The 113897-nt window shown below is 64.2% G+C and carries 100 protein-coding genes, 1 tRNA gene and 1 pseudogene (2 of these 102 running past the window's edge); 55 read left to right on the forward strand and 47 right to left on the reverse strand.

The window, feature by feature from the left end:
* Together iscB (P1P91_RS05355) and rloA3 are read left to right on the forward strand one after the other, a co-directional pair.
* On the forward strand, positions 1–521 hold the 3' portion of the coding sequence (gene iscB / locus P1P91_RS05355; protein WP_311885045.1) for an RNA-guided endonuclease IscB. The gene continues 847 nt to the left of window position 1, outside the view; the window shows 521 of its 1368 coding nt (coding positions 848–1368); its start codon lies off the left edge, out of view; its stop codon occupies positions 519–521.
* Between the two features lie 153 nt (positions 522–674).
* On the forward strand, positions 675–1229 hold the full coding sequence (rloA3, locus tag P1P91_RS05360) for a retropepsin-like aspartic peptidase RloA3 (RefSeq protein WP_311885046.1): 555 nt from the start codon (positions 675–677) through the stop codon (positions 1227–1229).
* On the opposite strand, the gene P1P91_RS05365 is transcribed toward rloA3, so the two are convergent.
* The 4 genes from P1P91_RS05365 to P1P91_RS05380 form a co-directional block, all read right to left on the reverse strand.
* Positions 1226–2176, reverse strand: a complete 951-nt coding sequence (locus P1P91_RS05365; protein ID WP_311885047.1) for an IS481 family transposase — start codon at positions 2174–2176, stop codon at positions 1226–1228. The two genes, rloA3 and P1P91_RS05365, sit on opposite strands and share 4 nt — an antisense overlap.
* 102 nt (positions 2177–2278) lie before the next feature.
* Positions 2279–3028, reverse strand: a complete 750-nt coding sequence (locus P1P91_RS05370; protein ID WP_311885048.1) for an IS5 family transposase — start codon at positions 3026–3028, stop codon at positions 2279–2281.
* Positions 3029–3145: 117 nt separating this feature from the next.
* Entirely contained in the window at positions 3146–3859 is a 714-nt protein-coding gene (locus P1P91_RS05375) for a 16S rRNA (uracil(1498)-N(3))-methyltransferase (protein WP_311885050.1), read from the reverse strand.
* Positions 3860–4102: 243 nt separating this feature from the next.
* A complete protein-coding gene (locus P1P91_RS05380) occupies positions 4103–4243 on the reverse strand; it encodes a hypothetical protein (RefSeq protein WP_311883962.1) in 141 nt (46 codons plus the stop codon).
* A gap of 71 nt (positions 4244–4314) precedes the next feature.
* Here P1P91_RS05380 and iscB (P1P91_RS05385) point away from each other — a divergent pair, with 71 nt between their 5' ends.
* The 7 genes from iscB (P1P91_RS05385) to tnpC all read left to right on the forward strand — a co-directional run bounded on the left by iscB (P1P91_RS05385) (position 4315) and on the right by tnpC (position 10831).
* Entirely contained in the window at positions 4315–5682 is a 1368-nt protein-coding gene (iscB, locus tag P1P91_RS05385) for an RNA-guided endonuclease IscB (RefSeq protein WP_311885052.1), read from the forward strand.
* 70 nt (positions 5683–5752) lie between these two features.
* Positions 5753–7063 carry a phosphoribosylamine--glycine ligase gene (gene purD / locus P1P91_RS05390; protein ID WP_311885054.1) on the forward strand — a complete coding sequence of 437 codons (1311 nt, stop codon included), beginning with the start codon at positions 5753–5755 and terminating at the stop codon, positions 7061–7063.
* Positions 7063–7935: a phosphoribulokinase gene (locus P1P91_RS05395; RefSeq protein WP_311885056.1), complete on the forward strand. Its 873-nt coding sequence runs from the start codon at positions 7063–7065 to the stop codon at positions 7933–7935. Before purD ends, P1P91_RS05395 begins: the two co-directional genes overlap by 1 nt.
* Before the next feature lie 96 nt (positions 7936–8031).
* Positions 8032–8373 (forward strand): histidine triad nucleotide-binding protein, encoded by a 342-nt coding sequence (locus P1P91_RS05400; RefSeq protein ID WP_311885057.1) that lies wholly within the window; start codon positions 8032–8034, stop codon positions 8371–8373.
* 251 nt (positions 8374–8624) lie between these two features.
* Positions 8625–8834, forward strand: a complete 210-nt coding sequence (locus tag P1P91_RS05405; protein WP_311885058.1) for a hypothetical protein — start codon at positions 8625–8627, stop codon at positions 8832–8834.
* The gene (tnpB, locus tag P1P91_RS05410) at positions 8831–9187 is read left to right on the forward strand and encodes an IS66 family insertion sequence element accessory protein TnpB (RefSeq protein ID WP_311885060.1); all 357 of its coding nucleotides are present in this window, start codon (positions 8831–8833) and stop codon (positions 9185–9187) included. Before P1P91_RS05405 ends, tnpB begins: the two co-directional genes overlap by 4 nt.
* 42 nt (positions 9188–9229) lie before the next feature.
* Entirely contained in the window at positions 9230–10831 is a 1602-nt protein-coding gene (gene tnpC, locus P1P91_RS05415; RefSeq protein WP_311885062.1) for an IS66 family transposase, read from the forward strand.
* A 116-nt stretch (positions 10832–10947) separates the two neighbouring features.
* Here tnpC and ettA read toward each other — a convergent pair whose 3' ends face one another.
* The 3 genes from ettA to P1P91_RS05430 form a co-directional block, all read right to left on the reverse strand.
* On the reverse strand, positions 10948–12609 hold the full coding sequence (gene ettA / locus P1P91_RS05420; RefSeq protein ID WP_311885063.1) for an energy-dependent translational throttle protein EttA: 1662 nt from the start codon (positions 12607–12609) through the stop codon (positions 10948–10950).
* Between the two features lie 152 nt (positions 12610–12761).
* A complete protein-coding gene (locus P1P91_RS05425) occupies positions 12762–13196 on the reverse strand; it encodes a PAS domain S-box protein (RefSeq protein ID WP_311885065.1) in 435 nt (144 codons plus the stop codon).
* A gap of 72 nt (positions 13197–13268) precedes the next feature.
* Positions 13269–14582 carry an MFS transporter gene (locus P1P91_RS05430; protein ID WP_311885066.1) on the reverse strand — a complete coding sequence of 438 codons (1314 nt, stop codon included), beginning with the start codon at positions 14580–14582 and terminating at the stop codon, positions 13269–13271.
* 214 nt (positions 14583–14796) lie between these two features.
* On the opposite strand from P1P91_RS05430, the gene P1P91_RS05435 reads away from it, so the two are divergent.
* Positions 14797–15666 (forward strand): DMT family transporter, encoded by an 870-nt coding sequence (locus P1P91_RS05435; protein WP_311885067.1) that lies wholly within the window; start codon positions 14797–14799, stop codon positions 15664–15666.
* Between the two features lie 13 nt (positions 15667–15679).
* Here the strand turns inward: P1P91_RS05435 and P1P91_RS05440 are convergent, their stop codons facing one another.
* Entirely contained in the window at positions 15680–16276 is a 597-nt protein-coding gene (locus P1P91_RS05440; RefSeq protein WP_407650595.1) for an arylesterase, read from the reverse strand.
* Between the two features lie 225 nt (positions 16277–16501).
* On the opposite strand from P1P91_RS05440, the gene P1P91_RS05445 reads away from it, so the two are divergent.
* The 5 genes from P1P91_RS05445 to P1P91_RS05465 all read left to right on the forward strand — a co-directional run bounded on the left by P1P91_RS05445 (position 16502) and on the right by P1P91_RS05465 (position 23522).
* Positions 16502–17728, forward strand: a complete 1227-nt coding sequence (locus tag P1P91_RS05445; protein ID WP_311885069.1) for an NAD(P)-binding domain-containing protein — start codon at positions 16502–16504, stop codon at positions 17726–17728.
* 76 nt (positions 17729–17804) lie between these two features.
* Positions 17805–18536 carry an ABC transporter ATP-binding protein gene (locus P1P91_RS05450; RefSeq protein WP_311885071.1) on the forward strand — a complete coding sequence of 244 codons (732 nt, stop codon included), beginning with the start codon at positions 17805–17807 and terminating at the stop codon, positions 18534–18536.
* Entirely contained in the window at positions 18533–21124 is a 2592-nt protein-coding gene (locus tag P1P91_RS05455) for an ABC transporter permease (RefSeq protein WP_311885072.1), read from the forward strand. The genes P1P91_RS05450 and P1P91_RS05455 overlap by 4 nt, the downstream gene beginning before the upstream one ends.
* Positions 21125–21999: 875 nt before the next feature.
* Positions 22000–22305, forward strand: a complete 306-nt coding sequence (locus P1P91_RS05460; protein ID WP_311885074.1) for a hypothetical protein — start codon at positions 22000–22002, stop codon at positions 22303–22305.
* 2 nt (positions 22306–22307) lie between these two features.
* Positions 22308–23522, forward strand: coding sequence for a PqqD family peptide modification chaperone (locus tag P1P91_RS05465; RefSeq protein ID WP_311885076.1), 1215 nt, complete (start codon positions 22308–22310; stop codon positions 23520–23522).
* A 28-nt stretch (positions 23523–23550) separates the two neighbouring features.
* Here P1P91_RS05465 and P1P91_RS05470 read toward each other — a convergent pair whose 3' ends face one another.
* Positions 23551–24207, reverse strand: a complete 657-nt coding sequence (locus P1P91_RS05470) for a histidinol-phosphatase (protein ID WP_311885077.1) — start codon at positions 24205–24207, stop codon at positions 23551–23553.
* Between the two features lie 196 nt (positions 24208–24403).
* Between P1P91_RS05470 and P1P91_RS05475 the strand changes: the two genes are divergently transcribed.
* Both P1P91_RS05475 and ptsP read left to right on the forward strand, forming a co-directional pair.
* Positions 24404–24898: an RNA pyrophosphohydrolase gene (locus tag P1P91_RS05475; protein WP_311885079.1), complete on the forward strand. Its 495-nt coding sequence runs from the start codon at positions 24404–24406 to the stop codon at positions 24896–24898.
* A gap of 57 nt (positions 24899–24955) precedes the next feature.
* A complete protein-coding gene (ptsP, locus tag P1P91_RS05480; RefSeq protein WP_311885705.1) occupies positions 24956–27217 on the forward strand; it encodes a phosphoenolpyruvate--protein phosphotransferase in 2262 nt (753 codons plus the stop codon).
* A gap of 20 nt (positions 27218–27237) precedes the next feature.
* Here ptsP and P1P91_RS05485 read toward each other — a convergent pair whose 3' ends face one another.
* The gene (locus P1P91_RS05485; RefSeq protein ID WP_311885081.1) at positions 27238–28011 is read right to left on the reverse strand and encodes an NRDE family protein; all 774 of its coding nucleotides are present in this window, start codon (positions 28009–28011) and stop codon (positions 27238–27240) included.
* A gap of 545 nt (positions 28012–28556) precedes the next feature.
* Between P1P91_RS05485 and P1P91_RS05490 the strand changes: the two genes are divergently transcribed.
* The 7 genes from P1P91_RS05490 (at position 28557) to P1P91_RS05520 (ending at position 35292) form a co-directional block, all read left to right on the forward strand.
* Complete coding sequence (locus P1P91_RS05490) at positions 28557–29354, forward strand: sulfite exporter TauE/SafE family protein (RefSeq protein ID WP_311885083.1); 798 nt, start codon at positions 28557–28559, stop codon at positions 29352–29354.
* A gap of 40 nt (positions 29355–29394) precedes the next feature.
* On the forward strand, positions 29395–30210 hold the full coding sequence (gene lgt, locus P1P91_RS05495) for a prolipoprotein diacylglyceryl transferase (protein ID WP_311885085.1): 816 nt from the start codon (positions 29395–29397) through the stop codon (positions 30208–30210).
* Positions 30211–30416: 206 nt separating this feature from the next.
* Positions 30417–31190 (forward strand): thymidylate synthase, encoded by a 774-nt coding sequence (locus P1P91_RS05500; protein ID WP_311885707.1) that lies wholly within the window; start codon positions 30417–30419, stop codon positions 31188–31190.
* Positions 31187–31729, forward strand: a complete 543-nt coding sequence (locus P1P91_RS05505) for a dihydrofolate reductase (RefSeq protein ID WP_311885086.1) — start codon at positions 31187–31189, stop codon at positions 31727–31729. Before P1P91_RS05500 ends, P1P91_RS05505 begins: the two co-directional genes overlap by 4 nt.
* 90 nt (positions 31730–31819) lie before the next feature.
* On the forward strand, positions 31820–32620 hold the full coding sequence (locus tag P1P91_RS05510; protein WP_311885087.1) for a ProQ/FINO family protein: 801 nt from the start codon (positions 31820–31822) through the stop codon (positions 32618–32620).
* Positions 32621–32895: 275 nt separating this feature from the next.
* Positions 32896–34071 (forward strand): porin, encoded by a 1176-nt coding sequence (locus P1P91_RS05515; RefSeq protein WP_311885089.1) that lies wholly within the window; start codon positions 32896–32898, stop codon positions 34069–34071.
* Positions 34072–34251: 180 nt separating this feature from the next.
* Positions 34252–35292, forward strand: coding sequence for an ML domain-containing protein (locus tag P1P91_RS05520; protein ID WP_311885091.1), 1041 nt, complete (start codon positions 34252–34254; stop codon positions 35290–35292).
* A 74-nt stretch (positions 35293–35366) separates the two neighbouring features.
* Here P1P91_RS05520 and P1P91_RS05525 read toward each other — a convergent pair whose 3' ends face one another.
* Complete coding sequence (locus P1P91_RS05525) at positions 35367–36533, reverse strand: DcaP family trimeric outer membrane transporter (RefSeq protein ID WP_311885093.1); 1167 nt, start codon at positions 36531–36533, stop codon at positions 35367–35369.
* A gap of 354 nt (positions 36534–36887) precedes the next feature.
* Between P1P91_RS05525 and P1P91_RS05530 the strand changes: the two genes are divergently transcribed.
* The 3 genes from P1P91_RS05530 to P1P91_RS05540 all read left to right on the forward strand — a co-directional run bounded on the left by P1P91_RS05530 (position 36888) and on the right by P1P91_RS05540 (position 39942).
* The gene (locus P1P91_RS05530) at positions 36888–38843 is read left to right on the forward strand and encodes a diguanylate cyclase (protein WP_311885095.1); all 1956 of its coding nucleotides are present in this window, start codon (positions 36888–36890) and stop codon (positions 38841–38843) included.
* Positions 38843–39790, forward strand: a complete 948-nt coding sequence (locus tag P1P91_RS05535; RefSeq protein WP_311885097.1) for an AEC family transporter — start codon at positions 38843–38845, stop codon at positions 39788–39790. Before P1P91_RS05530 ends, P1P91_RS05535 begins: the two co-directional genes overlap by 1 nt.
* 75 nt (positions 39791–39865) lie before the next feature.
* Positions 39866–39942, forward strand: a tRNA-Arg gene (locus tag P1P91_RS05540).
* 184 nt (positions 39943–40126) lie between these two features.
* Here the strand turns inward: P1P91_RS05540 and P1P91_RS05545 are convergent.
* The 3 genes from P1P91_RS05545 to P1P91_RS05555 all read right to left on the reverse strand — a co-directional run bounded on the left by P1P91_RS05545 (position 40127) and on the right by P1P91_RS05555 (position 41648).
* Positions 40127–40666 (reverse strand): carboxymuconolactone decarboxylase family protein, encoded by a 540-nt coding sequence (locus tag P1P91_RS05545; RefSeq protein ID WP_311885099.1) that lies wholly within the window; start codon positions 40664–40666, stop codon positions 40127–40129.
* 149 nt (positions 40667–40815) lie between these two features.
* Positions 40816–41004: a YgaP family membrane protein gene (locus P1P91_RS05550; RefSeq protein WP_311885100.1), complete on the reverse strand. Its 189-nt coding sequence runs from the start codon at positions 41002–41004 to the stop codon at positions 40816–40818.
* Positions 41005–41063: 59 nt separating this feature from the next.
* Positions 41064–41648: a rhodanese-like domain-containing protein gene (locus P1P91_RS05555; RefSeq protein ID WP_311885101.1), complete on the reverse strand. Its 585-nt coding sequence runs from the start codon at positions 41646–41648 to the stop codon at positions 41064–41066.
* Positions 41649–41838: 190 nt separating this feature from the next.
* Between P1P91_RS05555 and P1P91_RS05560 the strand changes: the two genes are divergently transcribed.
* Positions 41839–42162, forward strand: a complete 324-nt coding sequence (locus tag P1P91_RS05560) for an ArsR/SmtB family transcription factor (RefSeq protein WP_311885102.1) — start codon at positions 41839–41841, stop codon at positions 42160–42162.
* A gap of 26 nt (positions 42163–42188) precedes the next feature.
* Positions 42189–43070 (forward strand): MBL fold metallo-hydrolase, encoded by an 882-nt coding sequence (locus P1P91_RS05565; protein WP_311885104.1) that lies wholly within the window; start codon positions 42189–42191, stop codon positions 43068–43070.
* 46 nt (positions 43071–43116) lie between these two features.
* On the opposite strand, the gene P1P91_RS05570 is transcribed toward P1P91_RS05565, so the two are convergent.
* From P1P91_RS05570 to P1P91_RS05625, 12 genes are all read right to left on the reverse strand, one after another.
* Complete coding sequence (locus P1P91_RS05570) at positions 43117–43728, reverse strand: ABC-type transport auxiliary lipoprotein family protein (RefSeq protein ID WP_311885105.1); 612 nt, start codon at positions 43726–43728, stop codon at positions 43117–43119.
* Positions 43725–44663: an MlaD family protein gene (locus P1P91_RS05575; RefSeq protein ID WP_311885106.1), complete on the reverse strand. Its 939-nt coding sequence runs from the start codon at positions 44661–44663 to the stop codon at positions 43725–43727. The genes P1P91_RS05570 and P1P91_RS05575 overlap by 4 nt, the downstream gene beginning before the upstream one ends.
* Before the next feature lie 2 nt (positions 44664–44665).
* The gene (locus tag P1P91_RS05580; protein WP_311885107.1) at positions 44666–45472 is read right to left on the reverse strand and encodes an ABC transporter ATP-binding protein; all 807 of its coding nucleotides are present in this window, start codon (positions 45470–45472) and stop codon (positions 44666–44668) included.
* Positions 45469–46581, reverse strand: a complete 1113-nt coding sequence (locus P1P91_RS05585) for an ABC transporter permease (protein WP_311885108.1) — start codon at positions 46579–46581, stop codon at positions 45469–45471. The genes P1P91_RS05580 and P1P91_RS05585 overlap by 4 nt, the downstream gene beginning before the upstream one ends.
* 197 nt (positions 46582–46778) lie before the next feature.
* The gene (locus P1P91_RS05590; protein ID WP_311885110.1) at positions 46779–46958 is read right to left on the reverse strand and encodes a hypothetical protein; all 180 of its coding nucleotides are present in this window, start codon (positions 46956–46958) and stop codon (positions 46779–46781) included.
* Positions 46959–47267: 309 nt separating this feature from the next.
* Positions 47268–47741 carry a universal stress protein gene (locus P1P91_RS05595; protein WP_311885111.1) on the reverse strand — a complete coding sequence of 158 codons (474 nt, stop codon included), beginning with the start codon at positions 47739–47741 and terminating at the stop codon, positions 47268–47270.
* On the reverse strand, positions 47731–49332 hold the full coding sequence (locus tag P1P91_RS05600; protein ID WP_311885112.1) for a BCCT family transporter: 1602 nt from the start codon (positions 49330–49332) through the stop codon (positions 47731–47733). Before P1P91_RS05600 ends, P1P91_RS05595 begins: the two co-directional genes overlap by 11 nt.
* A gap of 193 nt (positions 49333–49525) precedes the next feature.
* Positions 49526–52753: an efflux RND transporter permease subunit gene (locus P1P91_RS05605; RefSeq protein WP_311885113.1), complete on the reverse strand. Its 3228-nt coding sequence runs from the start codon at positions 52751–52753 to the stop codon at positions 49526–49528.
* The gene (locus tag P1P91_RS05610) at positions 52750–53796 is read right to left on the reverse strand and encodes an efflux RND transporter periplasmic adaptor subunit (protein WP_311885115.1); all 1047 of its coding nucleotides are present in this window, start codon (positions 53794–53796) and stop codon (positions 52750–52752) included. Before P1P91_RS05610 ends, P1P91_RS05605 begins: the two co-directional genes overlap by 4 nt.
* Before the next feature lie 9 nt (positions 53797–53805).
* The gene (locus P1P91_RS05615; RefSeq protein WP_311885116.1) at positions 53806–54468 is read right to left on the reverse strand and encodes a cytochrome b/b6 domain-containing protein; all 663 of its coding nucleotides are present in this window, start codon (positions 54466–54468) and stop codon (positions 53806–53808) included.
* Entirely contained in the window at positions 54465–55088 is a 624-nt protein-coding gene (locus P1P91_RS05620) for a hypothetical protein (RefSeq protein WP_311885709.1), read from the reverse strand. Before P1P91_RS05620 ends, P1P91_RS05615 begins: the two co-directional genes overlap by 4 nt.
* A 42-nt stretch (positions 55089–55130) precedes the next feature.
* Positions 55131–56063: a multiheme c-type cytochrome gene (locus P1P91_RS05625; RefSeq protein ID WP_311885117.1), complete on the reverse strand. Its 933-nt coding sequence runs from the start codon at positions 56061–56063 to the stop codon at positions 55131–55133.
* 220 nt (positions 56064–56283) lie between these two features.
* Between P1P91_RS05625 and P1P91_RS05630 the strand changes: the two genes are divergently transcribed.
* Positions 56284–56757 (forward strand): hypothetical protein, encoded by a 474-nt coding sequence (locus tag P1P91_RS05630; RefSeq protein ID WP_311885119.1) that lies wholly within the window; start codon positions 56284–56286, stop codon positions 56755–56757.
* Between the two features lie 72 nt (positions 56758–56829).
* Positions 56830–57351: a cytochrome c gene (locus P1P91_RS05635; protein ID WP_311885120.1), complete on the forward strand. Its 522-nt coding sequence runs from the start codon at positions 56830–56832 to the stop codon at positions 57349–57351.
* Here P1P91_RS05635 and P1P91_RS05640 read toward each other — a convergent pair.
* The 3 genes from P1P91_RS05640 to P1P91_RS05650 all read right to left on the reverse strand — a co-directional run bounded on the left by P1P91_RS05640 (position 57342) and on the right by P1P91_RS05650 (position 61082).
* Positions 57342–60206, reverse strand: a complete 2865-nt coding sequence (locus P1P91_RS05640) for an ankyrin repeat domain-containing protein (RefSeq protein WP_311885121.1) — start codon at positions 60204–60206, stop codon at positions 57342–57344. The two genes, P1P91_RS05635 and P1P91_RS05640, sit on opposite strands and share 10 nt — an antisense overlap.
* A gap of 201 nt (positions 60207–60407) precedes the next feature.
* Positions 60408–60722 carry a DMT family transporter gene (locus P1P91_RS05645; RefSeq protein ID WP_311885122.1) on the reverse strand — a complete coding sequence of 105 codons (315 nt, stop codon included), beginning with the start codon at positions 60720–60722 and terminating at the stop codon, positions 60408–60410.
* Entirely contained in the window at positions 60723–61082 is a 360-nt protein-coding gene (locus P1P91_RS05650; RefSeq protein ID WP_311885124.1) for a DMT family transporter, read from the reverse strand.
* Positions 61083–61236: 154 nt separating this feature from the next.
* On the opposite strand from P1P91_RS05650, the gene P1P91_RS05655 reads away from it, so the two are divergent.
* The 5 genes from P1P91_RS05655 to P1P91_RS05675 all read left to right on the forward strand — a co-directional run bounded on the left by P1P91_RS05655 (position 61237) and on the right by P1P91_RS05675 (position 66939).
* Positions 61237–63624 (forward strand): Lon protease family protein, encoded by a 2388-nt coding sequence (locus P1P91_RS05655; protein WP_311885125.1) that lies wholly within the window; start codon positions 61237–61239, stop codon positions 63622–63624.
* Positions 63608–64456 carry a universal stress protein gene (locus P1P91_RS05660; protein ID WP_311885127.1) on the forward strand — a complete coding sequence of 283 codons (849 nt, stop codon included), beginning with the start codon at positions 63608–63610 and terminating at the stop codon, positions 64454–64456. The genes P1P91_RS05655 and P1P91_RS05660 overlap by 17 nt, the downstream gene beginning before the upstream one ends.
* A 26-nt stretch (positions 64457–64482) precedes the next feature.
* A complete protein-coding gene (locus P1P91_RS05665; protein ID WP_311885128.1) occupies positions 64483–65916 on the forward strand; it encodes a dihydrolipoyl dehydrogenase in 1434 nt (477 codons plus the stop codon).
* Positions 65917–66047: 131 nt separating this feature from the next.
* Positions 66048–66425 carry a hypothetical protein gene (locus P1P91_RS05670; RefSeq protein ID WP_311885129.1) on the forward strand — a complete coding sequence of 126 codons (378 nt, stop codon included), beginning with the start codon at positions 66048–66050 and terminating at the stop codon, positions 66423–66425.
* A 319-nt stretch (positions 66426–66744) separates the two neighbouring features.
* Positions 66745–66939: a hypothetical protein gene (locus tag P1P91_RS05675; protein ID WP_311885130.1), complete on the forward strand. Its 195-nt coding sequence runs from the start codon at positions 66745–66747 to the stop codon at positions 66937–66939.
* A 570-nt stretch (positions 66940–67509) separates the two neighbouring features.
* Here P1P91_RS05675 and P1P91_RS05680 read toward each other — a convergent pair.
* The gene (locus P1P91_RS05680) at positions 67510–68544 is read right to left on the reverse strand and encodes an IS110 family RNA-guided transposase (RefSeq protein WP_311882018.1); all 1035 of its coding nucleotides are present in this window, start codon (positions 68542–68544) and stop codon (positions 67510–67512) included.
* A 242-nt stretch (positions 68545–68786) separates the two neighbouring features.
* Complete coding sequence (gene glyA / locus P1P91_RS05685) at positions 68787–70055, reverse strand: serine hydroxymethyltransferase (protein ID WP_311885131.1); 1269 nt, start codon at positions 70053–70055, stop codon at positions 68787–68789.
* Between the two features lie 339 nt (positions 70056–70394).
* On the opposite strand from glyA, the gene P1P91_RS05690 reads away from it, so the two are divergent.
* From P1P91_RS05690 to P1P91_RS05700, 3 genes are all read left to right on the forward strand, one after another.
* Entirely contained in the window at positions 70395–70763 is a 369-nt protein-coding gene (locus P1P91_RS05690) for a DVU3141 family protein (RefSeq protein ID WP_311885132.1), read from the forward strand.
* A gap of 162 nt (positions 70764–70925) precedes the next feature.
* The gene (locus P1P91_RS05695; RefSeq protein ID WP_311885133.1) at positions 70926–71666 is read left to right on the forward strand and encodes a polysaccharide biosynthesis/export family protein; all 741 of its coding nucleotides are present in this window, start codon (positions 70926–70928) and stop codon (positions 71664–71666) included.
* The gene (locus P1P91_RS05700) at positions 71560–72918 is read left to right on the forward strand and encodes a glycosyltransferase family 2 protein (protein WP_311885134.1); all 1359 of its coding nucleotides are present in this window, start codon (positions 71560–71562) and stop codon (positions 72916–72918) included. The genes P1P91_RS05695 and P1P91_RS05700 overlap by 107 nt, the downstream gene beginning before the upstream one ends.
* Here the strand turns inward: P1P91_RS05700 and P1P91_RS05705 are convergent.
* On the reverse strand, positions 72890–74086 hold the full coding sequence (locus P1P91_RS05705; protein WP_311885135.1) for an IS4 family transposase: 1197 nt from the start codon (positions 74084–74086) through the stop codon (positions 72890–72892). The two genes, P1P91_RS05700 and P1P91_RS05705, sit on opposite strands and share 29 nt — an antisense overlap.
* Positions 74087–74367: 281 nt before the next feature.
* Here P1P91_RS05705 and P1P91_RS05710 point away from each other — a divergent pair, with 281 nt between their 5' ends.
* The 3 genes from P1P91_RS05710 to rfbC all read left to right on the forward strand — a co-directional run bounded on the left by P1P91_RS05710 (position 74368) and on the right by rfbC (position 76731).
* Positions 74368–74997 carry a hypothetical protein gene (locus tag P1P91_RS05710; RefSeq protein WP_311885137.1) on the forward strand — a complete coding sequence of 210 codons (630 nt, stop codon included), beginning with the start codon at positions 74368–74370 and terminating at the stop codon, positions 74995–74997.
* A 9-nt stretch (positions 74998–75006) separates the two neighbouring features.
* Positions 75007–76062: a glycosyltransferase family protein gene (locus tag P1P91_RS05715; protein WP_311885139.1), complete on the forward strand. Its 1056-nt coding sequence runs from the start codon at positions 75007–75009 to the stop codon at positions 76060–76062.
* A gap of 120 nt (positions 76063–76182) precedes the next feature.
* Entirely contained in the window at positions 76183–76731 is a 549-nt protein-coding gene (gene rfbC / locus P1P91_RS05720) for a dTDP-4-dehydrorhamnose 3,5-epimerase (protein ID WP_311885140.1), read from the forward strand.
* A gap of 43 nt (positions 76732–76774) precedes the next feature.
* On the opposite strand, the pseudogene P1P91_RS05725 reads toward rfbC, so the two are convergent.
* Positions 76775–77766, reverse strand: a pseudogene (locus P1P91_RS05725) (IS30 family transposase).
* Positions 77767–77906: 140 nt separating this feature from the next.
* Here P1P91_RS05725 and P1P91_RS05730 point away from each other — a divergent pair.
* Positions 77907–78536, forward strand: a complete 630-nt coding sequence (locus tag P1P91_RS05730) for a phosphoribosyltransferase (protein ID WP_311885143.1) — start codon at positions 77907–77909, stop codon at positions 78534–78536.
* Between the two features lie 16 nt (positions 78537–78552).
* Here the strand turns inward: P1P91_RS05730 and P1P91_RS05735 are convergent, their stop codons facing one another.
* Complete coding sequence (locus P1P91_RS05735; protein WP_311885144.1) at positions 78553–80280, reverse strand: SLC13 family permease; 1728 nt, start codon at positions 80278–80280, stop codon at positions 78553–78555.
* Between the two features lie 132 nt (positions 80281–80412).
* Here P1P91_RS05735 and P1P91_RS05740 point away from each other — a divergent pair, with 132 nt between their 5' ends.
* From P1P91_RS05740 to P1P91_RS05755, 4 genes are all read left to right on the forward strand, one after another.
* Complete coding sequence (locus P1P91_RS05740; RefSeq protein WP_311885146.1) at positions 80413–81171, forward strand: helix-turn-helix domain-containing protein; 759 nt, start codon at positions 80413–80415, stop codon at positions 81169–81171.
* 628 nt (positions 81172–81799) lie between these two features.
* Positions 81800–82702 (forward strand): sulfate adenylyltransferase subunit CysD, encoded by a 903-nt coding sequence (gene cysD / locus P1P91_RS05745; RefSeq protein ID WP_311885148.1) that lies wholly within the window; start codon positions 81800–81802, stop codon positions 82700–82702.
* On the forward strand, positions 82702–84606 hold the full coding sequence (gene cysN / locus P1P91_RS05750; protein WP_311885149.1) for a sulfate adenylyltransferase subunit CysN: 1905 nt from the start codon (positions 82702–82704) through the stop codon (positions 84604–84606). Before cysD ends, cysN begins: the two co-directional genes overlap by 1 nt.
* A gap of 91 nt (positions 84607–84697) precedes the next feature.
* A complete protein-coding gene (locus P1P91_RS05755) occupies positions 84698–85447 on the forward strand; it encodes an IS5 family transposase (protein WP_311881913.1) in 750 nt (249 codons plus the stop codon).
* 191 nt (positions 85448–85638) lie between these two features.
* Here the strand turns inward: P1P91_RS05755 and P1P91_RS05760 are convergent, their stop codons facing one another.
* Positions 85639–85779, reverse strand: a complete 141-nt coding sequence (locus P1P91_RS05760) for a hypothetical protein (RefSeq protein WP_311883962.1) — start codon at positions 85777–85779, stop codon at positions 85639–85641.
* Between the two features lie 71 nt (positions 85780–85850).
* Here P1P91_RS05760 and iscB (P1P91_RS05765) point away from each other — a divergent pair, with 71 nt between their 5' ends.
* Together iscB (P1P91_RS05765) and cysQ are read left to right on the forward strand one after the other, a co-directional pair.
* Complete coding sequence (iscB, locus tag P1P91_RS05765; RefSeq protein WP_311885150.1) at positions 85851–87218, forward strand: RNA-guided endonuclease IscB; 1368 nt, start codon at positions 85851–85853, stop codon at positions 87216–87218.
* A gap of 70 nt (positions 87219–87288) precedes the next feature.
* On the forward strand, positions 87289–88062 hold the full coding sequence (gene cysQ, locus P1P91_RS05770) for a 3'(2'),5'-bisphosphate nucleotidase CysQ (RefSeq protein ID WP_311885151.1): 774 nt from the start codon (positions 87289–87291) through the stop codon (positions 88060–88062).
* Positions 88063–88856: 794 nt separating this feature from the next.
* On the opposite strand, the gene rfaH is transcribed toward cysQ, so the two are convergent.
* The 5 genes from rfaH to P1P91_RS05795 all read right to left on the reverse strand — a co-directional run bounded on the left by rfaH (position 88857) and on the right by P1P91_RS05795 (position 98536).
* On the reverse strand, positions 88857–89375 hold the full coding sequence (rfaH, locus tag P1P91_RS05775) for a transcription/translation regulatory transformer protein RfaH (RefSeq protein ID WP_311885153.1): 519 nt from the start codon (positions 89373–89375) through the stop codon (positions 88857–88859).
* A 31-nt stretch (positions 89376–89406) separates the two neighbouring features.
* Positions 89407–90753, reverse strand: coding sequence for an aminotransferase class I/II-fold pyridoxal phosphate-dependent enzyme (locus P1P91_RS05780; RefSeq protein ID WP_311885154.1), 1347 nt, complete (start codon positions 90751–90753; stop codon positions 89407–89409).
* A 12-nt stretch (positions 90754–90765) separates the two neighbouring features.
* Positions 90766–93429, reverse strand: coding sequence for an SDR family NAD(P)-dependent oxidoreductase (locus tag P1P91_RS05785; protein ID WP_311885155.1), 2664 nt, complete (start codon positions 93427–93429; stop codon positions 90766–90768).
* On the reverse strand, positions 93362–97291 hold the full coding sequence (locus P1P91_RS05790; RefSeq protein WP_311885156.1) for a type I polyketide synthase: 3930 nt from the start codon (positions 97289–97291) through the stop codon (positions 93362–93364). The genes P1P91_RS05785 and P1P91_RS05790 overlap by 68 nt, the downstream gene beginning before the upstream one ends.
* A 153-nt stretch (positions 97292–97444) precedes the next feature.
* Positions 97445–98536 carry an ISAs1 family transposase gene (locus P1P91_RS05795; RefSeq protein WP_311882482.1) on the reverse strand — a complete coding sequence of 364 codons (1092 nt, stop codon included), beginning with the start codon at positions 98534–98536 and terminating at the stop codon, positions 97445–97447.
* A 70-nt stretch (positions 98537–98606) separates the two neighbouring features.
* Between P1P91_RS05795 and P1P91_RS05800 the strand changes: the two genes are divergently transcribed.
* Positions 98607–99794 (forward strand): IS110 family RNA-guided transposase, encoded by a 1188-nt coding sequence (locus tag P1P91_RS05800; RefSeq protein WP_311885157.1) that lies wholly within the window; start codon positions 98607–98609, stop codon positions 99792–99794.
* A gap of 238 nt (positions 99795–100032) precedes the next feature.
* Here P1P91_RS05800 and P1P91_RS05805 read toward each other — a convergent pair whose 3' ends face one another.
* From P1P91_RS05805 to P1P91_RS05830, 7 genes are all read right to left on the reverse strand, one after another.
* The gene (locus P1P91_RS05805; RefSeq protein ID WP_311885159.1) at positions 100033–100533 is read right to left on the reverse strand and encodes a polyketide synthase; all 501 of its coding nucleotides are present in this window, start codon (positions 100531–100533) and stop codon (positions 100033–100035) included.
* 79 nt (positions 100534–100612) lie between these two features.
* A complete protein-coding gene (locus P1P91_RS05810) occupies positions 100613–101593 on the reverse strand; it encodes an LTA synthase family protein (RefSeq protein WP_311885160.1) in 981 nt (326 codons plus the stop codon).
* Positions 101594–102145: 552 nt separating this feature from the next.
* Positions 102146–102934 (reverse strand): SDR family NAD(P)-dependent oxidoreductase, encoded by a 789-nt coding sequence (locus P1P91_RS05815; protein ID WP_311885161.1) that lies wholly within the window; start codon positions 102932–102934, stop codon positions 102146–102148.
* Position 102935: 1 nt separating this feature from the next.
* Positions 102936–103817, reverse strand: a complete 882-nt coding sequence (locus P1P91_RS05820) for a capsular polysaccharide export protein, LipB/KpsS family (protein ID WP_407650616.1) — start codon at positions 103815–103817, stop codon at positions 102936–102938.
* Positions 103729–104319, reverse strand: coding sequence for a capsular polysaccharide export protein, LipB/KpsS family (locus P1P91_RS15170; protein WP_407650598.1), 591 nt, complete (start codon positions 104317–104319; stop codon positions 103729–103731). The genes P1P91_RS05820 and P1P91_RS15170 overlap by 89 nt, the downstream gene beginning before the upstream one ends.
* 69 nt (positions 104320–104388) lie before the next feature.
* Positions 104389–106185, reverse strand: a complete 1797-nt coding sequence (locus P1P91_RS05825) for a capsular polysaccharide biosynthesis protein (protein WP_311885163.1) — start codon at positions 106183–106185, stop codon at positions 104389–104391.
* 136 nt (positions 106186–106321) lie between these two features.
* Positions 106322–106933 carry an OmpW/AlkL family protein gene (locus P1P91_RS05830; RefSeq protein ID WP_311885164.1) on the reverse strand — a complete coding sequence of 204 codons (612 nt, stop codon included), beginning with the start codon at positions 106931–106933 and terminating at the stop codon, positions 106322–106324.
* A gap of 320 nt (positions 106934–107253) precedes the next feature.
* On the opposite strand from P1P91_RS05830, the gene P1P91_RS05835 reads away from it, so the two are divergent.
* The 5 genes from P1P91_RS05835 to P1P91_RS05855 form a co-directional block, all read left to right on the forward strand.
* Positions 107254–109008 carry a type I secretion system permease/ATPase gene (locus P1P91_RS05835; RefSeq protein WP_311885166.1) on the forward strand — a complete coding sequence of 585 codons (1755 nt, stop codon included), beginning with the start codon at positions 107254–107256 and terminating at the stop codon, positions 109006–109008.
* Position 109009: 1 nt separating this feature from the next.
* Positions 109010–110410, forward strand: a complete 1401-nt coding sequence (locus P1P91_RS05840) for an HlyD family type I secretion periplasmic adaptor subunit (protein WP_311885168.1) — start codon at positions 109010–109012, stop codon at positions 110408–110410.
* Positions 110410–111921, forward strand: a complete 1512-nt coding sequence (locus tag P1P91_RS05845) for a TolC family outer membrane protein (protein ID WP_311885170.1) — start codon at positions 110410–110412, stop codon at positions 111919–111921. Before P1P91_RS05840 ends, P1P91_RS05845 begins: the two co-directional genes overlap by 1 nt.
* A gap of 73 nt (positions 111922–111994) precedes the next feature.
* Positions 111995–112816, forward strand: coding sequence for a hypothetical protein (locus P1P91_RS05850; RefSeq protein WP_311885172.1), 822 nt, complete (start codon positions 111995–111997; stop codon positions 112814–112816).
* Between the two features lie 77 nt (positions 112817–112893).
* Positions 112894–113897, forward strand: the 5' portion of a protein-coding gene (locus tag P1P91_RS05855) for an oligosaccharide flippase family protein (protein ID WP_311885173.1). 226 nt of this gene lie beyond the right edge of the window; 1004 of the gene's 1230 nt are visible here — the first part of the coding sequence; it begins with the start codon at positions 112894–112896; its stop codon lies off the right edge, out of view.

The raw sequence follows: 113897 nt of genomic DNA on the forward strand, positions 1-113897 counted from the left end.
GCGCCGTCAACGCGACCCGTTGGGTGCTGTTCGGTGCTCTCAAGGCCACCGGTCTGCCGGTGACAGCAGGTAGCGGCGGGCGCACCAAGTACAACCGCCAGCGCCTCGGCATTCCCAAGACCCATGCCCTCGACGCCGCCTGCGTCGGTCCATTCGGCCGGCTGCATGGCGAAAGTCGCTCCACGCTGGCCATCAAGGGCACCGGGCGCGGCAGCTATCAACGCACCCGATTGACCCGGCACGGTTTCCCGCGTGGCTATCTGATGCGGCAGAAGCAGGTGCACGGTTTTCAGACCGGCGACATGGTGAAAGCCATCGTGCCCACCGGCAAGAAGGCCGGCATCCATACGGGCCGTGTCGCTGTGCGTAAAACAGGCAGCTTCACCATTCAGACCAAGCAGGGGGCGTTGCAAGGCATCTCGCACAAGCACTGCTTGCTGATCCAACGCGGTGATGGCTACGGCTACCGCCTCACCTCATCCATTCAACCAAAGGGAGGAGCGGGGCAGGTGGTGGCGTAACAGGTCGCCCTGCGGGCGACGCGCTATCCCTCCCGGCACTGAAAGTACCGGGTATCCCGCGCAAAATCTGATGATATGCGCAGAGTACCCGGCATTCGGGCCCAGTGGACACCAACGCCAATGGCAAGGCCAGTCGGCCAAGGAGAAGAGCGTATGACATCATCAGCAAAGCGTGTGGTCGCCGGCCTTGCCGCCGGCTGGCTGCTGAGCGCGGGCGCGGCCCTCGCCGACAACGCTACCCCGGTATTCGGCTGGGTGGAAAAGGCCGAGCTCAAGCCCTGGGACATCAAGGTCAAGGCCAAGCTCGACAGCGGCGCGCTGACGTCGTCCATCGACGCCCGAGACATTGAAACCTTTCAAAAGGATGACGAGGACTGGGTGCGCTTTCGCTTCGAGCTGGAGGACGAAGACAGCGGCGATACCGTTACCGAAGAGGTCGAACGTCCGCTTTATCGCACCCTGACCGTGCGCGGGGCCGGCGGCCGGGACGAGCGTCCGGTAGTGCTGCTCAACCTATGCGTGGGCGACACCGTCTATGAAGAGCAGTTCAGCCTGCGCGACCGCGGAGAGATGTTCTACCCGGTGCTGCTGGGGCGGCGCACCATCGGCCATCTGGGGCACCTGGACGTGAGCAAGACGTTTATCCATGACGCCGAGTGCGGAGAGAACGCCGAGTTCGTCGAGCACGAGCCGGAAGAGGACGACTAGGTGTGTAAACTCACCAGGTTGTTCACGGAAAGCCCCAACCGGCTAACCGGAGGGTGATAGTTCAGGCTGGCATGTGGCCGGTGCCAGTTGTACTGGTGAAGCCAGGCGGAAAGGTGTTTGCCTCGCTCCTCCGAGCTGCCATAAGACTGGGCATAGGCCCACTCGCGCAGGGCGGTTTGAATGAACCGTTCTGCCTTGCCATTGGTGCGGGGCGTATAGGGGCGAGTGCGCTTGTGCTTCAGCCCCACCCGCCGGCACAGGCGGTGAAACGCCCGGGACCGGTAGCAGGCGCCATTGTCGGTGAGCACCCGCGTGAAGCGAGTCCCCAAGTCTCGATAATACCGTATGGCCTCCAATAGCGCATAACAGGCGCTCCAGCCGGTTTCATCAGGGTAGCGGGTGCCGAAGGCCACCCGTGAGTGATCGTCGATGGCGATGTGGACATACTCCCACCCTGCGCCGCGCGTGGCCTGTTGGCGATCGCCGGTGACCCGATGCCCCGGGCGCGCGAAGCAGCCGAGCTTCTTGATATCCAGATGCAGGAGATCCCCGGGTGCGTCGTGCTCATAGCGATTGCTGGGCCTTGGCGGTGTCAGAGCCGCCAAGCGATTCAGCCCCTTGCGCTTGAGAATGCGCGCTACCGTGCTCTGGCCAACCCCCTGCGCCTGGGCAATCTGGCAATAGGTCTGGCGTCGCTGACGACGCTCGACGATCTGCTCCACCGTCGTTGCGTCGGTCGCCCAGGGACTTCGGGCAGGGCGTGACCGACGGTCCTGGAGACCCTCGAGTCCCTCCTCACGGAAACGACGCACCCATTTGTAGGCCGTTCTCACACTGACGCCCTGGGCTTGCGCGACCTCTCTGGGCCGCAACCCTTCATCGATGACGCGAGCGACCAGCAGGGCTCGACCGTGCGGAGTGAGTCGGGCATTCTTATGGGTGTTCATCCGGGCCTCCTGGAGGGATTGGTTGGTTTGCATCTCCAGTCTTCCGGGTTGGCTTCGGATGAACAACCTACCGAGAGATCACAACTAGGGCCTGTTGACGTTTCACATGGGCAGCCATAAAAAGCCGCACGCCAAGGCCACCATGCTCTCATAGTTTCGCTTGAGCTTATCGTATCGCGTCGCGATAGCGCGATACGGCTTCAATCGAGCAAAGGCGTTCTCAACCAAATGCCGGTAGCGATATAATCCCCTGTCCAGGTTGGCATTTCCCTTGTTCGAGTTGCGTTTGCGCGGAATCACGGCAGCCATGCCCTTGGCTTCGACCTGCTCACGGATACGCTCGCTGTCATAGCCCTTGTCAGCCACCAACGCATCACCCGCCGGCAAGTCGTCAATCAACGCCGGCGCTTCCCTGCTGTCATGCACCTCACCGCCCGTTATCCCGAAGGCAATCGGCAGCCCACAGGCACCAACGGTCAGATGAATCTTGCTGGTGTTGCCTCCACGACTTTTGCCAATGGCTTCGGCGTCTGCCGTGGCAGCCCCCGTGCTGTCCTGGTGTGCCTTGACGTAAGAGCCATCAATGAACAGCCACTCGACATCAGGATCTTCCACCAGAGAACTGAAAATCTTCATCAGCTTTCCACTCGCTGACCAGGCGTTGAAGCGCTTGTAGACCGTGTTCCAGAAGCCAAACGCCTCCGGTAGGTCCCGCCACGGGCAGCCGGTGCGCATCCGATAAAGGATGCCTTCCACCGTGGTACGCAAGTCGGCCTTGTCATAAATACCGTGTTGAAGCAGGATAGGCTTCAGCTTCGACCAGTGTTCATCCGTGAGCATTTGGCGGGGCATGGCAAGCTTGCAGTTTGTTGGCGTAGGAACCTTTATTCTGCGAGCTTGCCCCTATCCTGCCAATACCCCTGCCATGAAACGTCAACAGGCCCTAGCTCCGGTGCTTGCCGTCCAGCACTAGAACAGGCGCGCCAGCAGGGCGGTGACGGCGGTTTCCACCCGCAGAATGCGCGGGCCCAGGTGCATGCCTTCGCAGCCGGCGGCCAGCAGCCGCTCGATTTCCCAGTCGATGAAGCCGCCCTCCGGTCCCACTGCCAGCAGCGTGGGCCGGGTCACGTTGCGCGGGCAGGCCATGGCCATGCCCGGGTGGGCCACCAGCCCGCGGCGGTGCGTCAGCAGATCGGGCAGCACATCTTCGGCAAAGGGGCGAAAGCCGCGCCGCAGCGTGACCTCGGGCATCACCGTATCCCGAGCCTGTTCGAGGCCCAGCACCAGATGTCGGCGGATTCTGTCGGCCTCGAGCTCCGGCGACTGCCAGTAGCTTTTCTCCACGCGCCGAGTGTGCAGCAGAGAGATTTTTTTCACCCCGAGCGCCGTGACATGTTCGAGGGTGCGCGCCAGCATGCGCGGGCGCGGCAGGGCCAGCACCAGGTGCACCGGCAGCGCTGGCGGCGGGGCTTCCTCCAGCGGCGCCAGGGCAAAACTGGCCCGGTCGGCGTCGAGCGCGGTGAGCTCGGCCCTGCCCATGGCGCCGTTGGCAATGCCCACGGTCAGGCGTTGGCCGGGGGTGGCCCGGTGCACCTCGCGCAGGTGGCGCAGGCGTCGCGGGTCGCGGATCGTGGCGCCACCGTCGGCGGTGATATCGTCGGGGCTGAGTAAAATCAGGTTCATGGCGTATCTGGCTGGTGGCGTATGGGGAGCGGCGGCAGCTTGGCGGGCACGGGCAGGCGGCAAAACGGTCGGCGCGACCCGCCCGGCCGGGCCCCAAGCTGTGGCATAATACGCCCGAGCAGCGCACATGGCGAACGCGTAATGGCTGAACGACGCAAAAGGGACAGCGTCAGCTACCTCTCCCTGAAGGGAGAGGCTTGTGAAAGCAAGCCCGGCTGACCAGGGAAAGCGGTAGTCAACCCGCTACGTTGGTAACAGGTCGCCAAGACCCACCCCGCCGTGCTTCCTCAGCGGCGGGCTCTGGAAGGTCAGGATCATGCTGGCGCAAGGTAAAACGCCGAAGGTCTTGATCGCTGCCGCCAGGCAGGAGCCGGTTATCGACATTCCCGAGGGGAGACGGATCGAATGATCCGCGACACCAGGCCCGTAAGGGCATTAATACAGGAGAAAATCGCATGGCGGTTTTCGTATTGGACAAACAGAAACGGCCCCTGATGCCGTGCAGCGAGAAGCGCGCCCGGTTGTTGCGGGAACGCGGTCGCGCTGTGGTGCATAAGCGCTATCCGTTCACGATCCGGCTCAAGGATCGGGTGGAGGGTGACACCCAGCCGCTGCGACTCGGCATCGACCCCGGCAGCAAGACCACCGGGCTGGCGTTAGTGCGCGAGGATGCCGAGGATCGTCACCTGCTGTGCCTGATCGAGCTTGTCCATCGTGGCTTTCAGATTCGCAAGGCGCTGGAGCAGCGCCGAGCCTTTCGTCGCCGTCGTCGCCGTCAGAACCTGCGCTACCGGGCGCCACGCTTCAACAACCGCACCCGACCCAAGGGCTGGCTGGCTCCCAGCCTGCAGCACCGTGTCGATACCATCACGGCTTGGGTGAACCGGCTGACTCGTCTGGCGCCGGTCACTGCCATCAGTCAGGAGCTGGTGCGCTTCGATACGCAGAAGCTGGACAACCCGGAGATCAGCGGTGTCGAGTACCAGCAGGGCTCGCTGCTCGGCTACGAGGTGCGCGAATACCTGCTGGAAAAGTGGGGGCGCGAGTGCGCCTACTGTGGTGATACCGACACCCCACTGGACGTCGAGCATGTGGTACCTCGTGCTCACGGTGGCTCGCACCGCGTCAGTAACCTGACGCTGGCCTGCCACGCCTGCAACCAGGGCAAGGGCAACGGCACGCTGGACACTTTCTTCACCACCGACAAGGGGCTCAAGAAGCGACTCAAGGCTAACAACCTGTCGGCGGATGCTCGACAGGAGCGCGTGCAACGTGAGCTCAAGCGCCCGTTGCGGGATGCCAGCGCCGTCAACGCGACCCGTTGGGTGCTGTTCGGTGCTCTCAAGGCCACCGGTCTGCCGGTGACAGCAGGTAGCGGCGGGCGCACCAAGTACAACCGCCAGCGCCTCGGCATTCCCAAGACCCACGCCCTCGACGCCGCCTGCGTCGGCCCAATGGACGCCCTGCACCATTGGCAGGTGCCGACGCTGACGATCAAGGCCACCGGGCGCGGCAGCTATCAACGCACCCGATTGACCCGGCACGGTTTCCCGCGTGGCTATCTGGTGCGGCAGAAGCAGGTGCACGGTTTTCAGACCGGCGACATGGTGAAAGCCATCGTGCCCACCGGCAAGAAGGCCGGCATCCATACGGGCCGTGTCGCTGTGCGTAAAACAGGCAGCTTCACCATTCAGACCGAGCAGGGGGCGGTGCAAGGCATCTCGCACAAGCACTGCTTGCTGATCCAACGCGGTGATGGCTACGGCTACCGCCTCACCTCATCCATTCAACCAAAGGGAGGAGCGGGGCAGATGGTGGCGTAACAGGTCGCCCTGCGGGCGACGCGCTATCCCTCCCGGCACTGAAAGTACCGGGTATCCCGCGCAAAATCTGATGAAAGTATTACTAATAGGCGGCGGCGGCCGCGAACACGCGCTGGCGTGGAAAATGGCCCAGTCTCCCAAGGTCGAGCAGGTGCTGGTGGCGCCGGGCAACGCCGGCACTGCCGGCGAGCCCGGGCTTGTCAACGTCGACGTGGCCGCCACCGACATTGACGCTTTGGTAGCGCTGGCCGAAAAAGAGCGGGTGGGGCTGACCGTGGTCGGGCCCGAAGCGCCGCTGGTGGCAGGCGTGGTGGACCGCTTTCGGGCCGCCGGCCTGACGATTTTCGGGCCCACCCGGGCAGCCGCTCAGCTGGAAGGCTCCAAGGCGTTCTCCAAGGATTTTCTTGCTCGTCACGACATCCCCTCGGCGGCCTACGAGACCTTTACCGAGGTCGCCCCGGCGCTGGACTACGTGAGCAAGATCGGCGCGCCCATTGTCGTCAAGGCCGACGGCCTGGCGGCGGGCAAGGGCGTGGTGGTCGCGGCGACCGAGAGCGAAGCCGAAGCGGCCATTCGCGACATGCTGGAAGCTGACGCCTACGGCGCTGCCGGCGCCCGAGTGGTGGTCGAGGAGTTTCTCGAAGGCGAGGAGGCCAGCTATATCGTGCTGGTCGACGGCGAGAACGTCGTGCCCATGGCCACCAGCCAGGATCACAAGCGCGCCTTTGATGGAGACACCGGCCCCAATACCGGCGGCATGGGCGCCTACTCGCCGGCCCCGGTGGTGACGCCGGAGGTAGAGGCGCGCATCATGGCCCGCGTTATCGAACCCACGGTGCGCGGCATGGCAAACGAAGGGATGCCCTACACCGGCTTTCTCTACGCCGGGCTGATGATCGACGCCGCGGGCAACCCGAGCGTGATCGAGTACAACTGCCGTTTCGGCGACCCGGAAACCCAGCCGATCATGCTGCGCCTGACCTCGGACCTTGCCGAGCTGTGCCTGGCCGGCGCTCGTGGCGAACTTGCCGGCCACGAATGTCGCTGGGACAGCCGGACAGCGGTGGGCGTGGTCATGGCCGCCGGCGGCTACCCCGGCAGCTATGAAAAGGGTCACGCGATTACCGGTATCGACGCTGCCGAGGAAAGCGGCTGCAAGGTGTTTCATGCCGGCACCGCGGCCGCCGCCGACGGCAGCACGGCGACCGCCGGCGGGCGTGTCCTCTGCGTGACCGCGCTGGGCGACGGCGTGCTTGAGGCCCGGGAGGCGGTCTATCGGGGCGTGGACTGCGTGCGCTGGGAAGGCGCGGAATATCGCCGCGACATTGCCCACCGCGCCCTCGCGCGGGAAGCCACCCGGGCCAAGGCGCGGGGTAGCTGATGTCGCGCGAATATCCCATTATTGCCGTGACCGGCTCCTCCGGGGCCGGCACCACCACGGTCCGGCGCAGCTTCGAGCGCATGTTTCAGCGGGAGGACGTCCACGCCGCCATGGTCGACGGCGACGCCTTTCACCGCTATACCCGCGACGACCTGCACCGCATGTACTCCGCCGAGCCCGAGCGCTACGAAAAGCTGTCCCACTTTTCGCCGGAGGCCAACCTTCTGGATCGCCTCGAGGCGCTGTTCATGGAATACGGCGAGCACGGCAGCGGCGAATATCGCCACTATATCCACGCCGAGGACAAGCAGAAGATCGAGGCGGGCTACCGGGTCGGAACCTTCACCGAGTGGCGGCCGCTGCCCAGCGGCACCGACCTTTTGTTTTACGAAGGGCTGCACGGCGGGCTGGTCACCGAGGAGTACGACATTGCCCGGCACGTGGATCTGCTGATCGGCGTGGCGCCGGCGATGAACCTGGAGTGGATACAAAAAATCGACCGCGACACGCGGATGCGCGGCTACTCCCAGGAAGCGGTGATCGACACCATCCTCGGTCGCATGGGCGACTACGTGCGCTGCATTCAGCCGCAGTTCACCCGCACGCATATCAATCTGCATCGCGTGCCGGTGGTGGATACCTCGAACCCCTTTGAGGTGCAGGATATTCCCACCGACGGCGAGTCGTTCATCGTCATCCGCTTTCGCGACCATTCCCGGGTGGATTTTCCCTGGTTGCTGGCGATGATCAAAGACTCGTTCATGACCCGGCCGCATACCCTGGTGGTCCCCGGGGCGCGGCTGGCGCTGGCCATGGAGCTGATTCTGGGGCCGCTTCTGCGCCAGCTGCTGGCCGAGCGGCGCTTTTACTAGCCGGGGGGCGATGGCAACGGCCGGGCAAAAACGCTACCGTAAACGCAGCCGTGCGCGGCAGGCCCGCGCCACTGTTGAATGCAAGGAGGGGTGCTGATGGAATGTTTGTTCTGCAAGATGATCGAGCGGGAAGTCCCCGCCGACATCGTCTATGAAGATGAGCACGTGCTGGCGTTCAACGACATCAACCCGCAGGCGCCGACCCATGTGCTGATCATCCCCAAGAAGCATATCGCCACGCTCAACGACCTGAACGAAAGCGATCTGGAAACCGTCGGCCGCCTGCAGTACGTCGCGGCGAAGCTGGCCAAGCAAAACGGCTTTGCCGAGGACGGCTACCGGGTCGTGATGAACTGCAACAAGGATGGCGGCCAGACGGTCTATCACATCCACATGCACCTGCTTGGCGGTCGCGAGTTCACCTGGCCGGCGGGATAAATACAGGTGGCGTATGGAATTGCTGGAGGGCCGGAGGGTTCTTGTGGGAGGGCGATGCAGGCTTGCCGGCTGTCCGGCGGCTATACGTCGCGCGGCGAAGCCGCCCTCCCACAGTTGCCCTGGCGGGCCTTGTGGGAGGCCGGTTTACCGGGCGATGCAGGCCAAAGGCCGTAAACGGTCCACAAACCCCATCTTCTGCCGCTGAATGAGGTTCGTCAGACTGGTACCACCCGATCACAAGGAGGACCACCATGACCGACCTGACCTCGACACAGGCCTTCTGGCTGGGCCATCTGTTCCATGCCTCCTCTCGGCAACTACCGCTGAGCGAGTACGCCGAGCAGCAAGGGCTGGAGCTGGCATCACTGCTGGCATGGGAGAAGCGCCTGGTGGTGCAGGATGTGCCTGTGCCGCCGCGGCATCGGCCGCAGCGCTTCGTCGCCGTGGAGGTAGCGCCATGATTCGGCCAGATACCGGACTGCGAGTCTATCTGTGCCGCGAGCCGGTCGACATGCGCAAGCAGATCGACGGGCTGGCCCTGCTGGTTCAGGAGGCCATGGAGCTCAACCCCTTCGAGGAGGCGGTGTTCGTGTTTGGCAACCGCCAGCGCGACAAGGTGAAGCTGCTGTTCTGGGAGCGTAACGGCTTCGTGGTCTGGTACAAGCGCCTGGAGCGCGAGCGCTTCAAGTGGCCGGACCGTCTGGAGGGCGACACGGTCACCCTGTCGGGCCAGGAGCTGAACTGGCTCCTGGATGGCTATGACCTCAGCGCCATGCGTCCCCATAAGGCGTTGGATTGTCAGTCAGTTGGCTGATTGTCTGCTGCTTCCATCGGCGCCGTTTGGTAAAATAGCGTCATGACTTCATCGGCCTCGACACCTTCCGCCAGCGTCTCCCAGCTGCAGCGCCAAGTACGTGCTCAGCAGGAAGAGATTGCGCGTCTTCATCAGCTGATGGAGAAGAAAGAAGCCGAGTGGGAGGCTGCCAAGGCGGCGTTGTTCGAGCAGTTCCGCCTGGCCGTCGAGCGTCAGTTCGGCCCCTCCACCGAAAAATACCGTGTCGCGCAGGGCGACCTGCTCATCAACGAGGCCGAAGCGGCGGTCGATGAAGAGGACGCCGCCGACCAGGAGATCGTAGCCAACGACGACGTAGACGCGTCAACAGAGCCGTGTCAGCCGGCCAAGCGCCGCAGCCGTGGCGGCCGAGTGGCTTTGCCGCCCGAGCTGCCTCGCGTCGAGGTCGTCCATGAGCTCCCCAAGGAGGCTCGGCATTGCCACGATGACGGCACCGAGCTCAAGGAGATCGGCAAAGAGATCAGCGAGGAGCTGCATGTGGTGCCGGCGCGGGTCGAGGTGGTCCGCCATGTGCGTATCAAGTACGGCTGCCCGGCCTGCGAAGAGGGTGTGCAAACGGCCCCGGCGCCGGCCAAGTTGCTGCCCAAGAGCAATGCCAGCCCGACGCTGCTCGCCTATGTGGCCACCGCCAAGTACCAGGATGCCTTGCCGCTCTACCGGCAGAGTCAGATCTTTGCCCGCCACGGCGCCGAGATTCCACGCAACACCCTGGCCCGTTGGATGGTGCAAACCGGCGAGCGAATGACACCGCTGATCGAGGCGCTACGCCGACACCTGCTGCAAGCCCCGCTGATCCACATGGACGAGACCACACTTCAGGTCAACACGGAACCCGACCGGCCGGCGAGTTCAACGTCCTATATGTGGCTACAGCGCGGTGGCCCACCTGGCCAACAGGTGGTGCTGTTCGACTATGACGCCAGCCGCGCCGGTCGGGTGCCCGTACGCCTGCTGGGTGACTATGCCGGTCGCCTGGTCACCGATGGCTACGAGGGCTATGCCGAGGTGGTGCGCAAGAACAGCATCACCCATGCTGGTTGCTGGGCGCACGCCCGTCGCAAGTTCGTCGAGGCGCAGAAGGTGCAGCCCAAGGGCAAGACCGGCAAGGCCGACTGGGCCCTCAATCAGATTCGCAAGCTCTATGGCGTGGAAAAGCAGGCCAAGGGCCTGGCACCCGAAGCGCTCCAGGCGCTGCGCGAGCAGAAGAGCCGCCCGCTGATCAACCAGCTACGCACCTGGCTCGACAAGTCGCTGACCCAGGTGCTGCCGAAGAGCGCACTGGGCAGAGCATTGCACTACCTGGATGGCCAATGGCAGCGCCTGACCCGCTTCCTCGATGACGGGCTGATCCCGCTCGACAACAACGCCGCGGAAAATGCCATCCGCCCCTTCGTCGTCGGCCGCAAGAACTGGCTCTTCAGCCACACACCGAGCGGTGCCCAGGCCAGCGCCGCCATTTACAGCCTGATCGAGACGGCCAAGGCCAATGGCCTCTCGCCCTACGAATACCTGCAGTTCGTGTTCGAGACCCTGCCAACACTCGGCGAGAACGACGACCTCAACACGCTGCTCCCCTGGCGCTGGAAAGAAACGCTACCGGTCTAAATCACGCCGCACAAGGTGGGGTTGGTGGACCGTTTACCAAAGGCCTGCCGATGACGGCAACGAAAGAGACAAAAAAGGCGCCCTCGGGCGCCTTTTTTTGATCGCGGACTTCGCCGTCAGGCGTCGATGCGCTTGTACTTCATGCGCTTGGGCGTGTCGTTGCCCACACGCTTTTTGTGGTCTTCTTCGTACTCGGTGTAGTTGCCGGCGAAGAACTCCACGTGGGAATCGCCTTCAAACGCCAGGATATGGGTGGCGATGCGGTCGAGAAACCAGCGGTCGTGGGAGATCACCATGGCGCAGCCGGGGAAGGCCAGAAGCGCCTCTTCCAGGGCGCGCAGGGTTTCGATATCCAGGTCGTTGGAGGGCTCGTCAAGCAGCAGCACGTTGGCGCCCTGCTTGAGCGTCTGGGCCAGCTGCAGCCGGCCGCGCTCGCCGCCGGAAAGCTCGTCCAGGCGCTTTTGCTGGTCGTTGCCCTTGAAGTTGAAACGGCCCACGTAGGCCCGGGAGGGCACCTCGTAGCCGTTGATGTTGAGAATGTCCTGACCGTCGGACACCGCTTCCCACACCGTCTGCTTGTTTTCCATGTCGTCGCGCAGCTGCTCGACGTAGGCGATGTCCACGGTCTCGCCGAGCACCACCTCGCCGGCGTCGGGCTGCTCCTTGTCGGTAATCAGCTTGAACAGCGTCGACTTGCCCGCGCCGTTGCCGCCGACGATGCCGACAATGGCGCCGGGGGGGATGGAAAAGCTCAGGTCTTCGTAGAGCAGCTTGTCGTCGAAGCTCTTGGCGACGTTGTGAAACTCGATGACCTTGTCGCCCAGGCGCGGGCCGGGCGGAATGTAGATCTCGTTGGTTTCGTTGCGTTTCTGGAATTCGCCGGACTGCATCTCCTCGAAGCGATTCAGGCGCGCCTTGCTCTTGGCCTGGCGGCCCTTGACGTTGGAGCGCACCCACTCGAGCTCCTGCTTGATGGCTTTCTGGCGCGAGGCCTCCTGTTTGGATTCCTGAGCCAGGCGGGCCTCCTTCTGCTCCAGCCACTGGGAGTAGTTGCCCTCGAAGGGGATACCTTCGCCGCGGTCGAGCTCGAGAATCCAGCCGGCGACGTTGTCGAGGAAATAGCGGTCGTGGGTGATGGCGACCACGGTGCCGCTGTAGTCGTGAAGAAAGCGCTCGAGCCAGGCCACGGACTCGGCGTCCAGGTGGTTGGTGGGCTCGTCGAGCAGCAGCATGTCGGGGCTGGAAAGCAGCAGACGGCACAGCGCCACCCGGCGGCGCTCGCCGCCGGACAGATTGCCGACGATGGCCTCCCAGGGCGGCAGGCGCAGCGCCTCGGCGGCGACTTCCAGCTTGCGCTCGATGTTGTGCGCGTCGGCGGCTTCGATGACGTCTTCCAGCCGCGCCTGCTCGGCGGCCAGGGCGTCGAAATCGGCATCGGGCTCGGCGTAGGCCATGTACACGGCGTCCAGGTCCGCCTGGGCCTGCTTGATGGCGCCCAGAGCCTCCTCTACCGTCTCGCGGACGTTCTTGTCGTCGTCGAGCTCGGGCTCCTGGGGGAGGTAGCCGATGTTCAGGCCCGGCATCGGGCGGGCTTCCCCTTCAAACTCCGTGTCGACACCGGCCATGATGCGCAGCAGCGTAGACTTGCCCGCACCGTTCAGGCCCAGCACGCCGATTTTGGCGCCGGGGAAAAACGACAGCGAGATGTCCTTGAGGATTTGCTTTTTGGGCGGCACGATCTTGCCGACCCGGTTCATGGTGTAGACGTATTGCGCCATGGATATCCGATCAGTTGGTAAACGAAAGCGGTAGCTGCGCCCGGATGGCTCGCCGGGAAGGGCGCGCCGGGCAGCTCTGGGCCGCGCGGGCAAAGCCAGATTGGGCCACGATGATAGTGCCGAGCGCGGGGAAAGGCCAGCGCTGCCGGCGGCTATCCGGTGGCGTTGGCCCGTTTCAGCGCGTCAAGCTCCTGCTGAGCTTTTACGCGCTCGGTCACGTCCTTCTGCACGCCGATGTAGTACATCAGGTTGTCGGCCTCGTCGAACACCGGGGTGATCGACAGCTCGTTGTAGAACAGGGTGCCGTCCTTGCGGTAGTTGCGCAGCACTTCCCGGGAAGGCTGACCCTGCTTCAGAGCCCGACGAATGGCGCCGAGCGCCTCCTGGTCGCGATCGTCGCCCTGGAGAAAGCGGCAGTCGCGATAGAGGATCTCATCCGCGCCGTAGCCGGTCAGGCGCTCAAAGCCCTTGTTGACGTAAATCAGGATGTGCTCATCGCCTTCCTGCTCGGCAACCACGATGCCGTCTTCCGAGGCGTCGACAATGCGCTCCAGCAGCGCCGGGCTGATCAAGGGAGATCGTGTCATGGTGATGTCCTGTTATGGCTTCAGTCCTTCGTGTTTCACCGACGGGGGTCGTCGCCCGCCGGGCGCTGCCGGCTATTCGACTTCGGGAAGCGTGCGGGCGCTGAAAAAGGCGCCCAGGGCGGCGGCGGCAAACACCGCCAGCAGCGCGGCGCTGCCCAGCCACTGGCCAAGGGCACCGAGCATGCTGCCAAACAGCAACATTAGTATACCCGTCAGCGTATTGGAAAGTGCCACGTAAAGCGCGCGGTTTTCCTGGCTGGCCATGTCGACCACGTAGGTTTTGCGCCCCAGGCGCACGCCGTGGTGAACCACCACCAGCAGCCCGTAGACCACGGCATAGGGCAGCACCTGGTGCGTCCACTCGCCGGGCAGCCAGACAAGGCCCGCGCCCATCAGGCAGCAGGCCACGGTGCCCAGCGCGGCGTTGCACATCACCCGCCGGCTGGAGACGTCGGCGCGCTTGCCCCACACCGGGCTTGCCACCATGGCCGCCACGCCGGAAATCACCACTAAAAGCCCCAGCCCGCCGAGCTCGGCGCCGCTTTGCCGCTGGCCCAGAAGGGCGATATAAGGCAGCGCCAGCGCGCTTGACAAAAGCAGCGTGCGCGACAGGTTGAAGTGCAGAAAGGCGCGGTCGTCGCGCAGCAGGGAAAGCCCCAGCTTGAGGCTGTCCCAGGCGTTTTCGCCGCCCTCCACCGCGCCGGGCTGTTCGGTAATGCGCGCCGCGCACAGCGCGTTCAGCGCCCAGCCAAGCGCCGCCACGCCGAGCAGAACGGCCAGCGCCAGCTTGCCGGGGCGCTCGTCGAACAGCATCAGCACCCCGCCGGCGAGAAGCGTCACCCCGCCGGCCACGCTGCCGCTGTAGCCCATCAGCGTCCCTCGGCGCTTCTTGGCGATGGTCTTGCCCATGACGTCCTTGGTGGCAATGGAGGAAAGTCCCCGGGCCAGCGACAGCGCTGCCAGCACGGCAAGTACCAGCGCGCCGCCCGGGCCGCCGCGCCCCCAAAGGGCCAGCAGCGCCAGGGCCAGCGCCGCGGCCGCCTGCAGCGCGCCGCCGGCCACCCAGACCCACTTGCGTCGGGGTTTCAGGCGGATAAAGCCGGCGACGAACAGCTGGGGCAGCAGGGCGCCGGACTCGCGGATGGGGACCAGCAGCCCCACCATCCACACCGGGGCGCCGATGAGACCCATGAGCCAGGGCAGCACCAGCCGAGCGCTGGAGAGCTCGTCGGCCAGCTTGTTGCCGAGCGCGGCCCAGAGGTGGCGGCCGAAGTTGGCCGGCTGATCGTCGCAGGCAGCCTCGGGGATGTCGTCGCACATGCGGCTGTCTTCGTCGCCGGTCAGCCATTCGTAAAGGCGTGACTGGGAGATGTCCTGATCGGCCATGCTGGCTCCTTGGCTGTTATGCTGCGGGCAGTTCGCGGCGGGTCGTTTACCGAGCCCCGCTGGCGTGAAACGATACTGCCCGCAGCGCTCGGTGGGCACTGTTTCGTTCGCGAAGGCTCGTTCGTTCGCGAAAGCTCGTCTCAAACCGTTTCCGAGCATAGTGTCCCCAGTCCAAGGCGCAATGTCACGTTTTCTGCATGAAGGAACCCGGCGCATGAATCAAGACCGTCAGGCAATGCTTTACGGCCTGGGCGCGGTGGCGCTCTGGTCCACCGTGGCCACCGCGTTCAAAGTGGCGCTTGGCTACATGACGCCGCTGGCGCTGATCTGGTACGCCGCGCTGGTCTCCTGGGCGCTGATGGGCGCGCTGGTGATCAAGCGTGGCCAGCTTGGCCAGGCCCTGGCACGCGGCTGGCGCACTGCGCTGTGGGCCGGGCTGATGAATCCGGTGGCCTACTATCTGGTGTTGTTTGCCGCCTACGACCGCCTGCCGGGCCAGGAGGCCATGGCGCTGAACTACACCTGGGCGCTGGCCATGGCCTTTCTCGCGGTGCCGCTGCTGGGCCAGCGGCTCACCCGCAAGGATGTGGCCGCCGGGCTGATCGCCTACGCCGGGGTCTGGGTCATCGCCACTCGGGGCGCCGTGTTCGACGTCGCCTTTGCCGATCCGCTGGGGGTAGCGCTGGCGCTTGCCTCGACGCTGCTGTGGGCGCTTTACTGGCTGCTCAACACCCGCGACGCGCGCGAGCCGCTGGTCGGGCAGTGGCAGAACTTCAGCGTCGGCCTGCCGGTGCTCACTGCGCTGATGCTGGCCGGGCCGGGGTTTGACTGGCACGGCTGGCGGGCGCTCTCTGCCGGGGTTTACGTGGGCCTGTTCGAAATGGGCGTGGCGTTCATCCTCTGGCAGCTGGCCATGCACAAGGTGTCGCGCACGGCGAAGGTGTCCAATCTGATATTCCTCTCGCCGCCGGTATCGCTGCTGCTGCTTTACGCTGTCGTCGGCGAGCCGATCCGCGCCTCGACCCTGGTGGGCCTGGCGCTGATCCTCGGCGGTCTGTCGCTTCAGCAGCGCCAGAAGAGCTGACCCGGCCCGCTGCTCAGCTTGCAGAGGCCTTGACCAGCGGCTTGAGCACCGGCCAGACGTTGTCCAGCACTCTGGGCTGAGCCTCGGCGGTGGGGTGAATGCCGTCATCCTGCATCAGCACCTCGTCCAGGGCGATGCCGTCGAGGAGAAACGGCACCAGCGCCACGTGAAAGGTCGCGGCCAGGCGCGGGTAGACGCGGGTAAACGCCTGGCGATAGGTTTGGCCGTAGTTGGGCGGGATATCGATACCCAGCAGCAGCACCCGGGCGTTTGCCGCCTGGCTTTGTTCGATCATCTGCGCCAGGTTGGCATGGAGCGTTTCCGGGGGCAGGCCGCGCAGGCCGTCGTTGCCGCCAAGCTCAAGCACCACAAGCTCGGGAGAGTGCTTGTCCATAAGCCCCGGGAAGCGCGCCGCGCCGCCGGCGCTGGTTTCGCCGCTGATGCTGGCGTTGATGACCTCGGCGCTACCGTCGAGCCGCTCGCGCAAAAGGTTCACCCAGCCGGCGTCTTGCTCGATGTTGTGCGCCGCGCTTAGGCTGTCGCCCATGATCAAAAGCGTCGGGCGCTCGGCGGCGCCGGCGGGAGCGATGGTGAGCGCAGCGATCAGCAAGATACCGGGCCACGCCGGAACGCGCCGTTTCCCGCTTCGCTCTTGCCGGGGCCGCTGGCCTCTCGGGTGTCTCCCTGTCTGTTTTCGCCATGCTTGCCGCAGCCGTTTTAACCGGGCGGCAGGGGTGCTAGCGTGCATGTCCGTCTCCTCTTGAAGCGCAGCGGGCGTTATTCTGGCGCTATGCCGCTGTGAAACCGCCAATGATTCTGTCACAAGGAGTCTCCCATGAGTTCATCGAGCGAGCCTATTGCTATTATCGGCGCCGGTCCGATCGGTCTGGCAGCGGCGGCGCACCTGCACGCCCGGGGGCTGACGGCGCTGATCCTTGAGCGCGGTCCGTCAGCGGGGCACAATATTCGCGCCTGGGGACACGTACAGCTGTTTTCGCCGTGGTCGATGAACATTGATGACCGCGCCGCCGAGCTGCTTCACGCCGGCGGCTGGACGGCGCCTCCCGACGATGTGTGCCCTACCGGCGAGGCGTTCGTGCGCGATTACCTGGCGCCGCTTTCCCGGGTCACGCCGATACGCGACTGTCTGCGGCTTGGCACTCGGGTGGCGGCGGTCAGCCGTCTGCACCACGACAAGATGAAAACCCCCGGTCGCGAACAGGCGCCCTTTGTGCTGCGCGTGGTAGACGCCGACGGCGAGCACGACCTGCACGCGGCAGCGGTGATCGACACCTCGGGTACCTTTCACAACCCGGCGCCGCTGGGCTGTCACGGCATCGCCGCGCGCGGCGAAACGGCGCTGGCCGAGCACATTCGCTACGGCCTGCCGGACGTGCTCGGCGAGGCGCGTTCGCGCTATGCCGGCCGCCGCGTGATGGTCGTTGGCGGCGGCCATTCGGCGTTCACCGCGCTGCGCGATCTGGCCGAGCTTGCCGAAAGCTCGCCCGACACCCGGGTGCTGTGGGCGATCCGGCGCGACTCCATCGAGGGCATGTTCTGCGGCGCGGCCAGCGATTCGCTGCCGGAGCGCGGCCGCCTGGCGTGCACCATCAGCGATCTGGTCGACAAGGGCGCCATCGAGGTGCACTGCGGCGTGCGCATCGACGCCGTCGAAAAAGTCGCCGGCGGGGTGCAGGTTCATAGCGGGCAAACGCCGTCCAAAGAAAAGCCCGTGCCGGCGGTGGACGAGATCATTGCCGCCACGGGGTTTCGTCCGGACAGCGCGCTGCTGGCCGAGCTGCGCCTTGCGCTCGACCCCGCCACCGAAAGCCCGGTGGCGCTCGCGCCGCTGATCGACCCCAACGTGCACAGCTGCGGCTCGGTCGGCGCCCACGGCGCGGAGGAACTCAGCCACCCCGAACCCGGTCTGTATATTGCCGGCATCAAGAGCTACGGGCGGGCGCCCACGTTTCTGCTGCGCACCGGCTATCGGCAAGTGGCATCGATTGCCGCGGCGCTGGCCGCTGAGAGCGAGCCGGCAGTTTCCACCGGGGCAGCGTAGCGCGGCCATGCCTCGGCCGCGCCTGGCTCCACTGCGTTTGTCTACACGTTTGTCTACACGATAGGGATATAGCCTCATGTCTAACGCCCCAGAGGCGAGCGTTACCGAGAAAGCGCCGCTGATCCATGCTGCCGGCCTGAGCAAGCAAGTGGCAAGCGGGGCGGATACCCTGGTTATCCTGCACGAGCTGTCCCTGAACGTGGCGCCAGGGGAAAGCGTGGCGATACTCGGGAAAAGCGGCTCTGGCAAGTCCACTTTGCTGGGGCTTTTGGCCGGGCTGGATACCCCGAGCGCCGGGGAGCTGGCGCTGTTCGGCGAGCCGCTAGGCTCCCTCGACGAAGACGCCCGGGCCGCGCTGCGCGCCGGTCGGGTGGGCTTTGTGTTCCAGAACTTCCAGCTGCTGCCGACCCTGAGCGCGCTGGAGAACGTACGGCTGCCGCTGGAGCTTACCGCCCGGCAGGGTCGCAGCGACGCCGCGCGGCAGTGGCTTTCCCGGGTGGGGCTTGGCGAGCGCACCGCGCACCTGCCCAAGCAGCTTTCCGGCGGCGAACAGCAGCGCGTGGCGCTGGCCCGGGCGTTTGTCACCGACCCCGAGCTGGTGTTTGCCGACGAGCCCACCGGCAATCTTGACCCGGAAACCGGCGCGTCGGTGATCGAGCTGCTTTTTACCCTCAACCGCGAGGCCGGCACCACGCTGGTGCTGGTGACCCACGACTACGCCCTGGCCCGGCGCTGCAGCCGCTGTTTGCGGCTGGAAAACGGCCGTCTGGCAGCGTTTGACCCCGCCACCCGGGAGACTCGGCCATGATGCCCGCCCTGCGCCTGGCGCTGACCAGCCTCAAGCGCGACCTGCGCGCCGCCGACGTGCGGGCGCTGTTCATGGCGCTGGTGCTGGCGGTGGCCGCTGCGACCATGATCGCTTTTTTTCTCGATCGCCTGGAGCGCGGGCTCGAGCGCCAGGCCGGGCAGCTGTTGGGCGGTGACCTGGTGCTCGAGCAGTCCGAGCCGTTCGACGATTCGCTGGTGAAACAGCTCGAAAACGCCGGCCTGGCGGTGAGCCGCCAGGTCGAGATGGCGTCCATGCTGCGCCGGGGCGAGGCTTTTCAGCTGGCAAGCCTCAAGGCGGTGGACGGCGCCTGGCCGCACTACGGCAGCTCCCGGGTGGCGCTTGAGGGCGGCGCCGAAAGCCTCGAGCGCCCGCCCGAGGCGGGCAGCGTCTGGGCCGACCCGCGGCTGAGGTCGCTGCTGGGCCTGGGGCTTGGCGATACGCTCCAGGTCGGCGAGGCCGAGCTGCGCGTCAGCGGTTTCATCCAGCGCGAGGCCAACCCCTCCGGCGGCTTTGGCAGCTTCAATCCGCGGCTGCTGATCAACGCCGCCGATCTTGGCGCCACCGGGCTTGAACAGCCCGGCTCGCGCATCGACTACTCGCTGCTGGGCGCCGGCCCGGTTGATGCGCTCGAGCGCCTGTCGCCGCTGCTCGAGCGGCTGCGCGAAAGCGGCGTTCAGGTACGCGACGTGCGCACCGACCGCCCCAGGCTGGGCTCGGCGCTGGCTCGGGCGGAAAGCTATCTGGGCATTGCCGGGCTGGCGGCGGTGCTGCTGGCCGGGGTGGCCGTGGCCATGGCCAGCCGGCGCTACGTGGAGCGCCATCTGGACACCGCCGCGCTGCTGCGCTGCTTTGGCGCCGGCCAGCGCCAGCTGACGCTGATATTCGCCGGCCAGCTCCTCGGGCTTTCGCTGGCGGCCTCGCTGCTGGGCGCGCTTGCCGGGCTTGTCGGCCAGGCGCTGCTGGCGCGATTGCTGGCGGGCTTTTTGCCGCTGACGCTGCCGGCGCCGGGCATGGCGCCGCTGTTTCTCGGGGTTTTCACCGCGCTTGCCGTGCTCGCGGGCTTTGCCGGGCCGATGCTGCCGCGCATCCGGCGCGTCAGCGCGCTGAAGGTGCTGCGCCGGGAGCTTGACCCGCTGCCGCCGTCGGCCTGGCTGGTAGCCGGCGTGGCGGCCGCGGTGTTTGGTGGCCTGCTGTGGCTCTATTCGGGCGATCTGCGCCTGTCGTTGGCGCTGCTGCTGGGCGGCAGCGCGGCGCTCGGGGTGCTCTGGCTTTGCGCTGCGCTGCTGCTCCGGGCGGTGCTTGCTCTTGCCGGGCGGCTTGCGGGCAGCGGGCCCTGGTCCCGGGCGCTGCGGCTGGGCGGCGGGCAGCTGGCCCGGCGTCGCCGGGCGGGGCTGGGGCAGCTGCTGGCCTTTGCCGTGACGTTTTTTGCCATGGCGATGATGGTAACGGTGCGCGGCGATCTGCTCGCCACCTGGCAGGCCCAGCTGCCCGACGACACGCCCAACTACTTCGCCATCAACATCCAGCCCGGGGAGCGCGAGGCGTTCGCCGAGGCCGTTTCGCCGGTGGTGAAAGCCCAAAGCGCGCTGTATCCCATGGTGCGCGGGCGCGTCAGCGCGATAAACGGCGCGCCGCCGGACGAAGCGCTCGCTCCCGAGGCGCAAAACGACAACGCCCTGCGCCGGCCGCTGAACCTGACCTGGCGCGCCACCGTGCCCGAGGGCAATCGCGTGGTGGCCGGCGAGTGGTTCAGCGAAGAAGAGGGGAGCAACGGCGACGCCGAGCCGTCTGCCTCGCCGAAGGACGTCCCCGGCGGCTGGCTAAGCGCGGTGGACGCCGTGCCCGCCGAGGCTCCGGTGCCCATCTCCATGGAAGACGGCCTGGCCGGACGGCTGGGGCTGGGGCTTGGCGACACTCTGACCTTTCGCATCGGCAGCGAAACCCTCACTGCCCGGATTACCAGCCTGCGCAGTCTCAGCTGGGACAGCTTCACGCCCAACTTCTACGTGATTTTTCCGCCGGGGGTGCTCGAGGACTTCGCCCACAGCTACATCACCGCGTTTTACCTGCCCGACGACGACCAGGGCCTGGCCAATCGCCTGGCGGAGCGCTTCCCCGGGGTGTCGCTGCTCAACGTCGACGCGCTGCTGGGGCAGGTGCGCGAGGTGCTGTTTCAGGTGACTCGCGCCGTCGAGCTGATACTGGCGCTGGTGCTGCTCGCCGGTATCAGCGTGCTGTACGCCGCGCTGACCGCCAGCCAGCCGGTGCGCGCCCACGAAAGCGGGCTGCTGCGCGTGTTCGGCGCCGGCAACCAGTTGCTCTCGCGGATGCAGGGGGCGGAGTTTGCGCTGCTGGGCGGCGCCAGCGGCCTGCTGGGCGCGGCGCTGGCCGAACTTGCCAGCGCCTACCTGTACCGCTACTGGCTGGACCTGCCGCCGCAGCTGCACGGCTGGGTGTGGCTGGTATTGCCGCTGGGCGGGGCGCTCCTCATCGGCGTGATCGGCCACGCGCTGTTCCGGAGGCTGCGTCGCCAGGCACCCATGGCGAGTCTCAACCTGCTGGAGTGATGGCCCGGCGCCTTGCGAGATGCCGGTTTTGCGGGAGGCTGGTTTACCGGGCGATGCGCGGCAGCAGGCAGATGCCGGTTTTGTGGGAGGCCGGTTTACCGGGCGATGCAGGCCGAAGGCCTGCCGATCATGGCGCCGGGCCTCCTCAACCCCGGGCGCCTGACGGCGCCGTCGCGCGGCAAAGCCGCCCTCCCACAGGTTCAGTAGCCAACTTTCCATAGGTGCAGCAGCCCTGTCGGTCTTTGTGGAAGGTAGGTTCACCGGACGATGCGCGACAGCAGGCAGATGCCGGTTTTGTGGGAGGCCGGTTTACCGGGCGAAGCAGGCCGAAGGCCTGCCGATCATGGCCCGGGCCTCCTCAACCCCGGGCGCCTGACGGCACCCGTCGCGCGGCAAAGCCGCCCTCCCACAGGTTCAGCAGTCAACCTTCCACCAGGTGCAGCAGCACTGTCGGACTTTGCGGAAGGTCGGTTCACCGGACGATGCGCGACAGCAGGCAGGTGCCGGTTTTGTGGGAGGCCGGTTTACCGGGCGAAGCAGGCCGATGGCCTGCCGATCATGGCGCCGGGCCTCCTCAACCCCGGGCGCCTGACGGCACCCGTCGCGCGGCAAAGCCGCCCTCCCACAGGTTCAGCAGTCAACCTTCCACCAGGTGCAGCAGCACTGTCGGACTTTGCGGAAGGTCGGTTCACCGGACGATGCGCGACAGCAGGCAGGTGGCGGTTTTGTGGGAGGCCGGTTCACCGGGCGATGCAAGTCCGTGGCCTGCTTCAAATCGACAAATATTCCACAAACCTTATGAATCGGTAGCAGCAGAAACGGCGCGGCGTTATCATGAACACCGTTCGATAACTTCCATACCAGCGAGGCGTGCCATGTCAGAGCATAACGAGACGGCAATAACCCCTGATATCCATCGCAAGCGCCGCCGCCGGCTGCTGGCCGCGCTGGGCACGGGGCTTGCCGGCGCCTATGTGGCCCCGACGCTTTTTAGCGTGGGCCAGGCCCAGGCGGGCGGGCGCTGGAGCAGCTATTCGCGGCCGAGCTACTCGCGCCCCAGCTATTCCCGGCCCAGCCGCTACCGCGGGCCTTATCGCCGCGAGCGCCGGCGGCTTCGCGAATACGAAGACGAGCCGGTGCGGATTCTCGAAGACATCCTGCTCGGCCCGCCGCGGCGTTGACGGTGTCGCTGGCCGCCGACGCGGCGCCGGTGGACGTGACCCTGCCGCGAGTCGGGCGCTGTCTGCGGGTTTATAACGCCCCGGAGGTGCTGGAGGCGCTCGGCCGCGCCATGCCCGGCTGGCCCCTGCGCTGCGAGCCGGCCGCGGGCTTCTCCCCGGAGCTCTACGTCTACCGCGACGGCGCAGGGCTGTGGCAGAGCGACCCCGGCACCGCCGAGGAATTCATGCTGCCCTCAGCGGCGTCCGCGGCCTGTAGCCTGGCGGCGGATCTTTTGTCCCTGCGCCTTGAGCAGGAGAGCGAGCTGGTGGGGCTGCACTGCGGCAGCGTCGAGATAGGCGGCCGGCTGGCGCTGTTTCCGCAGAGCAGCCGGGCGGGGAAGAGCACCCTGGCCACGGCCTTCGCCGCCGCCGGCTATCGGCTCTTCGGCGACGACGTGCTGGGGCTTTCGCCCGAGGGGAGAGGCGTGGCCATGGGCGTGGCGCCGCGGCTGCGTTTGCCGCTGCCGGCGTCTTTCTCCGCCGAGTTTGCCGACTATACCCGGCGCCGGGCCGGCCCCGAGGACGAGCGCTACCGCTTTGTGGTGCCGGCCGACGGCGGCCTGGCGCGTAGCGGAGAGACTTGCCCGCTGGGGGCGCTGGTATTGCTCGAGCGCCACGATACGCCGGTATCGCCGGAGGTATTGACGCTGGCGCCGGGGGAGGGGCTTTTGCAGCTGCTGTGCCAGAACTTTGCCCGCGCCGACCTGTTTCAGCAGCCTCTGCCCGAAGCGCTGATGGCGCGCTTTTTGTCGCTGATGGAGCAGCTGCCGTGCCTGCTGCTGCGCTACGGCGAACCCCTGGCCGGCGCCCGGTACCTGGCGCGGGTGCTGGAAGGCGGCGAGGCGGGCACGCCGGCCTCGCCACCCAGCGGCAGCGCGGCGGCGGATAGCGCTGGGACCGTGGACCGAACGGTGCCGTGGCGGCCGGGGGCCGGCGTCAGCGTTTACCCGCTGGGCGAGGAGCTGTTCTTGATCCACGCCCCGAGCGGCGATATTCATCGCCTCAACCTCACCGGCCGTCTGGTGTGGCAGCTGTTGCAGCACGAGGCGCTGGCGATTGCCGAGCTCGGGGCGCTGCTCGCCGATCACTTTGCTGCCCCGGCGGACGCGGTGACCGACGATGTGGCTGGCCTGATTCAGGCGCTCTATGGCGCCGGCCTGGTGGCGCCGGCCGGCTGAAGACCAGCTGCCAAGGGCGAGCTCGGCGTCAGTCGCGCAGGGAGATGATGCGCCAGCCGCGCTCCCGGGCGGTCTGGCGCAGGGTATCGTCCGGGTCCACGGCCACGGGGTTGTCCACCATTTCCAGCAGCGGAATGTCGTTGTGCGAATCGCTGTAGAACCAGGCGTCGTCCAGGGTATCGCTGCGATTTTCGAGCCACTGGTTGAGCCGGGTGATCTTGCCTTCGCGAAAGCTGGGCGTGCCCGAAACCCGGCCGGTATAGCGGCCGTCAGCCACCTCCGGCTCCACGGCGATCAGATGATCAATGCCCAGCCGCTCGGCGATGGGGTCGGTGATAAAGCGGTTGGTGGCGGTGATGATCAAAAGCGTATCGCCCTGGGTGCGGTGGCGGGCGATCAGCTCTTCGGCCCGGGGCAGAATGCCGGGCTCGACCTTGGCCGCCATGAACTGCTGATGCCAGGCCGCCAGCTGCTCCGGCGTGTTGTCGGCCAGCGGCTTGAGCGCCATGTCGAGAAAAGCGTCGATGTCCAGCGTGCCGGCTTCGTAATCCGCCATGAAGCGCTCGTTGGCCTCGCGGTATGCCTTGGCATCCACGGCGCCCTGCTCGAGCAGAAACTCCCCCCAGGCGTGATCGCTGTCGATGGACAGCAGCGTATTGTCCAGATCGAAAATGGCCAGGCTCACGGCACTCCCCTTAACGTTGATGGCTTCCATGGCGCGCGCCGTACCGGCGGCGGGCGGGATTATGGCAAAAGCCGCCGGGTTTTCCCAACGCCTGGACGATGCAGGGCCAAACTCCCAACGGTATAACGAATGTATTGATAGTGCTGTGGCCATTGTGGAAAAATGATGCCAACTACAGTTTATCAAGGTGACGTCCGTGATCGACGCAGACGGCTTTCGCCCCAACGTTGGCATCATCATTGCCAACGCCCAGGGGCAGCTGCTTTGGGCGCGTCGGGTCGGGCAAAATGCGTGGCAGTTTCCCCAGGGAGGCATCAAGGCAGACGAAACACCGCAACAGGCACTTTTTCGTGAGCTGCACGAAGAAATCGGCCTGACCGCCGATGACGTAGCCGTTGAGGCCTGCACTCGGGGGTGGCTACGCTACCGCCTGCCGCGACGCATGGTTCGCACGCATTCCCGGCCGGTGTGTATCGGCCAGAAGCAAAAATGGTATCTGCTCCGGATCCGCTGTCAGGATAGCCGGATCTGCATGACGGCCACGTCCGAGCCGGAGTTCGACGGCTGGCGCTGGGTGAGCTACTGGTATCCCCTCGGGCAGGTTGTGTCGTTCAAGCGGGAGGTGTATCGGCGTGCGCTGCGCGAGCTCTCGCCGCGGCTGCAACGCATGGCCCGGGACGCCGCCCGCTAGCCGCAGTGGACGGCTTGAACCCCAGCGAGGCATGAATTTGTGAACAACAAGACGTCCATGCTCGAGGTGCTGCGCCGCATCATCCAGGAAGTCAACGGCGCGCGCAGCCTCGATGCCGCCCTGGCAACCATGGTGCGCCGCATCCGCAAGGCCATGCGCACCGACGTATGCTCGTTTTATCTCTACGATGAAGCGCTGGAAACCCTGGTGCTGATGGAAACCATCGGCCTGCGCACCCACGCCGTGGGGCGGGTGATGCTGCCGCTGGGCGAAGGGCTTGTCGGGCTTGTGGCCAAGCGCCGGGAGCCGCTCAACCTGGAAGACGCCCAGGCCCACCCGCGGTTTCGCTATTTCGAATCCACCGGCGAAGAGCGCTATTCGAGCTTTCTGGGCATCCCCATCATTTACCAGCGCCGCATGCTCGGCGTGCTGGTGGTGCAGCAGGCCGACAACCGCCGCTATACCGATGAGGACGAGGCGTTTCTGGTCACCATGGCCGCGCAGCTGTCCGGCGTGCTGGCCCACGCCCTGGCCACCGGCGATTTGACGCGCCCGGCGCCCGACGGGCGGCAGATGACGTTCAGAGGTGTGCCCGCCTCTCCGGGCATTGCCATGGGCGAGGCGGTGGTGATTACGCCGCCGGCGGATCTCAACAGCGTGCCCGACCTGATTCCCCGGGACGAGGCCTTCGAAGTGGCCCGGCTCAAGGAGGCCATCGACAAGACCCGGGAGGAAATCGGCGCCGCCGGCCGCCGGCTGGCCAAGCGCATTTCCGCCCAGGAGCTGGCGCTATTCGACGTCTATCAGCAGATGCTCGGCGAATCGGCGCTGTCCCGGGAAGTGGAAAAGCGTATCCGCGAAGGGCAGTGGGCGCCCGGGGCGCTGGCCGACGTGGTGCGCCGCCACGTGCAGTACCTGGAACGGGTGGACGACGACTACCTGCGCGAGCGCGCCGCCGACGTGCGCGATCTCGGCCGGCGGGTGCTCGCCCACCTCCAGCGGGACGCCTCGGCAACGCCGGACGCCTACCCCGACAACACCGTGCTGGTCGGCGACGAGATCAGCGTGGCGCTTTTGGGCGAGGTACCGCGCGGCAAGCTCAAGGGGCTGATCTCGGTGCGCGGCTCGAGCACCTCCCACGTGGCGATCGTCGCCCGAGCCATGGGCATTCCTACCGTGCTGGGCATGATGGATCTACCGCTGCCGCGGCTTTCCGGCGCCCCGGTGGTGGTGGACGGCCACCGCGGCCGGCTGTTTGTGCGCCCGAGCGCAGAGCTCGACAAGTACTACGCCACCCTGGTCGAAGAGGAGCGCGAGCTAAGCGAGCTGCTGGAGCACGAGCAGGATCTCCCCAGCGTGACCACCGACGGCCACGAGATGCCGCTGATGGTCAACACCGGCCTGGCGGTGGACGCCGTGACCCTGCTCAAGAGCCGCATCAGCGGCGTGGGGCTTTACCGCACCGAAGTCCCCTTCATGATCGCCCAGCGCTTTCCCGGCGAGCAGGAGCAGACCCGGCTTTACCGCGAGCAGCTCGAGGGCTTTGCCCCGCTGCCGGTGGTGATGCGCACCCTGGACATCGGCGGCGACAAGGATCTGCCTTACTTTCCCATCGACGAAGCCAACCCCTTTCTCGGCTGGCGCGGCATGCGCGTGACCCTGGATCACCCCGAGGTGCTGATCGTGCAGCTGCGCGCCATGCTCAAGGCCTCCCGGGGGCTGGATAACCTGCACGTGCTGCTGCCGATGATCACCAACGTGGCCGAGGTGGACGAAGCGCTGGGACTGCTGGAGCGCGCCATCGTCGAGCTGGGCGAAGAGGGGGGAACCGTGGCCCGCCCCCGGGTCGGAGCGATGATCGAGGTGCCGGCCACGCTCTACCAGCTGGACGCGCTGGCCAAACGGGTGGATTTCTTCTCGGTAGGCAGCAACGATCTGACCCAGTATCTGCTCGCCGTGGACCGCAACAACCCCCGGGTCTCGGACCTGTACGATCCGCTGCACCCGGCGCTGTTGACCGCGCTCGACAAGCTTTCCCGGGACGCCCGACGCCTCGAGCGGCCGATTTCGCTGTGCGGCGAGCTTGCCGGCGACCCGGCCGGGGCGCTTCTGCTCATGGGCATGGGCTTTGCCGGGCTGTCGATGAACGCGCCCAGCCTGCCCAAGGTGCGTGCCGCCATTCGCCGGGTGGCGCTGGGCGATGCGCGGACGCTGCTGGCCGAGGTCATGGAGCAGGATACCCCGGAAGAGGTGCGCCGGCACCTGCAGTCGCGCATGGCCGACTGGCAGCTGGCGCACCTCCTGCCCCCGGAAAACTGATCGCCGGGCCGCGGCTGCGCTCAGCCGATGCGGCCGGCCGAACTCCCCGCCAATACGCCCTCCGCGCCGAAGCGCTGTTCGGTCATGCTCACCCGGCCATGCCGGCCAAGCGTCAGCCAGGTCGTGGCCCGGGTGCCGTAAGCCGGCCCGCGGATGAAGGCCGCGGAAAGCTCGCGCTCAAGTTCCAGGCCAACGCCGGTTTCCGGCAGGGCGGCGTCGTCAGCGCGCCGGTCATCCTGGATTGCGGCCAGCGTCGGCCCGGGGAACTCTTCGCTCTGCCGCGCCTCTTCCATGACTCGGCACAGCGCCCGGGTCTTGGGCCAGGGCGTGTTCAGGTCGGCGTTGGAGACGCCGTGAATGCCCGGGGCCACCCGGGTGAGGGCGGTGCGTTCGCGGCTGCGGTGAAGGTGCCACAGCCGCTCCGGGGTGGCGACGAGCAGGTTGAAGCCGGCGTAGCGGTGCGCGGTGGCGGCAAGCGTCTCCAGCCACGCAGGCAGGTCCCGGCAGGCAAGCGCCCGGCAGACAAGCTCGCCGCGGCTGGGCGCACCCGCCGGCGTGGCGTCCCGCGGGTCGCGCACGTTGGTCAGCGCCGCGACGGTGCCAAAGGCGTTGGCGGCGAGCCAGGTGCCGCCGGCCCGCTCGTCGCGCCCGCCGAGCAGGGTGACGCCGGGCGCGTTCTCCGGGGCCCAGCGGTGCAGCGGCGCAGCGGGGCGGGCGTGAAACTCGTCGCGGTTGGCGATCAGGCGCAGCGGCACCGGCGCGCCGGGCTGCCAGTCAAAGCCAATCAGGCACATAGGCAAGCTCCTGGGGGGTTAAGGGGGAGTTTGGCAGCGCAGGCGATGACAGCCTGCAGGCGGCAACGTAGAATGCCGCCAGCGCTGGCGCGCGTTGCGTCGTTTTATTGACCTTATCGCAGCCTGGAGGCACCGCTATCGCTGACTAAAGTCAGCTCCCACCATGTAGCTTGCCAATAGCCAGCTACGGCTGGGACTTGATTCAGGGTGGGAGCGCACTTCAGTGCGCGAAAGCAGGCCGCAAGCCTGCCACAGGATAGCGGCAATTCTATCGCTGACTAAAGCCAGCTTCCGCCATGTAGCTGGCCAATAGCCAGCTACGGCTGGGACTTGATTCAGGGTGGGAGCGCACTTCAGTGCGCGAAAGCAGGCCGCAAGCCTGCCACAGGATAGCGGCACATCTATCGCTGACTAAAGTCAGCTCCCACCATGTAGCTGGCCAATAGCCAGCTACGGCTGGGACTTGATTCAGGGTGGGAGCGCACTTCAAGTGCGCGAAAGCAGGCCATAGGCTTGCCACGCCTTTTGAGACGAGAGCTTTGACCATGAGTATTGCCTTGACCCTGCTGGGGTATTTGGCGCTGGGCGCGGCGGCCGGTACGCTTGCCGGCCTGTTCGGCGTAGGCGGCGGCATCATCATCGTGCCCGCGCTGGTGTTTGCCTTCGGGCTGCAGAATATCGCCCCGGAGGTGGTGGTGCACCTGGCCGTGGGTACCTCGCTTGCCACTATCGTGGTCACCGGCACGTCGTCGGCGTACGGCCACTGGCAGCGGGGCAGCATTCATCTGCCCTGGCTCAAGGCGCTGCTGCCGGGGCTGATCCTGGGCGCGGTGCTCGGCGTCTTTGTGGCCGGGGGGCTGTCGGCGACGGTGCTGGGCACCCTGTTCGGGATATTCATCGTTCTGGTCGCGATCAGGATGCTGCTGGGACTGTCGCCAAAACCCGGCAGCACGCCGCCGGGAAATGTCGCCATGGGCGTGGCCGGCGGCGTCATCGGCGGCATTTCGGCGCTTTTTGGCATCGGCGGCGGCACCCTTAGCGTGCCCTGGCTGTCGCGCTGTGGGGCGAGCATGACCCGAGCCGTGGGCACCTCGGCCGCCTGCGGGCTGCCCATTGCCCTGGCCGGAGCGCTGACGTTCATCGTCGTGGGCCGAGGCAACCCGATGCTGCCCGACGCCGCCACCGGCTTTGTCATGTGGCCGGCATTTTTTGGCGTGGTGCTGGCAAGCGTTCCCTTCGCCCGGGTGGGCGTCAGGCTGGCCCACGTCTTGCCCGCCAGGCTGATGCGCTACGCCTTTGCCTTGCTGCTGATCGTGGTCGGCGTGCGCTTCATCATGAGCTAACGCCGGTGAGTCCCATCCCTGTTTGCTGTTTGAGGCCCGTATGATTGCCTACCCCGATATTGACCCCGTTGCCGTATCGCTCGGGCCCTTGCAGGTGCACTGGTACGGGCTGATGTACGTGATCGGCTTTGTCGCCGCCTGGTGGCTGGGCGGGCGTCGGGCGCCGCGCTTTGGCCTGACCCGGGACGACGTCAGCGATTTTTTGTTCTATGCCGCCCTGGGCGTGGTGCTAGGCGGCCGGCTGGGCTATGCGCTGTTCTACGGCCTGGGCCAGTGGGCCGCCGATCCGCTGTGGATTTTCCGCGTGTGGGACGGCGGCATGAGCTTTCACGGCGGCCTGATCGGTGTGCTGCTGGCGGCCGGCTGGTTTGCGCATAAAAAGCGGCTGGCGTTTTTTACCCTGACCGACTTCATCGCTCCGCTGGTGCCTATCGGCCTGGGAGCCGGGCGCATCGGCAACTTCATCAACCACGAGCTGCCGGGGCGGGTGACTTCGCTGCCCTGGGGTATGCCGTTTCCCGGCACGGAAGGGCAGCCGCGCCACCCCTCGGCGCTTTATGAAGCGCTGCTGGAAGGCGCGGTGCTGTTTGCGCTGCTGTGGTGGGTCTCCGCCAGGCCGCGCCGCCGTGGGCTGGTCTCGGGGCTGTTTCTCCTCGGCTACGGCGTTTTCCGCTTTGCAGTGGAGTTTGTCCGCCTGCCCGACGCCCACCTCGGCTTTATCGCCTTCGGCTGGCTGACCATGGGGCAGCTGCTCACGCTGCCGATGATGGCCTTTGGCCTCATGCTGGTGGCCTGGTCGCGCCAGCAGCCGGTGGACGCGCGCCTGCCCGAGCCGACCGAAGAGAAGGGCCGCTGAACGGCGGGTGGAGGGTGAAGCCTTGTGGCCTGCTCTGCGCCGGCAGGTTCAGCTTCCACCAGGGCTGTCGAAAAGCCAGGCGGCCTTTCTCGGCAAGGGCGATGAAACACATACATCCATACCGGAAATAAGCGGATGCTGGAAATCAACAGGAGCGCCTTGTGACCGCCAACCAACCGGCTCTTGAACAGCCGTATCTCGACCTGATGCGCCACGTGCTGGAACACGGCACCGACCGCAGTGATCGCACCGGCACCGGCACGCGCTCGGTGTTCGGCCACCAGATGCGCTTTGACCTTGCCCGGGGATTCCCCGCGCTGACCACCAAAAAACTGCACCTGCGCTCGATCATCCACGAGCTTTTGTGGTTTTTGAGCGGCGACACCAACATTGCCTACCTGCGGGACAACGGCGTGCGCATCTGGAACGAGTGGGCCGATGACAACGGCGATCTCGGCCCGGTATACGGCTACCAGTGGCGCAGCTGGCCGCGCCCGGACGGCGGCCACGTGGATCAGATTCGCCAGGTGGTCGAACAGATTCGCACCCACCCCGAATCCCGCCGGCTGATCGTATCCGCCTGGAACCCGGCCCAGGTCGACGAGATGCAGCTGCCGCCGTGCCACTGCCTGTTCCAGTTTTACGTGGCGAACGGCCGGCTGTCGTGCCAGCTTTACCAGCGCAGCGCGGATGTCTTCCTCGGCGTGCCGTTCAACATAGCGAGCTACGCCCTGCTGCTGTGCATGGTGGCCCAGGTCACCGGCCTCGAGCCCGGAGAGTTCATCCACACCCTGGGCGACGCTCACCTTTACAGCAACCACCTGGAGCAGGCCCGGGAACAGCTCGCGCGCACGCCCAAGGCGCCGCCCCGCCTTGCGCTGACGCCGGAAGTGGACGATCTTCTGGCTTTCACCTTCGACGATATACGGCTGGAGGGCTACGATGCCCATCCGCCCATCAAGGCACAGGTAGCTGTATGAGTGACGTTTCGCCCGCCGTTTCGGCGCCGCTGGTTCCCGTGGCCATGATCGCCGCGATGTCGCGCAACCGCGTCATCGGCGTGGATGGCGGGCTCCCCTGGCATCTGCCCGAGGACCTTAAATTCTTCAAGCGCATGACTCAGGCCAAGCCGCTGGTGATGGGACGCAGGACGTTCGACTCCATCGGCAGGCCGCTGCCCGGCCGGCGCAACATCGTCATCAGCCGGGACAGGGCGTTTGCCCCCGCGGGCGTTGAGGTATGCCACAGCCTGGCCGAGGCGCTGGCGCTGGCCGACCGCTACGCCACCGTGGAGGCGGCCGAAGAGATCATGGTCATGGGCGGCGGCGACGTCTACGCCCAGGCAATGCCCCTGGCTCAGCGGCTCTACGTCACCGAGGTGGACGTCGACGTCGAGGGCGACACCCGCTTTCCCGCCGTTGATTCGGCGCAGTGGCAGGAAACCCGGCGCGAGGCCGGGGCGGCAGAAGAGGGCCAGCCCGACTACGATTTCGTCATCTATCAGCGCCGGGCAGAGTAGCCGTCCGGCAGGGCGGCCGCCTGCCGCGCAGCGGCGCCAATACGAGTGACACCACAGACCCACGGCTCAAGAACAAAGAGGAAGCGACGGATGCCTGAACGCGTGACGCACCTGCTGGACGACCTGGAAGCCCGGCTGGGAGAGGCCCGGACCGAGCTTGCCACCCTGCGCGACGAAAACCGGCGCCTGAAAAGCCGCCTGGCGCAGCGCCCGGTGGACGATACCGGCGAGCCCAGCGAAGCGACGACCCCTTCAACGGCAGCGGCGGAAGACACGCCGGCGCCGGAAAAAGCCGCGGCCCCAGTAGCCAAAGCCGCCCCGGAAGAGCATGCCGCGGCCCCGGTAGCCAAAACTACCCCGGAAGAGCACGCCGCGGCCGGCGAAACGCCGCCGGCGCCCCAGGCGCTGCTCAAGGCGTGGCAGTCGCGCTACCCCGAGGCGTTTGCCGCCGCCGAGGTTCGCCCGCTGAAGGTGGGCATCCATCACGACCTGGCCGCCCGGGAGCCCTGGTCCAACAAGCTGATCCGCCGGGCGCTGGCCGGCTACGTCAACCGCCCCCGCTACGCCAAGGCGCTGAAGGAAGGCGCGCCGCGTATCGACCTGGACGGCAACCCCGCCGGCACGGTGGACGCCACCGCGGCCCGGACCGCTCGGGAAAAGTACCGCCGGCAGGCCGAGAGAAAAAATCGCCCGGCAGGCGCAGAAGCGCCCGGCGGCAAGCCGCGCCGCCCGCGCCGGGACAAGGCTGCCGGGCCCAAGGCGCCGGCCGGCAAAAAGCAGGGCGGAGCGGCAAAGCCGCAGCATGACGAAATGTCGCAGCGGGACGCCAAGGCGCCGAGCCTGGAAGACAAGCTTGCCAGCCTGCAGCGCCGCTTTGGCGGGCGGGATTAAGGCGTTAATCCGCACCTGAGACAAGGCAAAGCCGGCGCGGGTTCCGCAAAAAGTGGTCAAAGCATAAAAAAACAGTGTTTTTTTCTATTGCGTTCCCGCGAAACCCGGTATAGAGTTCTTCCTGCGAGCATTGGAATATTACCCGGCTTGAGCAAGAACATGAGGTATTTCGGCGCTTCCAGCGGCGGACATAAAAGAACAGCATGCTTTCAAGCCAGTAGCGGGCCGAGCGCCCACAGACGATCAAAACAGTAGGCTAGTAAGGAACCGATCCCATGAAAAAGACACTCTTGGCGACTGCTATCGCGGGTGCTGCCTTCGCTTCTGCCGGCGCCCAGGCTGCCACTATCTACAACGAAGACGGCACCAAACTCGACCTCTACGGCAACATCCAGCTTGCTTACAAGGACATCGAAACGCGTCAGGCCGACGGCAGCGTTGAGTCCAACGACGAGCTCTTCGACAACGGCTCTACCGTGGGCTTTGCCGGCGAGCACCTGATCACTCGCGATCTTCAGGGCTACTTCAAGGCCGAGTTCGAGCACGAAGCCGACGAAGCCAAGGGCCCGGGCAACGGCCTGACCGACGGCGACCAGGCCTACCTGGGCCTGAAGGGCAACTTCGGTGACCTGCGCGTGGGCTCCTGGGACTCGCTGATCGACGACTGGATCCAGGATCCGATCACCAACAACGAATACTTCGACGTGACGGATTCGTCCAGCCGCATCGTCGGCAAGAACGACCTGTCCAACCGCGAAGGCGACAAGGTGACTTTCACTTCGCCTTCCTTCAGCGGCTTCCGCTTTGCCGTGGGTACCCAGTTTGACGGCGACGCCGAAGAGCTAGGCAATGCCACCGTAGAACTGTCTGACACGAATGCAGGCAATGCTCGTCAAGCTGATATTCGTGCCAAGGATTCCAGCAGCGCCTCCTTCTTCGGCGGCGCCGAGTACACCGCCGGCGCCTTCTCCATCGCCGCGGTCTACGACGACCTCAACAACTACGATGGCAATTACACGTCCACAGACGTTAATGGAAACGCTGTTGCTGGCGACTTTGACCTGGGCAAGCAGTACGGCATTACCGCCCAGTACACCGTCGACACCCTGCGCATGGCGCTGAAGCTCGAGCGCTTCGAGTCTGACAACGACTTCCTGGCCGACACCAACTACTACGGCCTGGGCGCGCGCTACGGCTACGGCATGGGCGACATCTACGGCGCCTACCAGTACGTCGACGTGGGCGGCGACAGCTTCTCCGACACGCTCAAGGATGCAGCAACACACGGCGACTGGCCCAGCGAGCGCGACGACGAGAGCTACAACGAAATTGTTCTCGGCGCGACCTACAACATCTCCGACGCGATGTACACCTTCGTCGAAGGCGCGATGTACGATCGCAACGACGATGAGGACGACGGCGTAGCCGTGGGTGCGGTTTACCTCTTCTAAACCGCTGCCCGAACCCGCCAGCCGTATGCGGTACCGTGAACGCCAGAACGCCCGCAGGGTTGACAATCAGGGTTTAAAAAAAGCGGCTTAAAAAGCCAAGCCGGCCCCCGAGGGCCGGCTTTTTTTGTTAGGTTAAGCCGAACGTTCTCTTATCCGTGACCCGACAAGCGAGTACCGCCCATGAAACCCGCAGTTATCATTACCCTGGCGCTGGGCCTCGGCGTGGCCAGCACCCAGGCCCTGGCAAGCGACGTGCAGGAGCGCTTCCGCGAAGAGGGCAGGCAGATGGACCTGACGCGCTATCTGCAGGCCGACAACGACGCCCGCAGCCACAACTTTTTCTACGGCCGCGCCCACGAGCACGACTTCAGCGTGGAAAAGGACGGCACTTACGTATTCAAAAGCCAGGTACCGGGCGGCGAGTCCACCGACTACCGCGTCTCCGCCACGCTGCTCGACGCCAGCGGCAGCGTCATCGCCCGTGAAAAGGGGGTCGGCAACGCCGGCGGGCTTGACCTTACCCAGCGGCTGGAGAAGGGCGACTATACGCTGCGCGTGGAAGGCCACAAGTTCGGCTCCAGCGGCAACGCCGAAGGCAGCAGCTTCTACGTGACGGTAGAAGGGGCCGACGTGGAGGACGGCGTTTCCCGGGGCGAGGGCATCGCCTTTGCCGGCCGCCGGCCCGGCGAGAGCAAAACCGCCATGGTGCGCCGCTCCGACGCGGTGGCCGCGGTGGCGCCGCCGTCGTCGCGCTCGCCGCAGGCCGAGACCGAGGCGCCGGCACCGGCCAGTGCTGATGCCGGGGTGACCACCAGCGCGCCGGCCGCAGCGGCGCAGAGCGAAGCGGGCCAGGCCGCAGCCGGCGGCGCCGATCAAACGGCGTCAGCATCGTCGCGGCAAGGCTTTGAAGAGGTCGTCGCCGACGTCAAGATTCGCGCCAGCGGCGAGGTCATGACCTTTGAGGTGCTGGAGAAAGGCACCGTGGCCGTTACCACCTCGACCTTCCCCGGCAACGAGGGCAGCTACCGCATCGAAGCCGAAGTGCTCGACAGCGACGGCAAGGTAGTGGCCCGGGACGCCGGCGAAGGCTTCGACGGCGATGTGGACCTGCGCACCGAACTGGCGCCGGGCGAGTACCGCGTCCGCGTCAAGGGGCAGAAGTTCGGCGGCGCCCGAAGCGGCGTCAACAACTACGAGCTCAAGGTGCGCCAGCTCGACTGAGGCCCTCAGAAGCTTTGCGCCACCGGCTTGCTGTCGGCAGCGCAGTAGCGGACGCTCGCTTCCGGGGCGGCGCGTTAGAAAGCGTACTTGACCATGCCCTGCAGGCGCAGGGCATCGCCGTCGCGGCCGTCGGCCACTTCGCGAGTGTGATAGCCGGCTTCCACACCGTAGGCGACGCGGGTGGCCGGCGACCAGATATAGTTCAGGTGCACCGCCTCAAACTGCTTGTTGGCGCTTTCGGCGCCGGGCAGACCGGCGTCACGAATATCGTCCAGGTCGGCCCGGGAAATGCCGTATCCCAGATTGATGGCGCCCGGGCCCGCGGCCAGGCTGGCGCCCAGGTTGGCCCCCCAGGCGCTGACGGTATCGACCGAGTTGCCGTTGACAAACGCCGGCGCCGAGGGGTTGTTCTGCAGATACTCGCCGATGCCGTCGCCGTAGGTCAGCGCACCGCGCAGGGTCAGCATCTCGCTGGCCTTAAAGCGTGTCGCGGCGCTGACGCCCCAGCCGAGGGCGCTGTCGTCAACGTCGCCGTCGACGCTCAGCCGCCGGCCCATGGCGGCAGCGGAGTAGGCCAGCCGATCGCCGGCCGTCTGGTAGCGCAGGGTGAGGTCGGGCATGGACTGCCGAGCGTTGTCATCGACTCGGTAGACACCCCGCGCGGGATTGAAGGCCGATGCCACGCCGTCGCGGAAGTCGTCCGGATCGGGGTTTTCCAGCGCTGCGTGAAAGCCGCCGGCGGAGTAGCGCAGCTGGGCCTTGCGCCCGCTCTTGCTTTGTCCGGGGCTGGGCGCAAAATCGATAATCGGCGTGCGGCTCAGGCGGCTGCCGAAGTTGGTCCAGGTCTTGCCGGCAAGCACTCCGTTCCAGCTGCCGTAGGCGTGGCGCAGCCGCAGCTCGCCGCCTTCGGGCGGGTTTTGCATCCAGTCCACTTCGATCCGAGTGGTCAAGGAGCTGCCGTCTACCGGAGTTTGCGTCTTGAAGCCCAGCCGGCTCTGGTAGGCGTGGGCGCGAAAATGATCGTCGCTGCCTTGCTGGCCGTCGATCAGAATCTTCGGCCGTGCGGCCAGATCGCCCAGGTCATTATCGGTATCGTAGATCAGATCCAGCTTGGCAAAGCCGTAAACGCTGGCCTGGGTGTCTCCCAGGGTAAAGTCCACCGCGGTGGCGGGCGAACTCAGGCACAGCGCAAGCAGGCCGGCGGGAAGGGCCGTACGGCGCAGACGAGAACGGTGTGGCATAGGGCATGTCCTTCTGGTAGGGCGGTCGACGCCACCATGGCGTAATCAAGCGTGGTCGGTATGCTGTGGCCAGCTTAGAGGCAGTCGGGCTGCATAACGTTGATCGGGATCAAGGCCGCCTGTGTTGCTGCTATTTCGCCCGTACCGCTATGGTTTTCATTGGTCTGGCCAGGATAAATAAAGCTATCTTATGGCTTTTGTTCATGCTCTATTGTCGGTGATGGCCCCGTATCGGCGCTTGTGGTGCCGGGCAGAAAGTGGTGTGTAATGGTCCGAAAGGATGATAAAACGCGATGGCTGCGGGGGATTTGGCAACGTCATGCCCCCGGGATATTTCGCTCTCTGAAAGGGCGAATGCTATTCGGCCTGGCCTGCACCTGGCTTTTGGTCGTGGCGCTGGCGCTGGGCATCGCCTGGTACCTGGGTAAAAGCATGGTCCAGGAAACCAGCGTCGCGCACCTGCGCTATGAGACGACCATGCTGGCCGACGAAATCACCCAGGAGGTGCAGTCGCGCATCAGCGCCCTGGAGCACGTCGCCAACGTGGCCGATACGCCGGATGTCTCGGCCTCTCTCCAGCGCCAGCTTCGGCACAACGATGCGCTGCTTGAGTGGTTCGAAGGGGTGGTGATCATTGATGCCGACGGCAACCTGAAGGCTGACTGGCCGGTGCTTGAAGAGCGCCGCGGCTTTAATATCAGCCACCGGGAATATTTTCGCATGATCAAGGGCACCGGAAGCCCCTACGTCAGTGAGCCCCTCATCGGCCAGGCCAGCCGGGTGCCTCTGGTGCTCATCGGCGTGCCGCGCCACGATGACAGCGGCGACTTTGCCGGCATGGTCGGCGGCGTCATGAGCCTGGACAGCGGCGAGCTCTTTACCCGCCTGGACCGGCAGGTGCGTCGCGGCAGCTACGTGGGCATCTTCACCGCGTCGGGCAAGGTGCTTTATCACCCCGACCAGGCGAAGATCATGGCAGACTCCGACGTTTTCAGCGACAACGCTGCGCTGGTTAACGCCATGTACGGCTGGGAGGGCGAGGCAGTGGGCGAGCTGTACCGCGGCAAAAGGGGGCTACAGCTCTACAAGCAGGTATGGCCGGCAAACTGGGTAGTCGGACGCTTCATCACCCTTGAGGAGATCCGGGCGCCGCTTGCCGGGTTTATCCGCCAGCTGTGGTGGGTCTGGGGCTTAATGGGGCTTTGCATGCTGCCGCTGCTGTGGTGGGTGCTGGGGGGGATGCTAAAGCCCCTGTACTACCTGCAGCAGCAGATGGGCGAAGTCGGCCGGGCGCATCGCGAGCGCATTGAGCTGGGGAGTGAGGTAAATGAGTTTCAGGATATTGCCGGCACGTTCAATCAGGTCGAGGCCGAGCGTAAAGCTCTGCTTGACGACCTGAAAGAGCGCGGCGCCTTTCTGGACGAAATGCTCAACGCTACCCCCGAGGGCATGTTCGTGGCCAATCTCGACGGCGACATCACCTACATGAACCCGGCCTTGCTGGCGATGCTGGGCCTTTCGTCCACCATCACCACGGCCCGCTGGCTCAGCCATGTTCACCCCGATGACCGCGACGGCATCGTCAAGCTGTGGCGCGAAAGCCTGGCGGCGCGCAACGACTTTGTGCTTCAGCTGCGCTTTATCCGGTCGGACGGCATTCTTCTCTGGCTGGAGATTCACTCCCGATTCGTGGTGCTGTCCCGGGGCGAGCAGACGCTGGACCTGGTGGGCACCATGAAAGATATTACCCAGAGCCGCGAACAGGAAGCGCTGACGCGCTGGGAGGCCGAGCACGATCCGCTTACCGGCTTGCTGAACCGCCGCGGGTTCGAGCGCCGGCTGGACGAAGCCTTTGCCGAATACAAGAAAACCGCCACGCCTTCGGCGCTGCTGATGTTCGACCTTGACCATTTCAAGCCCATCAATGACCGAGGTGGCCATGCCCTGGGCGATGAGATGCTGCGCCGCATTGCCCGGGTGTTGAACCTTAAGGTACGCCGCAGCGACTACGCGGCCCGCCAGGGGGGCGATGAGTTTGCCGTGCTGCTGCCCAGCTGTACGCTCTCCCAGGCGCAGCCCATCGCCGAGGCCCTGCGCCAGGCCGTGGCCGATATTGTCGTGACCGCGCGCGACAGCGATTTTCGCGTGACGCTGAGCATGGGGGTCACGGCCTTCAGCGCCGGCGATCAAGAGGTGAAGGAGGCGCTTGCCAGGGCGGATACCGCCAGCTATGAAGCCAAGGCGTTGGGGCGTAACGCCCTGATTGTCAGCATGCCGGACGAAAACGACATGCCGGAGCAGCCTGACTGATGCCGCTGCTGGAGATACTGACCCGCACGCTTGAGGTGACGCTGCCGGTTTTCGTCATGGTGTTTGCCGGTATGGGGCTGAGGCGCATCGGCTGGATTGACGCCGCCTTTGTGGGGACTGCCTCATCGCTGATTTTCAAGGCCACCCTGCCGGCGCTGGTGTTTCTCAGCCTGATACGCGCCGATCTGGGCGTGGCGCTGAACCTGCCGCTGCTCGGCTTTTTTGTCTTGGCCACCGCCGTTCAGTTTACTCTCTGCTGGGCATGGGCACGCTACCGCGTGAGGCCGGCCGACCGCGGCACTTACATCCAGGGAGCCTTTCGCGGCAACTGCGGCATCGTCGGACTGGCGCTGGCGCACGCCATGTACGGCGACTACGGCCTGTCAGCCGGCAGCGTGCTGCTCGGGCTGGTGATCGTGATCTACAACAGCCTCTCGGTGGTCGCCCTGGTCGTACACCAGCCAGAAACCTCCAGCAGCGCCACCACCCTCGGGCGCAATATTGCCACCAATCCGCTGATTATCGCCGTGGTCGCGGCGCTGCCGTTTGCCGCGCTGGATATCACCCTGCCCGGGTGGCTGATGCACACCGGCGATCTGTTTGCGTCGCTTACGCTGCCGCTGGCGCTGATCTGCATTGGCGGGACGCTCTCGGTTTCTGCCCTTTACACCAGCGGCCGCGCCGCTGTTGGCGCCAGCCTGTTCAAGATGCTCTGGCTGCCGGGCCTGGCCACGCTTGCGGCGCTGGCTTTCGGGTTTCACGGCCGCGAGCTGGGCCTGTTGTTCTTGTACTTCGCCGCGCCCACGGCCACCGGCAGCTTTGTCATGGCCCGGGCGCTGGGCGGCAATGCGGCGCTTGCCGCCAACATCATCGCCATGACCACCCTGGCCGCAAGCGTCACCGTCACCCTCGGCATTTTTGCCCTGCAGCTTGCTGGCTGGGTATAAGAAAAGGCCTTCAGCGGTTGGCGCGCGCCGCCCATGGCGTTATACTGCCCGCGCTTTTTCAAGCCCTCGCCCTTTGCCCCTATAGCTCAGCCGGATAGAGCGTCCCCCTCCTAAGGGGAAGGCCCCAGGTTCGAATCCTGGTAGGGGCGCCAGTTTCTCTCTCCGCATTGTTACAGATCTCAGCAAAAGAGCAGCAGTCCTGCGGCCTGCATCGCCCGATAAATCGGCCTCTCACAAAACCCCGATAGAGGCGTTGGCGCAGATAGCGAAGGTAAACGTCCACCACCTTGGCGCCGGAACAAAGTCGATATTCCAGACGTGCCTAGGGTGCGCCCGTTAGACCAGCGCCACTTCAGGAAAGTCGATGGCCGGGCGAATCATGTTGTTCATCCAGTTGCTCAGGCTGTTGATGCTGACCAGCCCGACGATTTCGACTAGCGTTGCGTCGTCCAGTCCGGCGTCGCGGGCGGCGTTCAGCGCGCCATCGGTAACGTGGCCGCGCTGTTCCAGCACCGCTAGTGCCAGGTCCAGCAGCACTTGGTCCTGAGGCTTCTCGGCCTTGCCTGCCTGAGCCTGCTTGGCTGCCTCGGCGCTAACGCCTGCCGCCCTGGCGCTGAGCGTATGCCCGCTGACGCAGTAACGGCAGCCGTTGGCGTTGGCCACGGCGAGGGCGATGATTTCGCGCTGGGCAGCGGTAAGCCGGCTGCCTTCGGTGATGGCCTGCTGGGCGGCGAGAAAAGCGTTGAGCGTACCCGGGTGGTGAGCCATGCCAGCAAAGAAGTTGGGCAGCATGCCGAGCTGTTGCTGTACGGCCTGAAGCGCAGGCGCTACGTCATGATCGGCTTTTTCCATGCTGATGATGGGGAGTCGTGACATGAAAGCTCTCTTGAAAGGGGATGTCTTGAAAGAAACGGGCCTGACAACGGATTGGCCGAGTTAGTGCGGGCGGGAGTATTGCCTCCCGCTTGTCGCTGCGTGGCTGTGATTATCATCAACCCAGCCACGCAAGCCGGGTTATATGGCCACTATTTACGCTGGCAGGTATTCAAGCCCAGCAGGCGATAGGCCGGGCAGAAGCTGAAAAAGCCGGTGGCCAGCGGCACTATGCCAACCCAGCCCCAGGCGCCGATGATGCCGGTTAGCGCCAGCAGAATCAGCGCAATGCCGGCGGCGATGCGTACGGTTTTATCGATCTTGCCTACGTTGCGAGTCATGATCTTCTCCAGGGTATCAGTGTGATGGCGTTGGTGGTGTTCCTTTATGCCGGCCGGCGTTATAATTCCGGCTGCCAGGCGACGTCAGAATCTACGTTATAGCTCCAGGGCAGCCCACCGTTGCGCCAGCCGCTGACCGCACGCACACCGGCAGAGTCGCCATCCTTCAGTTGACTACCTTCAAAGCCATCGGTAACCGAATAGACCTCGCTGTAGCCCATTTCATGAATAGCATCTGCCGCCGGTGCACTACGGGTAGAGCCCGAGCGGCACATCACAATGATGGGGTCATCCTCGGCAACGTGCTGTGCCTCCAGCTGTGCGCGCACCTGATCGGCAAAGTCCGTGTTTTGGGTCATCGGCCATGTTTGCGCCTCGGCGTTGAAGTGCTCCCGGTCTGCCAGCAACCAGGGCACATGAATATCAGTGGGCGTGGCAAAGCCGGTGAATTTGATTTCTATCGGGTCGCGCACATCGATCAGCACCGCGCTATCGTCATCCTGCATCAGCGCATAGGCATCCTGGGCATCAACGTAAAGCCCCAACTGGGTTTCCCGATATTGGTCGGGTGAGTTGGCCAGTGTCGGACCGGCGCTCAGCGTTGTTACCAGTAGCCCCAAGGCAAACGTGTGGTGAACATTCATGGGCAAGCCTCTCGAGTCATGATGAAGCAAGGAACAGCCCGGACGGCAGGTTGGCCGGGCGCTGTCTTGACGGGCCAAGTTTTTATAGGCTAGCCGTAATGCCGTAAATTTTCAATAATAATATAATATTAAAAACTAAAATGTATTATGATAAACTGAAGCCATCCACGAAACTGAGAACCCAAGCGCTATGCCCGACGCCACACACATCGAGCTATCTCTCCTGCGTGAGCGAGCCGGCGAGGCCCACAAGCTGCTCAAGACATTGGCCAATATCGACCGCTTGATGCTGCTGTGCCAGCTTTCCCAGGGCGAGATGAACGTCGGCGAGCTGGAACGCGAGCTGGGCATCGAGCAGCCCACGCTCTCCCAGCAGCTGGGCGTGCTGCGCCGGGAAGCGCTGGTCGCCACCCGGCGAGACGGCAAGCAGATTTACTACCGCATCGTCGATGACAAGGTCATGGCGGTGATCGAGACGCTTTACGCGCAGTTCTGCGCGGATGACAGCGACTGACGTTGCGCTTCCATGGAGGATATTTTATGCCTGACCAAGCCCATCAACGGCCGGCGGTTACCGCGTTTTTTGACGAGCCCACTCGCACTTTCAGCTACGTAGTGCGCGACCCGCAAAGCACCGCCTGCGCGATCATCGACTCGGTGCTGGACTTCGACTATGCCGCCGGGAAAACCGACGTGCGCTCCGCCGATGCCATCATCGAGTTTATCCGCGCCGAAGGGCTGACGGTGGAATGGGTGCTGGAAACCCACGTCCACGCTGACCATCTTTCCGCCGCGCCCTACCTGCACGAGACGCTTGGCGGCCAGACCGGCATTGGCGCCAATATCACCGTGGTGCAGGAGGTGTTTGGCAAGGCGTTCAACGCCGGCGCCGAATTCGCCCGGGACGGCAGCCAGTTTGACCGCCTGTTTGCAGAGGGCGACACCTTCGTCATCGGCGGGCTAATGGGCCGGGTGCTGCACACCCCGGGCCATACGCCGGCGTGTTTGACCTACGTCATCGGCGACGCCGCCTTCGTCGGTGATACCCTGTTCATGCCCGACTACGGCACCGCCCGGTGTGACTTTCCCGGCGGCGATGCCCGGGCGCTCTATCGCTCCATTCACAAGGTGCTGGCGCTGCCCGACGACACCCGGCTTTTCCTCTGCCACGACTACAAGGCCCCCGGGCGCGATACCTATCAGCATGAAACCAGCGTCGCCGAACAGCGCGCGCACAACGTGCATGTGCACGAAGGCGTCAGCGAAGCCGAGTTTGTCAAAATGCGCACCGAGCGCGACGCTACCCTGGGCATGCCGCGGCTGATTCTGCCCTCGGTACAGGTCAATATGCGCGCCGGCGAGCTTCCCCCGGCGGAAGATAACGGCCAGGTCTACTTAAAAGTGCCGCTCAATCGCTTCTAGATGTCGGGTCCCGTGTGATTGATCATCCACCAGGCAGCACGCCGCGTTAGTTCTTGTTTGTATTAGCGATAACCCAGTCGACCAGCTGAGTCGCGAGCTTGTCGGCAGCCAGGCCGAAAGCGTCGACTACCGACTCAAGTTGAGGAGAATCGCTTTGCTGACGGACGTCGAAACGCCGGCTGGCGACCACTTTGCGGTTGCTTTCGTCGAGCAGCTGCACGTCTAGGCGGATGACTGCCTGCGGAGCCTGGTCACCGTTGTACTCGCTTTGGAAGGCGCCGAGATCGCTGCTTAGAGTGAGGTCGCTCTGGACTCGACTGCCTTCTCTTACCACTGTTGCCAGGCGTCCGTCCTGGCGAAAGGCCTCGATGAGACGATCGCGCAGCAGCGCCGGCGCATCGTCATTCCACCGTGTTCCGGCGTAGACGCTTATTTCCTGACGGTTGGGACGTACCAGAATGCGTGGACTGGCGAGTAATTGGGCGGCGCGAGGCGTTTCCAGGCGCAGCGTCGTATCAAGCGCTGGCGCTGGCGCGGCAGGCTGCGTCGTGGCCGGCAGCAGGAAGGTACGCTGCGGTGTTTGATCGGGTAGCAGACTGCAGGCCGGCAGGGTCATTAACACGGCGAGGAGAATACTGAGGCGCGCGGGCAGGATCATGGCGTGAACTCCTGGATTGGGTCGCGGCCAAGCAGGAAATCGGCCGGGCTTTCTTCAAGACGACGTGTGATGCGGTTTAGCTGGCCCAGGGTGCTGCGCAGCTCGTGCATGGCGGGGGCAAGGTCGCCGACGCCTTGCAGGCCCTGAGAAAGCGAACCTTCATGAGTGGCGGTTAGCGTTGACAGGCGTGCGGTGGTGGCTGCCAGGTCGCGCATCGCCTGCCGTGCTGCTTGTAGGGTGGGGCGGCCTTGTTCGTCCAGTAAACCCTGAGCGGACTCGCTCAGACGAGTGAAACTTGCCAGGCTTTTTTCAGCCTGTACGCTGGCGCGACTGAACTGGGTCAAAGCCTGATCGATGGCGCCACGCTCGTCGACCAGCGTCTGCGAAGCGATTTCGACGTTCCCCAGGATGCGCGTCAGGTGCTCGGCATTTTCCTCGGAGAGCAGCCGATTGGCTTTTTCCAACAGGGTGTCGACCTGGGCGAAGAGTTCCTCGCTGTTAGAGAGCAGCGAGTTCAGTGGCGAAGGCTTGGCCTCGATCATCGGCGGATTGTTGCGGTTGCCTTGCAGGCGTGGGCTTTGCGGGGTTCCGCCAAGTAGCTGGATATTCATGCTACCGGTGATGTTCGCCAGAGCAAGGCTTGCGCTAGTGTCTTGTTTGACGGGAATATCGCTGTAGACACGGATCAGCGCGCGCACGTGCCGTGGATCTTCGGGGTCGAGACTTAGCCTGACCACATTGCCCACTTCGATACCGCTGTATTGGACTTTATTGCCTTCAGAGAGTCCGCTGACGGCACGGTTGAAACCGACTTCGTAGTAGGCGTAATCGCGCTCGACGCTGGTCTTGCCGAGCCACAGAGCAAACAGCAGAGCGCCACCCAGAGTGATTATCGTGAATAGTCCGATCAGCACGTGGTGGGCGCGGGGTTCCATGATCAGCTCTCCTCGGTAGTATGGGAAATATGGCGGGCAGCACGCCCCCGTGGACCCTGAAAGTAGTCGCGAATCCAGTCGTCATCGAGGGTCGCGACTACATCGAGCCGGCCGCTGGCCAGCACTTTACGGCGTGCCAGCACAGCGACCCGGTCGCAAGTCGCATAAAGGGTATCCAGGTCGTGGGTGACCAGAAAAACGCTGAGCCCAAGGGCGTCGCGCAGAGTCAGCAGCAGGCGGTCGAAGGCTTCCGCGCCAATGGGATCAAGACCGGCGGTGGGCTCGTCGAGGAACAATACCTCGGGATCCAGCGCCAGGGCGCGAGCCAGGGCCGCGCGCTTGACCATCCCGCCGGAGAGTTCGGCGGGGTAGTTGGCCGCCGCCTGGGCGGGGAGGCCAGCCAGTGCCAGTTTAACCTGCGCTAGCATCTCTGCATCGTCCCGGGCAAGGCCGGCATGTTCGATCAGTGGCAGAGCCACGTTCTCTGCGATTGTCAGGGAGGTGAAAAGCGCACCACGCTGAAAGAGCACCCCGAAACGCCTTTCCACTCGCGAGCGGTCCTGTGCGGTGAGCCGTTGTAGGTCCTTGCCGAACACCGTAATAGCGCCGGCTTTGGGGCGCAACAAGCCAATAATACTGCGCATTAATACCGACTTGCCGCTACCCGAGCCGCCCACCACTCCGAGTATTTCACCCTGCCGCAGGTCCAGATCAAGGTCCTCATGGACGACATGGCTGCCAAAGCTGTTTTCCAATCCACGTACCCGGATCAGTGGGTCTTCTATCTGAGCGTCTGCGGCCTGATTCACCAGCCCATCTCCATAAAGAAAAGCGCCGCGGCGGCATCAAGCAGAATAACCATAAAAATCGACTGTACCACGCTGGACGTGGTGTGCTCGCCTACCGACTGAGCGCTGCCGCTGACCTTGAAGCCTTCCTGGCAGCCGATCAAGGCGACCACAAAGGCGAATAACGGCGCTTTGCTTAGCCCGATCAAAAAGTGCTTCAGCGGGATGTCTCGCTGTAAGATGGCAAGAAACTGGGTAAGCGAGATGTCCAGTGCCAGCAGACAGACCAGGGCGCCACCGATCAGCCCGCAGACCATGCCGACGAAGGTAAGGATCGGCATGGTCACCATTGTTGCCAGCACCCGGGGGAGCACCAGCAGTTCCATCGGATCAAGCCCCTGGACGCGGATGGCATCGAGTTCCTCGTGGGCTTTCATGGCGCCAAGCTGGGCAGTGAAGGCGCTGGCCGTGCGGCCGGCAACCAGTATAGCGGCCAGCAACACGCCAAACTCGCGAAGGAAGGCGAAAGCGACCAGATTCACCGTATATATCGTGGCGCCGAAGTCGCGCAGCACCGTGGCGCCCAAAAAGGCCATCACGGCGCCCACCAGGAAGGTCAGCAGGGCGACGATAGGCAGGGCATTGAGGCCCGTCTGATGGATCTGTGCGACTAACGACGTCAGACGCCAGCGACGCGGCCGCCAGATACCGGCGGCAAGCGTTGCCAGCGCCAGGCCCATGAAGCCCAAAAGCTGGCGCTGCTGATGCCAGAGGGTTTCAACCCGCCGGCCGGTTTCGGCCAGGAAGTCCTTTACCGGTTGGGCAGGGCGGGGTTGGGGAGGGGCGCTTTGTGCCATGGCATCGGCTACGGTACGCAGCAGGGCCCGGCGCTCAGCCGGAAGCTCGGGGGCCCAGTCGTCGATGGCCGCGAGTCGCTCGGCGCCAATGAGCTTTGCCAGCAAAGCGGCACCGGCCGTATCCAGGGCGTCAAGCTGCGAGAGATCCAGCGCTGGATGGTTTTTCGTTTGCTGCTCAACCTCATTTCTCAGGCGGGAAAAATGCGCCAGCGTCCAGTCGCCAACAAGGCGCAGGTGGCCGTCTGACGGCGAAATGTGTCCGGGTTGTGTCATGCCTGTACTCCTCGCCGAGCCATGTGGCTGTGACGTTAAGCAACTTGCCGTTGAACGATTTATTTTGCGCATTGCCCACTGTTTCCAGTCCAGGAGGACGCTGGAATGGTGTCTGTCCCTGCCTTGGGCCGCGAGCTGCGGATCAGGTCTCTATTCCTGTCCAATTATACATACAATCATGTACTTAAATAGCAGCGTTATCGTTCCATCAGGTAATCGCCCACGGCGCGGTAGGCGGGTAGCGAGGTCGCATCGCTGGCCGCGTTGGCCGCGTTGGCGGTTTTGGCAAAGGCATCTGGATCGCCGCCCTGGCGAATGCTCTCGATGGTCTTGGCGGGGATCAGCTGCTCACCATCGAGCTCGCCGCGATCGAGCACCAATTGCCCCCGGCGGCCCATATCGCGCAGCGTGGCGTTAAAGCCGCCGCCGGCAAACGGTGTGCCGATCGAGTCAACGGTGTAAAAGGCTTCGCGCTCGGTGCCCGGGTGCGACCATACCCGCTCGGCCAGCCAGTCGGCGACGCTTTGCCCGGTGCTGCGAGCAATCAGCCAGCCCAGCGCATCGGCGCCTGATCGTCCAGCGCACCTTCGGCCACCAGCGTTTCGCCCACCAGCCCGGTGATGGATTTAGTCACCGACATCACCCCCGTGCAGTCCACAGTGTCGCAGTTATTCTATGAATCCAGGTTAACGTTCGTCGCTCTCGCTGGTTTCGTCCGTTGCTTTCATCAGTGTTGGCAGCACCAGTACGGAACAAGGTGCGTTAGTGACTACATATTCAATTGTGGCCCGGCGCATTGGCCAGCGGCTACTGCCGGCTCCCTTGGACACCAGAATAATCAGGTCCACACAGGTCTTGGCCGCCAGCGCCACTAGCTTTTCAGCAGGTTTGCCAGCTGCTACGTGGAGAGTGACGCCATCCTGCATAGCCATAGGCAGATACTTGCGCACCAGCAAGCGAAGGTTTTCCCGGGCTTCTTTTTCCCGCTCTTCCGGCTTTTCCGGGGTAACATGGGGGAAAAAACCCGCCCCACCTGGATTGCATACCGTGCCAAGAAGCAACTCACCGTCCTCACTCAGTAATTTCACGCCTTCTTCCAGTGAGCGCTTGCCTTCGCCATCATCTTCAGAGTCTATGGCTAGCAGTATCTTATGATACATCTTGATTCTCCTTTTTCGGTACGGCAGTCGCCTTCACTTCCGGGAATGCACGCCCCTGCACGAGTTCATTGACGGAATATCCTCGATAATCGGCTCTCACTGCCCGAAATAGCGAAACCGCCATAAATATCAGCAACAGGCAGAACGGTAGCCCAAGAGATGTGATCACGTTCTGTAACGCATCCAGTCCGCCAGCAAGAAGTAGCGTTGCCGCAATAACGCCCTGAGCTGCTGCCCAAAAAATACGCTGGCGCACCAGCGACGGCTGATCGTCTCGTCGGGTCAGCATATCAATGACCAGAGACGCTGAGTCAGAAGACGTCGTGAAGAAAATGACGATGATGATAATGCTGAGCAATGACGCCACATTCGCCAGCGGGAACGCCTCAAGAAACGCAAAAATCGCCACCGAAGGGTCCTGCTGCACTTGTTCTGCCAGTGCCACCTGTCCGTTTATTTCAACGTGAATGGCGGAAAGTCCAAACACGCCAAACCAAACCAGAGTGAAAGCGGTCGGTGCAAACAGCACACTGATAACAAACTCTCGGATAGTCCGGCCCCGGGAAATCCGGGCAATAAAAATACCCACATAGGGCGCCCAGGAAATGGTCCAGGCCCAGTAAAATAGGGTCCACTGGCGCTGCCAGCCAGACTCGGTGAATGTCTGCGTCCAGAAGGAAAGCCAGGGCAGGTTGTCAAAATAATCACCCGCCGCCTGAACCATTCCCTCGGCCATGAACACCGTTGGGCCCACAATCAGTACAAAAAGAATCAGTAGCAGCGCGAGAAAAATATTGATCTGAGACAGGTGGCGCACGCCTTTGTCCAGCCCCAATGCCACCGACATGGCAGCGATACTGGCGATCACCGCAATCAGTACCACCTGTACCCACCCTGTTGAAGGAACACCAAACAGATAAGATAGCCCGCTATTAAGCTGCAAGGTGCCAAGGCCAAGGGAAGTGGCCACACCAAACAGCGTGCCCAGCACGGCTATCACATCTACCGCCCAGCCCAGGGGTCCGTATACCCGCTTACCCAGAATCGGATAGAACAGGCTGCTGATGCGCATAGGCAGATTGTGTCGGTAGGCGAAATAACCGATGGCCAGCCCGGGCATGGCAAATATGGTCCAGGTGTGCAGGCCAAAATGATAAAGCGCTAACGTCATGGCATCACCGGCCGCCCGTTTACTGCCAGCACTAACTCCTTCAAATGGCGGGTTGGCAAAGTGTGAAATTGGCTCAGCCACACCCCAGAACATAAGAATTGTGCCTATGCCGGCGGCAAACAGCATGGTGAACCAGGTAAGGTTGGAGTAGTCCGGCCGGGAATCATCACCGCCCAGGCGGATAACACCATAACGACTGACCGCCAGCCCGAGCAGAAACACCAGTAGCGCGGAAACCGACACTATGTAGAACCAGCCCAGGTTCCTGGCGACCCACCCCGTGAGAACACCGAACGAGTCAGCAACAGCTTGGTCGAAAGGAATAGCCAGTATTACAAACAGCGAAGCTATTGCCGCAGATGTAAAAAAGACACCGGGGATGGTCTGAAGCCCAAGCAGGCGTTGTAACCGTTCCAGCAAGGTGGTTCTCCCTGTTAGTATCCGAAAAAATTAGCAATGTTGCATAAAAGTTCGCTTCAGCTTCAGCCGGCGGACCAGCGAGCGGAATGCGCCTTGGCAGCGCGAGCGGTCCAACCAGCGCGTCTGCCCTAACGCCGCCGCATACTGCGCCTCGGTCCCATAGCGTTCGTCACATCAACAGGACGCATTTCCATCAGATCCAGCCGCGCCGCGCCAGTACGTAATAGAGCAGTGGCACCACCAGAATGGTCAGCAGCGTGGATACGATCAGGCCGAAGATCAGCGAGATCGCCAGGCCGTTAAAGATCGGGTCGCTCAGGATGAAATAGGCGCCGACCATCGCCGAGATCGCGGTCAGAGCGATAGGCTTGATGCGTACCGCGCCGGCCAGCACCACCGCGTCGTCCAGCGCCACGCCTTCATCAAGTAGTTGCTTGATGAAGACTACCAGCAGGATGGAGTTGCGCACGATGATCCCGGCCAGCGCGATCATGCCGATCATGCTGGTGGCGGTGAACTCCCGACCGAGCAGGGCATGCCCCGGCAGGATGCCGATCAGGGTCAGCGGAATTGGCGCCATGATCACCAGCGGCAGCACATAGGAGCGAAACTGGGCCACCAGCAGCAGGAAGATCATGAACACGCCCACGCTATAGGCCGCCCCCATATCGCGGAAGGTCTCGAAAGTGATCTGCCATTCGCCGTCCCACTTGAGTGCGCCAAGCTCCGCCAGGGGCGGCTGGCGGATAAAGTACTGGGCTGGGCTTTCCGGTTCACCGTTCAACTCACTCACCAGCGCGAACATGCCATACAGCGGCGAGTCTATCTTGCCCGCCATGTCAGCGGTGACGTAGGTTACCGGCAGCAGATCCTTGTGATAGCGCGCCCCCTGCCAGGCCGGCTCGCGGAACTCGGCGATACTCGCCAGCGGGATCAGCTCGCCGCCGCGGCTTCTCACCGCGAGCGACAGCAGCGCCGCCTGCTGCGCCTTGTCGCCTTCCCTGAGGATGACCCGGATGGGCACCGGGTACTTGGCATGCTCATCGTGCAGATAGCCGAGGCTGTGCTCTCCCAGCGCGGTCTGGATCGTTTCCACCACCTGGGCCTGGGAAACGCCGAGACGCGCCGCCCGGGCCCGGTCCACCACCAGATCCCACTGGCGGGTGGGTGCGGTCAGGGTGGTATCGATGTCCACCACCCCCTCGATGCTCGCCATGCGTTCGGCCAGGCTTGTGGCGAGTTCCGCTCGGCGCCGGTGATCCGCGGCGTAGACTTCCGCCACCAGCGGTGAGAGCACCGGCGGCCCCGGGGGTACTTCCACGATCTTTACCGCCGCATCAAAGCGTTCGCCGATGGCCTGCAGCGCCGGGCGGATGGCCGTGGCGATCTCGTGAGACTGGCGCTCCCGCCGGGATTCCTCCGCGAGGTTGATCTGGATATCGCCCTGGTAGGGGTCGGCTCGCAGATAATACTGACGCACCAGGCCGTTGAAGTTCAGCGGCGAGGCGGTGCCGGCATAGGCCTGCCAGTTGGCGACCTCATCCACGGTTTCCAGATGTTCGCCCAGGGCCAGCAGCACCTGCTGGGTGCGTTCCATGGGGGTGTGCTCCGGCATGTCGACGACGATCTGCAGCTCAGACTTGTTGTCGAAGGGCAGCATCTTGAGGATCACCGCCTGGAATATCGGCAGGGCGGCGGCCAGCAGCATCAGGCCGATCACGCCCAGGGCGAGCCGCCGCCGACGCCAGCGATGCGCGCCAAGAAACGGCGTGAGCAGCCGACCGAACCAGCGTCGGGTCGTGGGATTGACGCCCTCGGCGGAATTGGTCGCCTGCTCCTCGGCCTGGGCGGCGACGCCTTTTTGATGGGCCAGCAGGCGCAGGGCCAGCCAGGGCGTTACCATGAAGGCGACGATCTGCGAGATCACCATGCCCGCAGAGGCGTTGATGGGGATCGGGCTCATGTAGGGCCCCATCAATCCGGTGACGAAGGCCATGGGCAGCAGTGCCGCCATGATGGTGAGGCTGGCCATGATGGTCGGCGTGCCTACCTCGTCCACCGCCACCGGGATGATGTCCTTGACCGGATGGCGGCTGGTGCGGATGCGGCGGTTGATGTTCTCGGTGATCACGATGCCATCGTCCACCAGGATGCCGATGGAGAAGATCAGCGCGAACAGCGATACCCGGTTCAAGGTAAAGCCCCAGGCCCAGGAGAAGACCAGGGTCAGCAGCAGCGTGACCAGCACCGCCACACCGACGATCAGCGCCTGGCGCCAGCCCATGGCGGCGAGTACCAGCAGCACCACGCCCAGGGTCGCGGAGATCAGGTCCGAGATCAGCTGGCGGGCCTTCGCCGAGGCGGTTTCGCCGTAGTCGCGGCTGACCACCACCTCGATGCCTTCCGGTAGCGCTCGATTGCGCAGGCCTTTCAGACGCCGCTCGATGGCGGTGGTGATATCGATGGCGTTTTCCCCCGGCTTCTTGGCGATGGCCAGGGTCACGGCGGGGTACAGCTCGCCGGCGGTTCCGGGCCGTTCGCTTGCCGCCGGACCGAAGCCCATCATCACGCTGTGATCCGGATTGCTGTCGCCTCGGCTGACCTCGGCCACGTCGTCGAGAAACACCGCCGCCCCTTCGTGCATGCCGACCACCAGCCGGCGCAGGGTCTCGACATCGGCAAGTAGCGTTCCCGTCTTGAGCGGGATCGATACGCCGTCGCGGGTGATGCGGCTCTCCTGGGTGCTGGCGTTGGCGGCGCGCAGGGCGTCCTCGATATCCCCCAGGGTGAGGCCGAAGCCCTTGAGCAGCGCGGGATCGAAGCGCACCTCCACCCGGTCCGGGGTACCGCCCACGGTGTAGATGTCGCGGGTACCGGGCACCCGCTTGAGCGCCACCTCCAGGGTGTGGGCGAGCCGGGTCAGCTCCGCGCCGGTGCGACTGCCGCTCGGGTCGTACAGGGTGAGGGTCATGATGGGCACGTCGTCGATGCCCTGGGGCTTGACCAGCGGTTGGCTGGCGCCGAGATCTGCCGGCAGCCAGTCCTGGTTGGAGTAGACCTGGTTATACAGCCGGACCAGCGCTTCCTGACGGCTAAGGCCCACCTCGAACTCCACGGTGATCACCGCCTCACCCTGGCGCGACACCGAGTAGACGTGCTTGATGCCTTCGATCTCGCTCATTACCTGCTCCGCGGGAATGGCGATCAGGCTTTCCACCTCGGCGACGCTGGCGCCGGGCAGGCCGACGAAGATGTCCGCCATGGTGACGTCGATCTGGGGCTCTTCCTCCTTGGGCGTGATCACCACCGACAGGATACCCAGCAGGATCGCCATCAGCGCCAGCAGCGGGGTCAATTGAGAGTTCTGGAAGACGCGAGCGATGACGCCGGAGGGGCCGACCGAAGGCAAGGGATGACTCACTGACTGACCTCTCCCTCGGCGATATCGAGCCACTCGCTGCCGAACAGAGCCTCCGGGGCCGTCGCCACCCGTTCGCCTTCGTCGAGCCCGGCCAGCACCTCGACCCGGCCGTCGCGCTCGATGCCGGTGCGGACCTGGCGCAAACGCGGACGATCGTCGTCATCCAGCACGAAGACCGCGGTCAGCTCGCTGTGGTGGAAGACCGCGCCGGCCGGCACCCACAGCGCCTCGCGAGTGGCCACCGGCACGTCCACCTTGACCAGCATGCCCGAATAGAGCCCTTCGCCGGGCTCCGGCAGCGCCAGGCGCAAGCGAAACGTGTGGGCCTGCTCACTCGCATAGGGATAGAAGGTCATCTCGCCGGTCTTCAGGATACGGCCGTTTGCCAGCGTCACCCGGGCCTGGCGCTGGACCCTGACCAGGTCGGCGTAGCGCTGGGGGAGATCAACCACTACCCGCAGCTTCTTCAGCGACAGCCCGGTCAGCAACGGCTGACCGGGACTGACCGACTCGCCTACCTCGACGTGTCGTTCGATCAGGATGCCGCTATAGGGAGCGCGGACGCGAGTGTATTCCAGCTGCTCCCGAGCCTCGGCTAGAGCGGCCCCGGCGCGACTCACGCCGGCCCGGGCGCTGGTCAACGCATTACGGGCCTGGTCGAAGTCCTGTTGCGAGACCAGGTTACGTTTGCGCAGGGACTGCGACCGAGTGAAGCGCTGACGAGCATCTTGCAAACTTGCCTGGGCGTCCTCAAGGCCAGCCCGGGCCTGATCGCGCCGGGCACGCTGTTCGCTGTCCTCCAACTGCACGATCAGCTCGCCGGCGGCCACCCGGTCGTCCACGTCGAAGGGCAGGCGCATCACCGTGCCCGAGGTTTGGGCGGAAACCGTGCTCTGCTGCACAGCCTCGATCATTCCGTCGAGTCGCAGCGACTCGTGCAGGGCATCCCGCTTGACCTCTGTGACGGGAATTTCCGCCTGGGCGCCGAGACTGAACAGGACGACGGCGAAACCGCACAGCAGAAGGCGACATACAGGGATCATTTTGAAGGATTACCTCCTGCTGGGCGGGCGCCGCGTCTCGACGAATTCTCGGCCGGACACGCCTTTTGCGGGCGGGCGCTCCCGGGTGTCTTCATAGCCGGTGATCATGGGCTTGACCATGCTGAAAACCGTCTTGCCCATGGTGGCCATATAAACGTGGCCGATCACGAAGATCAGCATGGCAAAGGCCGCTGCGGTATGTACCAGGGCTACATTGCCCAGGGTAATGCTGTCTTGCAGCCAGGCGGGCCAGTGATTGTAGAAAAGATACAGCAGCCCCGAGACCCAGATGGCCGGGGAGATCACCAGCTTGAAACCCAGATAGGCCAGGCGCTGCAGCGGATTGTGCTTGGCCTGGGTGGTCTGGCGGAAAGGGTGTTCGGCGCCGGTGAAAGTGCCGATCAGATAATAGTGGATCACCGCGCCCAGCCTGTCGGCGGTGGGGATGTACTGGCGCCACTCGCCGGTAGTGAGGTGCCAGAAGATCGCCAGGATCCACAGGCCGATCAGCGCGTAGGCCGCGAACCCGTGCAGCCGGGCTGCCGGGCCGAAGCCCAGCGCCTGGTAGCTGCCGTGAATCTCGAAGCCGGTGAACATCAGAAAGAAGATCAGCGCCGCCTGGCTCCAGTGCCAGAAGCGTTCGAAGCGCTTGTAGATCATTTCGCGTTTCATGAGCGTTTCCTCCGACGCCGAGTCACGATTCGTCCGCCGGCGTGGGTCAGGCTGCCGGCCAGCACCAGCAGGGCGGCGCTCCAGCCCAGGCGATCCAGCCAGATGCTGCGGTCCCGGGCGGGAAGATAAAAATCGGACAGCGCCGCCAATCGCCCGTTGCGGGAGTGGCATTCACTGCACGCCAGGGCGTCTTCGCTGGGCGCTACCATATGGGTGATCGGCCAGTGCATGCGGGTTTCCACGAAGTTGAATTCGCCGCTGTAGGGCTGATCGGCGTATTCGGTGCCGGCCTTCAGCGCTTTGGCCCAGTCAAAGTTTGTCCACAGTGCGGTATCGTCGTCGGCGCTGTAGACGTGGTTGACCAGCAGATGCTTGTTGATCGGATCATAGGGCTGCTTGCCCTGCATGATCTTGAACGGCCAGATGCGCGAATCCGGATCTTCGTGGCTGCCCTTGAGGCTGTTGATCTCGATGGGCTGCTGGCTATCGTCGAGCGGATCGGTGCGCAGCGTATAGCGGACGTCACCGTCGAACCAGCGATACTCGGGCACTACGTTCTCATCATGGCGGAAGTTGCCCTTGGTGCTTAGGTATTCCAGATTGCCGTCCTCGTCGCGTATCTTGAGCGGCTCGCCATCCTCGCCGAGCCGTCCGGCAGTGGACTAGTCCCACCAGGTCCTGGTGGCGACGCCGCCGCGAGCGAATTCGGGGATATGGCAGCTCTGGCAGGCGACCTGATCGACGTGTTCGTTGAGCTTGGTGGATCCATGCGGTTCGACGCCGTGACAGGATTCGCAGGAAGCCCGCGAAAAGTCGGTGTGGCCCGGCACGTCGATGCCCTGGGTATCCCGGGCCGTAGCCAGATAGCGGCTGCCGCTAACGCTGTGCGCCGAGGTGGTGTGGCAGTCGGCGCAGGCAAGGTCGGCGCCGTTTGCGGACATGTGCACGTCCAGCGACAGGGGAGCATTGATCAGCGATGAATCCAGATCGCCGTGCTTCACGCCGTCGTCGCCGCCGCCGTAGAAGTGGCAGCTGCCGCAGTTCTGCTTGTCGGACGGGCCGATGTGTTGGGCAACCCGGGCCAGATCGGGCGGCTGTCTGGCCCCTTCGTCGGCAGGGTCGAGGAGTTCGTAAGCGGGATGCCCGGCACCGGTGGGGGATTTCCAGTAGTCGCCGGTGGTGTCGTGGCAGACCAGACAGTCGACGCGGTTATTGGCAATCGGTGGCTCCTGGCGCATGTCCTTCCAGCCGTAGCCGGTGTGGCAGCTGGTGCAGAAGGGCTCGTTGGAGGCCACCGAGCCGCAGAAGCTGTTGACCACGTGGCGCTTGCCGAGGAGCTGTCGAGTCTCGGGGTGCAGATACTCCCAAGTCCAGTGAGTGGTCGCCTGGAGTTGATCGGCGGCTTCGGTGTGACAGCCAAGGCATGCTTCGGTGACGTCGGGCCCCGAGTCGAAAGGGCCTTGCAGCTCCTCGAAGCGTTTGTGATCTGCCGTTGAGGGCACGGTGCGTTCCAGCGCTGGCGTCGCGCTCGACACAAGCGCCAGTAAGGTAGTCGCGAGCCCCCACAGGATTCGCCGTGTCAATGCTTTATTCATGCTCCCCCCCCTTTGAGCCGCTGTCCCGCTTTGTCCGCGCTCTCCCGAAACCGGTCAATTTCCAGTGCGATCTCTTGTCGCATTGTCGTTGGGGTCTATTTACAATGTTATAGAAAATATTATATTAAAAAATAAATTAAAAAGCTATAGTGTAACGACCTTCTCTACATTCGGGGAGGAGCGCTCTCCCGCCGGGAGACACATATCAAGGAGAAAACCAATGAACTCATCACGCTTAACTCGTTTCTTCCTGCCGCTGGCTACTCTCGCTTTGGGGCTTGGTGCCAGCCTTGCTTCCCACGCAAGCTCCGAAGCATCCGCCGAGCAAGGTGCCGCAGAGAAAGCCATGGTGATCGTCACCAGCGATTCGCTGCAGACCCAGGGCATGGCTATGGTGCTGTCCCGCACCATGCAGCAGCAGGGCGCGGAGTTGAACATCCTGCTCTGCGACCAGGCCGGGGATCTGGCGATCGCCGACTACCAGAGCGAATCCGCCCTGGCGCCCAAGGACATGAAGCCCGAAGGGTTGCTGCAGATGATCATGGACGACGGGGCGAAGGTAGCGGTCTGCGCGCTCTACCTGCCCAATAGCGACTATCAGGAAAGCGATCTGCGCGAGGGCGTGAGCGCCGCCGAGCCCGGTCCCATGGCCGAAATGATGCGCGATCCGGATACCAAGGTCTTCCACTTCTAGTCGCTACGCCGGCGGCCGCGCTCGATCGGCGTCTTCGTGACGAGCAAGCCAACCTGAAGCGAGGTGCAAGCCATGAACAAGAAGCAGAGCTATCGAACCATCCTGTCCGTCGCGATGCTGGCGAGCCTGGCAACGAGCGGCGCGGTTGTCGCCGCGCAGCCCGTGGGGCCTGATTTGACCGATAAGCTGCGTGGCCTGCTGGTCAAGGAGATGGTCGAGATCGAGGCGGCGATGCAGGAGACCTACAGCGCCATCATCCAGGGCAAGCATAATGAGGTGGCGCAGAAGGGGCAGGCCATCCACGACAGCTTTATTCTCGAGCAGTCCCTGACCGAGCAGGATGAACAAGATCTGGTAGCGGCGGTGCCCCAGGAATTCCTGCAGATGGACGGGCGCTTCCACCGGCTGGCGGCGTCGCTGGCCGAGGCGGGCAAACAGCAGGATACCCAGGCCCAGGTCAATACCTTCAACCGCATGACCGAATCCTGCGTGGCCTGTCACAGCCGCTACGTGACGGATCGTTTCGAGGGGCTGGATAACCAGTCATTCCCCGCGGCCTGGGGACATGACGCAGGCGGTGACTCTCAAGGCTGATTCGCGCCCTCCCCAGACCGATCTATCTCCAGGACACGGCGCAGGGTGTCCAGACGATCCCGCTGCCACCGATCATGGTCGTGCAGGAAATCGGCGCCAAACCGGCGAGCCTCCTGGGGAGAAAGAGTTTCCGCGAAGCGGCGGATGTCCAGGTCCTCCAGCGGGAACCGCTGGTGCAACGGGATCCACGCCGAGCCGTCGCGAAGCTTCAGGGCCGGGTTGAGCGCGTAATGGCCGCGTTTCAGGCGCAGGAACAGCTTGCGGTTGTAGCGATCCTCGCGCCGGAGCTCGTTCTTGGACAGGATGCTCGAGAGATACTGCCGTCGCTTGCGGCGCGGCGGCAGGACCCGGTCGGGAAGCCGGGCCACCCAGGCCTCGATATCCTGGGCGGTGTAGCCCTGGTGCCATACCATGGCCGGGCCGAGATGGCGATAGAACATGGCCTGAAGGAGCTCAAGAAGGAAGGTCTCCATCAGTCGGCGATCGAGCTTTACCAGGCGGCCGTCGACCTGCACGCCAAGGCTCGCCGGCGCCAGCAGGGGATAGAGGCCGGCCAGGCGCTGGCGGGCGAAGGCGTCGTCGAGCATCGCCTGCTCCAGGGCGAAGTGCAGGGCGGTGAAGCCATTGTTAGCGGTCAGCATCGGGTCGGCGCCCCGCTCGATCAGCTGCTCCACCAGAGTGGCGTTGCCCAGCCGCGCCGCGATCATCAGGGGTGTGAGGCCGAAACGCGTGCGATGATCCACGCCGTAGCGCTGGGTATCCCGGAACACCGCCGTAGGATGCTTCATCTCGTAGCTCATGAAATGGTTACGGTGGAGCTGGCGCATCGCCTTGCTCTCGGCGTCCAGGGCGGGCTTAAAGCCGGCCTCGGCAAGGGCGTTCAGGGTGGGGCGGTGATGGTGAAGCAGGGCGTATTCGAAGAGCTCGAGGCGCTCCTTCTTGCCGCCCTCGGCGAGGACCCGATCGCGTAGCGCCTCGAAGCCGGCGCGGTCCAGCACCGTCCAGGGCACCGGCTGTTCCTCCAGTATCTGCTCGCGAATCGCCTGGGCCTGCTCGTCCTTGCCCTGAAGCTCGAGGCGCCTGGCCTCATGCTGCCAGTCCTCGAGGGAGGAGTCGTCCTGCTCCAGCTGGAGTTCACCTTCCAGGCTTTCCACTTGCAGGAGTTTCAGCACCGGATGGTCGAGCCGCGTCTCCACCAGGTAGACATGGCGCACCGCCCGGGTCACCGCCACGTAGAGGGCATTGATGAAGAACTTGTAGATCTCCAGCGATTTATCGTGCTTGTCCTTGGCGCGGCGGTAGCTGAGCTCCTCGCGCTCCAGCGCCTCGGAGTCCACGCCCCTGGCGATCTTCTGGAACATCTCTGCATCATCGCTGATCACGTTGTAAAGGATGACGCTGTCGTATTCCAGCCCCTTGGCTTCCTGGATCGAGAAGACCAGGGGGGTGCGGAACCAGCGCCTGGCCTCCGCTTTCTGCTCAGGATGCAGTACCACCACCGCGAAGCGCGTGGAGCGCGCGGTGCGGCTGTCGAGCTCGTGCTTGAGCGCTTCCCGGTTCTCCAGCAGCTGTACCTGCCCCGACTGCTCGACGGCGCTGCGCACCAGGTAGTTGCTCTCGCGATCCACCGAGCCGAAGCGCGCATGCTTGAGCTTGAGGATGCGGTTGGCCAGCGCCGTGACCAGCGGCGCGTTGCGATAGTTGGCGTGCAGGATGCGCACCACTTCGCCGTGACCGGTCAGGCCGCGCTCATGAAAGAACAGCGACTTGACGCTGGCCCAGGAGAAGAAGTTGGGGTGCACGATCTGGTTGGCGTCGCCGCTGAGCAGGAACTGACCGGGCTCGCGCAGGGTGTGCAGGATCAGGTAGAGCTGCACGTTGGTGATGTCCTGTACCTCGTCGACCACCACGAAGTCGTAGCTTGGCCGCACGAGGGCGAGGTGATCGTGGGCGACCAGGTTGGGATCATAGAGCCCCTGCTCATCGAGGAAGACGAGGTAGCGCTCGAAGAGGTCATAGACCCGGGGTCGATCGGTTTCCGGAAATATCGATTGCTTGACGCCGAGCTCCAGGTACTCCTCCCGGGAACGCCAGCCGCCCTCGGTGACCGGCCCGGTGATCACGCCGCGGATCTCCTCGTAGAGCTTGTGCGGATCGCTCAGACCGCTGCCCTGGCGATGGCGCTGGAACCAGGCCTGGAAGTCGCGGGTCTCGACCTGCCGCCCCTGCGGCACCTGGATGCTTTCCAGCAGCTCCTGAAACGACAGGAAGTCCACCGACTGGTCTGGGTTGTCGTAGCCGTGGGCGTAGTAGAGATCCCGGGCGCTGGTCACCAGATAGGAGGAAAGGCTGACGTAGAGCACCTCGCCAATGGCTTCCTTGAGCTTCTCGAGAATCAGCGCCGTCTTGCCGCTGCCGGCGGAACCGACCACCACCAGCGGCGGCGGGGAGGCGAAGATATCTTCCTGCTCATCGTCGAAGGTCAGGATCTTGTCGAGCAGATGGAAGCGTTCGCGGGTTGGATGCAGATAACCCAGGGACTCAGCGTCCGCTTCTTCCGGGGTGGCAATGCGCGGAATCTTGTCCTCGTCGATCACCGCGTCGCCGGCCAGGAAGCGCGAGCGCTCGTAGGCGTGGTTGCGCAGGTATTCGAGTATCAGACAGCAGGTCTCGCCCGCGTGCCGGTAAAGCGAAAACAGCACCCGGTCGCGCTTGTTGAGCCGTGCCCGATAGAGGTTGTCGCCGATCTTGCGAACATCGGCCTGGCGAAAGTTGTCCGCCTCCAGGGCGGTGCGCAGCTTCCGGAAACCGGGAATCGATTCCGCGTCTAGATCGCTATAAAGCAAGACTCGCATGGGGGTATGGGCCGTGTTTGTCTGGCGGGTACGCCAGGATGCCGAGATGTCCTGCCGCGCAGGAGCTGGTCGTTGCAAAGCACGATTGTTGCAGAGGTCCGATTAGAGAGCAAAGAGGGGGTAAGCAAAGCTCAGGGAGCAGCGGCATAATGCCGAGGCGTCGCGCCAGCCACCAGCGCAGCAGAAGGCGCTCATGGCTTGCTATGCTACGACTTTTAAACCGACGGCACCACAGATGATAAAGGTCAGGAACACAAGGCGGAGACGGCTCATGGGCTCCTGGAAGAATACCACGCCCATGATGACGGCCCCTGTGGCTCCCAGCCCGGTCCAGATCGCATAGGCGGTTCCCAGAGGGATCTCGCGCATCGCCAGGGCAAGAAAGTAAAAGCCCAATGAGAAGACGACGATAACCGTCAGCAGCCATTTCCATGAGTTTCTTTTCAGATACATGTTGATGCTGGCAACGCCAAAGATTTCTCCGAAACTGGCAATAAACAGGTAGATCCAAGCCATTTATGCACGGCCTCCCTTTGAGGTCGGAGCCTTTTCAAGTGGCTTCTGGTCAGCTCCAGTGGTGAGCTGAACCCCGACAACCCCAACAATGATAGACAGGATAAACAGCCCCTTGAGGAAGGTAAACGGCTCGCCGAGCAGGGTGAAGTCGATAATGGCGATGGCGGCCGCACCGGAGCCTGTGAAGGTTGCATAGACCGCCCCGGAAGGCAGCACGGCGCAGGCCTTGATGATGAAATAAAAGCTGAAGATGAGAGCGACAACCGTTCCAGACCACATCCAGAGATTGTCTGAATACTTCAATCCCAGGACCCAGAAAATTTCTACAAATGCCGCCCAGAAAACATAAGTCCAACCCATTAATCGCACCCTGAAAAGCTAGCTATCCTTTAAGCGTAGTGAGAGCTCATGCTACATGATTGAAGGTGTTACCCTGTCATGAAGGCATTTATTCAGTGTTTTCCTGACTTGTTATGCCACTATATTACTTGAACTCAGGGGACATGAGGAAATCATGACGGCTCAACCCGAACCGCTTGCCGCTGACCGGCTCTACCGACATTGCGACCCGGATTCGCTGGATTTCGAGACCAGCGACGAACTCAAGCCGCTCGACCAGCTGATCGGCCAGGATCGAGCTCTTGGGGCGCTGCGCTTCGGTACCGGCATCCAGGGGCAAGGCTACAACTTGTTCGTGCTCGGGCCAGCCGGTGCGGGAAAGCACGAGATCGTGAAGCGTTTCCTGCATGAGCGCTCAAATCAGGCATCAACACCTTCTGACTGGTGCTACCTGCACGATTTCAAGCAGGGCAGGCATCCGCGACTCATTGAGTTGCCGGCGGGGCAAGGCAAGCGGTTTCTCCGAGATCTCGAGCAGCTGGTCGAGGAATTGCAGCACGCCATTCCCGCCACCTTTGAAAGCGACGAGTATCAAAGCCGCCTGCACGAGATCAAGCAGGAGCTCGGCCAGCGCCAGAGCGAAGCGTTTCGCGAAATTGGCAAGGAAGCCGAGCAGGACCATATCGCCCTGATCCAGTCGCCCAACGGCTTCAGCTTCGCTCCGCGCGACGACGAAGGCGAGGTGATGGAAGTAGAAGTGTTTCAGGAGCTTCCAGAAGAGCGTCGCGAAGCCATTCAGCACACCATCGCGGCGCTGCAGGAGAAACTGCAGAAAGCGGTCCAGCAGATGCCACGCTGGCGCAAGGAGGTGCAGCAGCGCATTCAGGAGCTCAACGAAGAAATGGCCGCAGCCTCGGTGGGGCCGCTGCTCGAGGAGCTGCGCGAGACGTATCGTGATCACCCCGGAGTTGTCGAGCACGTCAATGCCGTCCAGAAGGACGTAACCGAGAACGTCAATGCGCTGATCAGCCAGGAATCGCCCGGCGAAGGCTCAATGGCATCGGTCTTCAGCCGCTATCAGGTCAGCCTGCTGGTGGACAACGCCGAGCAGCAGGGCGCGCCGGTGATCTACGAGGACATGCCGACCTATCAGCAGCTGGTAGGGCGGGTGGAGCATCAGGTCCATCAGGGGGCGCTGCTGACCGACTTTCGCCTGATTCGAGGCGGTGCTCTGCACCGCGCCAACGGTGGCTACCTGATCCTGGACGCCGCCAAGGTGCTGACTCAACCCTTTGTCTGGGAGGGCCTCAAGCGCTCTCTCTACGGGGCACGCGTCAAGATCGAGTCCCTGGAACAGCTCTACAGCCTGGCCAGCACCGTTTCCCTGGAGCCTGAGCCCATGCCGCTGGACCTCAAGGTCGTGCTGATCGGCAATCGCATGCTGTATTACCTGCTGTGCGCTCATGACCCGGACTTCCTGGAGCTGTTCAAGGTGCAGGCGGATCTTGAGGAAGACGTGGAGCGCGACGCGGACACCCAGCAGCTCTATGCGCGCCTGTTCGCCACCCTGGCCCGGGAAGCCGAGCTCAAGCCACTCGGGCGCGATGCCGTGGCGCGGCTCATCGAGCACGCCAGCCGCCTGGCCGACGACAGCGAGCGACTGTCCGTTCAGCGCCGCGCTTTCCGCGATCTGCTGCGCGAGGCGGACTATTGGGCCGCCGAGGCAGAAAGCGATCGCATCGGCGCCGCGCACGTGCAGCACGCCATCGATCAGCAGGTCTATCGCGCTGCGCGGATCCACGAGAGCATGGAGCGCTCGATCCTGCGCGATATCATGCTCATCGATACCGCCGGGGAGGCCCTGGGGCAGGTCAACGGCCTGTCGGTGATTCAGCTTGGCGGCCAGGCCTTCGGGCGTCCCACTCGCATTACTGCCACGGCGCGTCCTGGGCGCGGTGGCCTGGTGGATATCGAGCGCGAGGCCAAGCTCGGCGGCAACATCCACTCCAAGGGGGTGATGATCCTGTCGCGCCTGCTGGCCTCGCGCTATGCGGGTGAATCAGCCATGTCGCTGTCGGCGAGCCTGGCCTTCGAGCAGTCTTACGGCATGGTCGACGGTGACAGCGCCTCCGTGGCCGAATTTTGCGCTTTGCTCTCGGTGCTTGCCGAGGCGCCGCTGCGCCAGTCCCTGGCGGTGACCGGTTCCGTCAATCAGCACGGGCAGGTACAGGCAGTGGGCGGCGTCAACGAGAAGATCGAAGGGTTTTTCGATATCTGCCAGGCGCGGGGGCTGGACGGCAGTCACGGCGTCCTGCTGCCCAGGGCCAACGCGGTGCACCTCATGCTGCGCAGCGATGTGGTAGAGGCGGTGCGCGCCGGACAGTTCAAGGTCTATGCCATCGATAGCGTGGACGAGGCCATCGGCCTGCTGACCGGCCTCGTCCCCACCGATACCCTCAATCGGCGCGTCGCTGATCGCCTGACCAAGTTCGCCAACATCGGTCGCCAGCAGAGCGACGGCGACAACCGACAGGATGCGAACCGCCATGACGACTCACGATGATGATCGCCTGATCCAGCGGGTCGTGGTACTGCTCGACGGCAGCCGTCGCGCCCAGCTGCTGCTCGACGAGGCCGCGCGGCTGGCCAAGCGCGAAGGGGCGGAGCTCGTGGGACTCTTCGTCGAGGACACGGAACTGCTGCGGGCCGCCAGTCTGCCCCTCGGCGGCGAGATCGGCCTGGTGTCGGGAAGCCTGCGCCCCGTAGCACCGGAGGCGCTGGAACGCCGCCTGCGCCAGCAGGCGGGTCGTCTGCAGGCGCTGCTTGCCGCCACGGCAGGCCGCCATGCGCTGCGCTGGCGTCTCGAGGTCAATCGCGATCGCCTCGAGGCGGCGGCCTTAGCCGCCACCATGGCGGACGATTTGCTCGTGCTTTATCGGGCTGGCTGGCGGCATCCGCCCGAGGGAGGCTTCGCCAGTCGAACCCTTAGCCGCATGCTTGGCGCCGCCCGCTGCCGGGTGATGATGCTCGGCGAGAGGGTCTCGGCGGGCGCGCATCCCATTCTGGTCTTCCAGCCGCCGGACGAGGCCGGCCAGCGCGCCATGAACGAAGCGCTGCGCCTAGCGCAGGCTACGAACCAGGAACTGCTGGTGCTATTGCCTCCTGGTGTCGAACGAGACGAACGCACCCGAGCGGCCATCGAGGCCTGGAGCGCGCGTCAGGACCGACGTCCGCGCTATCTGGCCTTTGAGGGCGATATCATGGCGCTGATCGCGCTGTTGCAGCGGGAGCGCGCCGGTGCGCTGGTGCTGCCCCGGGGGCATGCGCTGCTGCGCGGCGTGGCCGGCGAACATTTGCTGGAGGCGAGTGATAGTGCGCTGATTGTCGTTCCTTAGGTTAAAACTGTTGAGGAGGAAGCACCATGACACGACACGTGAAGCTGGTGATTCTGGGTGCCGGTACGGCAGGGTTGACCGCGCTGAGCGAGGCACGGCGCTACACCGACGACGTGCTGCTGATCAACGCCGGGCCCTACGGCACGACCTGCGCGCGAGTCGGCTGCATGCCGTCGAAGGCGCTGCTCGAGGTGGCCCATGCCTACGGGCGCCGCGACTGGCTGGCGGCCAACGGTATGCAGGGCAGCGAGTTGCTGCGCATGGATCTGCCGGCGGTCATGACGCATGTGCGCACCCTGCGCGATCGCTTTGTGGCCGGGCCGGTGGGCACGGTCGAGTCACTCGGCGAGCGCAGCGTCCACGGGCAGCCGCGCTTTCTCGATCCCACTACGCTTGAGGTCAACGGCGAGCGTATCCAGGCCGAGAACGTGATCATTGCCACTGGTACTCGGCCCAATCTGCCCGAGGCGTGGCGCAGTCTTGGCGATCGCGTGGTGACTTCTGATGAGGTCTTCGAGCTCGAGGCGCCGGGTAAGCGCCTCGGGGTGGTTGGTCTCGGGCCGATCGGCGTGGAACTGGGGCAGGCGTTTGCCCAGCTCGGCTGCGAGGTGCATGCGTTCACCCGCGGGCCCAGCGTGGCGGGGCTGAGTGACCCACAAGTTAATGCCAGCCTGATCGAGGTGCTTGAGCGCCAGATGACGGTCGCTACGGAGGCGGATGTGTCGCTGCACCAAAGTGATACGGGCGTGATGGTTCAGAACAGCGGGAAAGAAGTGGAGGTTGACTGGGTACTGGCCTCGCTGGGGCGGCGTCCCAATATCGAGGGTCTGGGACTCGAAAACCTGGGGGTAGAGCTCGACGAGCGGGGCGTGCCTCTGTTCGACGAATCGACGCTGCGTATCGGTGAGCTGCCGGTCTTTATCGCCGGCGACGTGGATGGCCTGCGCCCGCTGATGCACGAGGCGGCGGACGCGGGAAGAATCGCCGCCTATCACGCCCTGCACCCGGACGCCGAATGCCTTGCCCGACGCACGCCCCAGGGCATCGTTTTTACCGAGCCGGGTGCGGGCCATGCTGGCCTGACGTCGCGGCAGCTGCCCGACACCGGCATCGTCACCGGCAGCGCCGACTTCAGCAAGCAGGCCCGGGCGCTGATGGCCGGCCGCAACGCGGGCTGCCTAAAGCTATACGCCGACGAGAGTGACGGGCGCCTACTCGGCGCAGAGCTGGTCGCCCCCGACGCGGAGCACCTGCTGCATCTGCTGGCCTGGTCGATTCAGCAGCAGATGACCGTCGACCAGATTCTCGAAATGCCGTTTTATCATCCGGTCGTCGAGGAGGGCATGCGCACCGCCTTGCAGGCCGCGCGTCGCGAACTCGGCAAGCGGCGTACCCAGCCTGACCTGCCGCTGTGCCACGAACCGGCGGACTGGGCGCTGGGTGGAAGCGCTCGGGTCTAGCCGGTATTGACGAGAGGTGACTGAAAGCAGCACAAGGCAGGTCAGATCAATTGCTTTGGATCAATCAACCAGGATCAATCGCCTGTTATTCTTATAGCGCTGGGAGGTAGTAAACGATCTGACGAGAGGTAATGGAAATGAAGAAGCAACGACTGACAATTGCTCTTGCGGCGGCAGCTGCCGTTTCGCTGGGCGCTGCGGTGATGTTCACTACTTCGGTGCTGGCCCAGACCGATGATCAGCCCATCTTTGGTAGCCAACTCATGAATGACCAGGAGCGTCAGGCGCACCGTCTGCAGATGCGTAATGCCGATACCCCGGAAGAACGCCAGCGTATTCGCGCTGAGAATCATGAAGAGATGCAGAAGCGTGCTGAAGAGCAAGGAATAACCCTGCCCGAGGTACCGCCAGCGCGCGGAATGGGACAGGGTATGCAGCAGGGTCAGGGTCAAGGCATGCAGCAAGGCCAGGGCCAAGGACGTGGTCAGGGTATGCAGCAGGACCAGTGAATCGACCGGTTGGGTGCTGCACTTATTGCTACTTGAATTCAGGGGTCGTCGTACGTACCACAGGCGCTCCCACGATGGCGTGGCACGGTATTGACTCTGCCCAGCCCCTTGTTTCTCCCGGATGTGAGCCTGCAGCTGGAGGGCCAGCTGCTGTGCTGCCTCGCTGGGCCGCCCGGGACTACGATGCAGGGTAATCTTCTAGAACGGTAGCTTTGACAACCCCTCTTCGCTGCCCAGCTGCCAGGGTGAAGCCACCCTTATCCACCACGGCGACGAACGTCTTGAGCGCTGGCGTGAACCAGGCCAAAGCCCTGCGCCAGTGGGAAGCGGAAAATTCTGGCTGATGGGCGTTGGCGGGATCACCGGCGCGCTCTACTTTTATTTTCTGGCGCTGAGCGAGGGCGATCCCGCCAAGGTGACCCTGGTGACCTATACCTGGCCTGTGGGATTCATGCTCGTGGCCGACTGGCTTGCCGGGCGTGGGTTGCGCTCTTGCCGCCAACCAGGCATATGACGCCTTTCCCCCCGGTTCCCATGCCCGCCATGCCGCCGCTGGGTTTGCTGCGGTGGTTCCCCACCTCACTCGCCACCTGCTGTGGTCATAGCCCTGGTGGAAGCAGGATGTGGTGGGAGCTGGATGGCATGCCCACCCAAGCCCGGGCAGGCCTGCGGCCTGCATCGCCCGATCAATCGGCCTCTTACAAAAGCCGTTAGAGCCGTTGAAGCTGTGGGAGGGTGGCTGTGCCGCGCGACCGGCTTGAGCGCAGGCCTTCGGCCTGCTTTCGCGCACTGAAGTGCGCTTATATGGACCCGTCCTGTTGTGCAAGCCAGAAGCAACAACGCATAAGAGTGAGGACTGCACGCTTATATCCGGCCTATTGATGGCACTTGCCGTGCCTGGCCCTGATGGAATACGCGCTCTCTGCTCTGATCTCCCACTCGGCCTCGTGATGGGCCTGCGCACTTTACAGAGTGACAGAAAGCCGGTCTGACCCGTTATGCCATCGAAGCATCTCGCCTGCGCAACCTCGGGGTTGGGTAACTTATCGCATGCTAAGCTATATTCCCTGTTTGTTCGGTATCATCAAGCGGCCTCCTGTGGCTGATAGCGCCGTTCATGGGCCAATAGCGACCAGCAAATCCGCGCCATCTTGTTCGCCAGGGCCACAATGGCCTTGCGTTGCCCAAGACGCGCCGCTAACGAGCAGGCCCAACGGGACAGCCGGTCGGGATGTTCCTGACGTTGGAACTGGCGTAATGCCGCGCGGGCACCGTGCACCAACTGCTTTCGAACCTCGCCATTGCCGCGTTTGGTGATCCCCATCAACTGGTTGCGACCCCCGCTGGAATGCTGGCGTGGCACTAGCCCCAACGAGGCGCTGAACTGACGTCCGTTGGGGAATCGCGCCGGATCGCCCAGATGGCTGAACAACAGCGTCGCATTGATCGGGCCGATGCCGGGCAGACTCATCAGCCGCTGCATGTCATCTGATGCCCTGGCCAGACGCTGCAGACGCTTGTCATAGCGCGCGATCCGGGCATCGTTCTCGAGCCATTGATCGAGCAGGTCGTTCAGCAGGGTGTAGAGTTCTTCCCCCAGCCGCGCCCGTTGCTCGTCCAGCCGCTCACGAATAACGCCCTGGCGTATCACCGCGTGCCCCTGCGACACGATTAGACCAAACTCGCCCAGCAGGCCGCGCAGCTCGTTGCCGACGGCGGTGCGTTCGCGCACTAACCGACTGCGTACTCGGTGCACTGCTTGCAGGGACTGTTGTGCTTCCGTCTTGATCGTCACTCGAGGCGTGGCCGGGCGCGCCGCAGCCTCGGCGATAGCCGCGGCATCGCGCGCATCGTTCTTGTGGCCCAGCACGAAGGGCTTGACCGCCTGCGGTGGCAGTAGCTCGGCCTCATGGCCCAGCGTGCCAATGTCTCTCGCCCAGTAATGAGCGGAGCCGCACGCTTCCATGGCGACGTGGCAAGGCGGAATTTGGGCCAGCGTCAAGCGTAACTTCTCTCGCCGGACTTGCTTGCTGAATACTTTGTGACCGTGCGCATCCACGGCATGCAGTTGAAAAACGTGTTTCGCCAGGTCAATGCCTATAATGCTAATCTGTTTCATGGATGGATCCTCCTTCACCGATGCCGTCAGTGTTCTGTGCACTGCTGGCTAGATGTTATATCCAGCTTGGCACAGAAGGACGGGTCCATCCCATTTCCCACTCTGCTGCTGGGGCTGTGGTCATAGCACTGGTGGAAGCAGGATGTGGTGGGAGCTGAATTTATTCAGCGATGGCATCCCCACTCAAGCCCGGGCAGGCCTTCGGCCTGCATCGCCCGATAAATCGGCCTCCCACAAAATTCTCAGTCCGTATACACCGGGAACTGCGCGCAGAGCTCGGCGACCTGTTCTTTGACGCTGGCTTCAATGGCGGCGGTGTCGTTGCCGTTGGCGAGCACGTCGAGCACGTCGCAGATCCACCCGGCCAGGCGGCGGCATTCGTCGGTGGTGAAGCCGCGGGTGGTCACCGCCGGCGTGCCGATGCGCAGGCCCGAGGTGACAAAGGGGCTTTGCGGATCGCCGGGCACGGCGTTCTTGTTGACCGTGATGTTGGCGCGGCCCAGCGCGGCGTCGGCATCCTTGCCGGTCACGCCCTGCTTGATCAGCGACAGCAGAAAGAGGTGGTCCTCGGTGCCGCCGGAGACGATGTCATAGCCGCGCTCCATGAAGACGTCGGCCATGGCCTGGGCGTTTCTGACCACCTGCTCCTGGTAGGTCTTGAACGCCGGCGCCATGGCTTCCTTGAAGCACACGGCCTTGGCGGCGATGGCGTGCATCAGGGGGCCGCCCTGGCCGCCGGGGAAAACAGCCGACTGGAGCTTTTTCTCCATGGCCTCGTCGTTCTCGGCGGAAAGAATAATGCCGCCCCTCGGGCCGCGCAGGGTCTTGTGCGTGGTGGAGGTGACGACGTGGGCGTGGGGCATGGGATTATCGTAGAGGCCGGCGGCAACCAGCCCGGCGACGTGGGCCATGTCGACCAGAAAGTAGGCGCCGACCTCGTCGGCAATCTGGCGAAAGCGAGCCCAGTCAATGATGTGGGAGTAGGCCGAGAATCCGGCAATGATCAGCTGCGGCCGGTGCTCCCGGGCAAGCTCGGCCACCTGGTCGTAGTCGATCAGCCCCTGGTCATCCAGACCGTACTGAACGGCGTTGTACTGCTTGCCGGAGAAGTTGGGCCGGGCGCCGTGGGTGAGGTGGCCGCCGGCATCGAGGCTCATGCCGAGGATGGTGTCGCCGGGCTTGAGCAGCGCCTGAAACACGGCGCTGTTCGCCTGGGAGCCGGAGTGCGGCTGGACGTTGGCGTAGGTTGCGCCAAACAGCTCCTTGGCATAGTCAATGGCCAGGCGCTCGGCGATGTCGACGAATTCGCAGCCGCCGTAGTAGCGCTTGCCCGGGTAGCCTTCGGCGTACTTGTTGGTCAGCTGGGAGCCCTGGGCTTCCATGACTCTGGGGCTGGCGTAGTTTTCAGAGGCGATCAGCTCAATGTGTGCTTCCTGGCGCTGCACCTCTTGGGACATGGCATCAGAAAGGGCGTCATCGAACCCGGCAATGGTCATGCTGCGGCTAAACATCGGCGCGAACCTCGTAATGAAGGGCAAACGGAAAACCAAACGATCATTATGGTAACGCAGCGCCAGACGGGTTTCATCGCATGTTTCGCAGCGGGCGGATGAAAGGGGCTCATGGCCATGCAGGCGCATCGTTCATGACTTTCTGCCGCTCCGTGGATGTAGCATTCACTCGCCCATGCCCATACACTACGTGCGGGCGTTTTCGGGAGGAAGACGCCAGTAATTTAATGTAGTCTATTGTATCATTTTGCAGCCAAGCATCGTCATATCGGTAGGGCAAGGGAATGCGCCCGGTACAATCCCCGGGCGGTAGCGTGCCTTTTTGATGGAATCCCCCGCATGTACAAACACAACCTAAGGTCTTCACCGGCGCACCGCCTGAGCGTGCCCGCGTCCGTTTATCGCCTGGCGAGCGTGCTCGCTGCCGGCGCGCTGCTGGCCGGCTGTGCCCAGGTACCTTACGACGCCTCAGACGGCGAGCGCGGCTATGTGTTGAGCCACGACGGCGCCCGGCCGATTCAGAATGCGACGCTTAACGGCTTTCTCGACCAGACGCCGGGCAACAGCGCCGTGACCGTCGCCACCAGCCCCTGGGGCAACAACGTGGAAGTGGTGGCCGAATCGCGCTACTTTGCCGCCAGCGGCCGTGAGTGTCGTAAATTACGCATCGTGACGCCATCCCGGGAAACGAACAAAGTGCTGGTATGACGCACGGACAACGGCTGGGCAGAGCAGCGTCTGGTCACGCAAACGGCAGAGGGGCGCCCGTAAATGTTATCGCGTTTATCAAGAGTTTCGACGGGCCAGGCCACCGACGGCCGGCCAGCGGCCAGCGCGTGCAAGGCCGCCGCACGGCTAGCCCTTGTCGCTTTGGGCTGTGTACTGCTCCCGGCGACGGCAGGCGCCCAGACGCTAAGCCTCCCCGACAGCATTGTGCCCCAGGAGACCCAGCGCGATAGCACCGGGGAGGCGAGCAGCACCAGACAGAGTCGCGAGGGCCAGCGCGGCGGCCAGCAGGAAGAGGCGGAACAGCCCAGAGCGGACTGGCGCAGCGGCACTTACGGGCCGGTGTCCCAGGAAAAGCAGGACGAGCTGATCGACAGTTTGAAGCCGTTTGGTGCCAACCTGTTTGAAGGTGGGTTTCGCGGCGCCATGGGGGATGGCCTGAATCCGAGCTATCGCGTCAAGCCCGGCGATCAGGTCACCGTCAGGGCCTGGGGGGCCATGAACATGGATCGGGCTCTGCCGGTCGACGTTCAGGGCAATATCTTTATCCCCAGCTACGGGCCCTTGGATATCGAAGGGCAAAACAGCGCCCAGGTCGATGCCAGCGTGCGCCGGGCCATTACCTCGGTCTACCCGGAACAGGTGCAGGTGTATACCAACCTGCAGGGGGTTCAGCCGGTGGCCGTCTACGTCACCGGGTATGTCGAAAACCCCGGCCGCTACGCCGGCACGCCAAGCGACTCCCTGCTGTACTTCCTCGATCAGGCCAACGGCATCGATGAGGATCTGGGCAGCTCACGACGACTGCCTTTCTCCCTATGCGCTGTTTCATGTGGCCGAGACGCTGCAGCGTCATCCGGACGCCGGGCTGCTATACAGCGATGAAGACAAGCTCAGCGAAAGCGGCAAGCGCTTCGATCCGCACTTCAAGCCGCAATGGAACCCGGACCTGCTGTTGGCGCAGAACTATATGGCCCACCTGGGCGTGTATCGCACTGAGTGGGTTCGCGCGGTTGGCGGCTTTCGCGAGGGTTTTGAGGGCAGCCAGGATCACGACCTGGCGCTGCGCGTAAGCGGGCGGCTGGCCGCCGAGCAGATTGTGCATATACCCCGGGTGCTCTACCACTGGCGGGCCGGGAAAGGCTCCACGGCGCTGGACAGCAGCGAGAAAGACTATACCGCGCAGGCCGGACTGGCAGCGGTGCGCGATTACCTGGCGTCTCGGGTGCCCGCCGCAGAGGTAAGCGTGGGCGACTATCCCAATACCTACCGGGTACGCTGGCCGTTTCCCGAGCGCCTGCCGCTGGTCAGTTTGCTGATACCCACCCGGGATGGGGTGGATATACTCAGGCCCTGCGTAGATGCCATTCTTGAGCACACCCGCTATCCCCGATTTGAAGTGCTGATCCTGGATAACCAGAGTCGCTGCAACGACACCCTGGATTATATGCGCGATATTTCCAACCGGGATCAGCGGGTGCGAATACTGCGCTGGGATGAGCCGTTTAACTATTCGGCGATCAATAACTTCGGCGCTCTGTACGCCCGGGGCGATATTATTGGGCTGGTCAATAACGATATCGAACCCATCAACCCCGACTGGCTAAGCGAGATGGTCCGCCAGGCCTGCCGGCCGGAGATCGGCTGCGTGGGGGCCAAGCTTTACTATCCCAACGATACGATTCAGCACGCGGGAGTGATTCTTGGGCTTGGCGGGGTGGCGGGGCATTCGCACAAATACTTTCCGCGTCGGCATCCGGGGTATTTTTATCGCCTGCATTTGGCGCATAATCTCTCAGCCGTGACCGGCGCCTGTCTGCTGATGCGCAAGGCCCTGTTTAAAGAAGTGGGCGGCTTGAATGAAGAGCACCTGGCCATTGCTTTCAACGACGTGGATCTGTGCCTGAAAGTGCGTGAGGCGGGCTACCGCAATCTGTGGACACCCTATGCCGAGCTCTATCACCATGGGTCGGTCTCTCGGGGGGAGGATGATAATCCTGTCAAACGCGCCAGAGCACGAGCCGAACAGGATTATATGCGTCGCACCTGGCGTGACGTGCTTGATCATGACCCGGCTTACAATCTGACGAATCCCCACGAATATGTTGCTACTCGCCGCATAGGCTCTGCTCCCTGACTTCCTCGCGAAGTCGTGCTCGGAGGGTTGTCCAAGCAGGCCAAGGCACGGCGTCGGGTAGATGACGACGAAGACATTCCAAGCCCAGGCGCCACACGGAAAGCACGCTCCGGTGCCGGATACTGTTGCTCTGATAGCGCCGCTGTTGCCCCCGGGCTCGGACATCCAGGCCGGCCACCATCATGGCCACGTTCGCCAACATGGCGATCAGCAGCAGGACCTCGATGCGCTTGCCCTGGCGAGACTGATGCATGCCGAAGCCCAGCCCGAACAAGGGACTTTTGACATCGCGAAACCCTTCCTCAATCTGCATGCGCTGTCGGTAGATCGTTACCACTTTATTCGCCAGCGTTGAGCGGTCCGGCAGATTGCTGACCAGCACCCAGGGCTCCTGCTGACGCCGGGCGATCGTCCGGCTGCCGCCGTCCCGAGAGATCCGGCCTTGTTTATTGCGATGCTTACGTCCCCGTGGCGGTCGATAATAGAGCACCATCTGAGCGCGGAACGGATGGTTTTCGGCGATCCGGACGGAGCCCCACGCCTGCGGTTCCGATGTCGCGTGTTGAAACAGGGTCTTCACGGGTTGCCATGCTTCGCCTGACGCCTGGTAACGGGCGGGCTGACGGACCCGTCCAACGATATACCAGCCGCGCGCTTCAACGGCCCGAAACCACGGGTTACGAAAGCCGGCATCGGTCACCAGGATCGGCGTGGCCTTGTCGGGCAGGATCCTTGCCAGCGCATCCAGCAGATAGGCTTCACAGTATGGGCATCCTTCCTTGTGATGAACCTTCTCGAAGATGGGCAGCGATCGCCCGGCGAAGGGCACCGCCGCACGCAGCAGGAAATGCCTGCCGCGGTCATCAATCGGCGACCAGTCCACCAGAATCAGTGGGCGCGTTGTATGGCCGATCAGCAGCGAGGCCATGAGCCAATAGAACAGCGGTCGTTCCTGATGAAGGTGAGGGTTGCCTAATAGTCGATCGACTCGTTTGATGGCGTGCTTGGCATCCGTCGAGCTCGGCAACGCACGGCCAATGGCCGTTAATCCCAGACGTCGCTCGCCCAGCAGAGCGCCAACGGTATCGAGGACGGTCTGTAGCCGCTTGGCATGGATCACGGAGAGTGAAGACGTCAGCAAGTTATGCAAGAATCGAGGGGCCTGCATGGGTCTCCTTCGCATGTTGTTGTGTGTCGTAACTCACAACATGCATGACTCATGCAGGCTTTTTCAATCCTATCATGCTGATTTTATTACCCATTTCATGGGGATTCCTCAGGCTTACAATCCAAATTTAACGCTGGCGCACGAAGATTTTTCGCTGCGTTGAGAGGAAGCTGCTGCGTTGAGGCGAAGAAACGTGAAACGATAAGGAACGGGGTTAGCAGGATTCACGCTGGCCAAAATTGAAGCGCATGAATATTAAAAATAGCCGGGGGAGAAGAACAATGCAGAGCGCAGAGCATTATTGGAAAAGAACCGGCTGCGTGGCCGGCATCGCCGTATCAGCGCTGGCGGCAGGGCCGGCGTTTTCCTGGCACGAGCCGGAAAATGCCGCTCGCTGGGCGAATGATGGCTGGTCGCTTGGGGTGCATACCGGACGATCAGTCGAGGAAAGCGTGCACTCGGGAGAAGCCTTCCTTCCGTTTAAGTGGAATTTCGAAGATTACTATCTGACCAGCGTGGGCTTGCGCAAGGAGATGGTGCGGCTATGGCAGCACTCGCGCATTTTCACGGAGCTGAATCTGTCCTGGGTCAGCGGTGATCAAGACTACGGCGAGGTGTTTCTGACGCCAACCATTACCTGGGATACCTTCCCCTGGGACAGCAGCGTGGACACCACGGCATCGCTTGGGGTGGGGGTTTCTTACACCACCCAGGCGGTCGAGATCGAGAATATCGACCAGCGCTGGCTGGCGTCGATGATATTCGAGCTCGATATGCAGCCGGCCAGCTGGGAAAGCTGGTCCGTCTTCACTCGCCTTCACCACCGCTCCAATGCGTTTGGTCTCTTTGGCGACGAGTCGAGTCAAAAGGGCAGTAATTTTCCTTCGATCGGGGCGCGCTACCATTTCTGAGGCGGCTGAATGATCGAACAGTCACGCTGGCTGCTGTTAAGCGACGGGGCACGGCCGACCGAGGATATCTATTTTCTCGCCTCGGTCGTGCCCCTTTTGCGTTCTGCAGGCCACGATGCGGGCCGGCTGGACGTGCGCGGTTGGCGCTGGCGGCTGGCGCGCTGGGTGCTGACGCGCCAGCCCGGCGCCCATTTGGTACTGTGCCGCACGCTGCCGGCCCATGCGCTGCGCTGGCTGGAACGCTATCGAGAAGCTTTTGGGCGCATCGTGTATGTGATCGACGATGATTTGGCTGCCGCGAGCGAAGATCCCGGCCTGCCGCCGGCCTATCGCAAGCGCATGGCTCGGGCCGCCCGGCAGCAGCCGCGGCTGCTGGCGCTGGCCGACGAGGTGGTAGCGTGTAGCCCCGCGCTGGCCGGCCAGCTACGTGAGCGGCATGCCAATGTGCGGATAATGACGCCGCCGTTGATCGCGCCGCTGCCGGATCTTACCCATTTGGCCCATGGGCCGTCGCGGGCACGCCCCTGGCGCATCGGCTTTTACGGCACCCGGGCGCACGGGAACGACCTGAATCGCATTGCCCCGGCCCTTGAGGCGATACAGCGCGAGCGTCACGATACCGAGCTGGAACTGATGCTGGGCGAGCACGCGCCCGGGGAACTGGCGGCGCTGCCGCGGACAGTCTGCCCGGCGCCGCTTTCGTGGAAAAAATTTCGTGCCTGGCAGGCGCACCGGCGGGTGCATATCGGGCTGGCGCCGCTTTTGGGGACGCCGTTCAATCGCAGCAAGTCGTTTATCAAGTTTCTGGATATTGCCGCCATGGGCGGGGTTGGCATCTATTCCCGCCGCGCACCCTATACCGATATTGTCGAGCACGGCGTCAACGGATTGCTGGCGGGCGATGATCCTGGCGAGTGGCAGCGTACTATCGAGTGGCTGCTGGATAATCCTGGAAAGGCGTGCCATATGAGCGCGCAAGCCGCCAGTGATGCCAAGCAGGTTGGTGACTTGTCGCGTTCCACTACTGTATGGCTGCAACGATCGCTGCCAATTGTGCGGCCCTGATAAGCGGCTGTTCATTTTGTTCTGCTTTATGCTGTACATCTGCGATGTTTTTGGGCGAGGCTGGCGGGCGCAACTAATACTCATTACTGGTAATCTTGGATAACGCGAAGCTATAACTATATGATATACGAATCTCTTTCTATTCCTGATGTTATTCTATTAACCCCGCATGTTTTTAGTGACGAGCGCGGTTTTTTTCTTGAAACCTTTCGCCAATACGACTTTGAACAGCATTGCGGCCAGTACACGCTGGTGCAGGATAATCATAGCCTGTCAACGCGGGGTATACTGCGCGGCCTGCATTATCAGTGGGAAAGACCTCAAGGAAAACTGGTGCGAGTGACGCGTGGCGAAGTATTTGATGTTGCCGTGGACCTGCGACAGAGCAGCGCGACTTTTGGTCAGTGGGTAGGCGCGAGACTAAATCAGGATAATAAGCAAATGCTCTGGATTCCGCCTGGTTTTGCCCACGGTTTTTATGTCATGAGCGAGGAAGCCGAATTTCAATACAAATGTAGTGATTATTATAATCCAGGTGACGAGTACTGTATTCGCTGGGATGACCCTGGACTAGCCATACGGTGGCCGTTAACTCATGATAATAAGCCCCAGGTATCAACAAAGGACAAGCAGGGCTTCTCTTTTTCCTGTGCACCTATGTTTCCATGATGTTATTCGTTCGGCGCGTGGTTACTCTGCGCTGATCCTGAATTCAAGCAACAAGCGCAGCACCTGCGGTATCCAGGGCTCCTGAATATTCCCCCAGGAACACCTGTGCCGGTGTGCGATAGCCGAGACGCTTTCGGGGTCGGTCATTCAGCTTCTCGACCACCTTGCGCAGCTTGGCATCGGTGACCTGTCGAAAGTCCGTTCCCTTGGGGAAGTACTGTCGTATCAAGCCATTGGTGTTCTCATTGGTCCACGCTGCCCGGAGCAGTAGGGATCGCAGAAGTACGTCGCTGCCGTTACCGCCTGGGCCACGGTCTCGTGATCAGCGAATTCCGAGCCGTTGTCCAGGGTGATGGTCTGGACAGCACCGCGGCGAGGTTTTAGCAGCCGAATCATGGCCTTTTGCGTCAGCTCCGCCGAAAGCCTCGGCAACCGTGCCGCCAGCAGATAGCCGCTACGGCGCTCGACCAGCGTGACCAAGCCCGACTGCTTGTGCCCCTGGACCACGGTGTCACCCTCCCAGTGGCCAATGAAGCGCCTTTCATCGATCTCAGCCGCGCGATGCTCGATGCCCACGCGGTTGGGAATCTTGCCGAGTCCTGCGCTCTTGGCTTGATCCTGATGCTTGCTGCACCGTTTGGGCTGGCGGAGGTGCTTCCAGAGATCGCCACCGCAGGCCTTGTCATCCCAGATTAAGGAATAGATCCACTGGTGACTGACGCCGCCGCCAGACAAGGGCCCCATGAAACCGCTTATCTGCTCTGGGCTCCACTCCTCTCGCAGCCGGTCGACGACAGCGGCAATCATGCTGGGCAAGCGCTTTGTCCTCTTCCAGGCAGTGCGTCGCCGATGATCACTGCAGGCCTGCGCCTGCTCAGGCTCGTAACCGCTGTCGGTAGCGTTGCGGCGCAGCTCCCGGCTGACCGTGCTGTTGTGGATGCCAAGCTCTCTGGCGATCTGACGTCGGCTCATGCCCAAGTCATGACGGGCATAGATCTGGTACCGTTGGGTCTGGGTCAGCTGTCGGTATCCCATGCTCTGCTTCACTTTGGTAGGTGAGCCGAGAAGGGTACCGGCGCTGCCCCTCCCGCCTCTACCTCGTGGTCCAAAGTGCTGCGGTTATTCTATGAATCCAGGATTGAGGGGCGCGATATCGCTGCTGAAGGAGTGTTGCCATGTTTCGCGATCGTCTCGAGGCGGCCGAACGCCTTGCCCGCCAGCTTTCCCCTCTCCGGGGGCATGCCCCCCTGGTGCTGGCCATTCCGCGTGGCGCGGTGCCCATGGGGCGACATATCGCCGACGCCCTGGAGGGCGAGCTTGACGTGGTGCTGGTACGCAAAATCGGAGCGCCGGGAAGCCCGGAGTTCGCCATCGGCGCGGTCAGCGACAATGGCAGCGTCGCCCTGGACGACGCAGCGAGGCATTTTCCCCAGGCGTCGGTGACCCGGGAGGTGGAAAAGCAGCAGACCCTGCTCGACGAACGCCGCCGGCGCTATACGCCGGTGCGAGCGCCCCTCGATCCGCGCGGGCGTGAGGTCGTCGTCGTGGATGACGGGAGCGCCACGGGCGCTACCATGGCGGCGGCGCTCACGCTTTTGGGGACGCGCGGTCCGCAGCGGCTGACTGCCGCCCTGGGGGCGGCGTCGCCCGATGCGCTGGCCCGGCTCGAGCCGCTGGCCGACGAGGTGGTCTGCCTGACGTCGCCTTCGGACTTTCGGGGCGTGGGTCAGTTCTACGCCGATTTTGCCCAGGTGGAAGATGAGGAGGTCATCGCGCTGCTGAAGGGCGACAGGAATGCCCGCTAAGCCGCCTTGATCGCCGTCAAAACGGAAAGACCCAGGGCGTGAGAATCAGCACGCTGGCGGAGTAGGCAAGGCTCACCGGCAGGCCGGTCTTGAGAAAGTCAGCGATGCGATAGTGGCCGGGGGAATACACCATCAGGTGCGTCTGGTAGCCAAAGGGAATCAGGAAACAGGCGCTGGCGCCGTACGCCACGGCCAGAATGAACGGCAGCGGGTCGGCGCCAAAGGCCTGGGCGGTGCTCCAGGCCACGGGAAAGGTCAGCGCGGCGGCGGCGTTGTTGGTGACGGTTTCGGTGAGCAGCAGCGTAAGCACATAGCAGCCGGCGAAGGCGGCAAAGACGCCGTAGCCGCTGAATAGCTGCTGCATGCCCCGGGCCAGCAGCGCGGCGGCGCCGGAGTTGTCCAGCGCCTGGGCCATGGCCAGCGCCGAGCCGATGATCAGCCACAGGGCAAAGGGGAAGCGCCGGCGAAGCTCGTCGACGGTGAGAATGCGGGTGGCCAAAAGCCCTGCCATCAGCAAAAGCAGGCCATGAAACAAGGGGATAAGCCCCAGGCTCGCGCCGCCGATGACGCCGGCGAAGCCGCCCAGCGCCGCCAGGCTTTGCCACCGGCCAAGCTGGGGGCGGGTAAAGCTGCCGCTTAGCAGGTGAAAGTTGCGGTCGAGGTTGCGGTGCTGGCGGAAATCGGCGCTGACGGCCATCAGCAGGCAGTCGCCCACGCGCAGCGGTATCTGCCCCAGCTGGCCTTCCAGCCGTCTCTCCCCCCGCCGGATGCCCACCACCCCGGCGCTGAACATGCTGCGGAAATCGACCTCCTGCAGCGTTTTCCCGGGCAGCTCCGACTGGTGCGACACCACCACCTCGACCAGGTTGGTCGCGAGCAAATCGCTTGCCTGGTGGCCAAATAGCCTGAGCCCGGGAAAGCGCTTCAGCGCCTGCACCTTGTTGACCTCGCCGGTGAAGACCAGGGTGTCGCCGGGCTGCAGCAGCTCTTCCGGCGCCACCGGGCTGAGTAGCCGGCCGTCGCGTTCGATTTCCAGCAGGTAGAGACCGTCCAGATTGCGCAGGCCGTTGGCCTCGATGCTTTTGCCGGCCAGCGGTGAATCGTCGGTGAGCTCGGCGGCGAGAAAGTAGGCCAGGCGATCCTGGATGTTTTCCGCCGGATGGCTGGGCAGGCTGCCCGCCCGCCAGAGCAGCACCCCGAGCGAGATCAGCGCAACGGGCAGACCGACCAGGGCAAACTGGAACATGCCCAGCTCCTCGCTGGTGGCGTTCAGGTAAAACGAGTTGACCACCAGGTTGGTCGAGGTGCCTACCAGCGTGGTGACCCCGCCCAGTATCGAAGCGTAGGAAAGCGGGATGAGCAGCCGCGAAGGCGCCAGCCGTTTCTGCCGCGAAACGGCCCCCAGAAACGCCGCGACGACGGCAGTATTGTTGAGAAAGGCCGACAGCACCGCGCCGGCCCCCATCAGCTTGGCCGTCGCCAGGCGCGGCCTGCCGCTCAGCAGGCGGTCGGACAGCCAGTCAAGCAGCGGCGAGCGCTCCAGCGCCAGAGAGACCAGCAGCAACAGCAGCAGGGTGGCCAGCGCCGGGTTGGTGTATTGCCGCAAAAGCGTCGCGGTATCCACCTGGCCGGTGAGCAGATAGAGCGTGGCAAGGCCGGTGAAGGCGGTCGCGGGCTTGACGCGCCCGCTGACCAGCACGGCGAGGAAGACGCACAGGGAAACAAGAACGGCCCAGGCCATCATGACGATATCCTTAACAACGGTAGGCTGGCTTGCCGTATGTTACGCGGGCTTTTATGATGGCGTCCATGAGGGCATCAATAGCGCTGCACTAAATTTTTTATAAGCGTTTATAAACAACAGGTTATAATTTGGTTGAGCATAAAACATTTTTCGCCTGAATCGGTTAGCGAGCGCCGTCTGGAAGCCGTCAGGCTGCGCCTGGACGGTGTCACGGTGGCCGAAGCGGCGCGCCGAACCGGCCTGTCGGCGCCCACGGTCACGGCGGCGTGGAAGGCGTTTTGCCAGGGGGGTTGGGCCGCCGTGCCGGTGCGCGAACGCGGGCGCCGCCGGGGCCGGGCGCCGCGCTTGACGGCGGGCGTGCAGCAGGCGCTTTGGCAGCGGATGGAAGCGCCGCCGCCGGCAGACGAGCCGGGCTGGACCGGCGCTGCGCTGGCCGCGGACGTTGGCACCGAGCAGGGCGTTACGCTCACCCGGCGCAGCGTGGAGCACTGGTGGGAAGACGAGGGGCTGAAACTCCCGGCCTGGCCGCTTGAGCAGTGGGGCGCCGAGCGCTCGTCCCGCGGGCGCTGGTTTCGCCAGACGGTGGCGCCGGTCTGGCAGCGCCTGCCGCGCGCCACCCAGCGCTGGCAGGGCGGCGTGCGCCGCGTTCGGCATCCGCGGCGCCGAGTGTATCAGCTATATTTTCACGGCCCCCGCGGGCGGCTGTGGATGCGTTGCTTCCCGCAGCCGCCGGGCGCCGATGACTATCTGCTGGCCTTTGAAGCGCTGGCGCAAAACGCCCCGGCAGGGCTGGTTTTCCACGGCGCGGACCTGGCGGCGAGCCCGGAAATTCAGGCCTGGCTTGCCGAACAGCCGGAATTTTATGTGTTCAGGCTGAGGGGAAGTGAGTGAGGTCGTACTGCGGCGGCCAGTCCTCTACCCGGTGGGAGCCGGCTGGCAGGCCTGCGGCCTGCATTCGCGCACTGAAGTGCGCTCCCACCCTGCCGCTGGGACTATGGCAATAGTTTCCCCACCCTGGTGCCGGGGGAGAGCAATAGTTTTCCACTTTGGGAATAGGTTATGGCAATAGCCCTGGTGGCAGCAGAAGGTGGTGGGAGCTGACTTTAGTCAGCGATGGAAGTGCCGCCAGGCGGATGGCAGGCCTGCGGCCTGCATTCGCGCACTGAAGTGCGCTCCCACCCTGCCGCTGGGGCTATGGCAATAGTTTCCCCACCCTGGTGCCGGGGGGAGAGCAATAGTTTTCCACTTTGGGAATAGGTTATGGCAATAGCCCTGGTGGCAGCAGAAGGTGGTGGGAGCTGACTTTAGTCAGCGATGGAAGTGCCGCCAGGCGGATGGCAGGCCTGCGGCCTGCATTCGCGCACTGAAGTGCGCTCCCACCCTGATATCGAGGCTGGGGGAACAGTTTCCCCACACTGCCGCCGGGGCTGGGGCAATAATTTTCTATCCCGGTGCTGGGGCAATAGCCCTGGTGTAGCAGACTGCGAAGAACGCTTTATCAATCAAGGAAATCCATGACATGACATCGCTGACCCACTTACAACGGCTGGAAGCCGAAAGCATCCAGATCATGCGGGAGGTGGTCGCCGAGACGGAAAATCCGGTGATGCTCTATTCCGTGGGCAAGGACAGCGCGGTGATGCTGCACCTGGCACGCAAGGCCTTCGCCCCGGCGCCGCCGCCGTTTCCGCTGCTGCACGTGGATACGCGCTACAAGTTCCGCGCCATGTACGAGTTTCGCGACCGGATGGCCAGGGAAAGCGGCATGGAGCTGCTGGTCCACGTCAACCCCGAGGGCATCGAGAAGGACATCAACCCCTTTACCCACGGCTCCGCCATTCACACCGACGTGATGAAGACCGAAGGCCTCAAGCAGGCGCTGGACAAGTACGGGTTTGACGCCGCGTTTGGCGGCGCCCGGCGCGACGAGGAAAAGTCGCGCGCCAAGGAGCGGGTATTTTCCTTTCGCACCGCGCAGCACCGCTGGGATCCCAAAAACCAGCGCCCGGAGCTGTGGAAACTGTTCAACACGCGCCGCCACCAGGGCGAGTCGATCCGCGTGTTTCCGCTATCCAACTGGACGGAGCTGGATATCTGGCAGTATATCCACCTGCAGGGCATTCCCATCGTGCCGCTTTACTATTCCGCCGAGCGACCGGTGGTGGAACGCGACGGCACGCTGATCATGGTGGACGACGAACGCCTGCCGCTGGAGCCCGGCGAAGTGCCCATGATGCGCAAGGTGCGCTTTCGCACCCTGGGCTGCTATCCGCTAACCGGAGCGATCGAGTCCGACGCCGATACGCTGCCGGCCATCATTCAGGAAATGCTGCTCACCCATACGTCAGAACGCCAGGGCCGCGTGATTGATAACGACAGCGCCGCGTCCATGGAGAAGAAAAAGCAAGAGGGGTATTTCTAATGGCGCATGCATCCAACTTGATCGCCGACGATATCGATCAGTACCTGAAGGCCCACGAGCACAAGGGCCTGTTGCGATTTATTACCTGCGGCAGCGTGGACGACGGCAAGAGTACGCTGATCGGCCGGCTGCTTTTTGAGTCCAAACTGCTGTTTGAAGACCAGCTGGCTTCCATCGAGGCGGATTCCCGCAAGTTCGGCACCCAGGGCGACGAGCTGGACCTGGCGCTGCTGGTCGACGGCCTGGCCGCCGAGCGCGAGCAGGGCATCACCATCGATGTCGCCTACCGGTTTTTCTCCACCGACAAGCGCAAGTTCATCGTCGCCGACACCCCGGGGCACGAGCAGTACACCCGCAACATGGTGACCGGCGCCTCGACCGCCGACGCGGCGATTCTAATGGTCGACGCCCGCTACGGCATCCAGACCCAGACCCGGCGCCACAGCTTTTTGATGGCGCTGATGGGAATGCGCCACGTGGCGGTGGCGATCAACAAGATGGACCTGGTGGACTACGCCGAAGAGCGCTATAACGCCATCGTCGACGAGTATCGCGCCTTTGCCGAGCAGCTGGGGCTCGAGAACATCACCTTTATTCCGCTGTCGGCGCTCAAGGGCGACAACATCACCGAGCAAAGCGCCAACATGCCCTGGTACCACGGCACCACGCTGATGGGCTACCTGGAAACCGTCGAGATCGAGGACGAAGCGCTGCAGCAGGCGCCGCTGCGCATGCCGGTACAGTGGGTCAACCGCCCCGACCTGGATTTTCGCGGCTTCAGCGGCATGATTACCAGCGGGCTGGTAAGGCCCGGCGACGCCATTCGCGTTCAGCCCTCGGGCAGCGGCAGCCGGGTGTCGCGGATTTATACCTTCGACGGCGACCTGGACGAAGCGGTAGCCGGGCAGTCGGTGACGCTGCTGCTGGAAGACGAAATCGACATTTCCCGCGGGGACGTGATTTCCGGGGTGGATCAGCCGGCTCACACCGCCGACCAGTTTGAAACCACCCTGGTATGGATGCACGACGAGCCGCTGCTGCCCGGCCGGCCCTACCTGATGAAGCTGGGCACCCAGCTGGTGTCGGCCACCGTGACCGACATCAAGTACCAGATCAACGTCAACACCCTGGAGCACGCGGCGGGCAAGCAGCTGGAGCTGAACGGCATCGGCGTGTGCACCCTGAGCGTGAATAAAGCGGTTGCCTTCGACGCCTTCGAGCAGAGCCAGGATACCGGCGGCTTTATTCTCATCGACCGAATGACGAATAATACCGTGGGCGCGGGCATGCTGCATTTTGCCCTGCGGCGCAGCGATAACATCCACATGCAGCACGTGGACATCAACAAGCAGGCGCGCGCGAGCGCCAAGCACCAGAAGCCGGCGGTGCTCTGGTTTACCGGACTGTCGGGGGCGGGCAAGTCGAGCATTGCCAACCTCGTGGAAAAGCGGCTTTACGCCCAGGGGCAGCATACCTATCTGCTGGACGGCGATAACGTGCGCCACGGCCTTAACCGCGACCTGGGCTTCACCGATGTCGACCGCGTGGAAAATATCCGCCGGGTCGCCGAAGTGGGCAAGCTGATGGTGGATGCGGGGCTGATCGTGCTGTCGGCGTTTATCTCGCCGTTTCGCGATGAGCGCCAGCTGGCGCGGGACTTGCTTGACGACGGCGAATTTATCGAGATACACGTGGACGTGCCTCTGGACGTCGCCGAGTCCCGGGATCCCAAGGGGCTGTATCTCAAGGCCCGCCGCGGCGAGCTGAAGAACTTTACCGGCATCGACTCGGACTACGAGGCGCCGGAGGCGCCGGAAATTCACCTGCCCACCGCCGGCATGAGCGAAGAAGAAGCGGCCGACGCCGTGATCGCCGTGCTGCGCGAGCGTGATCTGATACGCTAGGGTCTGTTGACGTTTCATGGCAGGGGTATTGGCAGGATAGGGGCAAGCTCACAGAATAAAGGTTCCTAAGCCAACAAACTGCAAGCCTGCCATGCCCCGACAAATGCTCACGGATGAACACTGGCCGAAGCTGAAATCTATCCTGCTTCAACAAGGTATTTATGACAAGACCGATCTGCGTACCACGGTGGAAGGCATCCTTTATCGGATGCGAACCGGCTGCCCGTGGCGGGACCTACCGGAGGCGTTTGGCCCCTGGAACACGGTCTACAAGCGCTTCAACGCCTGGTCAGCGAGTGGAAAGCTGATGAGGATTTTCATCTCTCTGGTGGAAGATCCTGATGTCGAGTGGCTATTTATTGATGGTTCCTACGTCAAGGCTCACCAAGATAGCACTGGGGCTGCCACGGAAGATGCAGAAGCCATTGGCAAAAGTCGTGCAGGCAATACCAGCAAGATCCACTTGGCCGTGGATGCTTATGGGTTGCCGATCGCCTTCAGAATAACCGGGGGTGAAGTGCACGACAGCACGGAAGCCCAGGCATTGATTGACGGTTTGCCGGCAGGTGACGCGCTGGTGGCTGACAAAGGCTATGACAGTGAACGTATCCGTGAGCAGGTCGAAGCCAAAGGAATGGCTGCCGTCATTCCACGCAGGCGTAACTCGAAAAAAGGAAATGCCAATCTGGACAGAGGGTTATATCGCTACCGGCATCTGGTTGAGAATGCCTTTGCTCGATTGAAACCGTATCGCGCCATTGCGACGCGCTACGATAAGCTCAAACGAAATTACGAAAGCATGGTGGCCTTGGCATGCGGCTTTTTATGGCTACCAATGTGAAACGTCAACAGGCCCTAGTCAGTAGAAGAAGCAAAAAGCCCCGCAAGGGGGACAACGCAACTGCCGTCGGCGAAGGACAATGCCGGCGGATTCGGGGACCTGACGAGGCATCTGACGTCAGCTACCTTTCCCTGAAGGGAGAGGCTTGTGAAAGCAAGCCCGGCTGACCAGGGAAAGCGGTAGTCAACCCGCTACGTTGGTAACAGGTCGCCAAGACCCACCCCGCCGTGCTTCCTCAGCGGCGGGCTCTGGAAGGTCAGGATCATGCTGGCGCAAGGTAAAACGCCGAAGGTCTTGATCGCTGCCGCCAGGCAGGAGCCGGTTATCGACATTCCCGAGGGGAGACGGATCGAATGATCCGCGACACCAGGCCCGTAAGGGCATTAATACAGGAGAAAATCGCATGGCGGTTTTCGTATTGGACAAACAGAAACGGCCCCTGATGCCGTGCAGCGAGAAGCGCGCCCGGTTGTTGCGGGAACGCGGTCGCGCTGTGGTGCATAAGCGCTATCCGTTCACGATCCGGCTCAAGGATCGGGTGGAGGGTGACACCCAGCCGCTGCGACTCGGCATCGACCCCGGCAGCAAGACCACCGGGCTGGCGTTAGTGCGCGAGGATGCCGAGGATCGTCACCTGCTGTGCCTGATCGAGCTTGTCCATCGTGGCTTTCAGATTCGCAAGGCGCTGGAGCAGCGCCGAGCCTTTCGTCGCCGTCGTCGCCGTCAGAACCTGCGCTACCGGGCGCCACGCTTCAACAACCGCACCCGACCCAAGGGCTGGCTGGCTCCCAGCCTGCAGCACCGTGTCGATACCATCACGGCTTGGGTGAACCGGCTGACTCGTCTGGCGCCGGTCACTGCCATCAGTCAGGAGCTGGTGCGCTTCGATACGCAGAAGCTGGACAACCCGGAGATCAGCGGTGTCGAGTACCAGCAGGGCTCGCTGCTCGGCTACGAGGTGCGCGAATACCTGCTGGAAAAGTGGGGGCGCGAGTGCGCCTACTGTGGTGATACCGACACCCCACTGGACGTCGAGCATGTGGTACCTCGTGCTCACGGTGGCTCGCACCGCGTCAGTAACCTGACGCTGGCCTGCCACGCCTGCAACCAGGGCAAGGGCAACGGCACGCTGGACACTTTCTTCACCACCGACAAGGGGCTCAAGAAGCGACTCAAGGCTAACAACCTGTCGGCGGATGCTCGACAGGAGCGCGTGCAACGTGAGCTCAAGCGCCCGTTGCGGGATGCCAGCGCCGTCAACGCGACCCGTTGGGTGCTGTTCGGTGCTCTCAAGGCCACCGGTCTGCCGGTGACAGCAGGTAGCGGCGGGCGCACCAAGTACAACCGCCAGCGCCTCGGCATTCCCAAGACCCATGCCCTGGACGCCGCCTGCGTCGGCCCAATGGACGCCCTGCACCATTGGCAGGTGCCGACGCTGACGATCAAGGCCACCGGACGCGGCAGCTATCAACGCACCCGATTGACCCGGCACGGTTTCCCGCGTGGCTATCTGATGCGGCAGAAGCAGGTGCACGGTTTTCAGACCGGCGACATGGTGAAAGCCATCGTGCCCACCGGCAAGAAGGCCGGCATCCATACGGGCCGTGTCGCTGTGCGTAAAACAGGCAGCTTCAACATTCAGACCGAGCAGGGGGCAGTGCAAGGCATCTCGCACAAGCACTGCTTGCTGATCCAACGCGGTGATGGCTACGGCTACCGCCTCACCTCATCCATTCAACCAAAGGGAGGAGCGGGGCAGACGGTGGCGTAACAGGTCGCCCTGCGGGCGACGCGCTATCCCTCCCGGCACTGAAAATACCGGGTATCCCGCGCAAAATCTGATGAAGATAGTAGACCAGAGATTGCTGGAGTCGGTTGAAGCCATTGCCCGCCGGGCAGGCAACGCCATCATGGATATCTACGCGCGCGACTTCAGCGTGGAAGAAAAGGACGACAAAAGCCCGCTGACCGAAGCAGACAAGGCAGCGCACGACATCATTGTCCGGGAGCTGGCCGAGCGGCAGGACGGCATTCCCGTGCTTTCCGAGGAGGACGTGGACGGCTTTGCCGGGCCGGACGCCAAGGGCCGCTACTGGCTGGTGGACCCGCTGGACGGCACCAAGGAGTTCATCAAGCGTAACGGCGAGTTTACCGTGAACATCGCGCTGGTTACCCAGGGGCGCGTGGTGCTGGGCGTGGTGGTAGCGCCGGCGCTGCAGGTCGCCTACGCGGCCGCGCTGGGGCTGGGCGCGTATAAAAGAAAAGCCGACGGCACGCGCCAGCGTATTCATGCCGCGACCAAGCCGGCCCCCGGCGAGACCTGGCGCGTGGTCGGCAGCCGCTCGCACCCCAGCCGGGCACTGCAGTCCTGGCTCAACAGGCTGGGCAGACACGAGATGCAGTCCATGGGCAGTTCGCTCAAGTTCTGCCTGGTGGCAGAAGGCAAGGCGGATGCCTACCCGCGCCTGGGGCCGACCTCGCTGTGGGACACCGGCGCTGCCCAGGCCGTGGTGGAGCAGGCCGGCGGCAGCGTCGCCCAGCTGGACGGCACGCCGCTCAACTACGCCAACCCCGAGCAGACGCTGAACCCGCACTTTGTGGTCTGGGGGCGGTAGAAGAGGGCACAGCAAGGAGATCGCCACGTCGCTTCGCTCCTCGCGACGACAGTAGTGGGAAAGAGCGCACGCCCACTACTCCATGGCGAGTGAAGTACTTGACTCCCTGGGTCATGGCGAGCGAGGCACTTTACTTCCTGTGTCATGGCGAGCGAAGCACATTACTTCCTGTGTCATGGCGAGCGAAGCACTTTACTTCCTGTGTCATGGCGAGCGAAGCACTTTACTCCCGGCGTCATGGCGAGCGAAGCGTGGCCATCTCGGGTTTGCCTGCCAGTGGCACAGCAAGGAGATCGCCACGTCGCTTCGCTCCTCGCGACGACAGTAGTGGGACAGAGCGCACGCCCACTACTCCATGGCGAGCGAAGTACTTTACTCCCGGCGTCATGGCGAGCGAAGCGTGGCCATCTCGGGTTTGCCTGCCAGTGGCACAGCAAGGAGATCGCCACGTCGCTTCGCTCCTCGCGATGACAGTAGTGGGAAAGAAAGCACGCCCACTACTCCATGGCGAGCGAAGCACTTTACTCCCGGCGTCATGGCGAGCGAAGCGTGGCCATCTCGGGTTTGCCTGCCAGCGGCACAGCAAGGAGATCGCCACGTCGCTTCGCTCCTGGCGATGACAGTAGTGGGAAAGAAAGCACGCCCACTACTCCATGGCGAGCGAAGCACTTTACTCCCTGTGTCATGGCGAGCGAAGCGTGGCCATCTCGGGTTTGCCTGCCAGCGGCACAGCAAGGAGATCGCCACGTCGCTTCGCTCCTGGCGATGCCGCCTGGGAGGTGGTGCGATGGTGCCTAGGGAATCAGGTGGTCGCTGGGCACTTCGACCGGGCGCTGCTGCTGCAGCATGTTGAGCAATACCACGGCGCGCTCGGTGCCCTTGGCGTACTGGAAGACGGCGTCCAGGCCTTTGAACGGCCCGTCGGCAAGATTGACGTGGTCGCCGGCGGCAAAGCGGCTGTGGGGGCCGTCGGCGTCGTGGGGTGCGATGGCCAGCTGCTCGACCAGGGCGTCCGGCACGGCGGCGGGTATATGGCCGAAGCTGACAATGCGTAGCACCCCCCGGGTGGAGCGGATCGGGCGCCAGTTGCTGTTGATCTGATCGAGCCGGATAAACAGATAAAACGGAAACAGCGGCTCGCACACCGCGGTCAGCTTGCCCCGCCGGCGGCGCTTGCGTTCAAGCACCGGATGGAAAATCCGATAGCCCTGGTAGGACAGATGCTCGGCGGCGCGAAAGGATTCGCCGGCCTTGCATTGAATGACGTACCAGGCGGCCTTTGGGGCGTTGGATGACCGAGTATCGTCGCACATGAGCCGTCTCCTCTCACCGTCCTTGTTGAATTCAGCGTAGCGTGCCGGTGCCGTCGAGCTGCTGATGGACAACGTCCAGCGTGCGGTCGATCTGCTCCTGGGTATGGTCGCAAGAGAGAAAGAAACGCAGCCGGGCGCTGTTCTCCGGGACGGCAGGATACACGATTGGCTGAACGTTGATACCCCGGTCGTAAAGCGCCTGGCACAGCCGGGTGGCCAGGGGGGAGTTGCCGACGATGACGGGGACCACGGCCGCGCCGATGCTGTAGCCGGTATCCAGCCCGCGCCGTTGCGCCTGGGCCAGAAAGTAGGCCGAAACAGCGTGCAGCCGGGCCACCCGCTCGGGCTCGGCGCGCATCAGCTCGAGCGCCCTGAGCGCCGGGGCGGCTACCTGAGCCGGCATGCCCACGCTGTAGAGAAAGCCCGGGGCAAAATAGCGCAGTATCTCGACCAGCGGCCGGGTGCCGGCAATGTAGCCCCCGCAGCCGGCCAGCGTCTTGCTCAGGGTACCCATCCAGATGTCGACGTCGCCGGGCGAGGTGCCGCAGTGCTCGTAAAGGCCGCGGCCGCGCTCGCCCAGCACGCCCAGGGCGTGCGCCTCGTCGACCATCAGCCAGGCGTCGTGGCGCTGCTTCAGCGCCACGAAGCGGTCAAGGTCCGGGGCGTCGCCATCCATGCTGTAAAGCCCTTCGATGATGATCAGCACGCGCTCGAAACGGTGGCGATGGCGCTCGAGCAGCGCGTCAAGGCGCTCGGCGTCGTTGTGCGGGAAGGGCATGCGTTTGGCGCCGGAGAGCTGGGTGCCGACCAGGGCGCTGTTGTGGATGTACTCGTCGTGGAGCACCAGGTCCCTGGGGCCGAGCAGGTAGCCAAGGGTCGAGACGTTGGTGGCGTGGCCGCTGACAAAGGCGACCGCATCCTCGGCCTCGTAAGCCTCGGCCAGGGCCTGCTCCAGCGCCTGATGAATGGGGCGTTCCCCGGACACCGCGCGGCTGGCGGATACCGAGGTGCCGTAGCGCTCCACGGCGTCCCGGGCCGCCTGGTTGACCCGAGGGTCGCCGGAGTAGCCCAGGTAGTTATAGCTGGCAAAGTTGATGAACGTCCGGCCCTCGAGCGTGCTGGTGGCGCCGGCGGTGCCTTCGTGCACCTTGAAAAACGGGTCCGTGAGCCCCAGCCGGCTGGCGCCCTGGCGCATGAGGGCCAGGTGGCGGTAGCCGGGATGGGCGGTGAAATCGGTCCAGCTGCCGGCGCTGCCCGTCGCGGGCCTGCCGTCGGCGGCCTGGCCCGGGGGAGCCTGCCCGGCCGTCTCGGCGGCGCGCGCCGACGAGCGGCGCTTGGCCTGGGCCAGCAGCTTCTGTTTCAGCGTCGAATCGTCCATGTTGCGTGCCCGTTAATCAGAGGATGTCAGGCCGTTGTCGGGCGCTGGGAGCGTAGCGACGCCGTGGCGCTCGGCCAGGGTCTCCAGGTCATGAGCGTTTGCCGCGGTGGCTTCGCCGTCGCCTTTTTGCTGCACCTTATGCTGTAACACCGTGGCCAGCCGGCCAACCGTCGAGGCCTCGCCCAGCACCATCACCGGCAGCTGAACGCCCAGCCGGCTTTCCAGCGCGGTCATCAGCTCGACGCCCATGAGCGAATCAAAGCCCATGTCGTAAACGGAACGATCGACGTCGATATCGCTTTCGTCAAGCAGCAAAATGCCGGCAAGCTCGGCGCGCAGCACCGCCACCAGGGTGGCGTACTGCTCCTCCGGCGGAAGCGTCAGCAGCAGAGCGCCGATGTCTTCCCGCGCCTCCTGACCGGAGGCATCTTCCCCGGTGCGGGAGAGCTCGTCAAAGCGCGCGGCCCCTGCGGTGGGCAAAAAGCGGGAGAGCGCGCCCCAGTCCAGCTCCAGCACGCCAAGGCCGGCGCTGTCGGCCAGCAGCATGCGCTCGAGTACCGCCAGGGCCTCGTCGGAGTGGAGCGCCTGGCCGCCCAGGCGCTCCTGCAGCGCGTCCCGGGTGCGGGCGTTGCGCGCGAGAAAGCCGACGTCTTCGATGGCGCCCCAGCGGACGCCGGTGGCCGGCAGGCCGGCCTGCCGGCGGGCGGCCACCAGGCCTTCCAGCCAGTGGTTGGCGGCCACGTAGCTTGCCTGCCCGGGGTTGCCGAACAGCGTGGTCGCCGACGAGTACACCACGAAGAAATCCAGCGGCAGAGCGCGCGTCAGGGCGTCCAGATGCCGGGCGCCGTCGATCTTGGGCGCGAGCACGGCGCTGAGCGTCTCGGCTTCCAGATGGCGGATGAGGCCGTCATCGATCACCGTGGCGGCGTGGACGACGCCGGCCAGCGGGCCGAGCTCGTCCCGGCCGCGCTGGATGACCCGGGCGAGCGCCTTGCGGCAGGTGACGTCGCAGGCCTCGGCGAGCACCTCGACGCCCCGACGGGCCAGCGCCGCCAGGGCGCTTTGCGCCTCTTCGCTTTGCGGACCGCGGCGGCTGAGCAATATCAGCCGCCGCGCGCCCTTGTCGACGAGCCACTGCGCCGTTTTCAGGCCAAAGCCCGACAGGCCGCCGGTGACCAGGTAGCTGGCATCGGCCCTGAGCTCGAGCGAAGCGGGGGGCCGATCCGCAGGGGCCTGGCCGGCGGGCGTTGGCGCCTGCTCGTCGTAGGTAACCACGACCTTGCCGATTTGCCGGGCCTGCTGCATGTAGCGGAAGGCGTCCACCACCTGGGACTGGGCAAAGCGGGTATACGGCAGCGGGTGCAGCGTGCCGTCGTTGAACAGCGCCATCACTTCGTTGAACAGCCGCCGGGTCAGCTCGGGCTTGAGCTGCATCAGCTGGTCCGAATCGATCCCGAAGTAGCTCAGGTTGTTGCGAAACGGCCGCAGGCCGACCCGGGTGTCGTCGTAGAAATCGCGCTTGCCAAGTTCCAGAAAGCGGCCGAAGGGGCGCAGCACCCGCAGGTTCTGGCTGATCGCTTCGCCGGCCAGCGAGTTGAGCACCACGTCCACGCCTTCGCCCCGGGTGTCTTCCAGAATGGCTTCGGCAAAGGTGAGCGAGCGCGAGTCGTAGCGCCGGGTGACGCCCGCCAGCTCCAGGAAGTCGTGCTTGTCCGGAGAGCCCGCCGTGGCGTAAATCTCTGCGCCCAGCCAGCGGGCAATCTGCACCGCGGCAATGCCCACGCCGCCGGCGGCGCCGTGGATCAGGACTCTTTCGCCGGGTTCCAGGCGCGCCAGGTGCTTGAGCGCGTAGTACACGGTGAAAAACGCGGTGGGAATCGTGGCCGCCGCGGCGTGGTCGAGGTGCTCGGGCAGGGGGGCAACGCTTGCGCGCCGGGCGATGAGCCGGTCGCTGAAGCTCGACGGGCCGAAGCCGACCACGGCCTGGCCGGGGGAGAGGTCGGTGACGTCCGCGCCCACGCGGGCGACTTCGCCGGCAAACTCGAGCCCCAGGGTCGGCCCGGCAAAGCCGTTTTCGATGGCCTCGTCGGCGAGCAGCCCCAGGGTATACATGACGTCGCGGAAGTTGAGGCCGGTGGCCTTGACCCGCACCTCGACGTCGTTGGCCCCCGGCTCGGGAAGCGTCCGCGACCGCCACGCCAGATTGCGCAGCTGGCCGGGCAGCTCAAAGCCGAGCGTCGTGGCCTGGCGAGAAGCGGGCGCCGCGCCGGGGCGCGCCCGCTCGGGCGACGGCTGCGTGCGCAGGCGGGTGGCAAAGCGCGCGCCGTCGGCGGTAATCGCCAGCTCGTTGTCGTCGTCCGGGCGGAGCAGCGTGGCGGCGCAGGTCGTCACGGCGTCGGCGGTCAGGGCGGCGGGCAGGTCGAGCAGCATGACGCGCTGGCCCTGAGCCTCGTTGGCCAGGGTGCGGCCAAAGCCCCAGAGCGCGGCGTCGTTTGGGGCCGCCGGTGCCGGGTCGGCCTCGGCCGGGTGGCTTTCCTCCCAGAGGGCGGCCACGCCCCGGGTGGCAAGCCACAGCGTCGGGGGAGCCGCATCGCTTTCCGCCAGGGCCTCAAGCGCCAGCATCCACCGGCGGGCGCGCAGGCAGCGCTCGGCCGGGGCGTAATCGCCGGCCGCCATATCCACCACGTGCAGATCGCCTGAATAGGGCTGGCAGCCGGGCGATCAGCTGGCGGCTGGCTTCGGGGCGAGTCACATCGATGCTCACAAGCGCCAGCCGGGCCCGCTGCGCCGGCGCCAGCAGAGGAAGATCGTCGGCGCCCGTGTCGTCCAGCGCGTGCTGGTCGATCAGCGGAAAGCGCTCCTGCAGCTGCTGGGCCTGGTGGCGGGCGCTGTCGTGGGTGGTGACGGCGCGGTAGTGCCAGTCGGCGGAGGCCGTGGGCAAGCGCGCCAGCAGGCGCTGGCCGAGAAGCGGCGCGCAGGGCCCGGCTTCGAGCAGGGTCAGCCGCTGGCCCCGGGGCAGGGAAGCAAGCGCTTCCCGGATCAGAAACTCCAGCGCCTCGCTCAGGGCCTGCCAGCCAGGCTCGCCGGGGATAGCCGCGTTGAGCCGGCTGAGCTGATCCCGGCTAATATCCAGGGATTCCAGCGTCCGGGTGCCGCGCGCCAGGGCCTGGCGGTTGAGGCCCAGCCGCCCCACCAGCTGGGTCAGGGCAAAGTAGCCGGGGTAGTCGCGTACCAGCAGCTGCCAGACGGCCTCGGGCGGCAGCGCTTCGTCTTCGCCTTCAAGAAGCAGCCCTCCGCTGGAAAAGGCGTCGCTCAGGCTGTCCAGCAGCGGCGCGACCTCGCGGGCGTAGCGGCTGCCCGTGCGTTCGGCGTAGGTCGTGCCCAGGGCGAGCAGCTGAGCCAGGGCGGCCTCGTCTAGGGGAGGCGGCGCGGCGGCCAGCGGCGCCGGGGTGAGCGCGACATCCAGATAGCGGATCGCCGCCCCGGCCGCGCGCGTCAGGCGCACGGCCTTGAAGCGCGCTTCGCTTGCCGCAGCGACGGCGTTGCCCCGGGCATCGAACAGCCAAAAATCGGCGCTGAAGGAGTGCGGCGAGCGGCGGCGCATCACCGCCTGGGCGAGCACCGGCGTGCCGGCCTCCGGGTTCAGTTGAACGCGCTCGATGCGCACCGGCACAAAGGCCAGCGGCGTCTCGGCGTCGTGGTGCTCGGCGAGCAGGGGAATGAACAGCTGAAAGGCGCTGTCCAGAAGGCCCGGGTGCAGGTGAAGGCTCTCCTGCTGGGCGCGCGTGGCGTCGTCAGGGTCCAGCTCGCCGATGACGCTGTCGCCTTCCACCCAGCCATGGCCAAGCGCCCGGAAGGCGCCCTCGTAGTGAAGCCCCAGGCGTTCAGCCAGGGCCAGGTGGTCGGCGCGGGTGAAGTCCGGGGCGCGAGCGGGAAGCGCGGGAGCGCGGTGCCTGAGCAGCGAGCCGCGGCTTTCCTGCAGGCGCCGGGCAACGGCGTGGCGCTGCCATTCCCGGCCGCTTGCCGGCTCCCGGGAGGCGATGTGCAGGCGGCCGTCCGCCGGGTCCAGGCGCAGCCGCAGCGTGCGGCCGTGGGCGCCGTCCAGCAGCAGCGGCGCGAGGATGTCGAGCGCTTCCACGTCGAGCGGCGACGACGGCGCCTGCTGCCAGGCGGCCGCCAGCGCCAGTTCGACAAAGCCGGCCCCGGGGAAGACGGCGCCTTCGCCGACCACGTGGCCGGCAAGCCAGGGGAGGCGCTGGGTATCGAGCTGGCTTTCCCGGGCGTTGTCCTGCTGAGCAAGCGGGTAGCCCAGCAGCGGATGTTGATAGTAGCGCTTGAGCTGCCCCAGGCTGTCCGCGGTATCGGCAACCCAGTGGGACGTTCGCTGCCAGGCGTAGTGCGGCAGCGCGACGCTTTTCCCCGGGACGGGGAAAAAGCGCCGGGTATCCGGCACGCTGCCGCTTAGCAGCAGCTTGCCCAGGCTCTCCCGCAGCGCCAGGGGGCCGTCTGCTTGGCGTACCAGGGTGGCGATGACCTGGCCGCTCTGCTGCTGCTCGTGCAGCGCATCGCTGAGGTAGCGGCGCAGGATCGGGTGCGCGCCCACCTCGACAAAAACGTTGTAGCCCTGCGGCACCAGGCTTGCCGCGGCCGAATGAAACAGCACCGGCCGGCGGATGTTGTGCCACCAGTAGCGGGCATCCAGCGCGGTGCCGGCCAGCGCCTCGCCGGTCACGGTGGAGATGAACGGCAGCCGCGTTGCGCCGGGAGCAAGGCCGTCCAGCGCCCGGAGCAGGCCTTCGCGGGTGGGGTCCATGGCCGCGCTGTGAAAGGCGTAGTCCAGCGGCAGCCGTCGGGCCACGATGCCGCCGTCGTGGAGGCGCTGCTCGAGCACCTTGAGCGCGTCGGCCGGGCCGGCGAGCGTGACCCCCTTGGGGCTGTTGATGCCGGCCAGGGCCACGGCGCTGAATTCGGGGTCGTCAAGCCACTCGCGTATGGCCTCGGCGCCCAGGGCCACCGCGGCCATGGCCCCCGTGCCCCGGGTGGTCTCTTGGTAGTGGCTGCGCAGGTAAATGACCCGGACCGCATCGGCGAGGCTCAGCGCGCCGGCGGCCCAGGCGGCGGCCACTTCGCCGACGCTGTGGCCCGTGACGGCAGCGGGCTCGACGCCCTGGTGCGCAAGCCACTCGGTCAGCGCGACCTGGAGCGCAAAGAGAGCAGGCTGGGCGATATCGGTATGGTCCAGGCGCTGGCTGCCTTCGCCCTGGCCGTCGTTACGGCCTTCCAGCTCGGCGCGCAGGGAAAAGCCCGCGTGCGGCTGAAACAGTGCGTCGACGCGGTCGAAGTGTTCGCCGAATACGGCGTCGTGGGCCAGAAGGTCGCGGCCCATGGCGGCCCACTGGCAGCCGTTGCCCGAGTACACGAACACCGGGCCGGCGGGGGCTTCCTGGCGCTCGCCGGTCACCACGCCGGCGGTGTCGCCGGCGGCCAGCCGGCCAAGGGCAGCGGCCGCTTCTTCGGCGCCAGGGGCAAAGCACAGCGCGCCGTGGGTCAGGTGCTCGCGATGGTGGCTCAGCGAATAGGCGATATCGTAAAAGGCGTCCGGCGAGCGGCGCAGCGTTTCGGCCAGGCGCTCGGCGTTGGCGGCGAGCGCTGCCTGGCTGCGGGCCGTCACGCGTACGGGCAGCGCCGTTTGGGGCTCGGCGGCGGGCGCGTTTTCATCGGCGGCTGCCGGCGTGGCGGGGGCGCTGCGCAAAATCACGTGGGCGTTGGCGCCGCCAAAGCCGAAGGAGTTGACGCCGACGGTCAGCTCGCCCCGGGGCTTAAGCGGCCGGGCCGCGGTGACGATATCCAGGTTCCAGTCGCGGACGCGAATCGCCGGGTTGAGCTCTTTGATGCCGATGGTGGCCGGCACCCGGCGATGCTTCAGGCTGTAGAGCGCCTTGGCCATGCCGGCGACGCCCGAGGCGGTTTCCAGGTGGCCAAGGTTGCTCTTGACCGAGCCAATGGGCAGCGGCCGGCGGCGCTGTTGAGCCAGCGCCTCGCCAATGGCCCGCGCCTCGATGGGATCCCCCACGGCGGTGCCCGTCCCGTGGGCTTCGAGATAGTCGATCTCGTCCGGGGCGATGCCTGCCTGGCGGTACGCCCGGCGCATCAGCTCCGCCTGGGCTTTGGGGTTGGGCACCGTCAGGCCGTTTTTGTGGCCGTCGGTGTTGACCGCCGAGCCGGCGACCACGGCGAGGATGCGGTCGTTGTCGGCGACGGCCTGGTCATAGTCTTTCAGAACGAAGAGCCCGCCGCCTTCGGAGCGCACGTAGCCGTCGCCGTCTTTATCGAAGACCCGGCAGCGCCCGGCGTCGGAGAGCATGCCGGCCTTGGAGAAGATCAAAAAGCCGAACGGGTGCAGGTGCAGGCTGATGCCGCCGGTGACGGCCATGGGAATGTCGCCGTTGCCGATGGCCTGGCAGGCCTGGTGAAACGCCACCAGCGAGGAGGAGCAGGCGGTGTCCAGGGTAAAGCTCGGGCCGTGAAGGTCGAACACGTAGACATCATGGATTGACCTGCCCCACCTCAACGTCGTGGGTTATGTTGAGGTAGGGCAACAACACAGAGCCACTATTGAGGGAGGCAGGTCATGAAACAGTCTAACGCAACTCAGCCAGCTATTGTCGAGCGCACTGTTGCCCAGCCAGGGCTATCGCAGTTGAGCGAACTGCCGGATGAGCGCCAATAGGTAGTCGTCGTTCCAGCCTGCTTGTTTCCGCTTGCCTTTCATTGAGCCCTTGGAAGGCTCCAGTTTGGCGACGTTAAGCGCCAGTCGACGTAGCAACGCCAGGTTTTCGGCACTGTGCCCACGCCGGCTCCGGTTCTGGTCTTCCTGCATCGTGACGTCGAGCACCCAGTGAAGGCGATTCTCGATGCCCCAGTGCTGGCGTGTTACCTCAATGAGCTGATCTGGTGACAGCGCATCGCTCAGCAGGTAGTCGGCGGTCTCCTCTGTGGCCTGCTCAGCCAGCTCACGGCGGCGAGTGATGCGCCCCACGGCCTTCAGGCCTGGCCACTGATGGGCGCTCTGCAGCCAGTCAATATCGGTGATCACCGTCGCCTGGCGTGACTCGACACGGCCATGACCGCTGTCAACGTGGGGCTCACCGGCGCTTGCTGTCTCCATCATGAATTGAACGTCGTCGAGCAAAGCCCTCTGGTTGTCTTTGACCGCCAGGGCATAGTGCCCGCCTTCCTCCGTAATCTGCTGGGAAAGGGCCCGCTGGCAATGCATGGCGTCGGCCGTCACCGTCACGCCAGAGAGAGACAGAAGCTTGAGCAGCTCCGGTACCGCCGTGATCTCGTTGGATTTTTCATCGACGGCGCGCTGGCCCAACACCAGGCGCTGATCGGCGGCCCAGACGCTGACAAGGTGGAGCGGCGACTTCGCTGCCGCTCGATCGTAGGAGCGCCGGAGTGTCTTGCCATCCACCGCGACGACTCCTTCTACCTGTTCCGCGAAGCGTGACATGAAGGAGAGAAAATGGTCGTGAAAGGCCGCCGGATCCAGGTGGCGAAAGACCCGGCTGAACGTGTCATGGCTGGGGATACCATGGGGCAGCGACAGGAAACGGCGCAGGAACGCTTCCTTTGACTGCCCGAACAACGCCATATCTGAACAGTCCTCCGCCCCGCAGAGGACCGCACACAAGGCAATGAACAGGATCTCATCAAGCTCGTGACGGGCGTTGGTGCCCCTGGGATCGGGCAGATCAGAAAAGCAGCTGGTGACAGATGCCATATCACTCCTTGATGCCGGCACAGAAGGGATACTGGTCAGAGTGCCTATGGCGTGGGCTGCGTGTCTATGGATGACTGCTTATCTAACTGCGATAGCCCTGGTTGCCCAGCGGGTTAGTGCTGCCAGCAACGTCCACGCCGCTTATATTGGCCTGGACGTGCACAAGGCGAGTATCTCCGTGGCAATCGCCGAGGCCGGACGCCAAGCTCCCGAGTTCCGCGGCGAAATTCCGAACGAGCCTCAGGCCATCGATAAGCTGGTTCGTCAGCTGAGTCAGCGTTTCGATGGGCAGCCGTTGTTATTCAGCTACGAGGCTGGCCCCTGTGGCTACGGGGTCTATCACCAGATTCAGGCCAGCGGCCATGATTGCGAGGTCGTTGCCCCGACGCTGATTCCTCAGCGCGCAGGGGATCGCATCAAGACCGACCGTCGCGATGCCAAGATGCTGGCTCGCCTGTCGCGCTCAGGAGAGCTGACACCGGTCTGGGTGCCAACGCCGGAACAGGAGGCGATTCGCGATCTGACGCGTGCCCGGGAAGACATGAAAGCCGCTGAGCTCCGCGCCCGACAGCGACTCAACGCCTTCTTGTTGCGGCACAGCAAGATCTACCCCGGCAAGAGCAAGTGGATACCGGCACACTTCCGCTGGCTGGAGACGGTGCGCTTCGACACCCCGGTTCAGCAGGTTGTGTTGCAGGAGTACGTCGACAACGTGAAAGATGCCCAGCGCCGTGTGGCGGGTCTCGAAAAACAGATGAGAGCGGTGTTACCAAACTGGTCACTGGCTCCGGTGGTCGAGGCCGTTCAGGCGATGCGGGGCGTGAGCCTGATCACGGCGATGACGGTGCTGGCCGAGCTGGGTGACATCAGTCGCTTCGACTCGCCCCGCCAGCTGATGGCCTACCTGGGCCTGGTGCCCAGCGAGCACTCGAGCGGGGGCAGTCGGCGCCAGGGCGGCATCACCAAGACCGGCAACGGCCATGTGCGACGAGTGCTGGTGGAGGCGGCCTGGAGCTACCGGTTCCCGGCCCGCAAGACGCGCATTATTGAGCAGCGCGCCGAGAAGACCTCGCCAACGGTGCAGGCGATCGCCTGGGAGGCGCAGAAGCGACTGTGCGGGCGCTACCGCCGCCTGGCTGCCACGGGCAAGGCCAAGCAGCAAGTCACCACGGCGGTGGCGCGAGAAATGGCCGGCTTCCTGTGGGCGATTGCCTGCGAAGCGATGGGCAAACCGCACGGCAGCCGGGCCACCGCATGATGATCGCGCCTCAGTGCCTACGATTCAGGGAGCGTCGGGCCGGTGGGAGAACCCCTGACGCTCCTATGAGGCCCCCGCCCTGCGGGGCGGGGTGACCCTCGCTCGTAGACCAGGGTAGCTCCGCGACGAAGTGATGACAGGTCGGTAACCAACCCACGAATACCAGAGAGATCCACCGTCGCTGATAGCCCCTCGCTTCCTGATCCGTAGGCATTGAGGACAATCACACGTAGCAGAGTCAACCGACCCCTTGACGGGTCAATCCATACCAGGAGAGACGGTTGGCGACAATGCTCGCCGTGTTGCCCGTGGCCGACGAGGCCTCCAGCGCGGAGAGGTCGTCGGTCATGCGGTAGGCGTAGTCTAGGCTGGCCACCCCCAGATAGACGCCGCACTGGCTGCCGCGCAGAGCGGAGGGCGGGATGCCCGCGTCTTCAAAGCCCTCCCAGGCAAGCTCGAGCATAATGCGCTGCTGCGGGTCCATGTGGGCCGCTTCCCGGGGAGAAATACCGAAAAACGCCGCGTCAAAGCCACTGACGTCGCCCAGGCTGCCGGCGGCAAAGCTGACGCTGGTGCCGGGGTGGCGGCGGTCAGGGTGCCAAAAAGCTTCCTGACTCCAGCGCTCGGGGGCGACCCTTGTGACGAGATCCTTGCCGTCTTGCAGGGCCTGCCAGAACGTAGCCGAAGCGGAGCCGGGGAAGCGATAAGCGGCGCCAATAATGGCAACGCGTTTTTTCATAAATCGTTCTCGATAGTGACGTTATGGAGATGGTGGCGACGTTATTGGTAGCGCCGTGGCCGTAAGCGGTGACGGGAGCTCAGCCGGCGCCTGCGTGCCGGAGCAGCGCGCGGCCAAGCTCGTGTGCCGCCAGCCGGGTGGGGGCGGCATCTATCGCGGACGTTTGCCGGGTTGACCATATCATATACGGCGACTCGCCGGCGGGTCGCGAGTAGTAGGCGTAGGCCTCGGGCAGAATGGGCACGTGGTCGCCGTAAAAGCCGAGAAGACCGGGTCGCGGGGCTTGCCCAAGCGCCCGCTTGAGTGCGCCGAGCATGGCGTCCGCTTCGCGCAGATGGCGCAGATATACCGCAAGGTGGCGCTGATGCTCGGGCAGTGGCCAGCCGGCCCCGGGCAGGGTGTCGGCCAGCAGATCGCGCCGGGGCGGCTCCAGCCCCAGCGGGCCATGGTTTTCCATGGTGATGACAAAAATGAACAGCGGCCTCTCGTCAGGCTCGGCAAGCAGCTGCGAGATTTTTCGGGCCACGGCGGCGTCGCCGATGTACTGGCCGTTTTTGTCTGCCGCGCTGAACGCCTGGTCGTCGATGAAGGTATCAAACCCCAGATGGGGCATCACCCGGTGGCGGGAGTAAAAGCGTGCCGGGTAGGGGTGCAGGCAAACGGTGCGATAGCCGGCCTCCCGGAATGCGGCGGCAAGGCTGGGAAACGCGCGGCGCGAAAGCGACCGGTAGGGGTTGAACTGGTGAATGCCCCAGTCGGCCGGGGCCAGGCCTGTGAGCACGGCGCACTCGGTGCGGACGGTGTTGGCGCCCCAGGCGGGGACGCCAAGCAGGCCGTGCTGAAGGGCCCGGCGGCGGGTGTCGTCCCAGTGGGAGAGGACGCCTTGAGCCACGTCGGAACACCAGGTCCGCGGGTCGGAAAACGATTCGTTCTGTACCAGCACCACGTGGGGGCGCTCGGCAGCGGGCAGCTGGGGGATGGCGGCTTGTTGACCGCGGCGAAAGGCGACGCCTCGGCCGGCGGCGGCGCCCGGCGCAGCAGCGCGACGCCGTAGGCCCACAGCGACGCAAAAAGCCCGAGCGCCTCAAGGTCGCGCCCGGGGCAAAGCGTAAGGCCGGGCAGGCGGGCAACGCCGGCGGCGACCAGGGCGGCACCGAGGGCGCAGAGCGCAACCCCGGTCGCCAGAAAAGTCGTCAAACCGGCCGCGTATAGCGAGCTGCCCTCCAGCAGAAAAAACGCCGCAATGGTCACCAGCCCGGCCAGGCTTGCGCCCGCTGCCAGGGCAATGCCGAAAAACGGCACGTACAGGCGCGGGTGGCGGACGGCGTCAATAAAATACTCGAAGTCCTGGCAGATGAAGGGCTCGTTCAGCGTGCGCGTTTTGGTATTGCTGGACTGCACCACCACCAGCTGCAGAGACAGGAGCGTCACCGTGGCGAACCAGGGGCGCTGCAGCAGCAGAAAAGCGATGCCCCAGAGCAGGCACCAGCTGCCCAGATGGACGGCGCCGGCCGCCACGCCGCGCCGCCAGAAGGGACGCGGGCGGGGGGCAAGCAGCGCCTCCAGCCCCAGGGAGGCCACCAGCCCCATGAGCAGCGGCCCCAGCGGGAGGCTACTCATCGTCGGCGCTCGGCAGGCGCTGATAGCCCAGAACCTTGAGCAGCCGCTGGGAGAGGCCCGCGGGCAACAGCCCCAGCCAGCGCGTGCCCCAGCCAAGCCAGAAGGGAAAGGCAATGCGCGCCCGGTTGGCCCGAATGCCGCGCTGGATGACTCGGGCGGCGCGCTCCGGCGGCCACTCGCCGGGCTTGGGGCCGGGCATGGCTTGACACATGGGAGAGCTGACGTAGCCCGGCATGACCACGCTGACGCCGATGCCGAAGGGGGCAAGCCAGCCGCGCAGCCCTTCGCCGTAGGCCTTGATGCCGGCCTTGCTGGCGCTGTAGGTGGGCGTGGTGGGCAGCCCGTACCACGCCGCCAGCGAGCTGACGAACGCAAGCTGGCCGCTGCCCCGGGCGCGCATGTGGGGGACCAGGTGCTGGGCCATGGCCACGGGCACGGCCAGGTTGAGCGCCAGCACGGCCTGGGCATCGGCGGCGGGCTCAAGGGCACCGGGGGTGGCGGGGTGGGTGTTCTGGCCGGCGCAGGCAATGACGATGTCCGGCACCGCCACCGCGCATACCTCGTCCTCCAGCCAGCGGGCCAGCGACTCGGGGTCGGCCAGGTCGATGCGGGAGGTGGTGACCCGGGCCCCTCGGCGGCGGCAGCGCTCGGCCAGGGCCTCGAGCGCCTCCTGCCGGCGGCCGTGCAGAATCAGCCGGGTGCCGGCGGCGGCGTAGCGCCTGGCCAGAGCACCGCCGATGGCGCCGGTGGCGCCGGTGATCAATACGCACGTATCCGGCATCTCAGGTATCGCCTTGGGGGAGGGTAAGGCCCAGCTGCTCAAGCGGGGAGGTTCGGGCCGTCAGGCGTTGGGCGGCGCCCTCGACGGCCAGGTCGATGCCCGGCTGATTGTAAAAGCCGCCGTTGATCTGGGTGGCGTGCATGACGGTGCGGCGAAAGCAGGCAAAAAGCGTGGCGGATGGCGGCGTCGGCGCGCGCCAGAACGCGTCCAGCGAGCCCTGAAACGTCAGCCCCGGGAGCTGGTAGATCGGGTCGCCAAGGGCGATGGTGGGGCAGCCGTGGCCCAGCGCGACAAGCCCGGTGGTGCTGTTGACGGTAACGGTGCCGGCGGCGTGACGCGTAATGCGGTTGAGGTCGCCCGACTCCAGAAAAACCACCCGTGGCGCGATGTCGTATTCCCGGGCAAGCCGGTTGACCAGCCGCTCATAGCCGCAAAGGCCCTGGTCCAGCGGGTGGTTCTTGATGCATAGCACGGCGTCGCTCGGCGCATGGCGGGCAAAGGAGGCAAGCGTCGCGGCGATGACTTCCTGCATGTTGGCGTAGGCCGAATGATCGCGGATCTGGGCGTCGGTGTTGAGCTGCAGCGGCAGGATAAAAAACGGCCGGCGGCTCAGCAGCAGCGAGCGAATGCGGTTGTGATCCTTGACCCGGCGGTAGCGCAGCCAGGTAAAGCGACGTATATAGCCGGCGTATTCCCAGGGGGCGGTCAGCGACGAATGGTTGCGGTAGTGCGGGGCGACCAGCGGATTGGCCAGGCCCGCCAGGTGGTAGCAGACGTCGTGCAGCGCGCGAACTTTAAAGCGTGAGGTAAAGTGCGTCGGCGCTTGCGGTCGGGGCAGCGCCGAGGCGGCGTCGCGGAACCACGCCGGGTCCCGGGGGAGCAGCGAGTGGCCGTTGACGCCTTCGCGCTCGAGCGTGACCCAGATAAGGGCGAAAATAGCCTTCCTCGAACACGTGGGTGCGTATGCCCGCTCTTGGTGCGTTTTCCACCGCCGTGCGGTGAATCGGGCGGCGGTCGCCAAACACAATCTGGTCGGTGACGCCGTAGCGCTGCCATAGCGTCTGGACATAGTCGCCCAGCGCTTCCAGGCGGCCGCGAAAGAGGTGGCGGTGGTGCCCCTGACGCCCCCAGTAAACGATATCGCCGGCGTTGAAGTGCAGTTTGATGACCCGGTGCCCCTCGTGCTCCAGCCGCGAGGCCAGGCGCGCATTGAAAGGCGAGCAAACGCCCTGCAAAAAGAGAAATGTGCGCGTATCGGAGGCCAAATTCAGTACCTTCGGGTTAACAGACGGCGATACAGGCGGTAGCACTGCTGCGGCCAGCTCAGGCGGGTTGATTGTTGCCGCGCGATTTCCAGCAGGGTCACGACGGTTTCGGCGTTGCACAGCTGCCCGCTGGCCGGGTCCACGTAGCCGGGATAGAGGATCAGACTGCCGGCGACCAGGTCGTCCAGGTCAAGGCGCCGCGTGCGCCTTGAGCAGCTCAGAAGATCCTGGGTGAGCCCCCAGCGTATGCACGCGCCGGCCCCGCAGCAGCGCTTCAAAGCCGGTAAGCGAGCTCATGGTGTGGACGCTGTCCACGCGCTCGAGCAGGCTGGCGATCTCGGCGTCGCTGACGTCCAGGTCGTAAAGCTGGCCGGCATGGCGGTCCAGCTGGCCCAGGCGAATGCCGGATACTACATCAGGGTGGGCCTTATATAAAATGCAGGCGTCGGGTCGCGCCGCGCGGACGGCCTCGAGCAGGGCGCTGTTGGTGCGGACCTGCGGCGAGCCGGCGGCCACGGAGGCGTCGGTTTCCACCTGGCCCGGCACCAGAATCAGCTCCCGGCCGTCGTCGGGCAGCGGGCAGGCTGCTGGGCCGGCCGTGACGTTGTATTTGGACAGCTTCAGGGCCACCAGGCGCTTTCGCAGCGCCCGGGCGCGCTTGCGCAGCTCCTCGTCGAAGGCGGCGCGATTGAGCAGGGTTTCCAGATCGCTCGGCCGGCGCGGGTCGTAGTAGATTCCTCGGCGGTCGAGCACCAGCGAGAGCGGGCGCGCCAGGTCAACGCCGAGCCCGGCCGAGCGGATAAAGCCGTCTTCCATGCGCCACAGCGGCGCCTGCTGGCGGTGAGCATGGTCGATCAGGGCGGCATCGATGCCCGAGGACCAGGCCAGGAGCGGCGCCCGGGAGGCCGGCAGCGCCTGTTGCCGAGGGTAGTGTGTCAGCGTGCCGGCGTCGCCGATAAAGTCGCCGACAAACTTTTGCTTCCAGCCGGAAAAGCCGCAGGCCAGCCAGTGACCCCGGCCGCGCTCGCGCTGGCGGCGCTGATCGGCAAGCAGCGTAACGGTCTCGTGAAGCGTTGCCGGTCGCCCGGTATAGGGGTTGGCGTAGCGGCAATAGCGCAGGTACGCCGCGGTAAAGATCTCGACCAGGGTGCGCTTGCGGCGGCGGCGCGAGCAGGTTTGGGTATCGTGGGTGAGCCCCCAGCCGGCATAAAAGGGCAGGCCGTGGCAGTACACCCGCTTGCCGGCCATGAGCGCCTCGAACCCCAGCTGGCTGGTCACCGTATGCACCTCGTCCACCCGGTCAAACAGCGCCCAGGGATTGACGTCCTCGCCGATCACCCGGCAGCGAGGATGCGCCGCCGCTGACGCCAGGTGGCCCCGCCGGGTGCCGGCAATGACGTCGGGGTGCGTCTTGATCCACAGCGTGGCGCCTGGGTGTCGCGCAAGGGCCGCGTCGAGCATGGCGTGAAAGGTGTTAGCGTCGGCCCGGCCGTATTCAATCGAGGCGTCGCCTGCGGTCTGGTCGATCAGCAGTACCCGGGAGGCGGGCAGATGATCCAGAGCGCTCTCGGGGGCGTGATTGTACTTGGACAGCCGGTAGCGGCGCAGCAGGGCCATGCAGCGCTCGGCCTCGGTGAGTTCGGCGGCGGAAAACGCGGCTTCGTTGAGGCAGGTTTCCAGATCCGAGGGGCGCGAGGCGTCGTAGTAAATGCCCTGCTTGTCGACCACCAGGCTAAGCGGCTGGTAGCCCTCTGCCGCCGGCGCCAGCGAGCGCAAAAAACCGTCTTCAAGCGCTATGTAGGGAATGCCATGCTTCAGCGCGTAGCGGCGCGCCCGGCGAGCGGTGGGCTTGAGCCCCCAGCCGAGCACATGGTCGGCCGGCTGACCCGGGCGGTAGCGGCGCAGCGAGAACTCGGGGAGAAACGTCGCCAGGGCGCGGATTCTGCCGATCCCCGAAGAGAAGTAGCACGCGGTGGGTAAGGCCATGAAGGCGCTCGGAAAAGCAGAGACAAAAAATGCCGCCCCCCGGAAGCGGGGCGCGGCACTGTATATAACGCATGTCAGGCGACAGCGCTAATGCCCGCCTGGCAGCGGGCATAACGTCAGTGGCGAGCGCTGACTGTCAGAAGCGGTAGGTCAGACCGGCGCCGACGGTGACCGGGTCCAGGCGAACGGTGCCGCTGCCGGTGCCGGTACCGTTGACGTTTTCTCTTTTCCAGTCGACGTCGGCGTCAACGTCGGACCAGCGGGCGTAGCCGGTAGCGCTCAGGTTATCGGTGAGGGTCAGATCCAGACCTGCCTGGCCAACCACGCCGTACTCGTCATCGATGTCGATGTCAAAGCCGTCGATGGCGTGGATGTTGGAGTAGCGAGTGTAGTTCAGACCCACGCCGACGAAGGGCTGCACGCGCGCTTCATCAATACCGCCCAGCGGGTAGTAGTTAAGCAGCAGGTTGACCGGCATGCGCTTCATGGTGCCCAGGTCGTTGCTGGCCAGCCCGAAAAAGTCGTGCTTGACCTTTTCCCCGATGCCCAGCTCAACGCCCATCTTGTCGTGGAAGAGATAGCCGCCGGAGAGGTGGAAAGAGTTCTCGTCGGAGATATTGTCGGTTTCGATATCGGCCTTTTCAAAGCTGGCGCGGACATAGGTATCGCCCGCCTGATAGGCCATGGCCGCCTGGCTGGCGAGAACGGTAGTCGCTGCAACGGCGAACATCATCTTGGTCTTGCGCATGGAACAACCTCCTGAAAGGGGCGATCTTTAAACGGTGCCGTGGCAATAATGCACTGGAAAACAAAAAGGGAGCAAATTTCCCTGTAGGGTACCAATGCATTGTAGGGAACACTGTTTGCAATTACCACTCAAAAAACGATTGAGGCTTGTCTGTCGTGCCTGCCGGCTCTGACGGAAGCAAGCTTCACGCAAGATTCTTGCAGTCGAATGAAAGTTCCCGCGCGCGGCGCAGCCGGCGTTACCCCGTTAACGGCGTTTCTGTTATGCTGCGTCGATTGTTTTTTCGGCTTGAATTTTCTCCCTACGATGGTGACCCCCTCATGGCAAAGCAACAGGAAGCAACGGATCTGCAGCGGGCGCTCAAGGCCTGCAAGGGTTCGTTTGTTGCGGTGGGTTTTTTCAGCATGTTTGTCAACCTGTTGATGCTGGTTCCGCCGATGTACATGCTCCAGGTGTACGACCGCGTTCTTTCGACCCAGAGTGAAGACACGCTTTTGATGCTTACCCTGCTGGTGATCTTCCTGTTCGCCATCATGGGCGGGCTGGAACTGGTGCGTTCGCGCATTCTCGTGCGCGTGGGCAATCGCCTGGATACCATGATCAACGAGCGCCTTTACAGCGCCATGTTCCGGCGCAGCCTGATGGCCCCGGGCGGGCAGAGCGCCCAGCCGCTCAGCGACCTGACCTCGCTGCGCCAGTTTCTCACCGGCAAAAGTCTGTTTGCGTTTTTTGACGCCCCCTGGGTGCCGATTTACATCGGCGTGATGTTCTTGTTTCACCCCTGGCTGGGGATTTTTGCCATCGGCGCCGGGCTGATTCTGGTGGCGCTTGCGGTTGCCAACGAAAAATCCACCCAGAAGCTGCTGTCCGAAGCCAACAGCGAGCACATCCAGGCCCAAAACCTGGCCAATTCCAACCTGCGCAACGCCGAAGTGCTGCATGCCATGGGCATGCTGCCCGGCATCATGGGCTGCTGGTCGAAGCGCCACCACGAATTTCTGGCCAAGCAGTCCAGAGCAAGCGACCGCGCCGGCGCGCTGACGAACGCTTCCAAGGTGTTCCGCATGATGGCCCAGTCGCTGATATTGGGGCTGGCCGCGCTGCTGGTGTTGAAAGGCGAGCTCACCGGCGGCATGGTAATCGCCGGCTCGATTCTCATGGGCCGGGCATTGGCGCCCATTGACCAGATGATCGGCGGCTGGAAAGGGTTCGTCGGCGCCCGGGGTGCCTATCAGCGCCTGAACGAGCTGCTGAGTCAGATTCCCGACGAGCAAAAGCGCATGTCGCTACCTGCGCCCGAAGGCTACCTGAGCGTGGAAAACGTGGCCGCCGCCCCTCCCGGTACGCGCATGGCCACTATCCGCGGCGTCAACTTTGCCGTGGACAAGGGGGAGCATATCGGCATCATTGGCCCCAGCGCGGCGGGGAAGTCGACGCTTGCTCGGGTGCTGCTGGGCATCTGGCCAAGCCAGGTGGGCGATGTGCGCCTCGACGGCGGCGACATTACCCAGTATAACCGCGACGAGCTGGGTCCCCATGTGGGGTATCTGCCCCAGGACATCGAGCTGTTTGACGGCACCGTGAGCGAGAACATCGCCCGCTTTGGCAACGTGGAACCGGAAAAGGTCGTCCGCGCAGCAAGGAAAGCCGGTGTTCACGAAATGATCCTGGAGCTGCCCAACGGCTACGACACCGTGATTTCCGGCGGCGGCGGAGCGCTTTCCGGCGGCCAGCGCCAGCGCGTGGGGCTGGCCAGGGCGCTCTACGGCGATCCGGTCTTTTTGGTACTGGACGAACCCAACGCCAACCTCGACGACGCCGGCGAGCGCGCGCTGGCCGAGGCCATCGCCCGGCTCAAGGCGGAAGGCACCACGCTGTTTGTCATCAGCCACCGCCAGAGCGTGCTCAAGCACATGGATAAATTGCTGGTGATGAAAGAAGGCCAGGTCAGCATGTTTGGCCCGCGCGACCAGGTGCTGGCCCAGTTTGCCAAAAAGCCCCGGAGCAAGGTGGGGCAGCAGGGCTCGGCCCGGCTGTCTGCCGTGAACGGCGCGCGCGGCGGCGAGGAGTCATGAAATGAGCGAGAACCAGCAGGAACAAGGGCAGAAGAAAGACCATCTGCCGACACGCCAGGAAATCGACGTAACGCCCAGAGGGCCGGCCACGATTGAAGGCGAGGCCAGCGAGCCTCTGCCCACCAGCGATAAAGGCTATCGCGGCCTGGGGTTTGCCATACTGCTTATTGCGCTGGGCGGCTTTGTGCTCTGGGCCACCACGGCCACGCTGGCCGTTGCCGTAGTTGCCCCGGGCGACGTCTCGGTGGCCTCGTTCAAGCGCACGATCAAGCACCTGGAGGGCGGCGTTGTCGACAAGCTGCCGGTGGAAGACGGCGACCAGGTGGAAGCCGGTGATCCGCTGCTGGTGCTGAGCGATACTCAGGTGCGCTCCCAGCGGGATATTGCCCGCTCCAAGTATCTCATCAACCGCGCCATGGAAGTGCGGCTGCTGGCGGAACAGGAAGGCGCCGAAAACCTTGACGTCCCCGACGAGCTGAAAAACGCCGATAGCCCGCGCATCCAGCAGATTCTGGCCGTGCAGCGAGGGCTGTTTCACGCCCGGCGCCAGTCCTACCTCAGTACGCTGGAATCGCTGGACGAGAAGCACAAGCAGATGAAAGAGCAGATCGGAGGGCTCAAAGAGCGCATCAGCGTCAATAAGCGCCGCCTTGCATCGCTCGAGGACGAAGCCGACGATTTCCGCTCGCTATACCGCGAAGGGCTGGGCGACAACCAGCGCCTGCGCGAGCTGGAGCGCCAGGTCCTCGAGTACGAAGGCAACAACGCCGAGTTCAACTCCAAGATCGCCCAGCTCAGGTCCCAGATCAGCGAAAACCGCGCCGAGCGCGAGATCCGCAAGCAGGAGTTCCAGAAAGAGGTCGGGGAAAAGCTGCGCGAGGTTCAGTCCAACATCGCCCAGGCCGAAGAGCAGATCACTTCGCTTTCCGACCAGGTCAGGCGTACCGTTATCCGCTCGCCGGTGGCCGGCACCGTGGTCGGGCGCAAGGTGCACTCCGTGGGCGCGGTAGTTCGCGGCGGCGACCCGATCATGGAGGTGGTGCCCTCGAGCGACGGCTTTGTGGTGCAGGCCCGGGTACCCACCAAAGACATTGACAACATCTATCCCGGCCAGTATGCCGAGATCCGCTTCTCGGCGTTCAACCAGAAAACCACCACGACCATTGCCGGCGAGGTGATCCACGTCAGCGCCGACAGCTTCAAGGACGAGGCGACCGGCCAGCGCTACTACAAGGCCCGGGTCGAGGTGACCGATAAAGGCAAGGAAGAAATGACCGATAAGATGCATCTGCTCTCGGGCATGCCGGCCGAGGTGATGATCCGCACCGGCGAGCGTACCTTCGCCAGCTATATTGCCAAACCCATTGCCGACATGCTGTCGCGTGCCATGCAGGAGGACTGATGCAACGCTATCCCACACGCACGCCCAGGTGCGGCAACGTCGCGCTGTTAACCCGGGCCGTGGCGCTCGCCGGCCTGCTGGCCAGCACGTCGCTATATGCCCAAAAGCCCCAGAACGCCCCGGACTCCGGCAGTGTAAAGGCCGGTGACGCGGCCATGGCCGAATTCAACGCCCTGGAGCAGGCCGCCGGCGAGGCCCGGGCAGCGCCCAGGCTTCCCTCGCTGCCCGACCTCTTTGCCAGGGCCCTTGAGTATGATGCCAAGCTTTCCGAGCAGCGCTACGAGCTCGAAGCCACCCGGGAAGAAAAGCCCATTGCCCGTTCGCAGCTGCTGCCCCAGCTTAACGCCAGCGGCGGCTATATGTGGCAGGACACCACCAACGTGCAGACGGAGCGGGACGACGATCCCCGCACCACGTCCCGCCCCGGCGAGTTCACCGAAGACTACTGGCGCGTTCAGCTCTCCCAGCCGCTGTTCAGCCTGGAGCGCTGGCGCAAGCTTGACGTGGCGGAGGCCCAGATCAACGCCGCCGAGCTCAAGCTGGCCACCGCCGAACGCGACCTGGCCCTTAGCGTGAGCGAAGCCTACGTCAAGGCGTACCTGGCCTCTCAGCGGCTGGGGCTGCTGAATTCCCAGCAGGAATCCCTGGAGCTGCAGCAGCGCCAGGCCAGCCGCGCCTACGAGCTGGGCGTGGGCAACCGCGTGGATCTGCTTGAGTCCCGCTCCCGGCTGGACCAGGCTATTGCCGACACCGTCGAGGCGCAAAACGAGCTGGACAACGCCCTGAGCGAGCTGGAACGCCTGACCGGCACCCGGCCGGACATGAGCCGGCTGGCGCTGAGCGAGCTGGATGAGGTGGTGCTCAAGCGCCAGTGGGAAGACAGCGACGAGTGGATCGAGCGTACCGGCAAAAACCTCGACGTGCGGCGCGCGCGCAAGGAGCAACAGGTCACCGAGGCGGATACTTCTACCCGTCGTGCCGGCTACTATCCCGAACTCAATATGAACCTGAGCTATAGCGACCGGCACAGCGAAGACGATCTGCGCACCAGCGAAGACTATACCGCCCAGATGGAAGTCAGCATGCCGCTGTACCAGGGCGGGCGCACCAACGCCCGGGTACGCCAGGGGGAAAAGCGTATTCGGGCCGGCCAGGCCGCGGTGGACAACCAGCGCAACCTGGCCGTCCAGCAAGTGCGCAAGAGCCTGCGTTCGATCAACGGCGGCGTGCGCCGGCTGGATGCGCTCAGAGAGGCCATCGAGTCCAGCCAGCTGTTCCTCGAGGCGGCACAGCGCGGCGAGCAGCTGGGCCTGCGCGACCTGGTCGACGTGCTCGACGCCCGGGCCAGCCTGTACGATCAGCGCATCAAGTACGTCGATACCCTGGGCAGCTACGCCCTGGACCGGCTCCGGCTGCAGTCCGCGGTGGGCGATCTGAACAGCGACGACCTGGCGGACATCATGGGCCTGCTGGCCTCCATGACCACAGGCGCCGAGTCATCCGGCAGCTGACAAAAAGCCTGTCGTGAACAAGGCCTGTCGTGAATATAGCCACCATCGAAGTGATCCTGTCAGGACTGAGTAAGTGACAATGAATAAATATCAAGACGAAATGAGTATCGGCGACGTACTGGCCTTGCTGGCGGCTCGGCGCCGCCTTGTTATGCTGTGTTTTATAGTGCCTATCATCCTCGCTACCGCTTACGCTGTCCTGCGCGATGAAACCTACGAGTTTCAGTCTGTCTATCAGCTGGCGGAAGGCTACCTTAAGGAAAGTGAGGCGGAGGTGGCGCCGCTGGAAACGGGTGAGTCAGTCATTGCCAAGTCAAAGTCGTTATTTTTGCCACAGGCAGTCCGTAGCGCAGCGAAAGACAACGCAAGCGCGTTATCGACCCTTGATGTGGAACTCACGGCGCCCGAAGACACCAAGATCATTACCCTCACCACCGTCGACGTCCCTGAGAGGCAGAAAGAGATCGCCCGGCTTCACGACGCCCTGCTAGAGCGTATTGCCTCGTCCCAGGCAGAAACGCTGCAGGAAATAGAGTCGCGCGTGAAGAGCCGTCTGGCGTCAGCAAAAGCCAACTATGAGTCGCTCAAGAAAAGCGAATCACGCAATGCGGCAGAGCTTGCAACACGCTATATCGAGCTCATGGCTGACTACGACAATCGTCTGATGGCGCTCAAGGATGGAAAAATTCTATCGGTTGCGGAGCCCTCATCCAAACCGGTCGGCATGAGCAGCATTATGTGGATATTGGCGGGTGTCATGCTGGGGTGTGTCTTTGCACTGCTCGGCCCGCTTCTTGTCGAGGCTATGGCCCTTGTGCAGCGCACTTATCGTCGCGCTCACGCTGAGCCAGCAGCCGATAAACGAGACAATGCTGAGCGAGAACGCACTGAATGAGTCGTTCGGGTGGCTGGCTACGCGGTATATCCCTACTCTGGCTGGGAGCCTTTGGCGGGGCAGGTTGCGCTTTCCTGATGCAGGTGGTGCTGGCCAGGCAGCTGGGGCCTGAGCTCTTTGGCGTGTTTGGCGCCGGCCTGGCCATACTGATGCTGTTGACGCCACTGGCAAGCTTTGGCACCGGCCCTTACTGGTTGAAAGTCTTTGGCCAGGAGGGCTGGCAGGGAATGCGGTGGATTTCACCCTCTCTCAGGCTTGTCACCACAGGTACGCTGCTTTCCTTTACGGGCTTTGTGGCATGGGTTCAGTGGGGGCCGAACAACTTGCCCGGCAAAGCCATGCTGTTTCTCATGGCATTTCACCTGGTCAGCCAAGTGGCCGTAGAGCTCGTCAGCAGCAAGCTCCAGCTTGAAGAGCGCTTCAAGGCGCTGTCACTTTGGCAGCTATCACATCACGGCCTTCGCCTGTGCCTTGTGCTATTGCTGCTCCCCTTTATTGATGCGGAGCATGCCTGGCTGGTCGGGCTGGCATACGCAGTCACTGGTATATTGCTGCTTAGCGTGGCGGCAGGGCAGCTGAACGACATGCGCCGTGGAAGGTTCGCGCTGCAGGGGCATCGGGAAGAAGATGCGGCTGATGTGACCGAGCTCATAGCGATACGTGAGGTGGCTCGAAAGGCATGGCCTTTCGGCATGGCTGCCCTGGCGTACCTGGTGTATTTTCAAAGTGACGTAGCGCTTGTCAAACACCTGATAGGCGAAGAAACGGCAGGTTATTACAACGTCTCCTTTACTATCATGGCCGCCGTATATCTCACTCCTTCGGTCATATTCGAACGCTTCCTGCTACCCAAGATTCATCGTTGGGCCCACCAGGATCGTGCCAAGATGCGCAGCGTATACAGAATGGGCAATCACGCCATGTTCTGGGCCGGATGTACAGTAGCACTGCTGATATGGCTCCTTTCCGACTGGGGAGTTGTGCTTGTTTTTGGAGAGGGCTATCAAGCCTCCATTGCGTACCTCAAGGTGTTCTGCTTTTCGGTTCCAGCCATGTTCGTGTCATTTTGCGCGGGCGCTTT

It is taken from the genome of Halomonas piscis (genome assembly GCF_031886125.1).
In the GTDB taxonomy this organism is placed as follows: Bacteria; Pseudomonadota; Gammaproteobacteria; order Pseudomonadales; family Halomonadaceae; genus Vreelandella; species Vreelandella piscis.

Bases quoted from the DNA above. Each gene is read 5' to 3' on its own strand.
- rloA3 (WP_311885046.1), top strand. From the start codon at position 675: ATGACATCATCAGCAAAGCGTGTGGTCGCCGGCCTTGCCGCCGGCTGG.
- P1P91_RS05365 (WP_311885047.1), bottom strand. From the start codon at position 2,176: ATGAACACCCATAAGAATGCCCGACTCACTCCGCACGGTCGAGCCCTG.
- P1P91_RS05370 (WP_311885048.1), bottom strand. From the start codon at position 3,028: ATGCCCCGCCAAATGCTCACGGATGAACACTGGTCGAAGCTGAAGCCT.
- P1P91_RS05375 (WP_311885050.1), bottom strand. From the start codon at position 3,859: ATGAACCTGATTTTACTCAGCCCCGACGATATCACCGCCGACGGTGGC.
- P1P91_RS05380 (WP_311883962.1), bottom strand. From the start codon at position 4,243: ATGTCGATAACCGGCTCCTGCCTGGCGGCAGCGATCAAGACCTTCGGC.
- iscB (WP_311885052.1), top strand. From the start codon at position 4,315: ATGGCGGTTTTCGTATTGGACAAACAGAAACGGCCCCTGATGCCGTGC.
- purD (WP_311885054.1), top strand. From the start codon at position 5,753: ATGAAAGTATTACTAATAGGCGGCGGCGGCCGCGAACACGCGCTGGCG.
- P1P91_RS05395 (WP_311885056.1), top strand. From the start codon at position 7,063: ATGTCGCGCGAATATCCCATTATTGCCGTGACCGGCTCCTCCGGGGCC.
- P1P91_RS05400 (WP_311885057.1), top strand. From the start codon at position 8,032: ATGGAATGTTTGTTCTGCAAGATGATCGAGCGGGAAGTCCCCGCCGAC.
- P1P91_RS05405 (WP_311885058.1), top strand. From the start codon at position 8,625: ATGACCGACCTGACCTCGACACAGGCCTTCTGGCTGGGCCATCTGTTC.
- tnpB (WP_311885060.1), top strand. From the start codon at position 8,831: ATGATTCGGCCAGATACCGGACTGCGAGTCTATCTGTGCCGCGAGCCG.
- tnpC (WP_311885062.1), top strand. From the start codon at position 9,230: ATGACTTCATCGGCCTCGACACCTTCCGCCAGCGTCTCCCAGCTGCAG.
- ettA (WP_311885063.1), bottom strand. From the start codon at position 12,609: ATGGCGCAATACGTCTACACCATGAACCGGGTCGGCAAGATCGTGCCG.
- P1P91_RS05425 (WP_311885065.1), bottom strand. From the start codon at position 13,196: ATGACACGATCTCCCTTGATCAGCCCGGCGCTGCTGGAGCGCATTGTC.
- P1P91_RS05430 (WP_311885066.1), bottom strand. From the start codon at position 14,582: ATGGCCGATCAGGACATCTCCCAGTCACGCCTTTACGAATGGCTGACC.
- P1P91_RS05435 (WP_311885067.1), top strand. From the start codon at position 14,797: ATGAATCAAGACCGTCAGGCAATGCTTTACGGCCTGGGCGCGGTGGCG.
- P1P91_RS05445 (WP_311885069.1), top strand. From the start codon at position 16,502: ATGAGTTCATCGAGCGAGCCTATTGCTATTATCGGCGCCGGTCCGATC.
- P1P91_RS05450 (WP_311885071.1), top strand. From the start codon at position 17,805: ATGTCTAACGCCCCAGAGGCGAGCGTTACCGAGAAAGCGCCGCTGATC.
- P1P91_RS05455 (WP_311885072.1), top strand. From the start codon at position 18,533: ATGATGCCCGCCCTGCGCCTGGCGCTGACCAGCCTCAAGCGCGACCTG.
- P1P91_RS05460 (WP_311885074.1), top strand. From the start codon at position 22,000: ATGTCAGAGCATAACGAGACGGCAATAACCCCTGATATCCATCGCAAG.
- ptsP (WP_311885705.1), top strand. From the start codon at position 24,956: ATGCTCGAGGTGCTGCGCCGCATCATCCAGGAAGTCAACGGCGCGCGC.
- P1P91_RS05485 (WP_311885081.1), bottom strand. From the start codon at position 28,011: ATGTGCCTGATTGGCTTTGACTGGCAGCCCGGCGCGCCGGTGCCGCTG.
- P1P91_RS05490 (WP_311885083.1), top strand. From the start codon at position 28,557: ATGAGTATTGCCTTGACCCTGCTGGGGTATTTGGCGCTGGGCGCGGCG.
- lgt (WP_311885085.1), top strand. From the start codon at position 29,395: ATGATTGCCTACCCCGATATTGACCCCGTTGCCGTATCGCTCGGGCCC.
- P1P91_RS05500 (WP_311885707.1), top strand. From the start codon at position 30,417: ATGCGCCACGTGCTGGAACACGGCACCGACCGCAGTGATCGCACCGGC.
- P1P91_RS05505 (WP_311885086.1), top strand. From the start codon at position 31,187: ATGAGTGACGTTTCGCCCGCCGTTTCGGCGCCGCTGGTTCCCGTGGCC.
- P1P91_RS05510 (WP_311885087.1), top strand. From the start codon at position 31,820: ATGCCTGAACGCGTGACGCACCTGCTGGACGACCTGGAAGCCCGGCTG.
- P1P91_RS05515 (WP_311885089.1), top strand. From the start codon at position 32,896: ATGAAAAAGACACTCTTGGCGACTGCTATCGCGGGTGCTGCCTTCGCT.
- P1P91_RS05520 (WP_311885091.1), top strand. From the start codon at position 34,252: ATGAAACCCGCAGTTATCATTACCCTGGCGCTGGGCCTCGGCGTGGCC.
- P1P91_RS05525 (WP_311885093.1), bottom strand. From the start codon at position 36,533: ATGCCACACCGTTCTCGTCTGCGCCGTACGGCCCTTCCCGCCGGCCTG.
- P1P91_RS05530 (WP_311885095.1), top strand. From the start codon at position 36,888: ATGCTATTCGGCCTGGCCTGCACCTGGCTTTTGGTCGTGGCGCTGGCG.
- P1P91_RS05535 (WP_311885097.1), top strand. From the start codon at position 38,843: ATGCCGCTGCTGGAGATACTGACCCGCACGCTTGAGGTGACGCTGCCG.
- P1P91_RS05545 (WP_311885099.1), bottom strand. From the start codon at position 40,666: ATGTCACGACTCCCCATCATCAGCATGGAAAAAGCCGATCATGACGTA.
- P1P91_RS05550 (WP_311885100.1), bottom strand. From the start codon at position 41,004: ATGACTCGCAACGTAGGCAAGATCGATAAAACCGTACGCATCGCCGCC.
- P1P91_RS05555 (WP_311885101.1), bottom strand. From the start codon at position 41,648: ATGAATGTTCACCACACGTTTGCCTTGGGGCTACTGGTAACAACGCTG.
- P1P91_RS05560 (WP_311885102.1), top strand. From the start codon at position 41,839: ATGCCCGACGCCACACACATCGAGCTATCTCTCCTGCGTGAGCGAGCC.
- P1P91_RS05565 (WP_311885104.1), top strand. From the start codon at position 42,189: ATGCCTGACCAAGCCCATCAACGGCCGGCGGTTACCGCGTTTTTTGAC.
- P1P91_RS05570 (WP_311885105.1), bottom strand. From the start codon at position 43,728: ATGATCCTGCCCGCGCGCCTCAGTATTCTCCTCGCCGTGTTAATGACC.
- P1P91_RS05575 (WP_311885106.1), bottom strand. From the start codon at position 44,663: ATGGAACCCCGCGCCCACCACGTGCTGATCGGACTATTCACGATAATC.
- P1P91_RS05585 (WP_311885108.1), bottom strand. From the start codon at position 46,581: ATGACACAACCCGGACACATTTCGCCGTCAGACGGCCACCTGCGCCTT.
- P1P91_RS05595 (WP_311885111.1), bottom strand. From the start codon at position 47,741: ATGTATCATAAGATACTGCTAGCCATAGACTCTGAAGATGATGGCGAA.
- P1P91_RS05610 (WP_311885115.1), bottom strand. From the start codon at position 53,796: ATGATCCCTGTATGTCGCCTTCTGCTGTGCGGTTTCGCCGTCGTCCTG.
- P1P91_RS05615 (WP_311885116.1), bottom strand. From the start codon at position 54,468: ATGAAACGCGAAATGATCTACAAGCGCTTCGAACGCTTCTGGCACTGG.
- P1P91_RS05625 (WP_311885117.1), bottom strand. From the start codon at position 56,063: ATGAATAAAGCATTGACACGGCGAATCCTGTGGGGGCTCGCGACTACC.
- P1P91_RS05630 (WP_311885119.1), top strand. From the start codon at position 56,284: ATGAACTCATCACGCTTAACTCGTTTCTTCCTGCCGCTGGCTACTCTC.
- P1P91_RS05635 (WP_311885120.1), top strand. From the start codon at position 56,830: ATGAACAAGAAGCAGAGCTATCGAACCATCCTGTCCGTCGCGATGCTG.
- P1P91_RS05640 (WP_311885121.1), bottom strand. From the start codon at position 60,206: ATGCGAGTCTTGCTTTATAGCGATCTAGACGCGGAATCGATTCCCGGT.
- P1P91_RS05645 (WP_311885122.1), bottom strand. From the start codon at position 60,722: ATGGCTTGGATCTACCTGTTTATTGCCAGTTTCGGAGAAATCTTTGGC.
- P1P91_RS05650 (WP_311885124.1), bottom strand. From the start codon at position 61,082: ATGGGTTGGACTTATGTTTTCTGGGCGGCATTTGTAGAAATTTTCTGG.
- P1P91_RS05655 (WP_311885125.1), top strand. From the start codon at position 61,237: ATGACGGCTCAACCCGAACCGCTTGCCGCTGACCGGCTCTACCGACAT.
- P1P91_RS05660 (WP_311885127.1), top strand. From the start codon at position 63,608: ATGACGACTCACGATGATGATCGCCTGATCCAGCGGGTCGTGGTACTG.
- P1P91_RS05665 (WP_311885128.1), top strand. From the start codon at position 64,483: ATGACACGACACGTGAAGCTGGTGATTCTGGGTGCCGGTACGGCAGGG.
- P1P91_RS05670 (WP_311885129.1), top strand. From the start codon at position 66,048: ATGGAAATGAAGAAGCAACGACTGACAATTGCTCTTGCGGCGGCAGCT.
- P1P91_RS05680 (WP_311882018.1), bottom strand. From the start codon at position 68,544: ATGAAACAGATTAGCATTATAGGCATTGACCTGGCGAAACACGTTTTT.
- glyA (WP_311885131.1), bottom strand. From the start codon at position 70,055: ATGTTTAGCCGCAGCATGACCATTGCCGGGTTCGATGACGCCCTTTCT.
- P1P91_RS05690 (WP_311885132.1), top strand. From the start codon at position 70,395: ATGTACAAACACAACCTAAGGTCTTCACCGGCGCACCGCCTGAGCGTG.
- P1P91_RS05700 (WP_311885134.1), top strand. From the start codon at position 71,560: ATGAGGATCTGGGCAGCTCACGACGACTGCCTTTCTCCCTATGCGCTG.
- P1P91_RS05705 (WP_311885135.1), bottom strand. From the start codon at position 74,086: ATGCAGGCCCCTCGATTCTTGCATAACTTGCTGACGTCTTCACTCTCC.
- P1P91_RS05710 (WP_311885137.1), top strand. From the start codon at position 74,368: ATGCAGAGCGCAGAGCATTATTGGAAAAGAACCGGCTGCGTGGCCGGC.
- P1P91_RS05715 (WP_311885139.1), top strand. From the start codon at position 75,007: ATGATCGAACAGTCACGCTGGCTGCTGTTAAGCGACGGGGCACGGCCG.
- rfbC (WP_311885140.1), top strand. From the start codon at position 76,183: ATGATATACGAATCTCTTTCTATTCCTGATGTTATTCTATTAACCCCG.
- P1P91_RS05730 (WP_311885143.1), top strand. From the start codon at position 77,907: ATGTTTCGCGATCGTCTCGAGGCGGCCGAACGCCTTGCCCGCCAGCTT.
- P1P91_RS05735 (WP_311885144.1), bottom strand. From the start codon at position 80,280: ATGATGGCCTGGGCCGTTCTTGTTTCCCTGTGCGTCTTCCTCGCCGTG.
- cysD (WP_311885148.1), top strand. From the start codon at position 81,800: ATGACATCGCTGACCCACTTACAACGGCTGGAAGCCGAAAGCATCCAG.
- cysN (WP_311885149.1), top strand. From the start codon at position 82,702: ATGGCGCATGCATCCAACTTGATCGCCGACGATATCGATCAGTACCTG.
- P1P91_RS05755 (WP_311881913.1), top strand. From the start codon at position 84,698: ATGCCCCGACAAATGCTCACGGATGAACACTGGCCGAAGCTGAAATCT.
- P1P91_RS05760 (WP_311883962.1), bottom strand. From the start codon at position 85,779: ATGTCGATAACCGGCTCCTGCCTGGCGGCAGCGATCAAGACCTTCGGC.
- iscB (WP_311885150.1), top strand. From the start codon at position 85,851: ATGGCGGTTTTCGTATTGGACAAACAGAAACGGCCCCTGATGCCGTGC.
- cysQ (WP_311885151.1), top strand. From the start codon at position 87,289: ATGAAGATAGTAGACCAGAGATTGCTGGAGTCGGTTGAAGCCATTGCC.
- rfaH (WP_311885153.1), bottom strand. From the start codon at position 89,375: ATGTGCGACGATACTCGGTCATCCAACGCCCCAAAGGCCGCCTGGTAC.
- P1P91_RS05780 (WP_311885154.1), bottom strand. From the start codon at position 90,753: ATGGACGATTCGACGCTGAAACAGAAGCTGCTGGCCCAGGCCAAGCGC.
- P1P91_RS05785 (WP_311885155.1), bottom strand. From the start codon at position 93,429: ATGGCGGCCGGCGATTACGCCCCGGCCGAGCGCTGCCTGCGCGCCCGC.
- P1P91_RS05795 (WP_311882482.1), bottom strand. From the start codon at position 98,536: ATGGCATCTGTCACCAGCTGCTTTTCTGATCTGCCCGATCCCAGGGGC.
- P1P91_RS05800 (WP_311885157.1), top strand. From the start codon at position 98,607: ATGACTGCTTATCTAACTGCGATAGCCCTGGTTGCCCAGCGGGTTAGT.
- P1P91_RS05805 (WP_311885159.1), bottom strand. From the start codon at position 100,533: ATGAAAAAACGCGTTGCCATTATTGGCGCCGCTTATCGCTTCCCCGGC.
- P1P91_RS05815 (WP_311885161.1), bottom strand. From the start codon at position 102,934: ATGCCGGATACGTGCGTATTGATCACCGGCGCCACCGGCGCCATCGGC.
- P1P91_RS05825 (WP_311885163.1), bottom strand. From the start codon at position 106,185: ATGGCCTTACCCACCGCGTGCTACTTCTCTTCGGGGATCGGCAGAATC.
- P1P91_RS05830 (WP_311885164.1), bottom strand. From the start codon at position 106,933: ATGCGCAAGACCAAGATGATGTTCGCCGTTGCAGCGACTACCGTTCTC.
- P1P91_RS05835 (WP_311885166.1), top strand. From the start codon at position 107,254: ATGGCAAAGCAACAGGAAGCAACGGATCTGCAGCGGGCGCTCAAGGCC.
- P1P91_RS05840 (WP_311885168.1), top strand. From the start codon at position 109,010: ATGAGCGAGAACCAGCAGGAACAAGGGCAGAAGAAAGACCATCTGCCG.
- P1P91_RS05845 (WP_311885170.1), top strand. From the start codon at position 110,410: ATGCAACGCTATCCCACACGCACGCCCAGGTGCGGCAACGTCGCGCTG.